Source organism: Serratia sp. CY40230 (assembly GCF_052168835.1).
Taxonomy (GTDB): Bacteria; Pseudomonadota; Gammaproteobacteria; order Enterobacterales; family Enterobacteriaceae; genus Serratia; species Serratia nematodiphila.
In genome coordinates this window covers 223,054-335,558 of record NZ_JBJNLX010000005.1, presented here as the reverse complement: position 1 = coordinate 335,558, position 112,505 = coordinate 223,054, and the positions used below count along the sequence as shown (strand labels likewise).

Annotated in this window: 106 protein-coding genes, 1 other RNA gene, 1 pseudogene and 1 other annotated feature (2 of these 109 only partly in view); of the genes and pseudogenes, 56 read left to right on the top strand and 52 right to left on the bottom strand. The window is 60.2% G+C overall.

Features of this window, described 5'->3' with window-relative positions:
• The 3 genes and pseudogenes from ACJ8IJ_RS18945 to ACJ8IJ_RS18935 all read right to left on the bottom strand — a co-directional run.
• Nucleotides 1-807, bottom strand: the 5' portion of a protein-coding gene (locus tag ACJ8IJ_RS18945; RefSeq protein WP_004941321.1) for an MFS transporter. 498 nt of this gene lie to the left of the window's left edge; 807 of the gene's 1,305 nt are visible here — the first part of the coding sequence; its start codon is at nt 805-807; the stop codon falls past the left edge of the window.
• 90 nt (nt 808-897) lie between these two features.
• Nucleotides 898-1,284: pseudogene (locus ACJ8IJ_RS18940) on the bottom strand (GFA family protein).
• Between the two features lie 83 nt (nt 1,285-1,367).
• Nucleotides 1,368-2,066 carry a DAPG hydrolase family protein gene (locus tag ACJ8IJ_RS18935; RefSeq protein WP_049239805.1) on the bottom strand — a complete coding sequence of 233 codons (699 nt, stop codon included), beginning with the start codon at nt 2,064-2,066 and terminating at the stop codon, nt 1,368-1,370.
• A gap of 93 nt (nt 2,067-2,159) precedes the next feature.
• On the opposite strand from ACJ8IJ_RS18935, the gene ACJ8IJ_RS18930 reads away from it, so the two are divergent.
• From ACJ8IJ_RS18930 to ACJ8IJ_RS18920, 3 genes are all read left to right on the top strand, one after another.
• Nucleotides 2,160-2,825: a TetR/AcrR family transcriptional regulator gene (locus tag ACJ8IJ_RS18930; RefSeq protein ID WP_442518448.1), complete on the top strand. Its 666-nt coding sequence runs from the start codon at nt 2,160-2,162 to the stop codon at nt 2,823-2,825.
• Nucleotides 2,826-2,885: 60 nt separating this feature from the next.
• Nucleotides 2,886-3,797 carry a LysR family transcriptional regulator gene (locus tag ACJ8IJ_RS18925; RefSeq protein WP_131164296.1) on the top strand — a complete coding sequence of 304 codons (912 nt, stop codon included), beginning with the start codon at nt 2,886-2,888 and terminating at the stop codon, nt 3,795-3,797.
• Nucleotides 3,798-3,952: 155 nt separating this feature from the next.
• Nucleotides 3,953-4,987, top strand: a complete 1,035-nt coding sequence (locus tag ACJ8IJ_RS18920; RefSeq protein ID WP_442518447.1) for an alcohol dehydrogenase catalytic domain-containing protein — start codon at nt 3,953-3,955, stop codon at nt 4,985-4,987.
• A 64-nt stretch (nt 4,988-5,051) separates the two neighbouring features.
• Here the strand turns inward: ACJ8IJ_RS18920 and pckA are convergent, their stop codons facing one another.
• Entirely contained in the window at nt 5,052-6,671 is a 1,620-nt protein-coding gene (gene pckA, locus ACJ8IJ_RS18915) for a phosphoenolpyruvate carboxykinase (ATP) (protein ID WP_015377656.1), read from the bottom strand.
• Between the two features lie 432 nt (nt 6,672-7,103).
• Here pckA and ACJ8IJ_RS18910 point away from each other — a divergent pair, with 432 nt between their 5' ends.
• Together ACJ8IJ_RS18910 and ACJ8IJ_RS18905 are read left to right on the top strand one after the other, a co-directional pair.
• Entirely contained in the window at nt 7,104-8,447 is a 1,344-nt protein-coding gene (locus ACJ8IJ_RS18910; protein WP_442518446.1) for a 2-hydroxycarboxylate transporter family protein, read from the top strand.
• A 333-nt stretch (nt 8,448-8,780) separates the two neighbouring features.
• Nucleotides 8,781-10,199 (top strand): serralysin family metalloprotease, encoded by a 1,419-nt coding sequence (locus tag ACJ8IJ_RS18905; RefSeq protein ID WP_131164294.1) that lies wholly within the window; start codon nt 8,781-8,783, stop codon nt 10,197-10,199.
• Nucleotides 10,200-10,346: 147 nt separating this feature from the next.
• On the opposite strand, the gene ACJ8IJ_RS18900 is transcribed toward ACJ8IJ_RS18905, so the two are convergent.
• Nucleotides 10,347-10,556: a hypothetical protein gene (locus ACJ8IJ_RS18900; protein WP_442518445.1), complete on the bottom strand. Its 210-nt coding sequence runs from the start codon at nt 10,554-10,556 to the stop codon at nt 10,347-10,349.
• Nucleotides 10,557-10,713: 157 nt separating this feature from the next.
• Here ACJ8IJ_RS18900 and ACJ8IJ_RS18895 point away from each other — a divergent pair, with 157 nt between their 5' ends.
• Nucleotides 10,714-10,866 carry a hypothetical protein gene (locus ACJ8IJ_RS18895; protein WP_004931524.1) on the top strand — a complete coding sequence of 51 codons (153 nt, stop codon included), beginning with the start codon at nt 10,714-10,716 and terminating at the stop codon, nt 10,864-10,866.
• Between the two features lie 36 nt (nt 10,867-10,902).
• Here the strand turns inward: ACJ8IJ_RS18895 and yniD are convergent, their stop codons facing one another.
• Complete coding sequence (gene yniD, locus ACJ8IJ_RS18890) at nt 10,903-10,995, bottom strand: small membrane protein YniD (protein WP_021505513.1); 93 nt, start codon at nt 10,993-10,995, stop codon at nt 10,903-10,905.
• 339 nt (nt 10,996-11,334) lie between these two features.
• On the opposite strand from yniD, the gene ACJ8IJ_RS18885 reads away from it, so the two are divergent.
• The gene (locus ACJ8IJ_RS18885; RefSeq protein ID WP_044031382.1) at nt 11,335-11,727 is read left to right on the top strand and encodes an ASCH domain-containing protein; all 393 of its coding nucleotides are present in this window, start codon (nt 11,335-11,337) and stop codon (nt 11,725-11,727) included.
• A 4-nt stretch (nt 11,728-11,731) separates the two neighbouring features.
• Nucleotides 11,732-12,331, top strand: coding sequence for a C39 family peptidase (locus ACJ8IJ_RS18880; protein ID WP_044031381.1), 600 nt, complete (start codon nt 11,732-11,734; stop codon nt 12,329-12,331).
• A 55-nt stretch (nt 12,332-12,386) separates the two neighbouring features.
• On the opposite strand, the gene ACJ8IJ_RS18875 is transcribed toward ACJ8IJ_RS18880, so the two are convergent.
• The 10 genes from ACJ8IJ_RS18875 to yebS all read right to left on the bottom strand — a co-directional run bounded on the left by ACJ8IJ_RS18875 (nt 12,387) and on the right by yebS (nt 24,251).
• The gene (locus ACJ8IJ_RS18875) at nt 12,387-12,626 is read right to left on the bottom strand and encodes a DUF1480 family protein (protein ID WP_004931517.1); all 240 of its coding nucleotides are present in this window, start codon (nt 12,624-12,626) and stop codon (nt 12,387-12,389) included.
• A 135-nt stretch (nt 12,627-12,761) separates the two neighbouring features.
• Nucleotides 12,762-13,694: a Csu type fimbrial protein gene (locus ACJ8IJ_RS18870; protein WP_004931514.1), complete on the bottom strand. Its 933-nt coding sequence runs from the start codon at nt 13,692-13,694 to the stop codon at nt 12,762-12,764.
• Between the two features lie 20 nt (nt 13,695-13,714).
• Entirely contained in the window at nt 13,715-16,135 is a 2,421-nt protein-coding gene (locus tag ACJ8IJ_RS18865; protein ID WP_176222023.1) for a fimbria/pilus outer membrane usher protein, read from the bottom strand.
• A 67-nt stretch (nt 16,136-16,202) separates the two neighbouring features.
• Nucleotides 16,203-16,967: a fimbrial biogenesis chaperone gene (locus ACJ8IJ_RS18860; RefSeq protein ID WP_004931510.1), complete on the bottom strand. Its 765-nt coding sequence runs from the start codon at nt 16,965-16,967 to the stop codon at nt 16,203-16,205.
• Between the two features lie 24 nt (nt 16,968-16,991).
• Nucleotides 16,992-17,540 (bottom strand): Csu type fimbrial protein, encoded by a 549-nt coding sequence (locus ACJ8IJ_RS18855; RefSeq protein ID WP_162895228.1) that lies wholly within the window; start codon nt 17,538-17,540, stop codon nt 16,992-16,994.
• A gap of 5 nt (nt 17,541-17,545) precedes the next feature.
• Nucleotides 17,546-18,049: a Csu type fimbrial protein gene (locus ACJ8IJ_RS18850; RefSeq protein ID WP_033633239.1), complete on the bottom strand. Its 504-nt coding sequence runs from the start codon at nt 18,047-18,049 to the stop codon at nt 17,546-17,548.
• A gap of 2 nt (nt 18,050-18,051) precedes the next feature.
• Nucleotides 18,052-18,591 carry a Csu type fimbrial protein gene (locus ACJ8IJ_RS18845; RefSeq protein WP_015377665.1) on the bottom strand — a complete coding sequence of 180 codons (540 nt, stop codon included), beginning with the start codon at nt 18,589-18,591 and terminating at the stop codon, nt 18,052-18,054.
• 274 nt (nt 18,592-18,865) lie between these two features.
• Complete coding sequence (gene rsmF, locus ACJ8IJ_RS18840) at nt 18,866-20,302, bottom strand: 16S rRNA (cytosine(1407)-C(5))-methyltransferase RsmF (RefSeq protein ID WP_085336998.1); 1,437 nt, start codon at nt 20,300-20,302, stop codon at nt 18,866-18,868.
• Nucleotides 20,303-20,404: 102 nt separating this feature from the next.
• Nucleotides 20,405-23,035 carry a PqiB family protein gene (locus tag ACJ8IJ_RS18835; RefSeq protein WP_015377667.1) on the bottom strand — a complete coding sequence of 877 codons (2,631 nt, stop codon included), beginning with the start codon at nt 23,033-23,035 and terminating at the stop codon, nt 20,405-20,407.
• The gene (gene yebS, locus ACJ8IJ_RS18830; protein WP_031300492.1) at nt 23,004-24,251 is read right to left on the bottom strand and encodes a membrane integrity lipid transport subunit YebS; all 1,248 of its coding nucleotides are present in this window, start codon (nt 24,249-24,251) and stop codon (nt 23,004-23,006) included. Before yebS ends, ACJ8IJ_RS18835 begins: the two co-directional genes overlap by 32 nt.
• 255 nt (nt 24,252-24,506) lie before the next feature.
• Between yebS and ACJ8IJ_RS18825 the strand changes: the two genes are divergently transcribed.
• The 3 genes from ACJ8IJ_RS18825 to prc all read left to right on the top strand — a co-directional run bounded on the left by ACJ8IJ_RS18825 (nt 24,507) and on the right by prc (nt 27,879).
• Nucleotides 24,507-25,004 (top strand): GAF domain-containing protein, encoded by a 498-nt coding sequence (locus ACJ8IJ_RS18825; protein WP_004931498.1) that lies wholly within the window; start codon nt 24,507-24,509, stop codon nt 25,002-25,004.
• Between the two features lie 96 nt (nt 25,005-25,100).
• Nucleotides 25,101-25,811, top strand: a complete 711-nt coding sequence (proQ, locus tag ACJ8IJ_RS18820; protein ID WP_004931497.1) for an RNA chaperone ProQ — start codon at nt 25,101-25,103, stop codon at nt 25,809-25,811.
• 19 nt (nt 25,812-25,830) lie between these two features.
• Nucleotides 25,831-27,879 (top strand): carboxy terminal-processing peptidase, encoded by a 2,049-nt coding sequence (gene prc / locus ACJ8IJ_RS18815; protein ID WP_015377670.1) that lies wholly within the window; start codon nt 25,831-25,833, stop codon nt 27,877-27,879.
• 67 nt (nt 27,880-27,946) lie between these two features.
• Here the strand turns inward: prc and ACJ8IJ_RS18810 are convergent, their stop codons facing one another.
• The 6 genes from ACJ8IJ_RS18810 to ACJ8IJ_RS18785 are packed head-to-tail and all read right to left on the bottom strand — an operon-like array spanning nt 27,947 to nt 33,790.
• The gene (locus tag ACJ8IJ_RS18810; protein WP_004931494.1) at nt 27,947-28,792 is read right to left on the bottom strand and encodes a DMT family transporter; all 846 of its coding nucleotides are present in this window, start codon (nt 28,790-28,792) and stop codon (nt 27,947-27,949) included.
• Nucleotides 28,789-30,096 carry an opine metallophore biosynthesis dehydrogenase gene (locus ACJ8IJ_RS18805; protein ID WP_442518444.1) on the bottom strand — a complete coding sequence of 436 codons (1,308 nt, stop codon included), beginning with the start codon at nt 30,094-30,096 and terminating at the stop codon, nt 28,789-28,791. The genes ACJ8IJ_RS18810 and ACJ8IJ_RS18805 overlap by 4 nt, the downstream gene beginning before the upstream one ends.
• Nucleotides 30,089-30,886, bottom strand: coding sequence for a nicotianamine synthase family protein (locus ACJ8IJ_RS18800; protein ID WP_004931490.1), 798 nt, complete (start codon nt 30,884-30,886; stop codon nt 30,089-30,091). Before ACJ8IJ_RS18800 ends, ACJ8IJ_RS18805 begins: the two co-directional genes overlap by 8 nt.
• Nucleotides 30,874-31,659, bottom strand: coding sequence for an ABC transporter ATP-binding protein (locus tag ACJ8IJ_RS18795; protein WP_442518443.1), 786 nt, complete (start codon nt 31,657-31,659; stop codon nt 30,874-30,876). The genes ACJ8IJ_RS18800 and ACJ8IJ_RS18795 overlap by 13 nt, the downstream gene beginning before the upstream one ends.
• Entirely contained in the window at nt 31,656-32,696 is a 1,041-nt protein-coding gene (locus tag ACJ8IJ_RS18790) for a FecCD family ABC transporter permease (RefSeq protein ID WP_031300489.1), read from the bottom strand. Before ACJ8IJ_RS18790 ends, ACJ8IJ_RS18795 begins: the two co-directional genes overlap by 4 nt.
• 2 nt (nt 32,697-32,698) lie before the next feature.
• Nucleotides 32,699-33,790: an ABC transporter substrate-binding protein gene (locus ACJ8IJ_RS18785; protein WP_015377675.1), complete on the bottom strand. Its 1,092-nt coding sequence runs from the start codon at nt 33,788-33,790 to the stop codon at nt 32,699-32,701.
• A 368-nt stretch (nt 33,791-34,158) separates the two neighbouring features.
• Between ACJ8IJ_RS18785 and htpX the strand changes: the two genes are divergently transcribed.
• Together htpX and ACJ8IJ_RS18775 are read left to right on the top strand one after the other, a co-directional pair.
• The gene (gene htpX, locus ACJ8IJ_RS18780) at nt 34,159-35,043 is read left to right on the top strand and encodes a protease HtpX (protein ID WP_004931482.1); all 885 of its coding nucleotides are present in this window, start codon (nt 34,159-34,161) and stop codon (nt 35,041-35,043) included.
• A gap of 283 nt (nt 35,044-35,326) precedes the next feature.
• Nucleotides 35,327-36,034, top strand: coding sequence for a hypothetical protein (locus ACJ8IJ_RS18775; protein WP_004931481.1), 708 nt, complete (start codon nt 35,327-35,329; stop codon nt 36,032-36,034).
• Nucleotides 36,035-36,113: 79 nt separating this feature from the next.
• On the opposite strand, the gene ACJ8IJ_RS18770 is transcribed toward ACJ8IJ_RS18775, so the two are convergent.
• Nucleotides 36,114-37,508 carry an MFS transporter gene (locus tag ACJ8IJ_RS18770; RefSeq protein WP_442518442.1) on the bottom strand — a complete coding sequence of 465 codons (1,395 nt, stop codon included), beginning with the start codon at nt 37,506-37,508 and terminating at the stop codon, nt 36,114-36,116.
• Between the two features lie 230 nt (nt 37,509-37,738).
• On the opposite strand from ACJ8IJ_RS18770, the gene kdgR reads away from it, so the two are divergent.
• Nucleotides 37,739-38,530, top strand: a complete 792-nt coding sequence (gene kdgR, locus ACJ8IJ_RS18765; protein WP_044031370.1) for a DNA-binding transcriptional regulator KdgR — start codon at nt 37,739-37,741, stop codon at nt 38,528-38,530.
• A gap of 45 nt (nt 38,531-38,575) precedes the next feature.
• Here kdgR and ACJ8IJ_RS18760 read toward each other — a convergent pair whose 3' ends face one another.
• The 5 genes from ACJ8IJ_RS18760 to phnR form a co-directional block, all read right to left on the bottom strand.
• Complete coding sequence (locus tag ACJ8IJ_RS18760) at nt 38,576-39,379, bottom strand: ABC transporter permease (protein ID WP_154870865.1); 804 nt, start codon at nt 39,377-39,379, stop codon at nt 38,576-38,578.
• 2 nt (nt 39,380-39,381) lie between these two features.
• Nucleotides 39,382-40,245 carry a 2-aminoethylphosphonate ABC transporter permease subunit gene (gene phnU, locus ACJ8IJ_RS18755; protein WP_131164284.1) on the bottom strand — a complete coding sequence of 288 codons (864 nt, stop codon included), beginning with the start codon at nt 40,243-40,245 and terminating at the stop codon, nt 39,382-39,384.
• A 1-nt stretch (nt 40,246) separates the two neighbouring features.
• A complete protein-coding gene (phnT, locus tag ACJ8IJ_RS18750) occupies nt 40,247-41,377 on the bottom strand; it encodes a 2-aminoethylphosphonate ABC transport system ATP-binding subunit PhnT (protein WP_433963208.1) in 1,131 nt (376 codons plus the stop codon).
• A 2-nt stretch (nt 41,378-41,379) separates the two neighbouring features.
• Entirely contained in the window at nt 41,380-42,390 is a 1,011-nt protein-coding gene (locus tag ACJ8IJ_RS18745; RefSeq protein ID WP_004931467.1) for a 2-aminoethylphosphonate ABC transporter substrate-binding protein, read from the bottom strand.
• 177 nt (nt 42,391-42,567) lie between these two features.
• On the bottom strand, nt 42,568-43,287 hold the full coding sequence (gene phnR / locus ACJ8IJ_RS18740; protein ID WP_004931465.1) for a phosphonate utilization transcriptional regulator PhnR: 720 nt from the start codon (nt 43,285-43,287) through the stop codon (nt 42,568-42,570).
• Between the two features lie 154 nt (nt 43,288-43,441).
• On the opposite strand from phnR, the gene phnW reads away from it, so the two are divergent.
• Nucleotides 43,442-44,545, top strand: a complete 1,104-nt coding sequence (gene phnW, locus ACJ8IJ_RS18735) for a 2-aminoethylphosphonate--pyruvate transaminase (protein WP_004931463.1) — start codon at nt 43,442-43,444, stop codon at nt 44,543-44,545.
• Nucleotides 44,546-44,554: 9 nt separating this feature from the next.
• A complete protein-coding gene (gene phnX, locus ACJ8IJ_RS18730; RefSeq protein ID WP_342579205.1) occupies nt 44,555-45,364 on the top strand; it encodes a phosphonoacetaldehyde hydrolase in 810 nt (269 codons plus the stop codon).
• Between the two features lie 63 nt (nt 45,365-45,427).
• Here phnX and ACJ8IJ_RS18725 read toward each other — a convergent pair whose 3' ends face one another.
• The 4 genes from ACJ8IJ_RS18725 to ACJ8IJ_RS18710 all read right to left on the bottom strand — a co-directional run bounded on the left by ACJ8IJ_RS18725 (nt 45,428) and on the right by ACJ8IJ_RS18710 (nt 49,983).
• The gene (locus tag ACJ8IJ_RS18725) at nt 45,428-46,819 is read right to left on the bottom strand and encodes an L-cystine transporter (protein WP_004931458.1); all 1,392 of its coding nucleotides are present in this window, start codon (nt 46,817-46,819) and stop codon (nt 45,428-45,430) included.
• Between the two features lie 181 nt (nt 46,820-47,000).
• Entirely contained in the window at nt 47,001-47,549 is a 549-nt protein-coding gene (locus ACJ8IJ_RS18720) for a metal-dependent hydrolase (protein WP_004931456.1), read from the bottom strand.
• A gap of 423 nt (nt 47,550-47,972) precedes the next feature.
• Complete coding sequence (gene hxpB, locus ACJ8IJ_RS18715; protein WP_172574666.1) at nt 47,973-48,638, bottom strand: hexitol phosphatase HxpB; 666 nt, start codon at nt 48,636-48,638, stop codon at nt 47,973-47,975.
• Between the two features lie 64 nt (nt 48,639-48,702).
• A complete protein-coding gene (locus tag ACJ8IJ_RS18710) occupies nt 48,703-49,983 on the bottom strand; it encodes an HdeD family acid-resistance protein (RefSeq protein WP_442518441.1) in 1,281 nt (426 codons plus the stop codon).
• Nucleotides 49,984-50,168: 185 nt separating this feature from the next.
• On the opposite strand from ACJ8IJ_RS18710, the gene ACJ8IJ_RS18705 reads away from it, so the two are divergent.
• Nucleotides 50,169-50,729, top strand: coding sequence for a YniB family protein (locus ACJ8IJ_RS18705; protein ID WP_004931453.1), 561 nt, complete (start codon nt 50,169-50,171; stop codon nt 50,727-50,729).
• Nucleotides 50,730-50,764: 35 nt separating this feature from the next.
• Here ACJ8IJ_RS18705 and ACJ8IJ_RS18700 read toward each other — a convergent pair whose 3' ends face one another.
• The 6 genes from ACJ8IJ_RS18700 to ghoS all read right to left on the bottom strand — a co-directional run bounded on the left by ACJ8IJ_RS18700 (nt 50,765) and on the right by ghoS (nt 55,849).
• Nucleotides 50,765-51,634: a fructosamine kinase family protein gene (locus ACJ8IJ_RS18700; protein WP_004931452.1), complete on the bottom strand. Its 870-nt coding sequence runs from the start codon at nt 51,632-51,634 to the stop codon at nt 50,765-50,767.
• A gap of 239 nt (nt 51,635-51,873) precedes the next feature.
• Nucleotides 51,874-52,728 carry a metal ABC transporter permease gene (locus ACJ8IJ_RS18695; RefSeq protein WP_044031363.1) on the bottom strand — a complete coding sequence of 285 codons (855 nt, stop codon included), beginning with the start codon at nt 52,726-52,728 and terminating at the stop codon, nt 51,874-51,876.
• A complete protein-coding gene (yfeC, locus tag ACJ8IJ_RS18690; RefSeq protein ID WP_015377686.1) occupies nt 52,728-53,588 on the bottom strand; it encodes an iron/manganese ABC transporter permease subunit YfeC in 861 nt (286 codons plus the stop codon). Before yfeC ends, ACJ8IJ_RS18695 begins: the two co-directional genes overlap by 1 nt.
• On the bottom strand, nt 53,588-54,478 hold the full coding sequence (locus tag ACJ8IJ_RS18685) for a manganese/iron ABC transporter ATP-binding protein (RefSeq protein ID WP_286094094.1): 891 nt from the start codon (nt 54,476-54,478) through the stop codon (nt 53,588-53,590). The genes yfeC and ACJ8IJ_RS18685 overlap by 1 nt, the downstream gene beginning before the upstream one ends.
• Nucleotides 54,475-55,419 (bottom strand): metal ABC transporter substrate-binding protein, encoded by a 945-nt coding sequence (locus ACJ8IJ_RS18680; RefSeq protein ID WP_031300483.1) that lies wholly within the window; start codon nt 55,417-55,419, stop codon nt 54,475-54,477. The genes ACJ8IJ_RS18685 and ACJ8IJ_RS18680 overlap by 4 nt, the downstream gene beginning before the upstream one ends.
• 130 nt (nt 55,420-55,549) lie before the next feature.
• Nucleotides 55,550-55,849, bottom strand: coding sequence for a type V toxin-antitoxin system endoribonuclease antitoxin GhoS (ghoS, locus tag ACJ8IJ_RS18675; protein ID WP_015377688.1), 300 nt, complete (start codon nt 55,847-55,849; stop codon nt 55,550-55,552).
• Between the two features lie 109 nt (nt 55,850-55,958).
• Between ghoS and ACJ8IJ_RS18670 the strand changes: the two genes are divergently transcribed.
• The 6 genes from ACJ8IJ_RS18670 to ACJ8IJ_RS18645 all read left to right on the top strand — a co-directional run bounded on the left by ACJ8IJ_RS18670 (nt 55,959) and on the right by ACJ8IJ_RS18645 (nt 63,616).
• Nucleotides 55,959-56,624: a transglycosylase SLT domain-containing protein gene (locus ACJ8IJ_RS18670; protein ID WP_004931439.1), complete on the top strand. Its 666-nt coding sequence runs from the start codon at nt 55,959-55,961 to the stop codon at nt 56,622-56,624.
• A 307-nt stretch (nt 56,625-56,931) separates the two neighbouring features.
• Nucleotides 56,932-57,657, top strand: coding sequence for a gluconate 2-dehydrogenase subunit 3 family protein (locus ACJ8IJ_RS18665; protein ID WP_442518440.1), 726 nt, complete (start codon nt 56,932-56,934; stop codon nt 57,655-57,657).
• A 2-nt stretch (nt 57,658-57,659) separates the two neighbouring features.
• Entirely contained in the window at nt 57,660-59,441 is a 1,782-nt protein-coding gene (locus tag ACJ8IJ_RS18660) for a GMC family oxidoreductase (protein WP_004931432.1), read from the top strand.
• Between the two features lie 12 nt (nt 59,442-59,453).
• Complete coding sequence (locus ACJ8IJ_RS18655) at nt 59,454-60,791, top strand: c-type cytochrome (protein WP_004931431.1); 1,338 nt, start codon at nt 59,454-59,456, stop codon at nt 60,789-60,791.
• A gap of 257 nt (nt 60,792-61,048) precedes the next feature.
• Entirely contained in the window at nt 61,049-62,332 is a 1,284-nt protein-coding gene (locus tag ACJ8IJ_RS18650; RefSeq protein ID WP_021505488.1) for a septum site-determining protein, read from the top strand.
• 150 nt (nt 62,333-62,482) lie between these two features.
• A complete protein-coding gene (locus ACJ8IJ_RS18645; protein ID WP_049186298.1) occupies nt 62,483-63,616 on the top strand; it encodes an ABC transporter substrate-binding protein in 1,134 nt (377 codons plus the stop codon).
• Between the two features lie 37 nt (nt 63,617-63,653).
• Here the strand turns inward: ACJ8IJ_RS18645 and ACJ8IJ_RS18640 are convergent, their stop codons facing one another.
• On the bottom strand, nt 63,654-64,340 hold the full coding sequence (locus tag ACJ8IJ_RS18640) for a MarC family NAAT transporter (protein WP_004931428.1): 687 nt from the start codon (nt 64,338-64,340) through the stop codon (nt 63,654-63,656).
• Nucleotides 64,341-64,782: 442 nt separating this feature from the next.
• On the opposite strand from ACJ8IJ_RS18640, the gene ACJ8IJ_RS18635 reads away from it, so the two are divergent.
• From ACJ8IJ_RS18635 to ihfA, 9 genes are all read left to right on the top strand, one after another.
• The gene (locus ACJ8IJ_RS18635) at nt 64,783-65,406 is read left to right on the top strand and encodes a hypothetical protein (protein ID WP_442518439.1); all 624 of its coding nucleotides are present in this window, start codon (nt 64,783-64,785) and stop codon (nt 65,404-65,406) included.
• 218 nt (nt 65,407-65,624) lie between these two features.
• On the top strand, nt 65,625-67,553 hold the full coding sequence (gene thrS / locus ACJ8IJ_RS18630; protein ID WP_004931421.1) for a threonine--tRNA ligase: 1,929 nt from the start codon (nt 65,625-65,627) through the stop codon (nt 67,551-67,553).
• Between the two features lie 3 nt (nt 67,554-67,556).
• On the top strand, nt 67,557-68,108 hold the full coding sequence (gene infC, locus ACJ8IJ_RS18625; RefSeq protein WP_048233542.1) for a translation initiation factor IF-3: 552 nt from the start codon (nt 67,557-67,559) through the stop codon (nt 68,106-68,108).
• Between the two features lie 98 nt (nt 68,109-68,206).
• A complete protein-coding gene (rpmI, locus tag ACJ8IJ_RS18620) occupies nt 68,207-68,404 on the top strand; it encodes a 50S ribosomal protein L35 (protein WP_004931418.1) in 198 nt (65 codons plus the stop codon).
• A gap of 43 nt (nt 68,405-68,447) precedes the next feature.
• Nucleotides 68,448-68,804, top strand: coding sequence for a 50S ribosomal protein L20 (gene rplT, locus ACJ8IJ_RS18615; RefSeq protein ID WP_004931417.1), 357 nt, complete (start codon nt 68,448-68,450; stop codon nt 68,802-68,804).
• 113 nt (nt 68,805-68,917) lie between these two features.
• Nucleotides 68,918-69,040: a sequence feature (Phe leader region), on the top strand.
• Entirely contained in the window at nt 68,922-68,966 is a 45-nt protein-coding gene (gene pheM / locus ACJ8IJ_RS18610) for a pheST operon leader peptide PheM (RefSeq protein ID WP_121626058.1), read from the top strand. (Overlaps the previous feature by 45 nt.)
• Before the next feature lie 187 nt (nt 69,041-69,227).
• Nucleotides 69,228-70,211, top strand: coding sequence for a phenylalanine--tRNA ligase subunit alpha (gene pheS, locus ACJ8IJ_RS18605; RefSeq protein ID WP_004931416.1), 984 nt, complete (start codon nt 69,228-69,230; stop codon nt 70,209-70,211).
• A gap of 14 nt (nt 70,212-70,225) precedes the next feature.
• Nucleotides 70,226-72,613 carry a phenylalanine--tRNA ligase subunit beta gene (pheT, locus tag ACJ8IJ_RS18600; protein ID WP_197752671.1) on the top strand — a complete coding sequence of 796 codons (2,388 nt, stop codon included), beginning with the start codon at nt 70,226-70,228 and terminating at the stop codon, nt 72,611-72,613.
• 4 nt (nt 72,614-72,617) lie between these two features.
• The gene (gene ihfA / locus ACJ8IJ_RS18595; protein WP_004931414.1) at nt 72,618-72,914 is read left to right on the top strand and encodes an integration host factor subunit alpha; all 297 of its coding nucleotides are present in this window, start codon (nt 72,618-72,620) and stop codon (nt 72,912-72,914) included.
• A 189-nt stretch (nt 72,915-73,103) separates the two neighbouring features.
• Here ihfA and ACJ8IJ_RS18590 read toward each other — a convergent pair whose 3' ends face one another.
• Nucleotides 73,104-73,235 (bottom strand): hypothetical protein, encoded by a 132-nt coding sequence (locus tag ACJ8IJ_RS18590; protein WP_015377698.1) that lies wholly within the window; start codon nt 73,233-73,235, stop codon nt 73,104-73,106.
• A gap of 231 nt (nt 73,236-73,466) precedes the next feature.
• Between ACJ8IJ_RS18590 and ACJ8IJ_RS18585 the strand changes: the two genes are divergently transcribed.
• The 15 genes from ACJ8IJ_RS18585 to ACJ8IJ_RS18515 all read left to right on the top strand — a co-directional run bounded on the left by ACJ8IJ_RS18585 (nt 73,467) and on the right by ACJ8IJ_RS18515 (nt 88,876).
• Entirely contained in the window at nt 73,467-73,883 is a 417-nt protein-coding gene (locus ACJ8IJ_RS18585) for a DUF2502 domain-containing protein (protein ID WP_049186303.1), read from the top strand.
• A gap of 179 nt (nt 73,884-74,062) precedes the next feature.
• Nucleotides 74,063-75,070 carry a vitamin B12 ABC transporter permease BtuC gene (btuC, locus tag ACJ8IJ_RS18580; RefSeq protein WP_004931412.1) on the top strand — a complete coding sequence of 336 codons (1,008 nt, stop codon included), beginning with the start codon at nt 74,063-74,065 and terminating at the stop codon, nt 75,068-75,070.
• Nucleotides 75,071-75,115: 45 nt separating this feature from the next.
• Nucleotides 75,116-75,667, top strand: a complete 552-nt coding sequence (locus ACJ8IJ_RS18575) for a glutathione peroxidase (RefSeq protein WP_049186305.1) — start codon at nt 75,116-75,118, stop codon at nt 75,665-75,667.
• Nucleotides 75,668-75,672: 5 nt separating this feature from the next.
• Nucleotides 75,673-76,428 (top strand): vitamin B12 ABC transporter ATP-binding protein BtuD, encoded by a 756-nt coding sequence (btuD, locus tag ACJ8IJ_RS18570; RefSeq protein WP_442518438.1) that lies wholly within the window; start codon nt 75,673-75,675, stop codon nt 76,426-76,428.
• A gap of 396 nt (nt 76,429-76,824) precedes the next feature.
• Nucleotides 76,825-77,979 (top strand): UDP-4-amino-4-deoxy-L-arabinose aminotransferase, encoded by a 1,155-nt coding sequence (gene arnB, locus ACJ8IJ_RS18565; protein ID WP_021505481.1) that lies wholly within the window; start codon nt 76,825-76,827, stop codon nt 77,977-77,979.
• Nucleotides 77,966-78,946, top strand: a complete 981-nt coding sequence (arnC, locus tag ACJ8IJ_RS18560) for an undecaprenyl-phosphate 4-deoxy-4-formamido-L-arabinose transferase (protein ID WP_049186309.1) — start codon at nt 77,966-77,968, stop codon at nt 78,944-78,946. Before arnB ends, arnC begins: the two co-directional genes overlap by 14 nt.
• Entirely contained in the window at nt 78,946-80,928 is a 1,983-nt protein-coding gene (gene arnA / locus ACJ8IJ_RS18555; RefSeq protein ID WP_049186335.1) for a bifunctional UDP-4-amino-4-deoxy-L-arabinose formyltransferase/UDP-glucuronic acid oxidase ArnA, read from the top strand. The genes arnC and arnA overlap by 1 nt, the downstream gene beginning before the upstream one ends.
• Entirely contained in the window at nt 80,925-81,830 is a 906-nt protein-coding gene (arnD, locus tag ACJ8IJ_RS18550; RefSeq protein WP_004931406.1) for a 4-deoxy-4-formamido-L-arabinose-phosphoundecaprenol deformylase, read from the top strand. The genes arnA and arnD overlap by 4 nt, the downstream gene beginning before the upstream one ends.
• Nucleotides 81,827-83,491, top strand: a complete 1,665-nt coding sequence (gene arnT, locus ACJ8IJ_RS18545) for a lipid IV(A) 4-amino-4-deoxy-L-arabinosyltransferase (protein WP_021505478.1) — start codon at nt 81,827-81,829, stop codon at nt 83,489-83,491. Before arnD ends, arnT begins: the two co-directional genes overlap by 4 nt.
• Nucleotides 83,488-83,832: a 4-amino-4-deoxy-L-arabinose-phosphoundecaprenol flippase subunit ArnE gene (gene arnE, locus ACJ8IJ_RS18540; RefSeq protein WP_004931404.1), complete on the top strand. Its 345-nt coding sequence runs from the start codon at nt 83,488-83,490 to the stop codon at nt 83,830-83,832. Before arnT ends, arnE begins: the two co-directional genes overlap by 4 nt.
• Nucleotides 83,829-84,221 (top strand): 4-amino-4-deoxy-L-arabinose-phosphoundecaprenol flippase subunit ArnF, encoded by a 393-nt coding sequence (gene arnF, locus ACJ8IJ_RS18535; protein ID WP_004931403.1) that lies wholly within the window; start codon nt 83,829-83,831, stop codon nt 84,219-84,221. The genes arnE and arnF overlap by 4 nt, the downstream gene beginning before the upstream one ends.
• Nucleotides 84,222-84,397: 176 nt before the next feature.
• The gene (locus ACJ8IJ_RS18530; protein WP_016927954.1) at nt 84,398-84,862 is read left to right on the top strand and encodes an NlpC/P60 family protein; all 465 of its coding nucleotides are present in this window, start codon (nt 84,398-84,400) and stop codon (nt 84,860-84,862) included.
• A gap of 59 nt (nt 84,863-84,921) precedes the next feature.
• The gene (locus ACJ8IJ_RS18525) at nt 84,922-85,935 is read left to right on the top strand and encodes a lipoate--protein ligase A (RefSeq protein WP_004931401.1); all 1,014 of its coding nucleotides are present in this window, start codon (nt 84,922-84,924) and stop codon (nt 85,933-85,935) included.
• Between the two features lie 510 nt (nt 85,936-86,445).
• Nucleotides 86,446-87,177 (top strand): EAL domain-containing protein, encoded by a 732-nt coding sequence (locus ACJ8IJ_RS18520; protein ID WP_004931399.1) that lies wholly within the window; start codon nt 86,446-86,448, stop codon nt 87,175-87,177.
• Between the two features lie 256 nt (nt 87,178-87,433).
• Nucleotides 87,434-88,876, top strand: coding sequence for a protein adenylyltransferase SelO (locus ACJ8IJ_RS18515; protein WP_131164274.1), 1,443 nt, complete (start codon nt 87,434-87,436; stop codon nt 88,874-88,876).
• A 33-nt stretch (nt 88,877-88,909) separates the two neighbouring features.
• Here ACJ8IJ_RS18515 and ACJ8IJ_RS18510 read toward each other — a convergent pair whose 3' ends face one another.
• The 9 genes from ACJ8IJ_RS18510 to ppsR all read right to left on the bottom strand — a co-directional run bounded on the left by ACJ8IJ_RS18510 (nt 88,910) and on the right by ppsR (nt 97,809).
• Nucleotides 88,910-89,695 (bottom strand): heme ABC transporter ATP-binding protein, encoded by a 786-nt coding sequence (locus tag ACJ8IJ_RS18510; RefSeq protein WP_049186314.1) that lies wholly within the window; start codon nt 89,693-89,695, stop codon nt 88,910-88,912.
• Nucleotides 89,688-90,692 carry a FecCD family ABC transporter permease gene (locus ACJ8IJ_RS18505; protein ID WP_016927948.1) on the bottom strand — a complete coding sequence of 335 codons (1,005 nt, stop codon included), beginning with the start codon at nt 90,690-90,692 and terminating at the stop codon, nt 89,688-89,690. Before ACJ8IJ_RS18505 ends, ACJ8IJ_RS18510 begins: the two co-directional genes overlap by 8 nt.
• Complete coding sequence (locus tag ACJ8IJ_RS18500) at nt 90,692-91,522, bottom strand: heme/hemin ABC transporter substrate-binding protein (RefSeq protein WP_015377710.1); 831 nt, start codon at nt 91,520-91,522, stop codon at nt 90,692-90,694. Before ACJ8IJ_RS18500 ends, ACJ8IJ_RS18505 begins: the two co-directional genes overlap by 1 nt.
• Nucleotides 91,519-92,556: a hemin-degrading factor gene (locus tag ACJ8IJ_RS18495; RefSeq protein WP_442518437.1), complete on the bottom strand. Its 1,038-nt coding sequence runs from the start codon at nt 92,554-92,556 to the stop codon at nt 91,519-91,521. The genes ACJ8IJ_RS18500 and ACJ8IJ_RS18495 overlap by 4 nt, the downstream gene beginning before the upstream one ends.
• Nucleotides 92,557-92,622: 66 nt before the next feature.
• Nucleotides 92,623-94,665: a TonB-dependent hemoglobin/transferrin/lactoferrin family receptor gene (locus ACJ8IJ_RS18490; RefSeq protein ID WP_004931386.1), complete on the bottom strand. Its 2,043-nt coding sequence runs from the start codon at nt 94,663-94,665 to the stop codon at nt 92,623-92,625.
• A 94-nt stretch (nt 94,666-94,759) separates the two neighbouring features.
• A complete protein-coding gene (gene hemP / locus ACJ8IJ_RS18485) occupies nt 94,760-94,942 on the bottom strand; it encodes a hemin uptake protein HemP (RefSeq protein ID WP_004931384.1) in 183 nt (60 codons plus the stop codon).
• 171 nt (nt 94,943-95,113) lie between these two features.
• On the bottom strand, nt 95,114-95,599 hold the full coding sequence (locus tag ACJ8IJ_RS18480) for a glutathione peroxidase (protein ID WP_019456010.1): 486 nt from the start codon (nt 95,597-95,599) through the stop codon (nt 95,114-95,116).
• Nucleotides 95,600-95,704: 105 nt separating this feature from the next.
• Nucleotides 95,705-96,751: a 3-deoxy-7-phosphoheptulonate synthase gene (locus ACJ8IJ_RS18475; RefSeq protein ID WP_049186319.1), complete on the bottom strand. Its 1,047-nt coding sequence runs from the start codon at nt 96,749-96,751 to the stop codon at nt 95,705-95,707.
• Between the two features lie 197 nt (nt 96,752-96,948).
• Entirely contained in the window at nt 96,949-97,809 is an 861-nt protein-coding gene (gene ppsR / locus ACJ8IJ_RS18470) for a posphoenolpyruvate synthetase regulatory kinase/phosphorylase PpsR (RefSeq protein ID WP_049239973.1), read from the bottom strand.
• 459 nt (nt 97,810-98,268) lie between these two features.
• Here ppsR and ppsA point away from each other — a divergent pair, with 459 nt between their 5' ends.
• Entirely contained in the window at nt 98,269-100,647 is a 2,379-nt protein-coding gene (ppsA, locus tag ACJ8IJ_RS18465; RefSeq protein WP_004931376.1) for a phosphoenolpyruvate synthase, read from the top strand.
• Between the two features lie 109 nt (nt 100,648-100,756).
• Here the strand turns inward: ppsA and rprA are convergent.
• Nucleotides 100,757-100,866: antisense sRNA RprA (rprA, locus tag ACJ8IJ_RS18460), an RNA gene on the bottom strand.
• A gap of 257 nt (nt 100,867-101,123) precedes the next feature.
• Nucleotides 101,124-102,224 carry an AI-2E family transporter YdiK gene (gene ydiK / locus ACJ8IJ_RS18455; protein ID WP_004931374.1) on the bottom strand — a complete coding sequence of 367 codons (1,101 nt, stop codon included), beginning with the start codon at nt 102,222-102,224 and terminating at the stop codon, nt 101,124-101,126.
• A 245-nt stretch (nt 102,225-102,469) separates the two neighbouring features.
• Between ydiK and ydiJ the strand changes: the two genes are divergently transcribed.
• The gene (gene ydiJ, locus ACJ8IJ_RS18450) at nt 102,470-105,526 is read left to right on the top strand and encodes a D-2-hydroxyglutarate dehydrogenase YdiJ (RefSeq protein WP_164123383.1); all 3,057 of its coding nucleotides are present in this window, start codon (nt 102,470-102,472) and stop codon (nt 105,524-105,526) included.
• A complete protein-coding gene (gene menI, locus ACJ8IJ_RS18445; RefSeq protein WP_004931370.1) occupies nt 105,523-105,939 on the top strand; it encodes a 1,4-dihydroxy-2-naphthoyl-CoA hydrolase in 417 nt (138 codons plus the stop codon). The genes ydiJ and menI overlap by 4 nt, the downstream gene beginning before the upstream one ends.
• A gap of 45 nt (nt 105,940-105,984) precedes the next feature.
• Here the strand turns inward: menI and ACJ8IJ_RS18440 are convergent, their stop codons facing one another.
• On the bottom strand, nt 105,985-106,389 hold the full coding sequence (locus ACJ8IJ_RS18440) for a hypothetical protein (protein WP_004931369.1): 405 nt from the start codon (nt 106,387-106,389) through the stop codon (nt 105,985-105,987).
• Nucleotides 106,390-106,915: 526 nt separating this feature from the next.
• On the opposite strand from ACJ8IJ_RS18440, the gene sufA reads away from it, so the two are divergent.
• The 6 genes in view from sufA to sufE are tightly spaced (at most 43 nt apart) and all read left to right on the top strand, a layout consistent with a single transcriptional unit that may run on beyond the window.
• Complete coding sequence (sufA, locus tag ACJ8IJ_RS18435) at nt 106,916-107,287, top strand: Fe-S cluster assembly scaffold SufA (RefSeq protein ID WP_004931368.1); 372 nt, start codon at nt 106,916-106,918, stop codon at nt 107,285-107,287.
• A gap of 14 nt (nt 107,288-107,301) precedes the next feature.
• Nucleotides 107,302-108,798, top strand: a complete 1,497-nt coding sequence (gene sufB, locus ACJ8IJ_RS18430; protein WP_033642904.1) for a Fe-S cluster assembly protein SufB — start codon at nt 107,302-107,304, stop codon at nt 108,796-108,798.
• 43 nt (nt 108,799-108,841) lie between these two features.
• Nucleotides 108,842-109,588 carry a Fe-S cluster assembly ATPase SufC gene (gene sufC, locus ACJ8IJ_RS18425; protein ID WP_016927936.1) on the top strand — a complete coding sequence of 249 codons (747 nt, stop codon included), beginning with the start codon at nt 108,842-108,844 and terminating at the stop codon, nt 109,586-109,588.
• Nucleotides 109,563-110,849: a Fe-S cluster assembly protein SufD gene (gene sufD / locus ACJ8IJ_RS18420; protein WP_049186324.1), complete on the top strand. Its 1,287-nt coding sequence runs from the start codon at nt 109,563-109,565 to the stop codon at nt 110,847-110,849. The genes sufC and sufD overlap by 26 nt, the downstream gene beginning before the upstream one ends.
• A complete protein-coding gene (gene sufS / locus ACJ8IJ_RS18415) occupies nt 110,846-112,072 on the top strand; it encodes a cysteine desulfurase SufS (protein ID WP_154870493.1) in 1,227 nt (408 codons plus the stop codon). Before sufD ends, sufS begins: the two co-directional genes overlap by 4 nt.
• Before the next feature lie 36 nt (nt 112,073-112,108).
• A protein-coding gene (sufE, locus tag ACJ8IJ_RS18410; protein ID WP_004931358.1) for a cysteine desulfuration protein SufE crosses the window boundary here: on the top strand, nt 112,109-112,505 show its 5' portion. Its footprint extends 20 nt past the window's final position; 397 of the gene's 417 nt are visible here — the first part of the coding sequence; the start codon lies at nt 112,109-112,111; the stop codon falls past the right edge of the window.

Here is a 112,505-nt window from a genome sequence, read left to right as displayed (position 1 = left end):
GGTTTGCAAATAGGAAGGCATCACCACCAGGAAGGTATAGCCGGCGGCCGACCAACCCATCATGCGGCCGATGCCGATCAGAATGGTTTTCACCACGCCGCCCAGCTTCGCTTCCGGCGGTGGGGCGGCGTGTTCCGCACGTTGCTGCGCCTGGGTGAACGTGGGCGTTTCCTCGAGCTTGAGCCGCAGCCACAGCGCCACGGCGCCCATCGGCAACGCCAGCAGGAAGGGAATACGCCAGCCCCAGTCATGCAACTGCTGTGCGCTGAGCAGCGCGGCCAGCAGCGCCACCAGTCCGGCGCCGGCCAACAGGCCGAGCGCGACGGTCAGCGATTGCCAGGCGCCGAACAGTCCGCGCTTGCCCTTGGGAGCAAACTCGGTCATCAGCGATACCGCGCCGCCGAATTCGCCGCCGGCGAACAACCCCTGAAACATGCGCAGCAGCGTCAGCAGCAGTGGGGCGGCGACGCCGATCGAAGCGTAGGTCGGCATGACGCCGATCAGCGCGGTGGCCAGCGTCATCAGCAGCAGAACCGCAATCAGCGTCGGCCGGCGGCCGATGCGATCGCCGATGCGGCCGAAGATCACCGCGCCGATCGGTCGGCAGAAAAACGCCAGCGCAAAGGCGGCGTAGGTGAGGATCAGGCTGGTGATTTCATTTTCACCCTGCAGGGTGAAAAAATTGGCGGCGATAACGGTGGCCAGGAACCCGTATACGCCGAACTCATACCATTCGATAAAGTTGCCGACCGATCCGGCCAGCAACGCCTGACGCGAGCGGCGCGCGTCGAGAGTCTGTTGATTCATCCCCGTTCCCATACTTTTGAATTATTGTTCATCTGTTCTAAATTTATACGACAAAACAATCAATTGATTTCAGCGGGAACTGTGAGGCGCTCAGCGCATGCCGTCGATGCGCCACCATCCGGGGCACACATCGGCGAAAGCGTGCGATACCGGGCTCAGCTCCGGCAGATCGGCGTGGTCGAAGCTGCCGGTGGCCAGCGCCACCGTCGGTTCGTCGTCTACCGCTCCCAGCGTGCTGCCGCAGCGCGGGCAAAAGGCGCGGCTGGAGTAGAGGGAGGAGCGGTACAGCGCGGGCATGCCGCCAGGGCCGTTCCACTCGACGGCCTGACGCGGGAATTCGACTCAACACAGCGTTGGCGCGCCGGAGTGGCGGCGGCAAAAATCGCAGGAACAGCTGTGCGGGTTGCCTGGCAGGCCGTGTGCCTGAAAGCGAATATGCCCGCACAGGCAGCCGCCGCTATAGCGTGGATTTTGCATGATTTCTCCGTCATCAGCGCGGGGGAAACGATGAAAATCACTATAGCCATATCGCGAAAAAATAACAGGCCTCCACAGGGCGATTACCAGAGCAACGGCGCCGGCTCACGGCCATTTTCGGCGTAGTACAGCGACGGCAGGAACTGCGCCAGATAGCTGAACTCGTTGTAGCAGTGGCGCATCAGGTTAAACCCGATGTCGTCCGCCAGTTCGTCGTGGGCGTTGGCGCAGGCTTTACCCAGCAGGAAGCGGCTGCGCAGCACGCATCCATAGGGCGTATCACGTACCAGATGCAGCATCTCGCCGTCACAGGGATCGCCGTTGTCATCCAACGCCACCTGATCGCCGAAGCCGACGCGCGCGCAAACGGCGGCGGAGATTGCCTGCGCGTCGCGCGCCTGGCGCAGCGGCTGCGGCGCGAAGAAGTCCTCGGCGGCGTGAAACTTGAGGCGCGCCGCAACCGGCGGCAGCTCCGCCAGCCATTCGACCGCTTCGATGCTGGCGCCGACGTAGCTTTCCCCTTTTTTCCAGTGGCGATCCCAGCCGCGATGTTCGACGTGATCGTGCGGGTGCCACCAGTTGATGTGCTGGGTGTTCTCGAAGAAGGTGAACCACCAGTCCAGCATGCGCCCTTTACAACCGTGCAGATCGGTTCGAACCGCTACGGTGAGCAGGCCGTCGGCGCTGCGGCTCAGCCCCATTTCCAGCCGCAGCGGTTCGGGCCTGAGCAACTCGTTGATATCGTTGACGCCCCAGGGCGCCAGCAGGGAAGGATGTGTCATAATGGGTTCCTGTTTTATTTTGGAAACGATATGTGTTTCCAAAATAAAGCTATGCCGTTATGCTGAGTCTGTCAACGCTTGTGAGGAACAATTATGGCGAACCTGAATGAAGAACCGCTGCGCGCTCGCGGCCGGCCTGCCACGCCGGAAACGGCGCTGCGCGCCGCGCTGACGCAGGCGACGCTGGCGCTGCTGCTCGACGGCGGATACGCCGCGGCAACGGTGGATGCGGTGGCGAAACGCGCCGGGGTAGCTAAAAAAACCCTGTATCGCTTTGCCGCCAATCGCGATGAGCTGGTGGCGCAGGCGGTGAGCGGCTGGACCGAGGCGTTTCAGCCGGCCTTCGCACAGGATGCCGGGCGACGGGAGGCGGTTGCGCCGCTGTTGGAAACGGGACTGAAAGCGGTGGCGCAGCAGGTGCTGAGCGCCGAAGCGGTGGGCATGTTCCGGCTGCTGCAGAGCGATTTCCCGGGGCGTGAGGCGCTGCTGGACAGCTACCAGCGCAACGGCATTCAGCGCGGGCGAGCGACGGTGGCGGATTGGCTGCGGCGCCAGCAGCAATACGGCTGGTTGCTTGCGCGCGACTGGGCGCAAACCAGCGATCTGCTGCTGGCGATGACCATCGCCGAACCGCTGCGCCAGATGACGTTGGGGCTGCTGCCGCCGGGCAGCGCGATCGACGAACGCATCGCGGCGGCGGTGGCGCTGGTGATGCCGGGGTTGCTGCGCGGCGAAAACGCGGATTGCGCCGCATTGTGAGCCGCATTCATCTGTGGCATGTTAATTGTTCAATTTATGTCACTATTTGGCGATGCCCCCATGAATGCTGCTTACCCGTTCAAACAGGGCGATCTGTTCGCCTTGACCGTTTTTCTGGCCGTCGCCACCCATCGCAGCTTTCACGCGGCGGCGGTGGAGCTGGAGGTGACGCCGTCGGCGGTCAGCCACTCGATAAAAAACCTGGAACAGCGGCTTGGGGTGAGGCTGTTCAACCGCACCACGCGCAGCGTGGCGCTGACCGAAGCGGGTGAGCGTTTGGCGGCGCAGCTGCGCCCGGCGCTGTCGTCTATTTCGCAGGCGCTGCATGAAGTGGATGAATGGCGCGCCACGCCGAGCGGCACCGTACGCATCAACGCCAGCGAAGGGGCAGTCAGGCTGGTATTGCGTCCGTTGCTGGCCGATTTCCTGCGCGAGTACCCCCATATCCATCTGGACATCGTCTGCGACGGCAAGCTGAGCGATATCGTCGCCGAGGGGTTTGATGCCGGCATTCGGCTGGCGGAAGCCGTACCGCAGGACATGATCGCGATGCGCGTCAGCCCGCCCGTGCGTTTCGCCGCCATCGCCGCGCCCGGCTATTTCGCCGTCCATGGGCGCCCGGCGACGCCGCAGGATTTGCTGCGTCATAACTGCATCCGCTTTCGCTTCGACAGCGGCACGATTTACCGCTGGGAATTCGAACGTGATGGCGTGAGCGAGTCGATCGGCGTTACCGGCTCGCTGACGCTGACCGATCAGCCTCTGATGGTGGACGCCGCCATCGACGGTATCGGCATCGCTTTCGTTCCTGAACATTTGGCGCTGGAAGCGCTGCACGACGGGCGTCTGGAGCGCGCGCTGGACGCGTGGTGTCCGGCTTATCCGGGGCTGTGCCTCTACTACTCCGGCCATCGCCACGTGTCGGGCGCGCTGAAGGCGTTGATCGAGTATCTGCGCGCGGCGCAGTCCTAATGCGTTCGCGTTCTGCTTTTGGCTACGCCAATTAGTGAGCCGCCTTCATCTCCACAGTGAGGTTCGCCTGCATTGTTGCGGCGTGGAGCCTGCCTTACGCTCATGAGGAGACGCCGGGCAACCGCCGGGCGCCACCCTGCTGCGAGGAGTTGATGATGGAAAAGAAGATGAAAGCGGTGGTTATGACCGGCGCCAATCGGCCCTGGGAAATCAGACAGGTACCGATGCCCCGGGCGGAACCGGGGCAGGTCCTGGTCAAAGTGCACGCCTCGGGCATGTGTTATACCGACGTATGGGCGACGCAAGGATATGGCGGCGATATTTATCCGCAAACGCCCGGCCATGAAGTGGTGGGGGAAGTGGTTGAGGTGGGGGCCGGCGTGCATACGCGGCAGATTGGCGATCGCGTCGGCACCACCTGGGTGCAATCGGCCTGCGGACGCTGCCCGTACTGCCGCGAGAATCGGCCGCTAACCGGGCAAACGGCGATGAGCTGCCCGGCGCCGCGCACCACCGGTTTTGCCGCCCAGGGCGGCCACGCCGAGTATATCGCCATCGCCGCTGAAGGCACGGTGTTGCTGCCGGACGGGCTGTCTTACATCGACGCCGCGCCGATGATGTGTGCGGGGTATACCACCTGGAGCGGCTTGCGCGACGCGGCGCCGCTGCCGCATGAGACGGTGGCGGTGTTAGGCATTGGCGGGCTGGGGCACGTCGCGTTGCAACTGTCGAAAGCCTGCGGTTTCGATACCGTTGCCATCACCCATTCGTCGGACAAGCACGCGCTGGCGAAGCAACTGGGCGCCGATCGCATCGTCGCCTCCGGCCAGGCGCTGCGGGAGAACGGCGGCGCGGACATTCTGCTGGTGACCACCAATGACTTCGACGCCGCGCAGGAGGCGATGAGCGGCTTGCGGGTCGATGGCCGCGTGGTGCTGTGCGGGCTGGACTTCAGCAAACCGTTCGCGATCTCTTCCGAAGGTGTGCCGTTCCATATGATGCGTCAGCGGGTGATCGGATCGACCCACGGTGGGCAGCACTACCTGAGTGAGGTGCTGAACCTGGCGGCGAAAGGCAAAGTGAAGCCGATGGTCGAGACTTTCACGCTGGATCAAGCCACGGAGGCTTATGAGCGGCTTGCCTCTGGCAACATGCGTTTTCGCGGCGTTTTCGTGCCGTCGGCGGCGTGAGAAAAGGGCCGAGGGTTCGGCCCTTGCAGACAGGTATGAAGGGCGCTGCGGCGCCCTGGTTGCTTTACAGCTTAGGCCCGGCCTTCACCAACTTTTCGCCCGCCGGGGTGACGGTATATTTGGCGAAGTTGTCGATAAAGCGCTGCGCCAGATCCTGCGCCTTCTCCTGCCACAGCGATTCGTCGGCGTAGGTTTTGCGCGGATCGAGGATCGACGGATCGACGCCCGGCAGTGCGGTCGGCACGTTCAGCCCGAAGATCGGCAGCGTGAAGGTCTCGGCCTGCTCAATGTCGCCATTCAAAATGGCGTCGATGATGCCGCGCGTATCTTTGATCGAGATACGCTTGCCGCTGCCGTTCCAGCCGGTGTTCACCAGGTAAGCCTGGGCGCCGGCGGCCTCCATGCGTTTCACCAGCACTTCGGCGTACTGCGTCGGGTGCAGCGTCAGGAACGCGGCGCCGAAGCAGGCGGAGAAGGTCGGCGTCGGCGCGGTGATGCCGCGTTCGGTGCCGGCCAGCTTGGCGGTGAAGCCGGACAGGAAGTGGTATTGGGTCTGCTCCGGCGTCAGGCGCGATACCGGTGGCAGCACGCCGAAGGCGTCGGCGGTCAGGAAGATGATTTTGCGCGCGTGGCCGGCTTTGGACACCGGCTTGACGATGTTCTCGATGTGATAAATCGGGTAAGAGACGCGGGTGTTCTCGGTTTTGCTGGCGTCGTCGAAGTCGATGCTGCCGTCGGCCAGCACGGTGACGTTTTCGAGCAGCGCATCGCGGCGGATCGCCTGATAGATTTCCGGCTCCGCCTGCGGCGACAGCTTGATGGTTTTGGCGTAGCAGCCGCCTTCGAAGTTGAACACGCCGTCGTCGTCCCAGCCGTGCTCGTCATCGCCGATCAGCTGACGCTTAGGATCGGTGGAGAGGGTGGTTTTGCCGGTGCCGGACAGGCCGAAGAATACCGCCACGTCGCCTTGCTCGCCGACGTTGGCCGAGCAGTGCATCGACGCGATGCCCTGCAGCGGCAGCAGATAGTTCATGATCGAGAACAGGCCTTTCTTCATTTCGCCGCCGTACCAGGTGCCGCCGATCAACTGCATGCGCTCGCTCAGATTGAAGGCGACGAAGTTCTCCGAGTGCAGCCCTTGCTGCTGCCAGTCCGGATTAGTGCATTTGGCGCCGTTCATCACCACGAAGTCCGGCTCGAAGTCAGCCAGCTCTTCGTCGCTCGGGCGGATAAACATGTTTTTCACGAAGTGCGCCTGCCAGGCCACCTCGGTGATGAAGCGCACTTTCAGACGCGTGTCGGCGTTGGCGCCGCAGAACGCGTCCACCACGAACAGACGCTTGCCGGAGAGCTGATTGCCCACCAGCGTCTTCAGATGCTGCCAGACTTCCGGCGAGAGCGGCTGGTTGTCGTTCTTGCCGGTGCCATTGTCCGACCACCAGACGGTATCGCGCGTGGTGTCGTCGCGCACGATGTATTTGTCCTTCGGCGAACGGCCGGTAAATTCGCCGGTCGCGACGTTGACCGCGCCCAGTTGGGTGAGGGTGCCGCGCTCCAGCGGCGGCAGGTCGGCGCGGGTCTCTTCGGCGAACAGCAATTCATAACTGGGGTTATAGACGATGTCGGCGGCCTGATGGATGCCGTAGCGAGCGAGGGTTTGTGGGGTAACAGCGCGTGAAGACATATTCTACTTCCTTATGAGTCATATTATGCCTCTTTCCCGTGCGGTGCCGCGCGCAGGATTGAGATTCGGATCAAGCTGACCGGATTCAGCTAATGCGTTTCCGGTTCTTTATTAATAAAACAGGGGGCTTTTTCGCCCTCCTATAGCATAGCAGCGAATTTAAGCCTGCTTACTTTAATTACAAAATGCTGACGATAATTAATTAAAACCAACCTTGGCGGAGGGTCACAATATTGAATTTCGCCGGCGTAATCTAGTTTTGCATTTTTATTTTTTATCATATTGTCAGGGCTGTCTACTGTTTTATTTCTTATTAGAAAAAGCGAAATCCACAATAGGATTTTTCGTAATCATTTGTTTTTGCTTGGCTATGGCAGAGTTTTTGCGCCAGGTGAATCTAACCGTACTGTACGCTTGTCAGCAGGGTGAATAATGAAACAGATAAATGCAGAACTGGCCTGTGATAAAAATACGGCATCGTCCCAATCCTCAGGGTTAATTAATCAACTTCGTCAAATGGATATCGGCGCGGTACCGATCGCCTTGTTTATCACGATTTGCGCGATCGTAGCGATTTCCGCCTACGCCAACTTCCTGCCGAAGAATATGATCGGCGGCCTGGCGGTGATAATGACGCTGGGCTTCGCGCTGGCGCAGTTGGGAAAAAGTATTCCCGTGCTGCGCGATATCGGCGGGCCGGCCATTCTGTGTTTGATGGTGCCGTCGGTGCTGGTCTATTTCAATGTCTTCCAGCCTAACGTCATGGGCACCGTCCATCTGCTGATGAAAGACGCCAACCTGCTCTATTTCGTCATCGCCAGTCTGGTGGTCGGCAGCATTCTCGGCATGAACCGGGTGATCCTGATCCAGGGGATGATTCGCATGTTCGTGCCGCTGGTGGTGGGCACGATCACGGCGGTGATCACCGGGCTGCTGGTGGGCAAGCTGTTCGGCTTTACCTTCTATCACACCTTCTTCTTCATCATCGTGCCGATCATCGGCGGCGGCATCGGCGAGGGGATTTTACCGCTGTCGCTGGCCTATTCGGCGATCCTGGGCTCGACGCCGGACGTCTATGTCGCGCAGCTGGCGCCGGCGGCGGTGCTGGGCAACATCTTCGCCATCGTGACCGCCGGGGTGCTGGCGCGCATCGGTATGCAGCGCAAGGCGCTGAGCGGCGACGGCATGCTGATCCGTTCGGCGCAGGAGAACGCGATGTTCGCCATCAAGGAGCAAGGCGGCAACGTCGATTTTCAACTGATGGGCGGCGGGCTGTTGGTGATCTGCGCCTTCTTTATCGTCGGCGGCCTGTTCGAACACATCGTGCATATTCCCGGCCCGGTGCTGATGATCCTGTTCGCGGTGCTGTGCAAGTACTGCCGGGTGATCCCGGCTTCGATGGAAACCGGCGCGCACAGTTTCTACAAGTTCGTCTCCACCGCGCTGGTGTGGCCGCTGATGATCGGTCTGGGCATGCTGTACGTGCCGCTGGAAAGCGTGGTGGCGGTGTTCTCGGTCGGTTATGTGGTGGTCTGCGGCTCGGTGGTGCTGTCGATGGGGCTGGTCAGTTTCCTGATTGCGCCTTACCTGAAGATGTTTCCGGTGGAAGCGGCGATTGTCACCTGTTGTCACAGTGGCCTGGGCGGCACCGGTGACGTGGCGATCCTGTCGGCGTCGAACCGCATGGGGCTGATGCCGTTCGCCCAAATCGCCACGCGCATCGGCGGCGCTTCCACGGTCATCGGTGCGACGCTGCTGCTTGGTTGGTTAGTCTGAGTCCAGAGTATCTTATGGATAACCGGGGTTGGATTGCCCCGGTTTTTTTATGCATTTTTTTTCGCTTATCGTGATAGTGCTGATTATTGCCTTGAAAATCATTCGTGTGGCGCAAATGCATAGCCGTACTTTATCTAAGAAAATTCTGTAATCGGTGAAAATGTGTCTATTCTTTTCTCTTAAGGGATTATCGTTCTCATTCAGAGTGCCGAGGGAAGGCGCCATCGCATTACCGATATCCCCGTATTGATTCAACACCGGGCCGCTGCCGTTCAGGCAATCCGCCAGTTGGGGCATCCCCCCGATTGAATTGACGAATATGGAGATAAGGTTATGTCATCAAGCAATGCTTCCGTTAAGGCCGAAGGCGTATTAGCCCTGCTGGGCGCTTATAAACCCGATGAAGACGACACCATTACCGTGCTTCATCCGTCGAAAACGTTCGAAAACGCCGGCCTGGAGTTGGTGCGCGGCGATCGCAGTTGGCACGACAAGGGCGTGACCGACACGCCGGTCTCTTTGACCTACAGCTTCTGGGAAAAGGCGCCGGGCAACATGTCGAGCATGGGCATCAGCGGCTTCAGCAGCTTTAACGCCGAACAGCGCGAGCAGGCTAAACTGTCGCTGCAGTCATGGTCAGACGTGGCTAACATCACCTTCACCGAAACCAGCAACACTGCCGCCGCCAACATCAAATTCGGCCTGTTCGACTACAGCTCGCGCGGCTCCTATGCCTTCGCATATAACCCGGACACCTCGCCTTCGGTCGCCGGGCAGACCTGGTATAACGCCAAGAACCACACCTTCGTCAACAACCAGATCCATGAGAACGAGTACGGTCGCCAGACCTTCACCCATGAAATCGGCCATGCGTTGGGGCTGCAGCACCCGGGCGACTATAACGCCGCACCGGGCGTCAGCATCACCTACGCTAAAGACGCGACCTACTTTGAGGACAGCCGCGCGCACAGCCTGATGAGCTATTTCAGCGAAAGCAACACCGGGCAGGACTTTAAAGGCGCGTACTCTTCCGGGCCGTTGCTCAACGACATCACGGCGATCCAGCATTTCTACGGCGCCAACATGAACACCCGCACCGGCGATACGGTTTACGGTTTCAATTCCAACACCGATCGCGACTTCCTCACCGCCACCGGCGCGCAGGACAAAATAATCTTCACCGCCTGGGACGCCGGCGGCAACGACACTTTCGATTTCTCCGGCTTTGGCCAGAATCAGCGCATCAACCTGAATGAAAAGGCGTTCTCGGACGTCGGCGGCCTGAAAGGCAACGTGTCTATCGCTGCCGGCGTAACGATTGAAAACGCCATCGGCGGGTCGGGTAACGATGTGCTGGTGGGCAACGCCGCCGATAACGTGCTCAAGGGCGGCGCGGGCGATGACGTGCTGTACGGCGGTAAGGGGGCGGATCAGCTGTGGGGAGGCGCCGGCAAGGACACCTTCGTCTATTTCGCGGCGGAAGAGTCAACGGCGGCGGCGCCGGATTGGATCCGCGACTTCGTGCGCGGCGAGGACAAGATCGATCTGACGCTGTTCAACACCGGCAGCGCCGACGGCATCCGCTTCGTCGATCAGTTCAGCGGCAAGGCGGGCGAGGCGACGCTGAGCTACGATGCGCAAAATCACGTCAGTGACGTGGCGATCAACCTGGGCGGCGCCTTTGACGGCAGCGATTTCCTGGTGAAAGTGGTGGGACAGCCGCTGGATGCGGGTGATTTCGTGCTGGCCTGATGCAGGCAACAAAAATAGGGCACTTTGGGCAAAAACCCGACAATTCCTATTAATTACGTCATATTAGCGTGACATAGTAGCGCGCAGAAGGCCGGGCTTGCATACCTCGGGCTTCTGTCGGATCGCCAACCTTCTTCGGTTGGCGATTCATTTTCCGCCTTTCAGCATGTTGATGGCGGCGCCGAGCAGGATGCGCCGTTCGATATCGTTGCTGTCCGCCAGCTGCCGCGCCAGATGTTTTTCCAGCGTTTCCACCGACAGCGCTTCGCCGCGATGACGCAGATGCATCACGCCGTCGCCGATCAGGCGTGCGACCTCATCCCATACGGGTTTAATCTCCTGTTCCGAGAACGTCATGGTCTACCTCGGCTGGTTGATTTTTGCCCAATGTAGCAGCTGAGCTGCGGCTTCGCTACCCGCCGCCTAAAACAGGAAGCATAAAAAACAAGCCATCAGTATTTCTTCTGGTTTTTACGCTCAATACTTGCGGTGTCGAAAAGCAGGAGAAAACATCATGAACTGGGTCGAAACCTTGGCGGAGTACTACCGCCTGAGCCGCACGGGTGAAACGCAGCATTGGCTGTGTCGCCGCTGGTTGCTTCAGGGGGAGGCGCGTTTGGCCTATTTGCGGGAGTTGCTGGAGCCGACCGCGCCACGGCGGCGGTGAACAGGGCGCCGGCGTTGCCGGCGTCATTTCGCGGGATCAACCGAAGGCGATCGCCGCCCAACGCAACAGCAGCAGCGCCAGGCAGATCAGCAGCAGCACCACCACCATTTTACCGAGCTTGTTGCCCATGCGTTTTGTTGCCACGCTGCCCTCCCTTTTAGCTGAAATACCACCCGCCGGCGAGGAGGATGAGGAAAAGCGTCACTAACGCGACGCCGTTGAGTAAGTCGCTGAACGTATCGTCAGCATCGATGTCATTTTGCCGCATGTTACCGCCTGGCGGACGCCATTGGGTGAATAATGTTCACAGTATGCGCCCCGCAGCGCGACAGGCACAGCGAAGAACGGTAAAAACGCGTAAAGGTGGCGGTGGCGGAACGCGCAGTCGCGCCTGCGACGGATGCAGACGGCCGGCAATACGTTGTACTATCCTGTCTGCATTAAGGCATTTTTCCAAAAGGTATAATCATGGCGACGGCAATTCCACAGAAATACGAACACCTTGAGCGTTGGGCATTCGGCGATACCGAGCAGCAGGCCGATGAAGTGGTGCAATTGATCCTCAATGGCACCAAAACGGCCACCTGTTCCAACCTGGACGGCGAGGGGATCCCGCAGGCCGGCGATCTGTTCCTGGTGGTGGACGGCAAGGGGGAGCCGGTCTGCGCGGTCGAGCTGACCGCGGTGGAAATGAAAACGTACGATCAGGTCGATGAAGCGCACGCCTTTGCCGAAGGCGAGGGCGATCGCTCGCTGGCGCATTGGCGCAAAGAGCTGCAGCGCTTCTTCGAAGCGTACGATCTGTTCTCGCCGGACATGACGCTGGTGTTGATGAATTTCAAAGTCGTCGACAAATTCTAATCTTATGCGCGCCGTTCCCTACGAGTGCCAGTGGGCGAGCCCGGAGTTGGCCGCCGATCTGATAGCCGGCCGCGCGACGCTGGCGCAAGACGAAAATTGGGCGCGCAGCGGCGCCCGCGATCGGGCAGAGTACATCGAGTGGGCCAACCACGTGTGCGGCATGGCCTGCCTGAAAATGGTGCTGGGCCATCGCGACGGCGAAACGCCGCCGCTGCTGGAACTGGCGCGCCGCAGCCTGCCCTACGGCGCCTATGTGCGCGAGGGTGAACGGATAAAGGGCCTGATTTACGCGCCGTTCGTCGAGTACGTGCGCGAGCAGTTCGCGCTGCAAGCGGAGGTGAAGGTGGGGCTGGAAGCTGCCGACGTGCCGGCGCTGCTTAGCGAATGCCGCTACTTTATCGCTTCGGTGCATCCCGCCATTCGCCGGCCGGAGAGCACGCCGCCGCACAGGGGCGGGCATCTGGTGCTGATCACCGCCGCCGATGCGCAAAGCGTGACCTTCCACAACCCTTCGGGCGACAGTCCGGCGACGCGCGAGCGGGTATGCCTGCCGCTCAGCCGCTTCGCCCCTTTCTTTGCCGGCCGCGGCATCGCCATCGCATAAAAAAACGCGCTGTTTCCGATGAAAACAGCGCGTCGTCAGCCGTTCTGATGCACTATCATGCCAGCCGCATCACCCAGGCGTCCGCCTGCCGATCGTAGTGTTGCTTGTACAGCAGCGACTGTTTGCCGTCGAGGATCGCCGGGATGCTGGTGTGTTCATCCCAGCCGTCCAGCTGCATGCACAGATCCGGATCGGACTTGCAGGGAATGCTCAGGGTGCCGGCACGGTCGGCGCCGGCGTGAAGATGCGCGTCATCGACCTCGAAGCTGCCAATTTTTACGACGGTTTTGCTCATGGGAACTCCTTGCTCAATGGTGTGGTAGGAGGTTAGACCAGTTTGGTCATCGGTAAGAGCATAGCCAAATGAGCAAAAAATGCCACATAAAAATTACATTTTGGAAACAATTTCCACGCCGGCAAAACACAACGCCTAGTACTCCACCACAAAACTGAGGTTGTCTTGATAGCTGCCGACCGCCACTTCCGTCTGCGCCGCATTGACCGCCGCCTTATACGGGATGCTTTGCGCCAGCCCGGTGCCGGCGCCGCTCTGTTTGTTGGTGCTATCCCAAACGGTCGTCGTGTTAGGCAAGTAAATCTGGTACTGCATGAAGTTGCTGGTGCCGCTTTTCATGCGCCGCCAACCGGTGACCGGGTTATTGCCGTTGGTGAAATAGGTGTTGTATCCCTCGGTTTTGGTGCAGGTCAAGGTGATGCTTTGATTGACGGGATTGAACTGCCCGACCAACGCCATGCTGCCGAAGTTGACGTTGGGCGCGGTGCCGATCAGGCAATCTTTGGTGATGGTGACGCTGACGCTGACCGTGCTGGGTTTGTCGACGCCGTCCCACCAAACGCACAGGCCGAGCACGCCCAGACCGCAAATATGGTAATTCCAGATCAGGTTGATGCTGTCGGTATAGGTTCCTGCGCGCACGTTGGCGCCGGCGGTGGTTTTGATATACAGCGGAAAGTTGACGTTGGAGGAAATCAGGATCAGCGACAGCAGGTTGAGCGAGCTGTAGTCGATGGTTTGGCCGATGCTGTAAGGATATTGGTAGTTGGCGTCGGGGTAGATCAGGTAAGCGATTTTATCGCCGGAACCGTCGGTGTTGGCAACCGCCATATTGTTGGTGGTGGAGGCGATTTTGACCGTGACGGTGTTTTGCGACAGCAAACTGAGCCCGAGCCCGGTGCAGTTGAGGCCGGCAGTGCCCTGGGCGTTAATCTGCCCGTTGTAGACCACGAAAGAGCTGCTTCCCGGTAAGGTGACGGTGCCGTTGGTGGTGGCGCAGTCGGCGAATGCGCGCTGACAGAGCAGCAGCGAGAGGGTTAACAATAAGGCTTTCAATCCCCGAAACATAGTGACTCTCCGTCGTTGAATTAGCGGCAGACAACCGGGCCGACGCGCTGGATGCCCTGAGGCTTCGCCAGACTGAATTCCGCCTGACACGGCGGGCCGCCGTCGGCCGGGATCACGCTCAGACGATTGTGTTGTTGCACCGGGTCGATATAGGTCATGCCGTCCCAACCGACATAGCTTTGCTGATTGCCGCCAACCACCGCCACCTGGCTGCCGTTGGCCAGCGGTTTGCCTTGCTCGTCAACCAGTTCGACGTCGGCGGCGGAGATGGGTTGGATGGGGAACTCAACCAGAAAACCGCTGTGATCGCGAATGGCGACGGTTTTTTCCACCGTCGGCAGCGCAACGTCGGCGGGCAGGCTAAGCGGATCAATCTGGAATTTCGCATGGTAGTAAGAGGTGACGGTCGGCACCAGTAAATAGCCCTGGGCATCGGTCTTGCCGATCGGCTGGTTCTCATAGCTCACCGGAATGTCGGCGTATCCTTGCGTGGACACCAGCGCAAAGGCATCGTTGATGGTGTTGGTGGCGTATACGCCGCCGTTCATCGCCACCAGCGAACCGCTGATTTCGCCCCAGTGGTTGGTTTCATCGCGGGTGCCGTATACGCCCGCTCGGGCTTCGAGTCTGCGGGTTCGCCAGGTCAGATCCGCCTGGCGGTAATCGCCGCCGCTCGGGTTATTGGCGTAGGCCAGATTCCAGCCGAAACCGCCATCGGTCGGCGCGGCGCGGCTGTAGCTGACGCGTTCGCTCCAGCGGTTATTGTTGTCGCGCGCGGCGCTGAGGCTGGCTGTGCCCCAGCTGTCAAACGGAATGGAGAGCTGCAGTTGGGCGCTGTAACCGCTGCTGCCGATTTCCCGGTTGAGGGAGGCGTACAGGCTGCTGTTGCGCCAAAGCGACACACTGTAGGACAGGTTCACCAGGCGGGTCCGTTGAGCGATGGCGTCGCGAACGTCAAAATAACCGGCGCCGAGGCTGCCTAGCCGGCCCAGGCTGACGCTGCCGGTCAACTGATCGGTGCGACGGCTCAGACGGTAGTCGCTTTTATACACGGAAATGTCGCCAAAATCGGCGCTGCGCAGGATGCGTTGCGCGTTGAGGCTGAAACGTGGGTTGCTGTAGGTGTAGCCAAAGCTGCTTTGATCGCCGTGGTTGCCGGTGTAGCGATAGACGGGCTGAGGATCTGGCTGCTGCAACGGCCTGCCGGTCAGCGGGTCATAATAGGCGGGGGATGGTATTGGCCGGCCGCCGTTAAACGCGTCGTCGCCGGCCTGGCTGACGCTGTAGGACGCGTTGAGAACCCCCCATTGTCCGACGCGAATGTCGGCGCCGCCGCCGCCGACCGCCAACTCGGCTGCGCCTTCGGCGCGCCCTTCCAGGGTTAACCAATCAGTGACGCCGTAACGTAAACTGGCGCTGCCTACCCATTGCCCGTAATCGGCAGAATTCAACCCGTAGTTGCGTCGCAGCAAGCCGGTGGAAATGCTGAAATCGCTCATGCCGGTCTGCAGCAGGTTGCTGGCCACGTAGAACGGTACCGTGGTGCTGACCTGGCGGCCGAGGGCGTCGGTGGTGACGACGGTGGCCTGACCCGCGCCGTTAATGTAGGGCACGCTGTTGAGGGTAAACGGGCCGGGATTAATGTTGGTGGTGCTGTTTTTATAGCTGTTGATGTATAAATCGACGCTGCTGGGCAATGCCGCCTGGCCGGAAAACTGCGGTAACGGGTAGGTGATAAGATCCGGGCGCACCGCGAAATTGCGCGCCAATTGCAAGCCGCCGATGCGCACGGCGCTGCTCCAGGGGAGCGAGCCGGTGGTAAGGTCACCGGCGATTACACTCAGCATCCGTTGATCATCGTTGAAACGCCAGTAGCTGTCGTACCGAATATAGCGGCCGCCATCGTCGTTTGGCCCGCCGTTAAACCCGCTGCGGTAGATGCCGGTGTTGGCGACGACGCCGAACCCGTCGAACAGGCGCTGTTCGCTCCACGCTGACAGGTAGCCCGGCCGGCCATTGCCGTTGCTTTGGCTGGCGTAGATGTCGTAGTTGAACAGCAAACCGAGGCTGCTTTGCGCCGGCAAGCGCTGCAACGGTGAACGGGCGCCGATGGTTTGCTGTGGCAACCAGTCGTTGGGCACGTTGATCAGCAACTGCTGGCTCTCGCCGCTGTAGCTGACATCCACCTTCTCCAGCCGATCGACGGCGATTTCTTTCGCCTGTTTATCCGCTACCGGCAGCCCGGCGTCGAGCAGTTGTTGGGGTGTCATGTAGTAATGGCCGCCGCGGTAGTTGACCGGCACGACGTTGCCGGTTTGGCGCCCGTTGACGACCGGCTCCAGATACAGCGTGGTGTCCGGCATGCTGACGGCGCTGGGCGGCGGCGGCAGATCGTCGCCGAGCGCAAACGGCAGCCACCCGCCGGCCGCCATGCTCAGCATGGCAAACGCCAGCGGCTTAAGGCTGAAGCGCCGCGTCGATAGCCTCCCTGTCGGCTGCACCTGGGCCTCAATAAGACGGAATGGCTATGGGCTGTTTGTTGTCATTGACCGTGGCCATCAGCTTGCCGCTGCTGAAAGCGCCTGCGGGCGGCAAGGCGAAGCGCATCTGTGAACCGGGCAGCACGTATCCCATCAGGCCGGGATTCAGGCTGCGGCCTTGCAGCGTCACTTTCGAGATACGGGCATGCACTGCGCCTTGGTTTCGCACCTCCAGCCAGCGTTCGCTGCTTTGCTGCTGTAGACGATAGCTGAGCTGGGGTTGGCTGGCGGTCGCGTAATCGCGCGGTTTTTCGCTGTCCTGTTTGGTCCAAATGCCTTTGCCGCTGACGAACAGCGGCACCGAGTAGCGCATCTGGAATTTCAGCCCCATCTCCGCGCCGCCGGGAGCGGCGCTCGACGCGGGTTCTTTCACCGGCACTTCATCGACCAAAATGCGGTAGGCGCGCTCCTGTCCCGCCGCCGGGGCCGACTGTTTGATCAGGCGTATCAGTTGGCGTTTGCCTGGCGCGATCGACGCCACCGGCGGGCTGGCGATCACGTCGCTTTGGTTGCTGTAATCGTCTTTGCCGGCGGTTTGCTGCCAACCCAGCACGCGAATTTGCATATAGACCGGTTTGCTGTCGCGATTTTCCAGCCACAGCGCGGTGGCCTGCTGTTGATCTTCAATCACCGGATCGATAGGCCAAATGAGAATGGAAGCCGCGGCCAGGGCGTGCTGTTGGCTTGCCAGGAGCAAGGCTGCCGTTAACGGCAGTCGGAAGGGTATGCGCATAACTCAATCCTTATTGCAAAAAACTTAATAAGTGACCGTCAACAAGACCGTATCGCTGTAAACGCCACTGGTGGGCAGGGTACTGGTCGAAAACAGACGGGCGTAAACCTTGATTTCTTGCGTGCTGCCGGTGGCGGCGACGGTCTGCGCCGCGCCGCCGTTGGCGCCATCTCCCCAAAGGGTGGCGTAGTTGCTGTCTTGATAAAGTTGATACAGCAGCGTTTCCGACGTGACGGCATTTTGTAATTTTCTGCCGCCGGCGATGGATCCGGTCACGTGATTGCCGACGCCGAGGGCCAGCGTCACGCTCAGCCCCGGGTTGCAGCGAAACAGCACCGAACCGGCACCGCTGCTGGAGACGATGCTGACTGCGTTGCTCAGCGAGGACAACTGGCCGAAGTTCAGGGTGCCGAAGGTGGTCACGTCACTGACGCCGCTGCCCAATACGCAGCCTTTTACCACGGTTGCATTGACGGTGAACGGCTGGCTTTTGGTCAAATCGTTGACGCCGGTATCGCTTTGGGCCGGGAAAAGCGGCAGGCAGAACAGCAAACCGCAAATGGAAGCGCGCATCGTCATTACCAATTGATCGTGACCTGTACCGTATCGGTGTAGCTGCCTGTCGGGGGTGTGGACTGCGCCGGGATCATGCCATAGACCGGCAGCCAGTTGTCCGTACCGTTGGCGGTTTGTGACACGCCCGTCAGATTATCCCAAATGGTGCTGTGGGCGGCGTTGGTGTACAGGTTGTAATTCACCCGTTGGCCTGCCGCGCTTTGCAGGTAGCGGGCAGCGGTATTGCCGCTTTGCCCGCCGCCAAGCAGAACGCTGTAGCTGGTGCCGTTGGTGCATTTCACCCGAATGGCGCCGGCGTTTTGCTGCCCGGCGACGCTGGTTGCGGTGCTGAGAAAATACAGCGTGCCGAAATTCAGCGTGCCGAAGCTGACGTTGCCACCTGAGCTGCTGCCGGCCTCACAGGCGCTGAGCAAGGTCGCGCTGACGCCGAGGGTCGCGGTTTTACTGTCGGCCTGCGCCAACAGGCTGCACGCCCATAATCCGCAGCAGCAAAGCGCGCGCCGCACCGTTACCAGGTGACCGTCATCGTGACGGTGTCGTTATAGGTGTCCGCCGCCGGGGTAGATCCGGCCGCCGGTACGCGGCCATAGACGATCAGCGGAACAGCGGCGCCGGTGCCGGTGCCGGTCCGCGCGTTGGCGCCGCTGCCCCAGGCGGTGGTGCGTGCGGCATCCTGGTACAGGTTATAACTGATGAATGCGCCTGCCGTGCTGGCCATGCGGCGTTGGGTGCCTGAAGTGACGTGGAGCCCGTTGTCCAGCGCCACCGTGTAGTCTGTGCCGGTGGTGCAGGTCAATGACAGCGTACCGGCCCCCCCTGCGCCGGTGGCGCTGGCGTCGATGATGTTGGCCAGTGAAGAGTAAGTGCCGAAGCTGATGGAGCCGAAGTCGTTGACGGAACCACTGCTGTTGCCGCCTCCCACGACGCAACCGGCGCCGATGGTCAGCGTCACGCCTAACGTGCCTTGAATGGTGCCTGCTGCGTTAGCCGCGCCGTTGGCGCACAGCAGGGTTGCTACCGAGGTCAATGCCATCAGAGTTTTTTTCATCTTATATTCCTTGCCGTATGAGAGAAAGCCCGCAAAGACGCCACCCAGAGGTGGGTTGAACGTATTCATTTAGCTGCACTTTAATTAATAGAATAAGAATCGGGAATTGTCTTGATGAAAACGAGAAACTTTTTATTCTCATTCCCCGGCTGGCGGGGCTTTCAGACGAGGTATACCGATAAAGTGAAATGATTAGAATAATAACGAACGGCGATGGGAATATTATTAGCGTTATTTTATCGCCGGGGAGTTTCATTCCCCGGCGCGGTATTGTTTACAGGTGGAAATCCAGGGCGCCATCCCGCACCAGCTCGCGCGGCAGGTTATTCTTGATACGGCTGCCAATGCGTTTGGCGATGCCCAGAGGTTGCCCCTGATAGGTGACGATGCACTCGTCGCCCGCCGGTGGCTGCTCAGGGTAGAGATCGCGGCCGTGATACCACTCCTGGGCCAGCGCGGCGTCCAGCTCGAAATGCTGTTTGCCGCCGGCGCCCGCGAGGGCGATCGCCGCTTCGTGCTGCCAACGGAAACCTTTCGGGAAACGCTCCGCCAGCTTGAGACCGATGCGCGAGAAGCGCACCTTGCCGAACAGCGGCTCCAGCTCGGCCGGGAACAGCCAGATTTCCTTATCGCGCTCCCACAGCCGGCTGTCATCGCCCCAGGTTAAGCCGGATGCGGCGGCGGCTTGGGCGACCAGCGCCGCCTCTTTGCCGGACAGTGGGCTGAACGGAAACTTACCGACTTTATAGGTCGGTTTCGGCAACGGCGCCACGGCGCGCTGTTTGCGCAGACGGGCGACGAAAAACCCTTCGCTGTCGTAAATCTGCGGGAAGACGTGCAGAAAACCTTCGGCGGTCAATGCCTTGTCAGCACCGGGGAACAGCTCACCCAGCGGCTCGATGCTGACCGCGTCGCCGTAGGTGTCCAGCAGCCAACGCACCACCTGCTGATTTTCCTGCGCATTGAGGGTACAGGTGGAGTAAACCATCACGCCGCCTGGCGCCAGCGCATGGAACGCGCTGTCGATCAGCTCGCGTTGGGTGGCGGCGATTTCGGTCACGCTTTCCGGCGACCAGTTGCTCATGGCGTCCGGATCCTTGCGTACCACGCCTTCGCCGGAGCAGGGGGCATCGAGCAGAATGGCGTCGAAGCTCTCCGGCAGCGCGGCGCCGAACACCCGGCCGTCGAAGTGGGTCAGCGCGGTGTTCTTCACGCCGCAGCGGCTGATATTGGCGTGCAGCACTTTCACCCGGCTGGCGGAGTATTCGTTGGCGACGATGCCGCCCTGGTTGCCCATCAACGCGGCGATCTGGGTGGTTTTGGATCCCGGCGCCGCCGCCACGTCCAGCACGCGATTCGGCGCCGCGTCGCCGGCGAACAGCGCGCTGACCGGCAACATCGAACTGGCCTCCTGAATGTAGAACAGACCGCTCAGGTGTTCGGCGGCGCTGCCTAATCGCAGCTCTTCATCGTCGCGTTCGATCCAGAACCCTTCCGCGCACCAGGGAATGGGCTCCAGTCGCCAGTCGTAATCCTGCACCAGCACCAGGAAGTCGGCGACGCTGATTTTCAGCGTGTTGACGCGCAGACTGCGGCGCAGCGGGCGCTGACAGGCGGCGATAAAATCTTCCATCGCCAGCTCGGCGGGCATGATGGCGCGGGTGGCGTCGAGGAAAGCGGGGGGCAGAAAAACGGCGGTGGATTTGGCCACGGGGCGAACTCTCAGGGTGCAATAAAGACAAGGGCGAGAGTTTATCACAAAGCGGAAAAAAACAGGGCCCGGCATTGCCGGGCCCTGAGGGAAACGCGAAAGTTAATCTCGCGGAATGGCGGTGCCCCAGGTTTTCCAGTCCTTCGGCTCTTCCGGATTCAGCAGGAAGTGCTTGTTCGGCGTCGCTTTCGGCGCCAGCGGAATAGTCGGCGGGGTGGCGAAGGCGATACCGCCGCGGATGAACTGCTGGAAGGTGCCGCTCTTGATCACGCCGCCGGTCAGGCCGAACTGCAGGTTGTAACCCGACGCCAGCCAGAACACGCTGTTGTTGCGCACCAGATGCTGATACTTCTTGCTGATGCGCAGCGCGACGTGCACCCGGTCGGACATGGCGCCAAGGTAGAAACCGGTGATGGTGCCGACCTCCACGCCGCGGAACAGCACCGGCGTGCCGATCTGCAGCGAGCCGGTTTCGGCGGCGTCGAGCACCACGCTCAGGCCGTCCAGATAGCGCGAGTCGGTGATGCTGGCCTGCTGCAGCTCGAAGGTGCGCAGCTCGCGGCCGCGCCCCGGCTCCACGTTGATATAAGGCTGGAGCAGGGTATCGAGGTTGCTGACGCCGGCGGCGGAGATCTCCGGCGAGACGATCGAGAAGCGGCTGCCGAGGCGCGCGAAGGTCTGCACGTATTCCGGATACAGCACCGCCTTGGCCAACACTTCGTTGCGCTCCGGCGCCAGCTGCAGCGACTCCACCTGGCCGACGTCGATGCCGAGGTAGCGCAGCGGCATACCCGCCGACAGCTTGCTGGCGTCGTAGGTTTTCAGCGTGATTTGGCTGCCCACCGCGCGGGCGGCGGTTTCGCTGGCGTACAGCACGCGGTTGGCGCCCTTGTTCAGCGTCACGCCCTGTAGATTATCGAAGCTGATGGCACCTTTCAGCGCGCGGTTGAGCGGCGAAGCCTGCACCGTCAGGCCGCTGCCGTTGAGCTGCACCTTGGCGCCGCCTTCGGCCCAGAAGATGCTTTCGCGCGTCAGCAGCTTGCGGTATTCCGGGCTGATGTAGACGTCCACCTCAAACTCGTTGGCCTTCGGCCGAACGTTGACGATCTCGCCCACCTGGAATTTGCGATACAGCACTACCGAGCCGGCCTGCACGTCCGGCAGGCTGGTGGCGCTGAGGGTCAGGGTGGTGGCGGGGGCGTTGCCGACGATGCCTTCCTCGGCTTTTTCGCTGTTGGCGTACAGCGGGTATTGGCCGCCAGGTTCCCCCTTGCTGCCGGGAATAATGCGCACGCCGCCGTCTACCCACTCCTGCGCGCTGGCACCGAGCACTTCCATGCCGTCGATGCCCAGCTTGACGTCGAGGCGGCTGTTGACCACGAATTTGCTGTCTTTGTGCAGCAGGCCGCGGTACTGCGCGTCGATGGCGGCGGTGAATACCACGCCGCCGGCGGTCAGCGTGCGGCTCAGGATTTGGCCGACTTTCACGCCGTGCACCACCAGCGGCTGCCCGACGTCGATGCCGTAGCTTTGCGGCGCATTCAGCGTAACGGTCAGCACGCCAGGCTGTTGCAACAGCGTTTCGCTGCTGTCCAGCACGTTGAAGCGCTGCTGCGGCTCGCCTTCGCCCGGTACCAGCTCCAGCGTGGTGCCGGTCAGCAACTGGCTAAGCTTGGCGTCGTTGAGGCTGATGCGCGGGCTGCGCATCACGATGCGGGTGCCGCTGCGCATCAGATCGACCACCGAAGGATCGATGGTCAGTTCACCGACCACTTTGCTGTCCTGTTGCAACGTCAGCTTGGTCAGGGTGCCGACCTGCAGCCCCTGGTACATCAGCGGCGTGCGGTTTTCGCTCAGGCTGTTGCCGCTCGGCAGATCCAGCAGGATATTGACGCCGCGCTGGCTGTGGGCCAGATCAGGATACAGGGTATAGCTCTGATCGCCCTTGGCCTGCTGGCCATCGGCCGGAGAATCGAAGGCAATGGCGCCGTTGACCAGCGCCGCCAGGCTCTCCATCTGCACCGTGGCACCGGACAGGCTGAAATCGCCCTTGAAGCCGGAAACGTTCCAGAAGCGGCTGTTGCTCTTCACCAGGTTGGCGAAGCGGCGGTCGATCAGCACGTCGATGGTTACGCCCTTGTTGCCTTCGCTGATGGTGTAGTCATACACCTTGCCGACCGGGATTTTACGGTAATAGACCAGCGAGCCGCTGTTGAGCGAGCCGAGATCGTCGGCGTGCAGGTGAATCATCAGCTCGCCGGTGTTCAGGCGGTACTTCGGCTGGGTATCGAGCGCGGTGAAGTGGGTTTGCTCCTTGCCGCTGCCGGGCATCATGCCGATATAGTTGCCGCCGACCAGCGCATCGAGCCCGGATACCCCGGCCAGCGAGGCCTTGGGCGTCACCAGCCAGAACTGGGTGCCTTCGCGCAGCGAGTCTTCCAGATCGCTTTTGATACTGGCTTCCACCACGATGCTGCGCAGATCTTTGCTCAGACTGATTTTTTGCACCGTGCCAACCTCAACGCCCTGGTAGCGCACCGGCGTGCGGCCGGCGACGATGCCCGCCGCCGATTGGAAATCGATGGTGACGGTGGTGCCGCGTTCCTGGACATTGTTATAGACCAGCCACCCGGCGATCAGCAGGGCGATGAACGGCAGTAACCAGAACGGTGAAATGCGGCGTTTGTTCTTGACCCGCGCTTCAGTCGGTGTAGTCGGCGTTTCCTGTTGCATGTGCATCCCAAATCAATCGGCTATCGAGCCACTCAACGGCAAGAATAGTCAAAATGACCGCCGAGCCAAAGTAAAACGCGGCCGGTCCCATAGTAAAAGATAACAGCTGGTCGCGGTTTACCAGCGACATCATCAAGGCGATAACGAACAGATCGAGCATCGACCAGCGGCCGATCCAGGTGACCAGACGCAGCAGACGAATGCGCGTCTTCAGGCTGTGCGAGGTTTTGAAGTGGATGCTCAGCAACAGCGTGATCAGCACGATCACCTTGGTAAAAGGCACCAGCACGCTGGCGATGAACACGATGGCGGCGATCGGCACGTTGCCGGAGGTGGCCAGTGAGACCACGCCGGAGAAGATGGTGTCTTCCATCCGCACGCCGTTGGCGTAAATGATGGAAATCGGCAGCAGGTTGGCCGGTATCAGCAGGATCATCGCCGCGATCAGCGCTGCCCAGGTTTTCTGCAGGCTGTAGGGCTGGCGGTGGCACATCGGCACATGGCAGCGCGGGCAGCGGCCGCGCGCGTCAGGGTAGCCGGTATAGTGGCAGGACAGGCAAATATGCAGCGCCGCCGGCGGGCCTTCCGGCTGTTCCTGCGGATAGTAACGCTCCCACAGCTGCTCCAGATTAGCGTGGATCAGCGTCAGGATGCTGAGCACCGTGAGCGACAGGTAGGCGATCAGCGCGCTGCCCGCCTGGATGTCGGCGTAATCCTGCACCTTGATCGCCGCCACCGCCATGCCGATCAGATAAATGTCCAGCATCACCCACTCTTTGAGCCGCTCCAGCATCAGCAGCACCGGGCGCAGGTTCATGCCGAGCGCATGGCCGAAGCGCAGGTACAGCAGCGACAGCGCCAGCGTCAGCGGGGCGCCGATGGTGCAGAATGCCACCATGCTGGCGGTGAGCGGATCGCCCTGGCGGCTCATCTGCCAGATGCCCTCCAGCAAACTGGCGTCGATGCGCGTGCCGAGCAGGCGGATGCTGATCAGCGGTTCGGTGAAGGCGAACGGCATCAGCAGCAGCATGGTGATCGCCATGGCGGTCAGACGCGTCATCGACCAGTCGCGGCCGTGCACCACCTTGGCGTTGCAGCGCGGGCAATAAGCGGCCTGATTGCCGCTGAGCGGCGGCAGCATGAACAGCAGATCGCACTCGCAGCAGCGTTGGTGGCGCGCTTTGGAAAGGGGGGCGGTGATCGCGTGTATTTTCATTTTTGACAAGTAGCTGCCCTTGAGCCCGCCGGAACTGTCAGCGTAGCTGAAAAATAAACCGGCCGCGTCACCGGCGATCGGGCGCCGGACGGTAAAACGAGGTAAACCGGGATTCTGAGCGGCAAACATACCCCGAGCGACGGGGTTTTGTGAAGCAACAGATGATTAACCTTGTGGCTATACGCATTTAATGCTTATTTTATAGGGCCTAAGCTTTGGGCTTCTGGCCATCTTCACTGTTTCAATGGTTATCACATGACAAAAGAACAATTCTACGCGGAATTAAAACGTGATCTGAGCGCGTTGCTCGGCGGGGAGACCAACTTTATCGCGGCGCTGTCCAACGCCAGCGCCTTGCTCAACGAGCGTCTGGATGACGTGAACTGGGTCGGTTTCTATCTGATGGATGGCGCTCAGCTGGTGCTGGGGCCGTTCCAGGGCAAGATCGCCTGCGTGCGCATTCCGGTGGGCAAGGGCGTGTGCGGCACGGCGGTGGCGGAAAATCGCGTGCAGCGCGTCGGCGACGTGCATGCGTTTCCGGGCCATATCGCCTGCGATGCGGCCAGCAACGCGGAAATCGTGCTGCCGCTGGCGGTTGGCGGCCGGGTGATCGGCGTTTTGGATATCGATAGCACGGTTTATCAACGCTTCGACGAACGGGACGAAGCGGGCCTGAAAGCAGTGGTGGCGGGGCTTTGTGAGCAACTGGAGCAGTGTGACAGTGCGAAATATGTGACTGTGGCGGCAAGTTGATCGACGGTTAACGTGGCAATTACCGATGGCGTCATTATAATGACGCCTGTTCATGCCTGTGGCTTGTTGGCAATACCGTTGTAATCAGGAAATTTCATGGAAAATCAACCTAAGTTGAACTCTAGTAAAGAAGTCATTGCTTTTCTTGCCGAGCGTTTTCCGCTCTGCTTTAGCGCCGAAGGCGAAGCTCGTCCGCTGAAAATCGGTATTTTTCAGGATTTGGTAGAGCGCGTGCAGGGGGAAGAGAATCTCAGCAAAACGCAATTGCGTTCTGCCCTGCGCCTGTACACCTCAAGCTGGCGTTACCTGTACGGCGTTAAAGTCGGCGCGCAGCGCGTCGATCTGGACGGCAATCCGTGCGGTGAACTGGAACAGCAGCATGTCGATCATGCTCGCCAGCAGCTTGAAGAAGCCAAAGCGCGCGTTCAGGCACAGCGTGCCGAACAAAACGCCAAAAAACGTGAAGCCGCCGGTGAATCCGCCGATGCTGCGCCACGCCGTCCGCGTCCAGCCGGTAAAAAGCCCGCTGCACGTCGCGAAGGCGGAGCCGCGCCGGAAAACCGCAAGCCGCGCCCACAAACTCGCCCACAGCCCGCTCGCCAACCTCGTGCAGCCAAAGAGGAAAGCCAGCCGCGTTATGCGCCAGTCACGGATATCTCTAAACTGCAAATTGGCCAGGAAATCAAAGTCAGAGCAGGCAAGAGCGCGATGGATGCTACCGTACTCGAAATCGCTAAAGATGGCGTACGTGTGCAGCTCTCTTCCGGTCTGGCGATGATTGTGCGCGCAGAACACTTGCAGTTCTGATACGGAGGCCAACCCAGGCATGAACAAATTCGTCAGATTAACAGCGATTGCAGGGCTGCTGTGGGCGGGTGTCAGTTACGGCGCGGAAACAGCCAACATCCGCATCGGCCAACTGCCCCAACTGCAACAGGAACCCCAGCACGCTACGGTGAGTGAGCGCGTTACCTCGCGCTTCACTCGCTCTCATTACCGCCAGTTCGCCCTTGACGCGGAGTTTTCAGGCAAGATCTTCGATCGCTACCTGAACATGCTGGACTACAACCATAACGTATTGCTGGCTGCCGACGTGGCGCAGTTCGCCGGCAAACGCAATCAGGTTGGCGAAGAGCTGAAAACCGGCAAGCTGGACACCTTCTACGCGCTGTTCAATCTGGCGCAGAAACGCCGTTTCGAGCGTTATACCTATGCGTTGTCGTTGCTGGACAAGCCGATGAACTTCACCGGCAACGGCACTATCGATCTCGACCGCAGCAAAGCGCCGTGGCCGAAAGACAAGGCCGAGCTGGATAGCCTGTGGGATGCGAAAGTCACCTATGACGAGCTGAACCTCAAGTTGACCGGCAAGACCGACAAAGAAATCCACGACACGCTGACCAAACGCTATCAGTTCGCCATCAAGCGCCTGACGCAAAGCAACAGCGAAGACGTCTTCCAGCTGGCGATGAATGCCTTTGCGCATGAAATCGATCCGCACACCAACTATCTGTCTCCGCGCAATACCGAGCAGTTCAACACCGAGATGAGCCTGTCGCTGGAAGGCATCGGCGCGGTGCTGCAGATGGATGATGACTACACCCTGATCAACTCGATGGTGCCGGGCGGCCCGGCGGCGAAGAGCAAGGCGATCACCGTGGGCGATCGCATCGTCGGCGTCGGCCAGGCCGGCAAACCGATGGTGGACGTGATCGGCTGGCGTCTGGACGACGTGGTGTCGCTGATCAAAGGGCCGAAGGGCAGCAAGGTGCGCCTGGAGATCCTGCCGGCCGGCAAGGGCACCAAAACCCGCGTGGTCACCTTGACCCGCGAGCGTATCCGCCTGGAAGACCGCGCGGTGAAAATGACCATCAAGACCGTCGGCAAAGAGAAGGTGGCGGTGTTCGACATCCCTGGCTTCTACGTCGGCTTGACCGATGACGTGAAAGTGCAGCTGCAGAAGATGGCCAAGCAGAACGTCAAGAGCGTGATCATCGATCTGCGCACCAACGGCGGCGGCGCGCTGACTGAAGCGGTGTCGCTGTCCGGCCTGTTCATTCCGAGCGGCCCGGTGGTGCAGGTGCGCGACAACAACGGCAAAGTGCGTGAAGACGCCGACACCGACGGCGTGACCTACTACAAAGGCCCGCTGGTGGTGCTGGTCGATCGCTTCAGCGCCTCCGCCTCCGAGATCTTCGCGGCGGCGATGCAGGATTACGGCCGCGCGCTGATCGTCGGCGAACCGACCTTCGGTAAAGGTACCGTGCAGCAGTACCGTTCACTGAACCGCATCTACGACCAGATGCTGCGCCCTGAGTGGCCGGCGCTCGGTTCGGTGCAGTACACCATTCAGAAGTTCTACCGCGTCAACGGCGGCAGCACCCAGCGCAAGGGCGTGACGCCGGATATTCTGATGCCGACCGGCGTCGATCCGGCGGAAACCGGCGAAGCGTTTGAAGACAACGCCATGCCGTGGGACAGCATCAATGCGGCGACCTACAGCAAGACCGGCGATATGGCGCCGTTCGAGCCGGAACTGCTGAAAGATCACCAGCAGCGCATCGCGCAGAATCCGGAGTTCCAGTACATCGCGCAGGATATCGCGCATTACAAGGCGCTGAAGGATAAACGCAACATTGTGTCCCTCAATCTGGCGGTGCGCGAGAAAGAGAACCACGATGACGATGCGACCCGTCTGAAACGCATCAACGAGCGTCTGGAGCGCGCGGGTAAGAAGCCGCTGAAATCGCTCGACGATCTGCCGAAGGATTACCAGGAACCGGATCCGTACCTGGATGAAACCGTGCATATCGCGCTGGACCTGGCTCATCTGGAAAAGGATCAGCCTGCTCAGCAGCCAACGCCGGCTAAGTAAGGCCACGGCTTTGCCTGTGAAAAACGCACCCTCGGGTGCGTTTTTTTTTGGTTGCGGCAAGCCCGGCTTAAGCCGGTTTCTTGCGGTGACGCAGCCCGAGCTGAATGCAGGAAACCACCACCAGCAGGCAGCCGAACAGCGACAGCAGCAGCGGGATCTCATGCCAGAACAGCCAGCCCCAGGCGATGTTGAATACGATGCCGATATAGCGCACCACCGAGACCACGATCAGGTTATCGGAAGAGAAGGCCTGGGTTAAGACGACCTGCCCCAATAGCGACACCAGGGCGATGGCGAGCAGAATGGCGAACTGATAGGCGTTGGGCCAAACGAAGGCGTTCCACATCAGCGGCAGCGAGATCAGCGTTGCGATGAACAGGAAATAGAACACGATTTCGTAGTTATGGTGGCGCTTGCTGAGTTTGTTGACCGACAGATAGGCGATCGAGGCGAACACCGCGCTCATCACGCCGACCAGCGAGGCCAGGGTATAGGCCGAGAAGTGCCACGGCCGCACCAGCAGCACGGCGCCGATGATGACCATCGCCAGCCAAAACGCGGTATTGGCGTTGACCCGTTCACGCAGCACCAGCAAGGAGAGCAAAATGGAGAAAAACGGCGACAGGTAGGCCAGCATGCTGGCGTCGGCCAGCGTCAGATGGGCGATGCTGTAAAAATAACAAATGAGATACAGCCCGCCCATGGTGCCGCGCAACACCAGCAGCGGCCGGTCTACGCGGCTGAAGGCGATGCGGTGGCGGTACATCAGCAGCAGAACCAACAGACAGCCGATGCTGCTGCGAAAAAACACGATTTCACCGGTGGGAATAGCGTCGGAGATGGTTTTAACCAGCGCGTTCATGACGCTGAAAATCAACGAGGCAAAAATGGCCAGTAAGGCACCCTGATTCATGCTTGCCTCCGCCATTGTCGGTAAATGATGTCCGCCTGCTCGTCGCAGGTATCGTCCAGCAACGAAGGATGGCAATGCTCGGCGCCGATCCGGGTGACGAAGCGCTGCAGCGCCTGCTGAAAGCGCGCCAACAGACGCTGGGCGGCGGGCATCTCGACGTCAAGCCGCTGCGCCAGCAAGACCAGGACGCGCAGTTTGCGCACGTCCTCTTGCGGCACGCGCGGCAGGCGCCAGCGCCCCTGGGCATCCTGGAAGACGCGGGCGACCCTGACGGCGGAAAAATCATAGTAGCGGCCCTGCGCGTCCGGCTCGGAATAGGGATCGACCAGCAGCGCGGTATAACGCGTAAACAGCGCATAGCATTGCTCCGTCGGCGTGAGCTGCGGGAATTGGTCAATCCAGCGGCGGCTCACCATACGGGGCGGAACCGGGTAGTTGTCGTCATTCAAAAAGCGCAGCAGGTTAATGGCCTCGATGCCGAGCCGGTTGAGCAACTGCTGGTAATCCTGCGAGAGCGCCAGCATGTCGGCGATCGCCTCGGGACAGATGGGGCCCTCGGGGTGGGTTTTATACAGGTACTGGATCGGCCCCTGCGGCTGGAATATCGCCTGCAGCGTGGTTTCGGCCAGCGCCAGCGGAGGATGAACATAATTGGTGATGCTGAAGCGCTCGGCGGCGAGCAGGCTGTTGCAGCGTTGGGCGTCAATGCCGTGACGCGCCAGCAGCGCGCAAAGCCAGTCGAGTTCGGCGCAGTCTGACCTTGCGCCTGCGCCGGCCAGATAAATCCGCTGCTTGAACGCCTTGGTGTAGGCGCGGTAAGGCTGTTCGGCGTTCTGGTACTTGGTGTCGGCGTAGTAGCTCGACAGGCTGATGACCTCGACGTGGGATTGCCCGGCGTCCTGCAGCAGGCTTTGCGCCATCAGGCCGGAGCCGATGGAGGGAGAGAGCAGGATCAGTGAGCGCAGTTGGGGCAACGCCGCCCATGGCACCTGTCGCAGCACGTCATGGTATTGATCGGCGGGGACGGCAAGGATCAGTCGGTGCCAGTCGCCGCCGCCGAGCGTCAGATCATCGCAATAGCGATCAATCGTCACCTGCGCATCGTCTTGGGTGCGCTGCGCCTTGCCGGCGCCCGTCAGCCACAGGCTGGGCGTGTGCGCCAGATATTGCTTCAGGCGGAGCCCTTTTTCGCTGGGGCGGTTGTACAGGCCGATGCGCGCATTGGCCGTGGCCTTGATGTCCGCAGCCAGTTGGATCGCCGCCGGGCCGGCGCCGAGGATCAGGGTGGGAAAGGCATTATTCATGGCGGTGGGGCTCCAAAATCAACAGATCGTACAGCGGGGTGGCGAGCGGTTTACCGCTGACGCGCCAGGGCGAGCCGGCGGCCTGGTGGTGGTAAGGGCAGTTGAAGATCGACTTGAGGCCGTTGCCATAGCGCACCAGCAATTTGCCGCACTGGGGCAGCAAAGGCCGCAGCGCCTTCAGCAAACCCTGCTTGTCCGCCACCAAAGAGGCGATGATGATGTGATCGATATCGTTGCGCGTCAGGCCGTTCAGCTTGTCGATGCAGGGCATCTGCTGCACCAGCCCCAGGTGGCGCGTGAGCCGGCGGGCAAAACGCTGGGCCGCCGGATCGCAATCGTAGCAAATGACGGTGGCGGAGAGCCTGGCGACCAGCGCCAGCGCCGTGGTGGGCAATGCGCCGCTGCCCACCAGCAGCACCCGTTCGCCGGGTTTAATGTCGGCGGCCGCGATCTCCAGCTGCAGCGCGCGGTCGAAACTGTTCAGGTAGGCGTTGGTTTGCGCCGGTTCCCGGCACAGCGCCGAGACGCGATGTTTCTCGTAGTCGCACAACGCGGCGTTGGCTGTCGCCCGCAGTTGGGCGATCTGCGCCGTTATCAAACGGTCGTTTTCCAGTTTTCGACGGTAGGCCTGCAGCTGTGGTTCGTCGTTAAAGGCTTGCAGGCGGCTGAAGCGGCGTTCCAGCAGGGAAAAATGGCGCCGATCTTGCCGGGCGGAGCGGTGTAGCTGGTGAATTTCCTGTTGCAAGCCGGCGAGTTGCGCCAGCATGTCCGCCTTGGTCAGAGTGTACATGGGGATTCTCCGTGTGCGTGTAACAGCTGTGTCGGCAGCAGATAGGGGTAGCCCTGCGGGCTGACGCCGTTTTCGATGCCGACGCCAAATACGCGAGACACCATCGGATGTCCCATCATCTGATGGGTATCGCCGTGGCAAACGACGCGTCCGTGCGCGAGCAGCGTGAGTGAGTGGCAATAGCGCAGCGCCAATCCCAGATCGTGGATCACCAACAGCGTGATGCAGCGGTGGCGCCGGCCGTAGTCGGCGATCTGATTGAGCACGCGCAGCTGGTGGTGGATATCCAGCGCGCTGGTGGGTTCGTCGAGCAAAATGATCTGCGGCTGAGAGACGAAGGCCTGAGCCAGCATCACCAACTGCCGCTGGCCGCCGCTGAGACGGTTGAAGGGGCGATCGGCGAGCGCGGAAATGCCGCATTCCGTAAGCGCCTGCTCGACCGCATCGGCCTGGGAGGCGCTGACGCGCCAGCTCAACTGGCGTACCTTGCCCAGCAGCACCATGTCAAAAGCGGTCAATGCCGAATCGCAGCGATTAAGCTGCGGCACATAGGCGATACGGCTGGTTTTCGGATCGAGAGGGCGTTCGCGGTAAGCGATCTTGCCGCTGCATGGCACCATGCGGTTAATCGCTTTGAGCAGCGTCGATTTGCCGGCGCCGTTGGGGCCGATGATGCCGCCGAGCTGCGCCTCCGGCCAGCTCAATGAAACGTCTGCCAATAGCGAGCGGCGATGCAGCGAGACGCCGACGCGGGTGAGGGTCAGTTGAGTCATGGGCGTTTAACCTGTCGAGTGACGAAGTAAAACAGCACCGGTACGCCGATCAGGGCGATAACGATGCCTATGGGCACCACGCCGTTCGGCATCACCAGCTTGGCGACGATCGAGGCGCACAGCAGCAGCAGGCTGCCGCAGAGGGCGGAAATGCAGATCAGGTAGCGCTGATCCTCACCCACCAGAAAGCGGGCGAAATGCGGGGCGATCAGCCCGACGAACCCGATGGTGCCGACAAACGAGACCGAGGCGGCCGTCAGCAAGGTCGCCAGCAGAAAGGCCAGCTTGCGCAAGGCGCTGACATTGATGCCCAGCCCCTGGGCCTGCTCTTCGCCGGCGGACAGCGCCGTCAGCCGCCAGGCGAGCCGCAGACTGACGAACAGCGCGCACAGCAACACGACGCCGGTGATCGCCACGCCGTGCATATTGGCTTTGAGCAGGCTGCCAAACAGCCAAAAGACAATTTGCTGCATTGCTTCCGGCGAGGCCAGAAACAGCAGCAGCGATTGCAGCGACTGAAAGAAAAACAGCACCACGATGCCGCTCAACACCAATATTTGCGGCGTCATGCCGCGGCGTTGTCCCAGCAGATAGACAGGCACGCAGGCGAGCAACGCCATCAGCGAAGCCAGCAGCGGCGTGCCCAGCGCCAACGCGCCGCCCAGGCTGAAGCCGGTGAGGATCGCCAACGCCGCGCCGAACCCCGCCGCGGCAGAGATCCCCAGCGTATAGGGGCTGGCGAGGGGATTAGCCAGCACGGTCTGCATCAGCAGGCCCGCCAGCGCCAGGCTGGCGCCGACCACCAGGGCGGTGAGCGTCATCGGCAAGCGAATCGACCAGAAAACCACCTGATGCAGCTCGTTGCCAGGCGCAGAGCCAGGCCAAAGCATCCGCACGATATCCGTGAGGCCAAGTTGCGCGGCGCCGACGGTGAGATCGATGGCGGTCGCCGCCAGCAGCGCGCCGAGCAGCGCCAGCGTCAGTAGCCCGCGGCGCAGCCTGCGCCGTCGCAAAAACGCACGTCCTGTGTGGGCCACGGTTATTCTCCTTGCCAGCGTTGCAAGAAGACGCCGTCCGCCTCTATCGGCAAATATTGATGGTAGAACTGCGCCAGATTGCGCGCGGGATCAACATCGGCAAACGCGGTGGGATAGAGCGCTTTCGCCAGATACTGGACAAAGATAAAATCGTAAATCGTGCGCGCGCCGCCATGGTAAAGCGCATAAAGACGCTGATTTTTTATCGCCGGCAGTTGCGGCCATCCCGCCCGCCGGGCGTATTGCGTCAGGCGCGTCTGGAGGGGGGCTGCCTGCGTGCCGTAGCCCATCGGCACGGCGTTCGGCATGTTTTCCCAGTCGCCGCCGGCGAGAAAAATCACCTCGGGCCGTTGGGTCAGGACATAGTCGGCGCGCAAGGGGGAAGGGCTGCCGACGACGCCGGCGGCGATATTGTCGGCGCCGGCCAGCTGCAGCAGCGGCCCCCAGATCGATGCGCCATAGCTGCTGCCGTACTCGCCGGGGCCCTTGTCCCCCAGCTCAATGTAGGTGACCGGCGGCGGCAGCTGCGCCTGGCGGATGCGCCGACGGGTATCCTCGAGGCTTTGGCGATATTCGTCGGCCAGCCGTTCCGCTCGCTCGGCGTGGCCCATCGCCTGGCCCATTAACCGGATGCTGGCGAGCTTGACTTCAACGCCCTGATTGAAGTCGACGACGATGTAAGGAATGTTGAGCTGTTGCAGCACCGGCAGGTAGTTGGCGAAGCCGTCGAGCTGCCACTTCGCCAGGATCAGCAGGTCTGGTCGCGTGGTCAGCAGGCGTTCAAAATCGAAGCTCTGGTTATAGAGCGAACCGACATCGACCAGCTGAGCGAGCCGTGGCAGCGCCGCCTGATAGCGCGCCCATTGGCTGGCGCGCAACGCCCAGTCGCTTTTGGAGAAGGCGACGACCTGTTGATAACTCTCCGGGCCGTTCACCGCCAGAAAATCTTCGTAGTAAAAACCGATATAGGCGCGCTGTGCGGGGGCGGCCAGGGTAACCTGGCGTCCTTCAACGTCGGTGAGGTGAATTTCAGCGTGCGCGACCTGGCAGAAAAGCAGCCACGTCGCCAGCATCCAGACGATACGCGATAACATGATTGACATCCCTTTACGATTAGTTGTGATGTTATAATGTAACAATTAATCGCGAGATTCAAACTTTCGTCGCCGCTGAATCAGGCGGGGCATGATGAAGCGCGCTGAGCGTATATTGGCCTATAAAGCGTGAGGATAACGTTTCTCGTTGTCATGGCGTGCGGGCAAAGAAATTTTTCTGCAAAATCCCTCCGCCTTGCGCAACAATCGTTTACAATTTGCCAAATCCCGGTCGCGCATCGTTTTTGTAAAGTTTCGTATTTTTAGTAGGTTAATGGCGCGCGACTCTTGAAACTGTGACGAATGCCCATACGATCCAGGGTATCTGGACAGTGTTTTGTTAACATTTATGAGGAAGTAAACATTTTATGATGCGTATAGCTCTGTTCCTGCTCACCAACCTGGCGGTGATGTTGGTTTTCGGGCTGGTGCTCAGCCTGACAGGAATCCAATCCAGTAGCGTTCAGGGCCTGATGATCATGGCCGGTCTGTTCGGCTTCGGCGGCGCTTTCGTGTCGTTGCTGATGTCCAAGTGGATGGCGCTGCGCTCCGTCGGCGGGGAAGTGATTGAACAACCGCGTAACGAAACCGAAAACTGGCTGCTGGAAACGGTGCGCCGTCAGTCGCAGCAGGCGGGCATCGCCATGCCGCAGGTCGCTATCTACCACGCGCCGGACATCAACGCCTTCGCCACCGGCGCACGCCGCGACGCCTCGCTGGTCGCCGTCAGCACCGGCCTGCTGCAGAGCATGAGCCGTGACGAAGCGGAAGCGGTCATCGCGCACGAAATCAGCCACGTCGCCAACGGCGATATGGTGACCATGACCCTGATTCAGGGCATCGTGAACACCTTCGTGATCTTCATTTCGCGCCTCATTGCGCAGGTCGCTGCCGGTTTCCTCGGCAACCGCGACGGTGATGGCGAAGGGGAAGGCAACGGCAACCCGATGATTTACTTCGCCGTGTCGATGGTGCTGGAACTGGTGTTCGGCATCCTGGCGAGCATCATCACCATGTGGTTCTCGCGTCACCGCGAGTTCTATGCCGACGCCGGCTCCGCCAAACTGGTGGGTCGCGAGAAGATGATCGCCGCCTTGCAGCGTCTGAAAACCAGCTATGAACCGCAGGAAGCGGGCAGCATGATGGCGTTCTGCATCAACGGTAAATCCAAGTCGTTCAGCGAGCTGTTCATGTCGCACCCGCCGCTCGACAAGCGTATCGAAGCGCTGCGTACCGGCCAGTACCTGAAGTAATCGGCTGAATGAAATGAAAAACCCCGGCTTGCCGGGGTTTTTTTATGGCATGCCTGAACCGCTTTTTCAGCGTCGACGGGGGTTAACGCGGTGCAAGAGCCCCCCGAGTCCATAAAGCCCGCCTTCGAATAACGTCTGTCGGCCTCTCTGTGCGTTTACCGCCGCGGAGCGAGACGACCATGAAAGAGGGTAAGCCGCATCCTGGCTGAGTGATGACCGGCTGTTTGGCTTTGGAAGCGCATGTTATATGCTTTGGCGCAATGACATTTGTCCCTGAGGCCCTATGAAAATCAACCACCTTCCCTTGCTCAACGGTGATGAGCTACCGGCGCGCCTGGCGGAATTGACAGGCGGTATCGCCGATGCGGTTGCGGAACTGTTCAACCGGCATGATGACGATGCTGAACGGCCAGCTATTCGCTGGCATTCAGGCGATCTTCACCTCCCGGCATTTTTCCCCGACGAGCACGACAGCCACGATTACGATTACCTGATCGTGGACGGCGATATGATCGTGGAAGGATGCCTGGCGGTATCGCCGCAGCGCGAGGACGGCGGCATTGTTGTGCTGGGGCGGCTGCAGGCGGATACGCTGATTTGCTGGGGCGGACTGGTCGTGCGTGATGATGTCCGCATGCGCCATGCCTATTGCAGCTCAGGAAACGACGGTGCGTTCGTGGTGGGGGGAGATCTGACCGCGCTCACCCTGGTAGAGACGGGGGAGTTTATCCATGTCCATGGCGATCTCGATGCGCGGTGTCTCGCTTCGTTGCAGAACTTCGTTCAGGTTGACGGAAACACACGCTGCGATTGCCGCATCGACAGCGCTCAGGCCGAAGATCTGATCAAGCGCATGTTCGCCCCTGGCTTACTGAAGGGCTTCGAGGGGGTGGATAACGACGGCCAACGCATTGTTGGCTGGTATCCGGATGACGACGCCTATTTAGCGTGTCTACGACAGGGCCGCAGCCCTTTGAGGAGCGGTGACTAACGCCAGGCCTGCATCGCACTCGACGTGGCCCGGCTCAGGCAGGCCACATCGGATTGGGGCCCGGCTCTTTCTATGCCCTCTATTTCACCTCGCGGCTGGGCTGCGCCGCTTGTGTCGTCGGTTGAGTGATGCGCAGGCTGCTGACCGCCGCCGCCAGGGTGGCGAACACCCCAGCCAGGATCAGTGAAGCGTGGGTGCCGGAGGCCGGGAACAGGTTGAACATCAGCGCCACCAGCGCGGCTCCCGAGGTTTGCCCCAGCAGGCGAGCGGTGCCCAGCATGCCGCTGGCGCCGCCGCTGCGGTTGCGCGGTGCGGCGGAGATGATGGTGTGGTTGTTGGGCGACTGGAACAGACCGAAACCGGCGCCGCACAGCACCATGCGCCAGATGATGTCCATATTCGACGGCGCCGCGGGCAGCAGCGCCAGCGAGAACAGCCCGAGCGCGAACACCGCCAGTCCAATGCAGCCCAGCAGGCCGGCGTGCACGCGCTCCACCAGCCGGCCGGCGATCGGCGCCATCACCACGATCGCCAGCGGCCACTGCGTCAGCAGCAGCCCGGTTGCCACTTCGTCGCGGCCCAACGCGCTTTGCAGGAAGAACGGCAGCGACACCATCGCCAGCATTTGCGCGGCGAACGAGCAGATTGAGGTGCCCATCGACAGGGCGAAGATCGGGATGCGCAGCAGATCGACCGGCAGCAACGGAAATTCCTGGCGCAGCTGGCGGCGCACGAACATCGCGCCAATCGCTAGCAGCGCGGCGATCTCGCTGAAGATCAGCGTCAGGCTCTGGCCCTGGGCGAAGCCACTGATGGCGGTGATCAGCAGGCCGAAGGTCAGCGCATTCAGCACCGCGCTGGTGGGATCGAAGCGGCGGTTATCGCTTTTTTGGCCGTTGGCCGGCAGGAACTTCATCCCCAGCAGCAGCGCGACGATGCCGATCGGCAGGTTGATGGCGAACAGCCACTGCCAGGACGCGACCGACAGGATAGCGGCCGCCACCGTCGGCCCGGCCGCCGAGGAGCAGGCGACGATCAGCGAGTTGATGCCCATGCCGCGGCCGAGAAAACGCTGCGGGTAGATGATGCGGATCAGCGCGGTGTTGACGCTCATGATGGCGGCGGCGCCAAAGCCTTGCAATACGCGGGCGATGGTCAGCGTGAGCAGCGAGTCGGACAGGGCGCAAAACAGCGAGGTGATGCTGAACACCAGCAACCCGGCCTGATAGATGCGGCGATAGCCGACCAGATCGCCGAGCGACGCCAGCGACAGCAAAGACACGGTGATCGCCAACTGATAGGCGTTGACCACCCAAATGGAGCTGGCCGGGCTGGCGTTAAGATCGCGCGCGATGGTGGGCAGCGCCACGTTGGCTATCGCGCCGTCGAGCACCGATACGGTAATGCCGAGGGCGATGGCGAGGATCGCCCCATAGCGTTGCGGGACGGGGAGGCCGTCGGAACAAGGACGCATGTTGGTCTCAGCGGTATTTATTCAGGGGAGTATTATCATGCTAATCATATTCGCCCGTGATTGCATGCCCGTTGCCCGCTTAATTGTAAATAGCGGTGAGCGGGCCGGGGTTATCCATTTGGCTTCAATCGCTTAGCGTTCAGCCGCGTTGCGCGCCGCGATCTGTTCCGATTATACTGAAACCCTTGTTTAAATTTCCTGAAACAAAACCGTTAAGTAGGGCATTCACCATGGCTAACGCAGATTCAGACAAGCAACCGGATGCCGTCTCATCCGTGATGAAGGTGTTCGGCATTTTGCAGGCGCTTGGCGATGAGCGCGAGATTGGCATTACCGAACTTTCCCAGCGAGTGATGATGTCCAAAAGCACCGTCTACCGTTTTCTGCAAACCATGAAAGCGTTGGGCTACGTATCGCAGGAAGGCGAGACGGAAAAGTATGCGCTGACGCTCAAGCTGTTCGAACTGGGCGCCAAATCGTTGCAGAACGTCGATCTGATCCGCAGCGCCGACGTGCAGATGCGCGAACTGTCGAACCGCACCCGCGAAACCATCCACCTCGGCGCTCTGGATGAGGACGGCATTGTCTATATCCACAAGATCGACGCGATGTACAACCTGCGCATGTATTCGCGCATCGGTCGCCGCAACCCGCTGCACAGCACCGCCATCGGTAAAGTGCTGCTGGCCTGGCGCGATCGGGAGGAGGTGGCGCAGATCCTGTCGCAGATTGAATTTACCCGCAGCACCGAGCATACCCTGACCAGCGCCGCTGAACTGTTGCCGGTGCTGGAGCGGGTGCGTGAGCAGGGATTCGGCGAAGATGTCGAAGAGCAGGAGGCGGGGATCCGCTGCATCGCGGTGCCGGTATTCGACAGGTTCGGGGTGGCGATCGCCGGGCTGAGCATCTCTTTCCCGACGCTGCGCTTTTCCGACGCGGCGCGGGAGGAGTATGTGGCGTTGCTGCACGTCGCCGCCCGGCGCATTTCCGAGCAGCAGGGCTATCACGATTACCCGTTCTGACCGTCGTTTCGATGAGCGAGGCGCTGCCATGGCAGCGCCTTGTTGTTATTTCGCGCCCGGCGTCAGCCGCTGAGAAATCCGCTCCAGCACCAGCATCAGCAACAGCGTGGCCGCCACCAGGATCATGGTCAGCGTCGCGCCATTGGCGATGCTGCCGCGATCGGTCAGGCTGAAGATCGTGACCGGCAGCGTCGCCCAGCTCGGCGGGTAGATCATCATGGTCGCGCCCAGCTCCCCCATCGACAGCGACAGGCTGAGTGCGAAGGCGGAGATCATGTAGGGGGCGATCATCGGCAGGGTGACGTGACGCAGGCTGAACAGCGGCGAAGCGCCCAGGCTGGCGGCGACGTTCTCGTAGTCGCCAGGTAGCCGGGTCAGCCCGGCCATCACGTTGCCGAAGGTAAAGGCGGAAATCAGCACGAAGTGGGCGGCGGGCACGATCAGGAAGGTGCCGTTCATCTGCAGCGGCCCCTGGCTGAACGCCACCAGCATCCCCAGACCGATAGAGACCGAAGGCACCGCGCTGGGAATGAAAAACAGCGTGCCCAGCAGCCGCTGGCCGCGCCCCTGATGGTGGCGCAGCGCCAGCGCCGCCCAGGTGCCGCACAGCAGCGCGAACAGGCTGGCGCTGAAACCGATAGCCAGACTGGCGACCAGCGCGTCCCAGGAGGCGCCGCTGAACGCTTGGCGGAAGTGGTTGAGGGTGAAGCCGCTCGGCAGCACGCCGTTCCACTGTTCACTGAGGCTGGACATCAGGATCACCGCCAGCGGCAGGCAGAAGAACAGGGCGAACAGCGTGACCGTCAGCGTGCAGGTCAGGGTGCGGCCGGTGCGAGACCAAATCAACATCGTCAGTTCCTCAGCCCGGCGCGCGCCGCGGCGTAGCGGTAAAGGGAGAACAGCCCGAGCGACAGCGCGATATTCACCACGGCGATGGTGCAGGCGACGGCGTAATCCGCCTCCAGAATCGCTTTGGCGTAGACCATCATCGGCAGCGTGGTGACGCCCTTGGCGCCGATAAACAGCACGATGCCGAACTCATTGGTGGTCAACAGCAGGCACAGGCTGCCGCCGGCCAGCAAGGCCGGCAGCGCGGCCGGTAAAATCACCTGGCGCACCACGCGCCCCGGCCGGGCGCCGAGGATGCTGGCGGCCTCGAGCTGGCTGCGGTCGATCTGCGACAGCGCCGCCATCAGCGGGCGCATCACCAGCGGCGTAAACACGGTGATTTCGGCCAGGATCACCCCCCAGATGGAGTAAAGAAAGTCCACCGGCGGCAGGGTGAAACCAAAGGTCGCCATCAGCGTGCCGTTCAGCAGGCCGGCGGAGCCGTAGATAAAGGTGAAGGCCAGCGTGATCAGGAAGGTCGGCATGGCGATAAAGGTATCGATCACCCGGGCGATCAGTCGGCTGCCGGGGAACGGCGTGAATACCAGCAGCAGCGACAGCAGGGTGCCGAGCACCAGGCAGCCCAGCGTCGCCAGCAGCGCAATCTGCAGCGTGTTAAGCAGAGCGCCGACAAATCGGCGGGATTCGAACACCTGTTGCAGCGCGGCGGCGCTGAATAGCCCCTGATCGTCGGTAAACGCCTGTTTGACGATCAGCGCCAACGGGTAGAAAAACAGCGTCGCCAGCACCAGTAGCGGCAACAGGATCCACAGGCGGCGCGGCAAACGCAGCCGCAGGGCCGGGCGAATAAACGTAGAGTCGGTCATGTCAGTCCTCGATCAGTACCGCATCGTCGGGGGCGAAGTAGAGCGGCACGCGCTCGCCGATCTGCGGCATCCGGCTGCGATGAGTGGTGACCACGCGCAGCGGATGGCCTTGCGCGTCGAACTGCAGGTGCGTCAACTCTCCCTGCCAATGAATATCATGCAGCGTGCCGATGATGCAGTTGCTGCGCTGGGCATCGGCATCGAGCGCAATGTGCTGTGGCCGGATGCACAGCAGCTTGTCGAAGCCGCGTTGTGCGCCGTAAGTGAAACAGCCGATCACTTTGCCGGCGCAGCTGACGGTGGTCATGCCTTGCTGCGCGGTAGTCTCCAGGGCGGTAGCCGGCAGCAGGTTGGCGCGGCCGAGGAACTCGGCGGCGAAGCGGTTCGTCGGATGATGGTACAGCGCGCGGGTTTCGCCGTGGGCGATGAGATGGCCGTCGCGCATGATGCCAATCTTGTCCGCCAGCGTCAGCGCTTCGCCCTGATCGTGGGTGACGTACAGGATGGTCAGATCCGGCAGCTCGCGGTGCAGGCGGGCGATCTCTTCCACCATGCTGTGGCGGATTTGCGCGTCCAGCGCCGACAGCGGCTCATCCAGCAGCAATACTTTGGGGCGTACCGCGATGGCGCGAGCGATCGCCACCCGCTGTTGCTGGCCGCCGGAAAGCTGGTTGGGATAGCGCTTGGCGTAGGCGGACATGCCGACGATGGCCAACGCCTCTTCGACGCGCTCGGCGGTCAGGCCGCGCGGCTTGCCCTGCGCGCGCAGGCCGAACGCCACATTGTCCTCGACGCGCATATGCGGAAACAGCGCGTAGTTCTGTACCACCATGCCCAGGCCGCGCTCATAGGGCGGCACGTCGGTGACATCGACGTCACCGATGGCAATACGCCCGGCGGAGGGCTGCACGAAGCCGGCGATCGCTCGCAGCACGGTGGTTTTACCCGAGCCGGAGGGGCCGATCAGCGCCAGCACTTCGCCGGGGGCGATGGTGAGCGTCAGGGGTTTCAGCACCTCGGTGCCGCGATACGACACGCTGACGCGGTCGAGCTGAATGCCCGACGGCCCGGCGATGTCGAGGCTGCTATCCCGCGCCTCGGCGCGGGAAGTGAGGGTAGAAGGCATGGTCAGCGTCATTCTGTCACCTTGTGCCAGCGGGAGATATCGGCGGACAGGCTGCTCACCACCTGGTTCCAGTCCGGCGCCCAGATCTCTACACCCTGCAGCGCGGCCTGCGACTGCCTGAAGTTATCGTCGGTCGGGGTGACATCCTTACGCACCGGCATGCCGTAGGAAATGGCGCTGACGCTGCTCTGCGCTTCTTTGCTCAGCAGGAAATCGATCAGTTTTTTGCCGTTGGCGCTTTGCGGCGCGCCTTGCACCAGGCCGATGTAGTAAGGCAGCACCAGCGTGCTGCGTTTGCCGTCCGGCCCGGCCGGCCAGAACACCTTCACGTTCGGGTTGCTGCGCATCTGCGCCAGGTTCATCTGCAGATCGCCGTTGGCTACCAGCAGCTCGCCCTTATTGACCAGCGCGGTCAGCTTGCCGGTGGAGGCCGAAGGGCCGACGTTGTTGCTTTGCAGCTTGCCGAGGTAGTCGAAACCGGCATCTTTGCTGCCGAAGCTGTGAAACGCCTGCAGCATCACTGCGGTGCCGTCACCCGCCTGGCCCGGCGTGGAGTACTGCAGCTTATTGCGGAACTGCGCGTCCAGCAGCTGTTGATAGCTGGCAGGCGCCTGCGGCAGCAGTTTGGCGTTATAGATGAAGCTCAGGTAGTTGTTCACCAGTGGCACGAACTGCGGCTGGGCGTCGGCGATCTGCGCCGCATCCTGCGGGGTGAAATCCTGCAGCAGTTTTTCCGCGGCGGCGCGCTGGATGAACGGCGGCAGCGTCACCAGCACGTCGGCCTGCGGGTTGCTGCGCTCCTTCGACAGGCGCTCCACGATGGCGCCGGAGCCGCCTTCGACGTACTGCACCTTGACGCCGGTCGCCTGGGTGAAGGCGTCGAACTGGGTTTGATACCAGCTGTGATCGCCGTCGTGCAGACCATCGGCGGAGTAGACGGTCACCACCGCATCGGCGGCCCAGGCCGGCGCGGCGCCGAGTGCGATGGCGGTCATCACGACCAGACGAGAAAATTTCATAGCTTCAGCCTCACTGTTGCGGGTTAATGCGAAACTGGTATACACCAGATATGCGGCCAAGCTAATCGGCAAATATGACAAACAAATGAAAGCGGCAAAATATATTTGCCTTAAAAGGGGGATCGAGCGTGGGTGAGGAAGGCGGGGCGGCGGGTGCCGGCCCCGTGATAATCGAGGTTAGAGCGTATCGACTTCGATGCGCAGGCTGTCGTGGCGCCAGTATTCAATATCGAAATCGAGGATGCGGCCGTGCTGATCGTAATTCAGTCGACGCAGCAGCAACGCGGGCAGGCCGACCATGGCGCCGAGCGCGTTGGCGGCGCGGTAAGGCAGGGCGGTCGGGTAGAACGACAGGTGCATGTTGCTGTAAATCAAATCGTAATGCTGTTGATAAACCTCGGTCAGGCTGCCGTTGAGATCGTGACTGAGCAGTTCCGGCACCCGCTGCGGCAGGCAGTGGTTCTCGCAATAGCAGATGGCGCGGCCGTCGGCATAGCGCACGCGGCGCAGCAGATACACCTGATCGAACGGTTCGAGCGCCAGCGGCTGCATGACGTCGAGCGGCACCGTGGTTTTTTCGCCGGACAGCAGCGCGGTGCGCGGCGTGCGCCCTTGCTCCTGACAGAGACGGTGGAAGTTGGTGTTCTGCGTCGGATCCAGCCACAGCCGTTCCGGCGTGACGAACCAGCCGCGGCGATCGGCGCGGTAGATGGCGCCGGTGGCTTCCAATTGCGCCAGGCTTTCGCGAATGGTGACGCGGGTGGTGGAGAAGATGGCGCACAGCTCGCGCTCCGAAGGCAGCTTATCGCCGGCCTGCAGCGCGCCGCGGGTAATGCGCGCCTGGAGCTGATCCTTGATCTGCAGGTAGTGAGGCATATCGCCCTGATGTTCTTTCATTTCATCTCGCTATGGCATCGGCCCGACATTCCGGCACGCGCTTATTATACATAGCCAGATGAATTTTTTGTTTCACCGCGCTTTGTCGTTTGACCGGGGCAGGAATTTGCCGCCACAATGATCGCAATCTGGTATAGACCAATAGGTGAATAACATGTCCGATCGTAACTACCTGCTGTTGACCCCCGGCCCGTTGACCACGTCGAAAACGGTGAAAGAGGCGATGCTGTATGACAGCTGCACCTGGGATGAAGATTACAACCTCGGCGTGGTGCAGCGCATTCGTCAACGGTTGGTGGCGCTGGCGACGCCGTCTGCCGGTTATACCTCGGTGCTGCTGCAAGGCAGCGGCAGCTTCGCGGTAGAGGGCGTGCTGGGCACGGTCATCGGCCCGCACGACAAGCTGCTGATCGTCAACAACGGCGCCTACGGGGCGCGGATGATCGAAATGGCGCGGCTGATGGATATCGACCACCATGCTTTCGACTGCGGTGAGGTGAATGAACCGGACGTGGCGGCGATGGAGGCGGTGCTGAAAAGCGATGCGCGCATCAGCCATATCGCCATGGTGCACTGTGAAACTACCACCGGCATGCTCAATCCGCTGCAGAAGGTCGCCGGCCTGGCGGCGCGCAATGGCAAGACCTTTATCGTCGACGCCATGAGCAGCTTTGGCGGCATCCCGTTGGATGTGGACGCGCTGGGCATCGATTTTCTGATCAGCTCCGCCAACAAATGCATTCAGGGCGTGCCGGGCTTCGCGTTCGTCATCGCCCGCCGCAGCGAGCTGGAGAAATGCGCCGGCCGTTCACGCTCGCTGTCGCTGGATCTGTATGCTCAGTGGCGCTGTATGGAGGATCAGGCCGGCAAATGGCGCTTTACGTCGCCGACCCACACCGTGCTGGCCTTCGCGCAGGCGCTGAAAGAGCTGGAACAAGAGGGCGGCATTGCCGCGCGCCACCACCGCTATCAGACCAATCAGCGGCGGCTGGTGGCGGGTATGCGCGAGCTGGGTTTTGAGACCCTGCTGGACGATGCGCTGCACTCGCCGATCATCACCGCGTTCTATTCGCCAAAGGCCGATACATACCGCTTCGCCGAGTTTTATCAGCGTCTCAAGCAACAAGGCTTCGTGATTTATCCCGGTAAAGTGTCGCAGAGCGACTGCTTCCGTATCGGCAACATCGGCGAAATCTATCCGCAAGATATCGAACGTTTGCTGGCGGCCGTCGGGCAGGCGATGTACTGGAATCAATAAGGATTGACCATGAAACAGATCAACGCAGTGATCCTCGACTGGGCGGGCACCACGGTGGACTTCGGCTCCTTTGCGCCAACGCAGATTTTCGTCGAGGCGTTCAAGCAAACCTTCGATATCGACATCAGCCTGGCGGAGGCGCGCATTCCGATGGGGCTGGGCAAATGGCAGCACATCGAGGCGCTGGGCAAGCTGCCGGCGGTCGACGCGCGCTGGCGGCAGAAGCTGGGACGCTCGATGAGCCATCAGGACATTGACGCGCTGTATCAGGCGTTTATGCCGCTGCAAATCGCTAAAGTGGTCGACTTCGCCGATCCCATCGAGGGCGTGCCGCAGGCGATCGCCGCTCTGCGCGAACAGGGGATTAAAATCGGTTCCTGCTCCGGCTATCCGCGTGCGGTGATGGAGGTGCTGGTGCCCGCCGCCGCGCAGCGCGGCTACGCGCCGGATTACTGGGTCGCCACCGACGATCTTGCAGCCGGCGGCCGACCGGGGCCGTGGATGGCGTTGCAGAACGCGATCGCGCTGGGCATCGATGCGGTGGCGCATTGCGTGAAGGTGGATGACGCGGTGCCGGGCATTGCCGAAGGGCTGAACGCCGGGATGTGGAGCGTCGGGCTGGCGCTGTCCGGTAACGAGTTTGGCGCCACCTGGCAGGAGTATCGCCGGATGACGGCGGGCGAGATAGAGCGCCGCCGCGCGGCGGCCGCCGATAAGCTGTACGCGGCGGGCGCGCACTATGTGATAGACACGCTGGCGCAATTGCCGGCAGCGATCGCCGACATCAACCGGCGGTTGGCCAACGGCGAGCGGCCGTAACGACCGAACGCGGGGCATAAAAAAACCGGGGATTATCCCCGGTTTTTTCGTTATGAGACGGCGTTAGCGATGCGCCAATTCGACTTCGTCTTCGCTGTCCATCACGGCTTTGTCGGTTTGCTTCATCAGCTGGCTGGTGATGGTGCCCGCCGCCATGGAACCGTTGACGTTCAGCGCGGTACGGCCCATGTCGATCAGCGGTTCGACCGAGATCAGCAGCGCGACCAGCGTCACCGGCAGGCCCATCGCCGGCAGCACGATCAGCGCAGCGAAGGTGGCGCCACCGCCCACGCCCGCCACGCCGGCGGAGCTGATGGTGACGATGCCGACCAGGGTGGCGATCCATACCGGATCCAGCGGGTTGATGCCGACGGTCGGCGCCACCATCACCGCCAGCATCGCCGGGTAGAGGCCCGCACAGCCGTTCTGGCCGATGGTGGCGCCGAACGACGCCGAGAAGCTGGCGATGGATTCCGGCACGCCCAGGCGACGGGTCTGCGCTTCCACGTTCAGCGGAATGCTGGCGGCGCTGGAGCGGCTGGTGAACGCGAAGGTGATCACCGGCCACACCTTGCGGAAGAACTTCATCGGGTTAACGCCGGTGAAGGCCAGCAGGACAGCGTGAACCACAAACATGATGGCCAGGCCGATGTACGAGGCCACCACGAAGCTGCCGAGCTTGACGATATCGTGAATGTTGGAGCCGGCGACCACTTTGGTCATCAGCGCCAGCACGCCGTACGGCGTCAGCTTCATGACCAGACGCACCAGCTTCATCACCCAGGCCTGCAGGGTGTCGATAGCCACCAGCACGCGCTCGCCTTTCGGCTTGTCGTCTTTCAGCAGCTGCAGCGCCGCCACGCCGAGGAAGGTGGCGAAAATCACCACGCTGATGATCGAGGTCGGGCTGGCGCCGGTCAGATCGGCGAACGGGTTTTTCGGGATGAACGACAGCACCATCTGCGGCACCGTCAGATCGGCCAGTTTACCCACGTAGTTGGTCTGGATCGCCGTCAGGCGCGCGCTTTCCTGCGCGCCCTGCACCAGGCCTTCGGCGGTCAGGCCGAACAGGTTGGTGACCAGCACGCCCACCAGCGCCGAGATCAGCGTGGTGAACAGCAGCGTGCCGATAGTGAGGACGCTGATTTTGCCCAGCGAAGAGGCGTTATGCAGCTTGGCCACCGCGCTCAGGATCGAGGCGAACACCAGCGGCATGACGATCATTTGCAGCAGTTGCACATAGCCGTTGCCGACGATGTTGAACCAGCTGATGGATTCTTTCAGTACCGGGTTATCGGAGCCGTACACCAGCTGCAGGCCCAGACCGAACACCACGCCGACCACCAGGCCGACCAGCACTTTTTTCGCCAGGCTCCATTGCTTGTGGCGGGTTTGCGCCAGCAGCAAAAGGAGCGCGACAAACACCAGCACGTTAATCACGAGCGGAAGATTCATCCCCAATGTCTCCAATAATCTTTCTTATAAAAACGACTACGCATCACGTATGTCGCGATGTAAATATCGTAACAGTTTGCTGAGTGGCCTACTTATATCCAAATGGAATTTGATATAGCTTTTTGTGTGTTTTTGTTCGTTTTATATACTTCAAGGTGATGGGTTAGGCGGTTTTTTGTGATCAGAGTCTGATATTTCTGATTTGCTCGACATAGGATTGCACCGGCAGGGTGAAATCACCTTGCCAGCAGATGGCAAACGCCACCAGGCACAGACACAGCACCCGCTCCAGCTGGTTGCCTTTTTGCGAGTTGAGCAGCGGCAGGCGAAAACGCCAGCGGCATGGCCACAACAGCGGCACGCCGGCGGGGGTGAGCATATCGGCCAACAGATGGCTGAAGTAGCCGATGATCATGGCGTGCAGCGCATCGGCCGGGATCGGCCAGCTGCGCGGTACGTCCAGTTGGAACAGCGCCATGCCGCCGGCGATCGCCAGCAGGCTGTGGGTGAAACCACGGTGGCCGAAGGCGCGGGCGATGGGCAGGGCGATCCAGCGCAGACGCTGGCCCAGCACCGACTTGGGGTGATCGATGTCCGGCAGCAGCGAGGTCAGTAGCGCGGCGGGTATGATGTGCCACCAGTCGCCGGTAGCCAGCTCTGGCGTCACTTCCGCCTTCTTGGCGAAGATCGCGCAAGCGACAGAGAATATAAGGTGTCCTTCCGCGGTCATGCTGTTGCGATCCCGGCTGGTAAACTGTTAATTTATCCAGTATATGGGAAAATTCCCAGTAGTGGAAGCAGTTACCCTGTAACCAATTGTTTATTTTCCCCTGTTTTACAACGGCTTGTTACGGCAATGGGTAACAAATCATCGATTTTGACGGGCGAGGACAAAAAGCGGGCAATGGGGGGAGTGAAACGGAAAGCAACGAGCGCGGTTTTACGGCGTGCGGCGGGAGGAAGCGGCGGCCTTGAAGCGCGCTGCGTGGCAGTGACAACGCGCTGCGGGCCGTCGCTTTCCCTGCCATGCAGCATAATGAGAACGTCACGCCAATTCAATAAAATGAAACGGTGTTTCGTTTATTTTGCGGTGCGGATCCCTTTTATGCCGCAGAGCGGCAAACCCAGAGCGCCGGTGGCCGGCGCCGCAGAATCAGGCAAAGTGGGCAGGGGTGAGCTGTTCGAGGGTCTCCAACTGGTGATCCGCCAGCGCCCAGCGCGGGTCGTGGCGGTATTCGGCGGCCGGGATCACGATGGAGCGCATGCGCGCGGCCTTGGTGGCGATCATGCCGTTAAAGGAGTCTTCCAGCGTGATGCAGCGCAGCGGATCGCTGCCCAGGCGTTCGGCGGCGATCAGGTAGACCTCCGGATGCGGTTTGCTGTACGGCAGGTATTCGGCGGAAACCAATTGATCGAAGTAGCCTTCAAGATCGAACATCTTCAGCACCTGCCGTTGCATGTGCAGCGGCGAGGCGGAGGCGAGACCGATGTTCAGTCCCTGGCTGCGGCACAGCTCCAGCGCCTGCCGGACGCCAGGCAGCAGCGGGCGCGTCTCGTGCACCAGCTCGATGGCGCGCTCGATAATCCGCGCCGACACCTCATCAAGCGTAACCCCTTGCCACGGCATCGCCTGGTACCACATTTTCACCACCAGATCGATGCGCAGCCCCAGCGTGTCCGGTAGCTTGTGACGGTCGGACAGATCCAAGCCCAGCGCGCCGAAGATATCCAGCTCGGCCTGCAGCCACAGCGGTTCCGAGTCGATCAACAAGCCGTCCATATCAAAAATTGCGGTTTCAATGCGTTGCGAATAAGCCATTAGCGGTTAACTCCTGCCGGCGCGGGTGAATGTGCCCGACACTTTATCATCGCCGGTGACGAGACTAAAACCTTTGCCTGCGCGTTTGGCTTTTGCCAAAACGCAGGATATTCCACACCTCGCGCAATTTTAGCCACCAGCGCTGGTGTTGACGCTCGGTGACCTGTTGCAACATGCGCGCATAGTCCAGCACCAACCCCGGCGTCCAGGTCATGCTTTCACCGCGGCTGCGCAGTACCGCCAGCATCCACAGGTTGGGATCCAGCACCAGCAGCAGAAAACGGCGCCACAGATGTTTATCGCCCAGCACGCCTTCCAACGCGCTGTCGAGCGCGCCGATGACCGTAGTGGAGCAGTTGCGCCGGGTCAGATTGTAGGTGGCGTCCTGCCGATAACGCAGCCAGAATGCGCGCAGCGCCGCCGGGTTATAGCGGTAGAATTGAATTTTCTTGTCCGGTGGGCACCAGGCGGCGATCTCGCCCGCCAGGTCGGGCAGGAAACGCCCGTCGACGTTGTTCTGTTCGCCTGCATGCAGCAACTGACGGAAATCCTGAACGGAATGGCTGATGTCGTTGAGCGGGTAGTGGCTGATATACACGTCCGGCGCGAGCGCCAGGGCGGCGTGACCGGTGGAGATATTGCCGCCGCCGTCGACCGCCGCGATGTATCGGTCGACGATGTAACGCCGGCGCGGATCTTTCGCCGCGCCAATCGGTGTCCAGACATACACCGTGAGCGGCGTGGTTTCATCCGCCGGGGAGGATGGCTGCCGAGCGGGGTGCTGATTCAGAGAGAAGTTTGTCAGTCTGCGGGCGATACGCAATAGAGCCCAGCCGGAAAGCACCATCATCACGCCGAGGCAAAAGGGCACCGTCATCCGGTGCGGCGCCGGCCAGCCGACAAAGATCATCAACGAAAGCAGGATCTCGCCGCCGCCCGCCAGCGCCACGCCTTTCCATCGACTGTGCTGAATCACCGTGGAGGAGGCGATGCGCACGGCGCCGTCAAGCAGTAGCGCGCTGCCAAACACCACGGTGGCGACGATGTTATCGTCTGCGGGCACGTCCAACGTTAAAAAGGCCATAAAGACAAAACCTAATCCTTTCAGCAGCACCGGCCTGCTGGCCGAAGAGCCGATCACCAGCGCGGCGGATATCGCCACCAGCCCCTCCAGCGCCAGGATGACCGCCAGCGCATCCAGCGCCAGCACGGACCGGCCATCCTGTAGTATGTCGATCAGCATCAGCGCCCCTGCGGCTATCCACAGCCAACCGAACAGCACCAGCAGGCGGCGCTGGCCGTGCAGCGCCTGCGCGCCCAGCAATAAGATAATCAGTCGAATCATGGCGGCCTCTGGCTAAACGGATAACGTTATCTCTTCAATGATAGTGCCCGGATGTCGTTAAGCAGTTGATTTCGGCGAATTCGGCTAAGCTTGTAGCACAGCGGGAATGAAGAAAACGGTGGGCGAGTTTCGCCAACTGCAGGTAGACTTAGCCGATTCGGTTACGTCGCTAACAAGGGGAACACATGACGTATCAACAGGCCGGGCGTATCGCCATTTTGAAACGCATTCTCGGATGGGTGGTTTTTATCCCGGCGTTGCTGTCGACGCTGATTTCCGTGCTGGGCTTTATCTATCAGCACAGTGAAAAAACCAAGGGCATCAACGCAGTGATGCTGGATTTTGTCCACGTGATGGTGGACATGGTGCGTTTCAATACGCCGTTCTTGAACCTTTTCTGGTACAACTCGCCGGTGCCGGACGTGGATAAAAGCCTGTTCAGCGGCGCCAATTTGATGTTCATCATCATCTATATATTGATCTTCGTCGGGCTGGCATTGCAGGCTTCCGGCGCGCGCATGTCGCGTCAGGTCAAGTTCATTCGCGAAGGACTGGAAGATCAGATGATCCTGGAGCAGGCCAAGGGCAGCGAAGGGCACACGCGTCAGCAACTGGAGGAACGCATCACGCTGCCGCACCACACCATTTTCCTGCAGTACTTTCCACTGTACATCCTGCCGATTGTGATTGCGGTGATCGCCTGGTTCGTGATCCGCCTGTTGGGGCAGTTGGCCGGCGCGGCCTGAGCCATGAACGGGGCGCCGCTCGGCGCCCCGGAACGTTATGACGCTTCCGGCTGCAACAGCGCCTCCACCGCACGTTGCGCAGCCACCAAATGCTGGCCGCCGAACAGGTTGCTGCGGTTGAGCAGGTAGTACAGCTGATACAGCGGCTGGCGCTCGATAAACCCGGCCCCCAGCGGCCATACGCTCTGATAGCCGTCGTAGATCTGCGGCGGCAGCTCCGGATACAGCGGCAGCATCGCCAAATCGCACTCTCGGTCGCCCCAGTAGCTGGCCGGATCGAACAGTATCGGCCCGTGGGCGGTCATCGCGCAGTTGCCCGGCCACAGGTTGCCGTGCAGCAGGGAAGGCTGCGGCTGGTGGTGCTGCAAGCGCAGATAGACCCGATCGACGATGTCGTCGATGTCGCCGAAGGTCATGCCTTTTTCCGCCGCCAGCTGCAGCTGCCAGCCGATGCGCTGCTCGGCGAAGAATTCCGACCAGCGGCGTTGCCAGGCGTTGGGTTGCGGGGTGGTGGTCAGATCGCTGTCGAAGTCGAGACCGAACTGCGGTTGCTCGCTCCACTGGTGCAAATGCGCCAGCTGCTGGCCCAGGCAGTAGGCGCCGTGAGCATCGAGGGGTTTCAGCTGCTGATACTCCAGCAGCAGGAAGCTGTAGTCGCGATCGCTGCCGACGCCGTACACTTCCGGCACCCGCACGCTTTTGCTGCGCGCCAGCAACGCCAGCTGATCGGCCTCGGCGGTGAATATCGGCAGTTGTTCACGGGCGTCGCATTTCACGAACACCTCGTTGTCACCGTAACTCACGCGCCACGCCGGATGAATGTCGCCCCCGGGCAGTTCAATCCTTTCGCGTATCTCTGCGCTGCCAAGATGTTCACTTAACAGACGGCTAACGGCTTGCCACATGGTATGTCCCCCTCTGTGCTGCCTGATAATTCATTAGGTTAGCGTCTTTCCCGTGGTGAAAACACGACGCGGCGCACAGCCGGCGTCAAAGGCGGCGATTTTTTCAGCGCCTCGCCAGCTCAAAGTATATACCCTATTGATTAATTTAAGCGCAATACCGATTGCAACTTGATGACAACGACGGAATGAGCGGGGGGAATGTGATGCGGCGAGTAGAAGGCTTCGCCGCATCGGGGGAATTAACCGCCGGTGAGCGCGCTTTGGTTACGCTGTAACGGGCGTAATTTACTGTACAACAAGGCGATCACGAACAGCACGGCCTGCACGATGACGATGCAGGGGCCGGTGGCGCCGTCGATGTGGAAGCTGATCAGGGTGCCGAGCACGCAGGAGAACACCGACACCACCGTCGCCACCATCAGCATGCGGTCGAAGCGGCGGCACAGCATAAAGGCGATGATGCCGGGGGCGATCAGCATGGCGATCACCAGGATCACCCCCACGGCCTGCAGCGAGGCGACGATGGTCATCGCCAGCAGGCACAGTAATCCGTAGTGCAGCAGCTTGACGGGCAGGCCAATCACCCGCGCATGGTGCGGATCGAAGCAGTACAGCATGAAGTCTTTGCGCTTGAGCAGCACCACCGCCAGGGTGATGCCGGCGATCAGCAGGGTTTGCTTCAGTTCGCCGTCGGTAATGCCCAGCATGTTGCCGAACAGAATGTGGCTCAGGTGCTGGTCGGTATCGATGCGCGAGAACAGCACCAGGCCGAAGGCGAACATGCCGGAAAAGACGATGCCCATCACCGTGTCCTCTTTCACCCGGCTGTTCTCTTTCAGGTAGCCGGTGGCTACCGCGCAAAAAATGCCGGAGAGGAAGGCGCCGATCGCCAGCGGGATGCCGACCACGAACGCCACTACGATGCCGGGCAAGACGGCGTGCGAGATGGCGTCGCCCATCAGCGACCAGCCCTTGAGCACTAGATAGCAGGAGAGCACGGCACACACCACGCCGGTAACGATGGCTGCGACGATCGCCCGCTGCATGAACGGGTAGGCGAAGGGTTCGCTGAGCAGTTGATACAGGGTGTCCATCAGCGGCCTCCGGTTTGCGAATGTGCCACGCGGCGCCGGGATGCCAGCAGGCCGTGTTTCGGCGCGAAGAAGAACGCCGCCAGGAATACCAGCGTTTGCAGGGTGACGATCACCCCGCCGGTGGCGCCGTCGAGGAAGAAACTCAGGTAGGCGCCGATGCCGCTGGTCAATGCGCCGATGATGATGGCGATGATCACCAGCCGGCTGAATCGGTCGGTCAGCAGGTAGGCGGTGGCGCCCGGCGTGATCACCATGGCGATCACCAGAATGGCGCCGACGGTTTGCAGCGCGGCGACGGTGCAGGCGCTGAGCAGGGTGAAGAACAGGATCTTCAGCTTCAGCGGCGACAGGCCGATCGACACCGCGTGGCTTTCGTCGAAGAACACCGCCAGCAGATCTTTCCACACCAGGCACAGGATCAGCAGCGAAACGCCGATGATGATTTCCACCTGCAGCACGTCTTCGTCGGCGATGCCGAGGATATTGCCGAAGATGATCGACTGTACGTTGACCGAGGTGGGGTTGAGCGACACGATCAGCAGGCCGACGGCGAAGAAGGTGGAGAAGATAAAGCCGATGATGGCGTCTTCGCGCAGCCGGGTGATGTGGCGCACCAGCGTCATCGCCAGCGCCGCCAGCATGCCGGTGAAGAAGGCGCCGGCGGCGTAGGGCAGACCGAGGGCGTAGGCGCCGGCCACGCCGGGCACCACCGAGTGCGACAGCGCATCGCCCATCAGCGACCACCCTTTCAGCATCAGGTAGGCGGACAGGAACGCGCAGGCGGCGCCGACGATGGCGCTGACCCAGATGGCCTTCACCATGTAGTTGTAACTGAAAGGTTGCAGCAGAAGGTCCAGCATCAGGATTGTTTCTCCCTGGCCTGGCTGTTGGCCGGCGGATCGCTTTTGGTGTGGCCGTAGAACACCGCCGGGCGTTCATCGTCGGTCAACACCGTGACGGTGCGCGGATCGTTGTCGTCGTGCAGATCCGGGCCGGAAAGGTTGATATGGCGCAGCACGCCGCCGAACGCCTGCTCCAGGTTGCTCTGGGTGAAGGTGGTCTCGGTCGGGCCGGCGGCCAGCACCGTGCGGTTGATGAGGATCACCCGATCGCAAAACTCCGGCACGCTGCCGAGGTTGTGGGTGGAGACCAAAATGAGATGGCCCTCGTCGCGCAGCGCGCGCAGCAGCTCGATAATCGCATTCTCGGTTTTCACATCCACGCCGGTGAAAGGCTCATCCAGCAGCAGCACCGTGCCCTGTTGCGCCAGCGCGCGCGCCAGAAATACGCGCTTCTTCTGGCCGCCGGACAGCTCGCCGATCTGCCGGCCGCGCAGCTCGCTCAGGCCGACGCGCTCTAGCGCCTTGTCGACCCGCAACCTGTCCTCACGTGACGGAATGCGCAGGAAGTTCATCTTGCCGTAGCGGCCCATCATTACCACGTCCTCCACCAGCACCGGGAAGTTCCAGTCGACGTCTTCGGTCTGCGGCACGTAGGCGATCAGGTTCTTTTTCAGCGCGTCCGCCACCGGCCTGTCGCTCAGCGACACCTGGCCGGCGGTGGGCCTGACCAGGCCCATGATGCTTTTGAACAACGTCGATTTGCCGCTGCCGTTGACGCCGACCAGCGCACAGATCGAACCGCCGCTCAGGGTAAAGCTGGCGTTGTGAATGGCGGTGTGCCCGTTGTTGTAGGTTACGGTGACGTCGTCCACGTTCAATTCAGGGCGGACAAACGGTTCATGGGTCATTGATCGAATCCTTTGGCGATGGTTTGCACGGTGGTGTTAAGCAGGTCGATGTAGGTCGGCACCGGGCCATCGCGGGTGGACAGCGAGTCCACGTACAGCACGCCGCCGTATTTGGCGCCGGTTTCTTTCGCCACCTGCCTGGCCGGCTTGTCGGAAATGGTGCTCTCGCTGAACACCACCGGAATATGGTGGGCGCGCACGGCGTCGATCACCCGGCGCACCTGCTGCGGCGAGCCTTGCTCATCGGCGTTGATCGGCCACAGATAAACCTCTTTCAACTGATAGTCCTGCGCCAGGTAGCTGAAGGCACCTTCACTGGTCACCAGCCAGCGCTGTGCGGCCGGAATGCGCGCCAGGCGTTCGCGCAGCGGGGCGTCCAGCGCGCCGATTTTCTCTGCGTAGGCCTTGGCGTTGCGGTTATAGGTTTCCGCATTGGCCGGATCGTGCTCCACCAGCGCCTTGCGGATATTCTCGATATACACCAGCGCGTTGCTTGGCGACATCCAGGCATGCGGGTTCGGGTTGCCGTTATAGGGCCCTTCGCGGATCGGCAGCGGGGTAATGCCTTCGGTGACTACCGCCGCCGGCACCTGTTTGATGTTTTCGAAGAAACGCTGGAACCAGCGCTCCAGGTTCATGCCGTTCCACAGGATCAGGTCGGCGTGCTGTGCCTTGACGATGTCGCGCGGAGTCGGTTGATAGTCGTGGATCTCGGCGCCCGGCTTGGTGATGGATTCCACCACGGCGGCGTCACCGGCCACGTTCTGGGCGATATCCTGAATGATGGTGAAGGTGGTCACCACGCGCAGCTTTTTTTCCGCCAGCGCGTTTTGGCTGACCAAGGCGGCGCCGAGCAGCAGGCAGGCGAGCATGAAAGGGCGTAACAATGCGGCAGAGCGGGAAGGGCGACTGCGACGAAAAGCGCAACTTATCAATGGCATGATGACGTCTCCTGGTTCAAATGAAAATGATTATCAATATCAATTGAAGCGAAGTCAAGCGCCACTTGCCCACCGCCGGCGGGGTATTTCTCCAACTGAAAAATAATACCGTCCGGGGAGTTATAGCATTTTATGTATCAGTATGTAACCGCTGAAGGTAGTCCTCACAGCTGCATATCGCCACCTCCGGCTGTTTTCCCAATGCCAACTGCCCGAACCCCTGCGCCAGGCGCAGTACATCCTCTTGATCCAGCACGGTTATGAACGCAAAACTGTTGCTGCCGAGTTCGTGGTGAACGCCATTTTCGTCTGTCACCGACGTGACAAAACCCTCGCGCGTCAATTGCCCGGTCAGCTTCGCCAGGTCGGTTAATCCCTCTTCCTGATAGCGAAAAGTCACCACAAAGCAGCTTGTTGCAGATTGACTCATAAATCACCTCTTGGTATATGGATAGCTTGAGATTAGCCCAAAAAATTACTGCAGGTGTCCTTACAAGTTGTATATGCTACGCAACTCATTGAAAGGAGTGAGGGATTCTGTGAAAACAAAAATAGGTTGCCTTACGGCAATTTTACTTTTGTCGGGGTGCGCCAAAGACCCGCAAACGGCAAGCAATATTTCAGGCAGTGGCACAACGCGCGGCGGTTGGTTAAAACCCCCTCCGCAGGCACCGGTAAACCGCACGGGCACCCCGGTTGCTTATAACGATTACATTCGTCAGGCGGCCAGCAACTATGGCGTTGACGAAACGCTGATTAAAGCGATTATTCAGGTGGAGTCCGGGTTTAACCCGAACGTGGTCAGCACCTCGAACGCAGTGGGATTGATGCAGCTTAAGGCTTCTACCGCCGGTCGCGACGCCTATCGCATGAAGGGACGAAGCGGGCAACCCAGCTCGCGTGAGCTGAAGGATCCGGCGGTCAATATTGATCTGGGAACGGCCTATATCAATATTCTTCAAAGCCAGCAGCTAGCCGGAATCAACAATCCACAGACTTTGCGTTACGCCACCATCGTTTCGTACGTGAACGGGGCGGGCGCCATGTTGCGCACCTTCTCTTCGGACAAGCGCGTGGCGGTCAATCGCATCAATCAGATGAGCCCGGATGAGTTTTATCAGCACATCCAGAAAAAGCACCCGGCACCGCAGGCGCCGCGCTATTTGTGGAAGGTGACCACCGCCTATCAGGCGATGTCGCAGTAATCCTCTCTTTTGTCGAGTCGGCCGCTGAACGCGGCCGATTTTGTTTTCGGCACCGTTCCAGCGCGCGACCCACCTCTCATTTTTCGTTATTTCCTCACCGCTTATCGGAAAAACCGCACAAAAAGTTAAATTTACGTTAGCAGATAAATCTTTACGTTCATTCAATAAGTTACCGGTAACATTTTTGCTTTTGTACGCATTCTGACCTTCAATAAATATACAAATAAGTAACAAATTATTTTAAAAACCCGTATCGATCGCAAGGTTGCGGTTAAATAGTTGTGACTATCTTTGGATGGAATGTGACATGTCGAATCATAAAACCAACAATTCGCGGCGCGATTTCTTGTTGAAATCGATGACCTTAATTCCTGCGGCGGTAATTGGTGGCAGCGGCGTTGGCGCGCTGACGGCACCGACACCGGCGGTCGCAGCCTCGAACACCTCAACGCAGAACGATTACCAACCGACCTTTTTCACCCCGGAAGAGTGGGCCTTCATCAAGGCCGCCGTCGCGCGCCTGATCCCGGCCGACGATCGCGGCCCCGGCGCGCTGGAAGCCGGCGTGCCGGAGTTTATCGATCGTCAGATGAACACCCCGTACGCCACCGGCTCCATCTGGTACATGCAGGGGCCGTTCAACCCCGATGTGCCGAAGGAGATGGGCTATCAGCTGCCGCTGGTGCCCAAGCAAATCTACAACCTCGGCATCGCAGACGCCGACGCCTACAGCAAGAAAACCGCCGGCAAGCCCTTCGCCAAACTGGATGGCGCGCAGCAGGACGCTCTGCTGCAAAAGTTCGAGTCCGGCGAGGCGGAGTTCCAGCAACTGCCGTCGAAACTGTTCTTCTCCTATCTGCTGCAAAACACCCGCGAAGGTTTCTTCAGCGATCCTATCCATGGCGGCAACAAAGACATGGTGGGTTGGAAGCTGATTAATTTTCCGGGCGCGCGCGCCGATTTTATGGACTGGGTTGAGCGAGGGGAGCGTTATCCCTTCCCGCCGGTCTCGATTCGTGGGGAGAGGGGCTAACCATGGCAACGGTAATGAAAAAAGTAGACGCGGTGATCGTCGGCTTCGGCTGGGTGGGCGCGATCATGGCCAAAGAGCTGACCGAGGCCGGCCTCAACGTGGTGGCGCTGGAGCGCGGCCCGATGCGCGACACCTATCCGGACGGTTCTTACCCGCAGGTGATCGACGAGCTGACCTATAACATTCGGCGCAAGCTGTTCCAGGATCTGTCGAAAAGCACCGTCACCATTCGCCATAACAGCAGCCAGACCGCGGTGCCTTACCGCCAGCTGGCGGCGTTCCTGCCGGGCACCGGCGTCGGCGGCGCCGGCCTGCACTGGTCGGGCGTGCATTTCCGCGTCGATCCGATCGAACTGCGCATGCGCAGCCATTATGAAGAGCGTTACGGCAAAAACTTCATTCCGAAGGACATGACCATCCAGGACTTCGGCGTGACTTACGACGAGCTGGAGCCGTTCTTCGACAAGGCGGAGAAAGTGTTCGGCACCTCCGGTACCGCCTGGACCATCAAAGGGCAGAAAGTGGCGCAGAAGGGCGGTAACCGCTTTGCGCCGGATCGCTCCGACGACTTCCCGCTGCCGGCGCAGAAAAATACCTACTCCGCTCAGCTGTTCGAGAAAGCGGCGCTGGAGGTGGGTTACCACCCTTACAACCTGCCGTCCGCCAACACCTCGGATTCTTACACCAACCCGTACGGCGCGCAGATGGGCCCGTGCAACTTCTGCGGTTTCTGCAGCGGCTACGCCTGCTACATGTATTCCAAGGCCTCGCCGAACGTCAACATCTTGCCGGCGCTGCGCATGGAGAAACGCTTCGAGCTGCGCACCAACGCCAACGTGCTGAAGGTCAACCTGACCGACGACAAATCCCGCGCCACCGGCGTGAACTACGTCGATGCGCAGGGCCGCGAGATTGAACAGCCGGCCGATCTGGTGATCCTGGGCGCGTTCCAGTTCCACAACGTGCACCTGATGCTGCTGTCCGGCATCGGCAAGCCTTACGATCCGGTAACCGGCGAAGGGGTGGTCGGGCGCAACTTCGCCTACCAGAACATGACCACCATCAAGGCGTTCTTCGATAAAGACGTCTTCACCAACCCGTTCATCGGCGCCGGCGGCAACGGCGTGGGCGTGGACGACTTCAACGCCGACAACTTCGATCACGCCAAAGAAGGCTTCGTCGGCGGTTCGCCATTCTGGGTCAACCAGGCGGGCACCAAGCCGATCTCCGGCCTGCCGACCCCGCCGGGCACCCCGGCCTGGGGCAGCAAGTGGAAAGCGGCGGTGGCGGATGCCTACACCCATCACGTCTCGATGGACGCCCACGGCGCGCACCAGTCGTACCGCAATAACTATCTGGATCTCGATCCCAACTACAAGAACGTCTTTGGCCAGCCGCTGCTGCGCATGACGTTCGACTGGCAGGAAAACGACATCAAGATGGCGCAGTTCATGTACGACAAGATGGCGCCGATCGCCAAGGCGATGAACCCGAAACTGATCGCCGGCAGCCCGAAAAACGCCAACAGCCACTTCGACACCACCAGCTACCAGACTACCCACATGAACGGCGGTGCGGTGATGGGGGAAGATCCGAAGACCAGCGCGGTCAACCGCTATCTGCAGAGCTGGGACGTGCACAACGTGTTCTCGATCGGCGCATCGGCCTTCCCGCAAGGGCTGGGCTACAACCCGACCGGCACCGTGGCGGCGCTGGCTTACTGGTCTGCCCGCGCCATTCGCGAGCAGTATCTGAAAAACCCAGGCCCATTGGTGCAGGCATAAGGACGGCGAACGATGAAAGCATTTGTACCGGCACTGGTTCTCAGTGCAGTGAGTTTTTCCGTTTGGGCGCAGGACGCCACCGTCAGCAGCGAGCTGATCAAGCGCGGCGAGTACCTGGCGCGCGCCGGTGACTGCGTGGCCTGTCATACCGATGGCAAGAACGGCAAAACCTTCGCCGGCGGCCTGGCGATGGAGACGCCGATCGGCACCATCTACTCGACCAACATCACGCCGGACAAGAAAACCGGCATCGGCGATTACAGCTTCGAGGATTTCGACAACGCGGTGCGTAAGGGCGTAGCCAAAAACGGCAGCACCCTGTACCCGGCGATGCCGTACCCGTCGTTCGCGTTGGTGAAAGAGGACGACATGCGCGCCATGTATGCCTATTTCATGCACGGCGTGCAGCCGGTGGAACAGGCCAACAAGGACTCCGACATCCCGTGGCCGCTGTCGATGCGCTGGCCGCTGAGCATCTGGCGCGGCATGTTTGCGCCGTCGCCGGCGGATTTCGTTGCCGACGCCAAGGCCGATCCGGTGATTGAACGCGGACGCTACCTGGTGGAAGGCCTGGGCCACTGCGGTGCCTGCCATACCCCGCGCAGCATCACCATGCAGGAAAAAGCGCTGAGCAACAGCGAAAGCGACGACTACCTGTCCGGCAGCAACGCGCCGATCGACGGGTGGGTGGCTTCCAGCCTGCGCGGCGACCGCAAGGATGGCCTGGGCAGCTGGAGCGAAGCCGAGCTGACCGAGTTCCTGAAAACCGGCCGTAACGACAAGGCGATCGTGTTCGGCGGCATGAGCGACGTTGTGGAGCACAGCCTGCAATACCTGAGCGACGACGATCTGACCGCCATCGCGCGCTACCTGAAATCGCTGCCGCCGAAAGACGGCAAGCAGCAGGCGGCGCCGGTCGAAGACAGCGTGGCCAAGGATCTGTGGCGCGGCGACGACAGCAAGCCCGGCGCGGCGCTGTATGTCGATAACTGCGCGGCCTGCCATCGCACCGACGGCGTGGGCTACAAGCGCGCCTTCCCGTCGCTGAAGGGCAATCCGGTGGTGCAGACCGAGGACGCGACTTCGCTGATCCACATCGTGCTGACCGGCAACACTACGCCGGCGGTGCAGGGGGCGGTATCCAACATCACCATGCCGCCGTTTGGCTGGCGTCTGAACGATCAGCAGGTGGCGGACGTGGTGAACTTCATCCGCTCGAGCTGGGGCAACAGCGCCAAACCGGTGAGCGCTTCCGACGTGGCCGACGTGCGTAAAGACCGCTCGATGATCCGCGACGAGAAGGAGATGGGCAGCGCCGAGGTGCCGGACCATCCGGACGCGAAGAAATAAACCGCTTAAGGGCTCCGCAAGGGGCCCTTAGTTTTTACTGAGTGCGCCGTTTTTTTCAGCACATTGTGTTCGCAAATCGTTCATTCAGCCGATAAAACATAGACCCGCAGCGGATTTTTCATTATCCTTTGCCGTCCTTTCATCAGGCGTAAGTATGAAATATCGCTTTAATTCACTGATTATTATTAAAAAACTCGCGGAGAAGGATATCCCGTTAGGCGCAATCGTTGTCGCCGCAGATTAAGGTAGACTGTCTCATGAGTACGATTTCTCCCGATTCAGGCACGCTGACGGCCGCTCAGCCTGCCAAATGGAACAAAACCGACACCGTCTGGATGTTCGGTCTCTATGCGACTGCGGTGGGCGCCGGTACGTTGTTCTTGCCGATCAACGCCGGCCTGAACGGCCCGCTGGTGTTGCTGTTGATGGCGCTGTTCGCTTTCCCGCTGACCTATTTGCCGCACCGCGCGCTCAGCCGCTTCGTGCTTTCCGGCTCCAGCCGCGACGGCAACATTCACGATGTGGTGGTGGAACACTTCGGCGTGCTGGCCGGCAAAATCATCATGATGCTGTATCTGATGGCGTTCTTCCCGATCGTGCTGGTGTACAGCATTTCGATCACCAACGCGCTGGACAGCTTCCTGATCCATCAGTTCCACGTGGCCCCGCTGCCGCGCATCTGGCTGAGCCTGGCGGTGGTGGTGGTACTCAATCTGGTGCTGCTGCGCGGCAAAGACAGCATCGTGGCGGCGATGGGCATGCTGGTGTTCCCACTGCTGGTGTTCCTGATGGGCATTTCGCTCTATCTGATGCCGAGCTGGAATACCGCCAACTTCGTGCACGGCCTGGTCGCCACCCGCTTCGACACGCCGGGGTTGTGGCATTCGCTGTGGCTGGCCGTGCCGGTGATGGTGTTCTCCTTCAGCCATGCGCCGATCATCTCTTCCTTTGCCTCAACCCAGAAGAGCCTGTACGGCGACAAGGCGGAGCGCCGCTGCGCGCGCATCATGCGCTATAGCTATGTGCTGATCTGCGTTACCGTGCTGTTCTTCGTGTTCAGCTGCGTGCTGAGCCTGTCTCATGAAGACATGCTGCAGGCGAAAGAGCAGAACATCACGGTGCTGACTACGCTGGCCAACAAGTTCTCCAACCCGCTGATCGCCTACCTTGGCCCGGTGATGGCGATGCTGGCGATGGCCAAATCCTATCTCGGCACTTCGCTGGGGGTGACGGAAGGGGCGACCAGCCTGATCGACGGCGTCACGCGCGCGGTCGGCAAGCCGCTCAGCTCGCGCATGACGCACCGCATCTCGGCGGTGGCGCTGTTCCTGCTCACCTGGGCGGCGACGGTGTGGAACCCCAGCGCGCTGCATATCATCGAAACCATCAGCGGCCCGCTGATTGCCGCCATCCTGTTCATTCTGCCGATGTACGCCGTACGTGCGGTGCCGGCCATGCGCCAGTACCGCGCGGCGAGCAACGTATTCGTGCTGGTGATGGGCCTGATTGCGCTGTCGGCGCTGATCTACGGCCTGATGTGATCCCCTGGGCGCGCCGCTTCCGGCGCGCCTCTTATCCTTTCTTTACACATCCCTTTGCAATTAATCGCCGATATGCCGGGCGTTATCTTTGATAATGCAAGCCATTCTCATTAGTATTTTCTGAATGTATTCATGACTAAGGAGTTTTTCGTGCACCGTCGAATCACTTTGCCGGCGCTGGTTTGCGCCGCCTTGCTCGCCTCTCCGGCGATGGCCACCACTTATCCGCTGACGCTGACCGACACGTCCGGCCAGACGATCACCCTCCAGCAAGAGCCGAAACGCATCGTGGTGCAGGACGGGCGCGACATTCTCACGCTGGCGCTGCTCGATCGCGCCAATCCGTTCGGCCGGCTGGTGGCCTGGAATAACCTGCTGAAGAAAAGCGATGCGGCGACCTGGGATATCTTGCAGAGCAAATGGCCGGGGGCGAAAAACATCATCGATATGGGATTCAGCGATAAGGGTGAAGTGAACCTGGAGAGCGTGATCGCCAAGCGGCCCGATCTGATGATCGCCCAGCTGCGCTCCAAGCCTTCGCTGAGCCAAACCGGCGTGCTGGATAAGCTGAAGGCGCTGAACGTGCCGGTGCTGTTCATCGATACCATGCTCAAGCCGGTGGAAAACACGCCGAAAAGCGTGACGCTGCTGGGGGAAACCCTCAACCGCGAAAGCGAAGCCAAGCAATATACCGATTATTATCAGCAGCATTATCAGGCCATTCTGGCCAAAACGCAGGCGGTGGAACCCAAACCGCGGGTGTTTTTCGAAGCCAAGGCTGGCCTGAATGGGCTGGAGTCCTGCTGCTTCACCCATGCGCACGTCGGCTGGGGGGCGCTGGTCGAGGCGGTCGGCGCGCGCAACATCGGCTCTGCGCTGTTGCCGGGCGCGACCGGCGACGTGGCACTGGAAAAAGTGATCGCCATGAAACCGGACGCCTACATCGTTTCCGGCTCACAGTGGGCCAGCAAGACCAACGCCGCGGTGCCGTTCGGCTATGGCGTGACGCAGCAACAGGTGGATGAGGCTTTCAACCGCATGAAACAGCGCCCGGGCTTCGCGCAGGTGTCGGCGGTGAAAGAGGGGCGGTTCTACGGTATCTACCATAATTTCTACAACCATCCGTACAACATCGTGGGGCTGGAGTATCTGGCGAAGTTTATCTACCCGGCGCAGTTCCCGGATCTGGATCCGGCCAAGACCTACAGCGAGATCCTCAGCCGCTTTACCGAAGTGCCGGAAGGCAAGGGCATTTTGGGCGCGCAGGCGCCGATGGGGAAATAACGGCAACGGGCGCGACGATCGCGCCCGTTTTGTGTGATCAGGCGGCCGGCGTATAGGTGGAGATGATCTCCAGCACGCCGTTGATAATGAACTGTACCCCCATACACACCAGCAGGAAGCCCATCAGGCGCGAGATCGCCTCGATGCCGCTTTTCCCCACCAGGCGCATGATGGCGCCGGAGCTGAGCAGGCAGCCCCACAGGATCACCGCGACCGTCAGGAAGATGGCGACCGGCGCCACGGCCAGCACCCAGGGTTCAAAACCCAGCGTGTTCGCTTTGACGCTCGACGCCGAGCTGATGATCATCGCGATGGTGCCCGGCCCGGCGGTGCTCGGCATGGCCAACGGCACGAAGGCGATGTTGGCCGATGTCTTGTGGCGCAGCTCGTGCGACTTGCTCTCCACCTCCGGCGCCTCATCGGCGCTTTGTTGCGGGAACAGCATGCGGAAACCGATAAAGGCGACGATCAGGCCGCCGGCGATGCGCAGGCCAGGGATCGAAATACCGAAAGTGTTCATCACCACCTGCCCGGCGTAAAACGCCACCGTCATGATGCAGAACACATAAACCGAGGCCATCAGCGACTGCTGATTGCGCTCTTCGCGCGTCATATTACCGGACAAGCCGAGCAGCAACGCCACCGTGGTCAGCGGGTTGGCCAGCGGCAACAGCAGCACCAAACCCAGTCCGATGGCCTGGAATAACTGCAAAATACCCGTCATAAAGTAGACTCCCTGTGCAACGTTCAGGCCGCCAGGCGGCGGCCTACGAGCTAAACAGCCTAGCCTGCCGCGTGCCTGGCGGCAATGGGGATAGCTCGTAACGTTAATTAACCGTCGGCCGGCGTTTCATCATTGCCGTTGCACTCGCCGGCGAGCTCAGGTTCATCCTCACATCCCAACGGGGCGTCGTTGACCGCAATCGCCCGCGGCGCCGAACGCGCACCAAAATGCATCAGCCCCTATAACGTCGTTAATACCGCGCACCCATGATGAGCGCAGGCTGAAAAACGAGCGGCGCTCAGAAAAAATGCACAATTTTTGTGTTTTATGGCCTTTTTCGCCGCAATTGGCCGGTAAAGGCCGACGTTCAGCACCAATTGCTACACCCCGCAGGCTCAGCTGCCTACCATAGGCGCGCTTTAAAACGATAATGAGATTGATTATGCAAGACGAGTTGAAACTTTTACTGGGGAAAATCAGCGCATTCGCGCTTTCCGCCACCTTCATGGCGGCATTGGTCGGCCTGGTGTTTATCGATGTGCACTGGTTGCATAACTTCGTGCATGAAACCTCGCTGACCGAAGCGGCGCAGGAACTGTTGCTGCTCGCTATCGCCGGCGGTTTTTTCGCCGCGGCCTGGCGGCAGGCGGAACGCCGCTCCGCCTGGATGCTGGTCGGCGGCTTCTTTCTCTGCATGCTGATCCGCGAGATGGACTTCGCTTTCGATGCGTTGTGGCACGGCGCCTGGGTGTGGTTCGCGCTGGCGGTCACCTTGGTCTGTCTATGCCATGCCGCCAGGCACATTGCGGCGACGGTGCGCGGCCTGGCCGATTTCGTGACGCATCCCGGCTACGGCATGATGTGCGCCGGTCTGCTGTGCATTCTGGTGTTTTCACGCCTGTTCGGCATGAGCGCGCTGTGGCAAACGCTGATGCTGGACGGTTACAACCGGGTGGTGAAAAACATGGTGGAAGAGGGCTGCGAACTGCTGGGCTACGGCCTGTGCCTGCTGGCCACCCTCAGCTACATGAAGACCGTTTTTGCGCCGAATGAAGCGAAAGTGTGAGGGCGACGGCGCTTTATTTATCCGGAACAATTTTAGTGATACTATTCGCTTAGCCGAATGCGGCTGAGAAGGTATGCGTTCCATTCTGTATACCCAGTGAGGTTTCAATCTGGCAATTGTGGGCGAGATCTGAAACCTGGCTGACCAAACCCAAAATCCAATTTTCGTACTGCATGTGATCTGTCGTGTGGGTCACCACTGTAGATAAGGAATTATTAATGCCTGTTATTACTCTTCCTGACGGTAGTCAGCGTCATTTCGACCACCCCGTTTCCCCGATGGATGTCGCGCGCGATATCGGCCCTGGCCTGGCGAAAGCCTGTATTGCCGGCCGCGTCAACGGCGAGCTGGTTGATGCCGGCGATCTGATCGAATCAGATGCGCAGCTGGCCATCATCACCATCAAAGATGAAGACGGTCTGGAAATCATGCGCCACTCCTGCGCGCACCTGCTGGGTCATGCGATCAAGCAGCTGTGGCCGGATACCAAAATGGCGATCGGTCCTGTTATCGACAACGGTTTCTATTATGACGTGGATATCGACCGCACCCTGACGCAGGAAGACCTGGATCTGCTGGAAAAGCGGATGCACGAGTTGGCCGATAAGGATTACGACGTCATCAAGAAGAAGGTCAGCTGGCAAGAAGCCCGCGACACCTTCGCTGAGCGCGGCGAAATCTATAAAGTGGCGATCCTGGATGAGAACATCAGCCATGACGATCGTCCTGGCCTGTATCACCACGAAGAATACATCGACATGTGCCGCGGCCCGCACGTGCCGAACATGCGTTTCTGCCACCATTTCAAGCTGCAGAAAACCTCCGGCGCTTACTGGCGCGGTGACAGCAAAAACAAAATGCTGCAGCGTATCTACGGTACCGCCTGGGCAGACAAGAAGCAGCTGAACGCCTACCTGCAACGCCTGGAAGAAGCGGCCAAGCGCGATCACCGCAAGATCGGCAAACAGCTCGACCTGTATCACATGCAGGAAGAAGCGCCGGGCATGGTGTTCTGGCACAACGACGGTTGGACTATCTTCCGCGAGCTGGAAGCCTTCGTGCGCATGAAGCTCAAAGAGTACCAGTACCAGGAAGTGAAAGGTCCGTTCATGATGGACCGCGTGCTGTGGGAAAAAACCGGCCACTGGGAAAACTACAAAGACGCCATGTTCACCACCGCGTCGGAAAACCGCGAATACTGCATCAAGCCGATGAACTGCCCGGGTCACGTGCAGATCTTCAACCAGGGCCTGAAGTCGTACCGCGATTTGCCGCTGCGCATGGGCGAATTCGGCAGCTGCCACCGCAACGAGCCGTCGGGCTCCCTGCACGGCCTGATGCGCGTGCGCGGCTTCACGCAGGATGACGCCCACATCTTCTGTACCGAAGAGCAGGTGCGCGCCGAAGTGAACGAATGCATTCGCATGGTCTATGACGTGTACGGCACTTTCGGTTTCGACAAGATCGCCGTCAAGCTGTCGACTCGCCCGGAAAAACGCATCGGCACCGACGACATGTGGACCCGTGCGGAAGAAGACCTGGCCGCCGCGCTGACCGAGAACGGCATTCCGTTCGAGTACCAGCCGGGCGAGGGCGCCTTCTACGGACCGAAAATTGAATTTACCCTGCATGATTGTTTGGATCGCGCATGGCAATGTGGTACCGTGCAGCTCGATTTCTTCTTGCCGGGCCGTTTGGGCGCTTCGTATGTTGGCGAAAACAACGATCGCGTCGTGCCGGTAATGATTCACCGCGCCATTTTGGGCTCCATGGAACGCTTCATCGGTATCCTGACCGAAGAATACGCCGGGTTCTACCCGACCTGGATCGCTCCGGTGCAGGTGGTGGTGATGAATATCACCGACAGCCAGTCTGATTACGTCCAGCAATTGACCAAAAAACTGCAGGATGCAGGTATTCGCGTGAAAGCGGACTTGAGAAATGAGAAGATTGGCTTTAAAATTCGCGAACATACTTTACGTCGAGTCCCTTACATGTTGGTGTGCGGCGACAAAGAGGTCGAAGCCGGCAAAGTTGCCGTTCGTACCCGCCGTGGCAAAGACCTGGGAAGCCTGGACGTAAACGAAGTCGTAGACAAGCTGCTGAAAGAGATTCGCAGCCGTAGTCTTCATCAACTGGAGGAATAAAGTATTAAAGGCGGAAAACGAGTTCAACCGGCGCGTCCTAATCGCATTAACAGAGAAATTCGCGCGCAAGAAGTTCGCCTAACCGGCGTCGATGGCGAGCAGATTGGTATTGTCAGTCTGAATGAAGCTCTTGAAAAAGCTGAGGAAGCGGGCGTTGATTTAGTAGAAATCAGCCCAAATGCCGAACCGCCAGTTTGCCGAATCATGGATTACGGCAAATTCCTCTACGAGAAGAGCAAGTCGACGAAAGAACAGAAGAAGAAGCAAAAAGTTATTCAGGTCAAGGAAATCAAATTCCGTCCTGGCACCGATGATGGCGACTATCAGGTCAAACTACGCAACCTGATTCGCTTTCTGGAAGATGGCGATAAAGCCAAAATCACCCTGCGTTTCCGTGGGCGTGAGATGGCGCACCAGCAGATCGGTATGGAAGTGCTTAACCGCGTCCGTAAAGACCTGTGTGAAGATATGGATCTGGCAGTGGTCGAATCCTTCCCTACGAAGATCGAAGGCCGCCAGATGATTATGGTGCTCGCTCCTAAGAAGAAACAGTAAGGCTTACAAGTAATGGAACCCGCGCGGCGCTTGCGCTGTGTGGGTTTTATTCGCCCAACTGATTCGTTGTTTAACAATGCGAAGTGGATTTAATTAAAATGCCAAAGATTAAAACTGTACGTGGTGCAGCCAAGCGCTTCAAAAAAACCGGCAGCGGTGGTTTTAAGCGTAAACATGCCAACCTGCGTCATATTCTGACCAAAAAAGCAACCAAGCGTAAACGTCACCTGCGTCCGAAAGGCATGGTGTCTAAAAACGATCTGGTCCTGGTTACCGCGTGCCTGCCGTACGCATAAGCCATTTTTTTTGAATTTAGAATAAGACTTTAGGAGAGAGCATATGGCTCGCGTAAAACGTGGTGTAATTGCACGCGCACGTCACAAGAAAATCATGAAGCAGGCGAAAGGCTACTACGGTGCCCGTTCGCGCGTATATCGTGTTGCCTTCCAGGCAGTAATCAAAGCAGGTCAGTATGCTTACCGTGACCGTCGTCAACGTAAGCGTCAGTTCCGTCAGCTGTGGATTGCACGTATCAACGCAGCTGCTCGTCAGAACGGTCTGTCTTACAGCAAGTTCATCAACGGCTTGAAAAAAGCCTCGATCGAAATTGACCGTAAGATCCTGGCTGACATCGCAGTCTTCGACAAAGTGGCCTTCGGCGCACTGGTTGAGAAAGCGAAAGCAGCTCTGGCGTAAGTCAGTAGAAGAGGGAGCTTGCTCCCTCTTTTAATCTTTGTTTTCAGCGACAAATATTGACTTTTATTGCCCGCCGCTATATCACTGGTGGACAATTATCGACAAGGTACCGCAATCATGCACGCAGCTATTTTTCGTTTCTTTTTTTACTTTAGCGCCTGATTTCAGGAGGCTTTGCGCGTAAGAAAAGAAACGAAAAGTAGCGCCTGAGCCTCCCTCGTGGAGGCTTTTTTGTTTTTGGCCATCGTCTCGCCTTGCCAGGCGTTGCGGTGAGGGCGGCAGACACTCAGTCGGCCCTGTGCCGCGCAGGTGAGTCGCTTGGCCGACAACGCATTGAAAAGTCTTTGAAGATTGCTCAAAGGCGTGTTCGAATAATAGATAACAATTACTTAGGGCCATCCCGGCCAGAGGAAGAGGAAAGCAATGCCACATCTCGCAGAGCTGGTTGCCAATGCCAAGGCAGCCGTAGAAGATGCCCAGGATGTTGCCGCGTTAGATTTGGTGCGCGTCGAATATTTTGGCAAGAAAGGTCATTTCACCTTGCAGATGCAGTCTCTGCGCGACGTACCGGCGGAAGACCGTCCGGCGGCCGGCGCGGTGATCAACCAGGCCAAGCAAGAAGTACAGGACGCCCTGAACGCGCGTAAGAACGCGCTGGAAAGCGCCGCGCTGAACGCGCGCCTGGCGGCTGAAACCATCGACGTTTCCCTGCCGGGCCGTCGCATGGAGAACGGCGGCCTGCATCCGGTGACCCGCACCATCGACCGTATCGAAACCTTCTTCGGCGAGTTGGGCTTTTCCGTTGCCACCGGCCCGGAGATTGAAGACGATTACCATAACTTCGACGCGCTGAACATTCCAGGGCACCACCCGGCGCGCGCCGATCACGATACCTTCTGGTTCGACGCCACACGCCTGCTGCGCACCCAGACTTCCGGCGTGCAGATCCGCACCATGAAGAACCAACAGCCGCCGATCCGTATCATTGCGCCGGGCCGCGTTTACCGTAACGACTACGATCAGACTCACACCCCGATGTTCCACCAGATGGAAGGGCTGATCGTCGATAAAGACATCAGCTTCACCAACCTGAAGGGCACGCTGCACGATTTCCTGAATAACTTCTTTGAAGAAGACCTGCAGGTTCGTTTCCGTCCGTCCTACTTCCCATTCACCGAGCCGTCCGCTGAAGTGGACGTGATGGGCAAGAACGGCAAGTGGCTGGAAGTGCTGGGCTGCGGCATGGTGCATCCGAACGTGCTGCGCAACGTCGGCATCGATCCGGAAGTTTACTCCGGCTTCGCCTTCGGCATGGGCATGGAGCGCCTGACGATGCTGCGTTACGGCGTCACCGACCTGCGCGCATTCTTCGAAAACGATCTGCGTTTCCTCAAACAGTTTAAGTAAGGCGGGAATATCACATGAAATTCAGTGAACTCTGGTTGCGCGAGTGGGTAAACCCGGCCATCAGCAGCGAAGCATTATCCGATCAAATCACCATGGCCGGCCTGGAAGTGGACGGCGTGGATCCGGTTGCCGGCGCGTTTAACGGCGTTGTGGTGGGTGAAGTGGTCGAGTGCGGTCAGCACCCGAACGCCGACAAACTGCGCGTCACTAAAGTTAACGTGGGCGGCGATCGCTTGCTCGACATCGTTTGCGGCGCGCCGAACTGCCGTACCGGCCTGAAAGTGGCGGTCGCCACCGTGGGCGCGGTGCTGCCGGGCGATTTCAAAATCAAAGCCGCCAAGCTGCGCGGCGAGCCTTCGGAAGGCATGCTGTGCTCGTTCTCCGAGCTGGGCATTTCCGACGATCATGACGGCATCATCGAGTTGCCGCTGGATGCGCCGATCGGCACCGACATCCGTGACTACCTGAAACTGAACGACAACACCATCGAGATCAGCGTTACCCCGAACCGCGCCGACTGCCTGGGTATCATCGGCGTTGCGCGCGACGTGGGCGTACTGAACCAGGTGGCGCTGACCGAGCCGGATATGAGCCCGGTGGCTGCCACCATCGACGCCACGCTGCCGATCCGCGTTGACGCGCCGCAGGCGTGCCCTCGTTATCTGGGCCGCGTGGTGAAAGGCATCGACGTCACCGCGCCAACCCCGCTGTGGATGCGTGAAAAGCTGCGTCGCTGTGGCATTCGCTCCATCGATGCGGTGGTTGACGTCACCAACTATGTGCTGCTGGAGCTTGGCCAGCCGATGCACGCTTTCGATCTGAGCCGCATCGACGGCGGCATCGTGGTGCGCATGGCGGAAGAAGGCGAAACGCTGAGGCTGTTGGACGGCAGTGAAGCCAAACTGAACGCCGACACCTTAGTGATCGCCGATCATCAAAAAGCGTTGGCGATGGGTGGCATCTTCGGTGGCGAGCATTCCGGCGTCAACGGGGAAACTCAGGACGTGCTGCTGGAATGCGCCTTCTTCAGCCCGCTGTCGATCACCGGCCGCGCGCGTCGTCACGGCCTGCACACCGACGCTTCTCACCGCTATGAGCGCGGTGTCGATCCGGCGCTGCAGTACAAAGCGATGGAACGCGCCACGCGCCTGCTGCTCGATATTTGCGGCGGTCAGGCCGGCCCGATTATCGACGTGACCCACGAGAACGAACTGCCGAAGCGCGCCACCATCACGCTGCGCCGCGAGAAGCTGGATCGCCTGATCGGCCACGTGGTGCCAAGCGAGCAGGTCAGCGACATTCTGCGCCGCCTGGGTTGCCAGGTGACCGAGCAGGGCGACAGCTGGCAAGCGGTCGCGCCAAGCTGGCGTTTCGATATGGAGATCGAAGAGGATCTGGTGGAAGAAGTGGCGCGCGTTTACGGCTACGACAACATCCCAGATGTGCCGGTGCGCGCCGATCTGGTGATGACCCAGCATCGCGAAGCCGATCTGACGCTGAAGCGCGTGAAGACCATGCTGGTCGATCACGGTTATCAGGAAGCGATCACCTACAGCTTCGTCGATCCGAAGGTGCAGGCGCTGCTGCACCCGAATGAAGAAGCGCTGATCCTGCCAAGTCCGATTTCGGTAGAAATGTCGGCGATGCGCCTGTCGCTGTGGACCGGCCTGCTGTCTGCGGTGGTGTATAACCAGAACCGCCAGCAGACGCGTCTGCGCCTGTTCGAAAGCGGCCTGCGCTTTGTGCCTGATAGTGCGGCAGATCTGGGTATCCGTCAGGATGTCATGCTGGCGGGCGTGATCGCCGGCCATACGCACGATGAACATTGGGATCTGGCGCGCAAGCCCGTCGACTTCTATGATTTAAAAGGGGATCTGGAGTCCGTCCTCGAGCTGACCGGTAAATTATCCGAAATTCAGTTCCGGGCGGAAGCCAATCCGGCCCTGCATCCAGGGCAAAGTGCGGCGATTTATTTGCACGGCGAACGCGTAGGTTTCATCGGTGTGGTTCACCCGGAACTTGAACGTAAACTGGATCTTAACGGCCGCACCGTGGTGTTTGAACTGGAGTGGAACAAGCTTGCGAGCCGCGCCGTGCCTCAGGCGCGGGAGATTTCGCGCTTCCCGGCAAACCGCCGTGATATCGCCATTGTGGTGGCTGAAAACGTCCCCGCAGAAGATATTTTGGCCGAGTGTAAGAAAGTTGGCGCAAATCAGGTAGTTGGCGTAAACTTGTTTGACGTGTACCGTGGCAAGGGCGTGGCAGAAGGTGACAAGAGCCTGGCTATCAGTCTGGTATTGCAGGATACCGCTCGTACACTGGAAGAAGAGGAGATAGCCGCTACCGTTGCAAAATGCGTAGAGGCTCTAAAACAGCGATTCCAAGCATCCTTGAGGGATTGAACCTATGGCGCTTACTAAAGCTGAAATGTCAGAACACCTGTTTGAGAAGCTTGGGCTTAGCAAACGGGACGCCAAAGACCTGGTGGAACTGTTCTTTGAAGAGGTCCGTCGGGCTCTTGAGAATGGCGAACAGGTAAAACTGTCGGGTTTTGGCAACTTTGATCTGCGTGACAAGAACCAACGTCCGGGGCGTAACCCGAAGACCGGCGAAGACATTCCGATTACGGCGCGCCGTGTGGTGACCTTCCGTCCGGGGCAGAAGCTGAAAAGCCGGGTAGAAAACGCCAGCCCGAAAGGGTGAGTGACGTGACATCAAAAAAGGCCGCTTGCGCGGCCTTTTTCTTTTCTGAGACAAAATTCAGTTTATTCCTAATGGGCAATGCATGAATTAAAATTATTCATTAAATCACCTCGGCGAAAATTTATTTAATCTCAATTGCGGAGTATTCTTATATCTTATTTTGTGTGGTGAGTGGTCATATTTGTTGTTTCAATAACGGCCGTAATAATGGCCAGGGCCGTCGCCACGGTGGCCACCGCCCCCGTGCGGGCCCCAGCAGCAGGCGCTCAGGGTTGAGGCCAGGGCTACAACGGTCAGCAGCATACCGATACGTTTAATCATCTTATAATCCTCCGGTGGAAATCCATTTAACTATAATTGCCGCGCCGCTTGAGAGACGTCAGTTATTCGTTAAATCTTGTCAGTGGTTATGATAATTAAAGGTGGCGGCAAACAGTGTAGGGATTGTGTAAGGCCGTCGAAAACAATCTGAAAATAGGCATCGGTGAGATAGTCGTTAAATAAGCACGCTGATATAACCACTGCAGCAAGAAAATAGAGTGAGAAGGTGAAATGAAAAAGATCTTGTTGCTGGTGTGTTTCCCGCTGTTGCTGCCGCTGGCGGCGAAGGCCGATGTCTCCGTCGATATCAACGTGCCGGGCGTTTCTCTGCATCTGGGGGATCAGGACCGTCGCGGCTACTACTGGGATGGCTACGACTGGCGTCCACCGCAGTGGTGGCATGCGCACCAGGGCCGCGGCCTGGGTGAGCGCAATGCGCGCGGTATGTACTGGGACGGCGGACGCTGGCAACCTTCGCCGCCGCGTGGCTATGAGCATCGTGGGCCGGAACGCAGCGGCAATCCATTCCACGGCGATCGCGATAGTCGCGACCACGACCGCCGTCATGACGATCGCGGTGACCATGACCGCCGCGATGGTGGCCGCGGCCAACCTTATCCACCGGGCAACGCCGGCCCGCATCGTTAATCCCTGAGTTTATCGGCGGCTGGTTTTGCCATCATTGTTGCGATGACGGGCAAGGCCAGCCGCTGCTTTCCTGAGCCACTATCCACGCAAGACTTCCCCTTGCGGCGTTAACCCCCTAATATTCGACTCAAACGTCAATTATCCGGCCACGACAGCGGCCGGCAGGGAACCGCCGCGCTATGCCAACCAGCCGTACCTTCACCTTACTGTTGCAACATCAACGCTACCGCGATAAACGCCAGCTCAGTCTGTTGGCGCTGGGCGTGGCGGTGGCGTTGCTGGTCAGCCTTTGCGCCGGCGACCAATGGATATGGCCGTCAGCGTGGTTCAGCGATCGAGCGCAACTGTTTGTTTGGCAACTGCGTTTGCCGCGCGCGCTGGCGGTGATGCTGGTCGGCGCCGCCCTGGCGGTGGCGGGCGCGGTGATGCAGGCGCTGTTTGAAAATCCTCTGGCGGAGCCCGGTCTGCTGGGCGTCGCTAACGGCGCCGGCGTAGCGCTGGTGCTGACGGTGTTGTTGGGGCACGGTTTGTTGCCGGTGGCGCTGATGAGCGCCGCCGCGATAGCCGGTGCGCTGGCGATGACCTTCTTGCTGCTGGGCTTCGCTCGCCGGCGACGTCTGACCAATGCACGGCTGTTGCTGGTCGGCGTGGCGCTGGGCATCGTGTGCAGCGCGCTGATGACCTGGGCGGTCTATTTCAGCACCAGCCTCGATCTGCGGCAGCTGATGTACTGGATGATGGGCGGTTTCGGCGGCGTCGACTGGCGCCAAAAGTGGCTGGTGCTGGCGCTACTGCCGGTGTTGCTGTGGCTGTGTGGCCAGGGCCGAGCGCTCAACCTGATGGCGCTGGGCGAGGTGCAGGCGCGCCAGCTCGGGCTGTCGCTGCATGTGTGGCGTAACCTGCTGGTGCTGGCGATCGGCTGGCTGGTTGGCGTCAGCGTGGCGCTCGCCGGGGTGATCGGCTTCGTTGGGCTGGTGATCCCGCATATTTTGCGGCTCACCGGCCTGACAGACCAGCGCTATCTGCTGCCGGCCTGCGCGCTGGCGGGGGCCGGGGTGTTGCTGGTGGCCGATGTGATCGCCCGCGTTGCGCTGCTGGCGGCCGAGCTGCCGATCGGCGTGGTGACAGCCACGCTGGGGGCGCCGCTATTTATCTGGTTACTGACCCGGACAAAAGGCGTAAGGTAGTTTTCTTCATTCACCTGCCATTAAAAAACCAAAGGATGACAACCGATGAGCAAGCCAATCGACAACCTGCCGTTACAAACCATCGAAAATCAGACGACCACGCTGGGTGCCTATCAGGGCAAGGTGCTGTTGGTGGTCAACGTGGCCTCGGAGTGCGGCCTGACCAAGCAGTACGAAGGGCTGGAAGCGCTGTACGAAACCTATCGCGAGCGGGGGCTGGAAGTGCTGGGGTTCCCGTCCAATGAATTCCTGGGCCAGGAGCCGGGCAGCAACGAAGAGATCCTGGCGTTTTGCCGCGGCACCTTCGGCGTGCAATTCCCAATGTTTGCCAAGATTGAGGTGAACGGTGAACACCGTCATCCGCTGTACCAAGCGTTGATTGCCGCACAGCCGCAGGCCGTCGCGCCGGAAGGCAGCGAGTTCCTGGCGCGGATGACCAGCAAAGGGCGTGCGCCGAAGCATCCCGGCGATATTCTGTGGAACTTTGAGAAATTCCTTATCGCGCGCGACGGCACGGTGATCCAGCGCTTCTCGCCTGACACCACACCTGAGGATCCGGCGCTGGTGGCGGCGGTGAAACAGGCGCTGGCAGGGTAATACGGATGCTGCAACTCGTTGAGGTTGGGGTGGCGGGGCGCCTGGCGCCTTTTTCGGCACAGATTGACGGCGGGTTGCAGGTTCACCTGATCGGCCCAAATGGCGCAGGGAAGAGTACCCTGCTGGCGCGGGTGGCGGGTATGCTGCCGGGGCGGGGCGAAGTCTGCCTGGACGGATGCGCGCTCTCCGATTATCCGGGGAGCGAGCTGGCGCGCCGACGCGGTTATCTCAGCCAGCAACAGCCGCCGGTGTCGCTGATGCCGGTGTTTCAGTATTTGGCGTTGCACCGGCCTGCCGGCGCGGCGCAAACCGAGGTGGAACACACCATCCTCTATCTGTGCCAGCGGTTGAAGCTGGTGGATAAACTGTCACGCATGCTGACACAGCTTTCCGGTGGAGAATGGCAACGGGTGCGGCTGGTGGCGGTATTGCTGCAGGTGTGGCCCAGCGTTAACCCGCACAGCCGATTGTTGTTGCTGGATGAACCAACCAATAGCCTGGATGTGGCGCAAAAGGTCGCGCTGGATCGCCTGCTGCGCGAATTCTGCCAAAGTGGGCGCAGCGCGCTGGTGTGCGCACACGATCTGAATCATACCCTGCAGCAGGCCGATCGGGTTTGGTTGCTGCACGCTGGGCAGTTGGTCGCGCAGGGCATCACCCGTGAGGTGATGGCGCCCGCACTGTTGTCGCAGATCTATGAAGTGGATTTCCACCTGCAATGGGTGGGGAACCAGCGTTGGATCATGACCCGCACGGCTTAATTCGCCCTGGGGTATAAATATAAACGAAAACTAAACGTAGTGAATATAAATAGCCGGGTAATCATCGGCTATTATTGTGCTGCCTCTCATTTTCTCGTGAGTTTTCTTGAAAAACGCCAATGACGTGCTACGCTTGATTCGGCAAAAATAAAATAAGTAAATAATTATTAATAAATATAATCACCTGATTTATATAATAAATTTAAATTAATGATGACAGCGCCTATCCATCAGTTCTCTTACTGATGACGAGCCTCGTCTTAAGGTTTAGTTAAGCTTGCGGCCTTACATTGGCAGTTAATCCACGGAAACGATTCTTCTCTGGCGTTTAATATTCGTTAAACGAAAGGGATTTACAGTGTCATCAAAAGCAGCTCGATACGTTTGGGGTTAACTATGGATCAATTTTTGCCTTTCTCTCGTCCGGCCATCGGCGACGAAGAAATCGCCGCGGTAGAGAAAGTGTTGCGTTCCGGCTGGATCACCACCGGGCCGCAAAACCAGCAACTGGAAAATGACTTCTGTTCCACTTTCGGCTGTAAGCACGCCATCGCCGTCAGTTCCGCCACCGCGGGCATGCACATCACGCTGATGGCGCTGGGCATCGGGCCCGGCGACGAAGTCATCACCCCTTCGCAAACCTGGGTTTCCACCCTCAACATGATCGAACTGCTGGGCGCTACGCCGGTAATGATCGACGTTGACCGTGAGACCTTGATGGTCAGCGCCGCCGATGTCGAGGCTGCCATCACCCCGAAAACCAAAGCGATTGTTCCAGTGCATTATGCCGGCGCCCCCCTGCAGATGGACGCTTTGCGCGCCGTGGCCGAACGCCATCGTCTGCCGTTAATCGAAGACGCCGCCCATGCGGTCGGCACGCGTTACAACGGCGAATGGGTCGGCGCGCGCGGCACGGCGATTTTCTCGTTCCACGCGATTAAGAACGTGACCTGCGCCGAAGGCGGCCTGATCGCCACCGACGACGATGCGCTGGCGGATCGCCTGCGTTGCCTGAAGTTCCACGGCCTGGCCGTCGATGCCTTCGATCGCCAGCAGCTGGGCCGCAAACCGCAGGCCGAAGTGGTGGAGCCGGGGTACAAATACAACCTGTCCGACATTCACGCGGCGATCGCCGTGGTGCAACTGTCGCGCTTCGCCGAGCTGAACGCGCGCCGTAAGGCGCTGGCGCAGCGCTACCTGAGCGCGCTGGAAGGCTCGCCGTTCCAGCCGTTGGGCGTGCCGGATTATCCGCATGACCACGCCTGGCACCTGTTTATGGTGCGCGTCGATCCAGCGCGTTGCGGTATCGATCGCGACCAGCTGATGGAGCGCCTGAAAGAGGTTGGCATCGGCACCGGGCTGCATTTCCGCGCCGCGCACACCCAGAAATTCTACCGTGAGCGCTATCCGCAGCTGTCGTTGCCGAATACCGAATGGAACTCGGCGCGGCTGTGCACCTTACCGCTATTCCCTGATATGACCGACGCCGACGTGGATCGCGTGGTCAATGCCTTGTCTTCTGTTGTGGAGTCTTTACGTGTCTCGCGTTGAACCGATTAAAAAAGTGTCGGTAGTCATTCCGGTATACAACGAGCAGGAAAGCCTGCCGGCGTTGCTGGAGCGTACTACTGCCGCCTGTAAGCAGTTATCTCAACCTTATGAAATCATCCTCGTCGACGATGGCAGCAGCGACAACTCCGCTGACATGCTGACCGCGGCGGCGGAAAAGCCGGACAGCCACGTGATCGCCGTTTTGCTGAACCGCAACTACGGCCAGCACTCGGCGATCATGGCCGGTTTCAACCAGGTGACCGGCGATCTGGTGATTACGCTGGACGCCGATCTGCAGAACCCGCCGGAGGAGATCCCTCGTTTGGTCAGCGTGGCGGAAGAGGGCTATGACGTGGTGGGCACCGTGCGCGCCAACCGTCAGGACTCCTGGTTCCGCAAAAGTGCCTCGCGCGTGATCAACATGATGATTCAACGCGCCACCGGCAAGTCGATGGGGGACTACGGCTGCATGCTGCGCGCCTACCGTCGTCATATCGTTGAGGCGATGCTGCACTGTCATGAGCGCAGCACCTTTATCCCGATTCTGGCGAACACCTTCGCCCGCCGTACCACCGAGATCGACGTGCGCCACGCTGAGCGCGAGTTTGGCGACTCCAAGTACAGCCTGATGAAGCTGATCAACCTGATGTATGACCTGATCACCTGCCTCACCACTACGCCGCTGCGTTTGCTCAGCGTGGTCGGCAGCATCGTGGCGCTGTCCGGGTTTGTGCTGGCGCTGGTGCTGATTGCGCTGCGTCTGCTGCTCGGCCCTGAATGGGCCGCCGGCGGCGTGTTCACCCTTTTCGCCGTCCTGTTCACCTTTATCGGCGCCCAGTTTGTCGGCATGGGGCTGTTGGGTGAATACATCGGCCGTATCTATACCGACGTGCGTGCGCGTCCTCGCTATTTTGTTCAGAAAGTGGTCGGTGTACAGCATGACCACAATACTCAGGAAGAAGAATGATGAAAGCTATTGTATTTGCTTACCATGATATTGGCTGCGCAGGTCTGAAAGCGCTGACTGAGGCGGGTTATGACGTGCAGGCCGTGTTCACGCACACCGACGACCCTGGTGAGAACAACTTCTTCTCCTCTGTGGCCCGTTTGGGCGCCGAATTGGATCTGCCGGTCTATGCGCCGGAAGACGTAAATCACCCGCTGTGGGTTGACCGCATTCGCGCACTGCAGCCGGACGTGATCTTCTCGTTCTATTACCGCCACATGCTGAGCGACGAGATCTTGTCGCTGGCGCCGCAGGGCGGTTTCAATCTGCACGGCTCGTTGCTGCCGCGTTACCGCGGCCGCGCGCCGGTGAACTGGGCGCTGGTGAATGGCGAAACCGAAACCGGCGCCACGCTGCACAAAATGGTGAAACGCCCGGACGCCGGTGACATCGTCGGTCAGCAGAAAGTGACCATTGCCGACAGCGACACCGCGCTGACGCTGCACAAAAAAGTGCTGGAAGCCGCGCAGATCGTGTTGAAAGAGCAGCTGCCGAAACTGAAGAACGGCACCGCCACTTTCACCCGGCAGGATGAGTCTCAGGCCAGCTACTTCGGTCGCCGCACCCCGGCGGACGGTGAGATCCTGTGGCACAAATCCGCCAAAGAGATCAACAACCTGGTGCGCGCCGTCACCGAGCCGTACCCGGGTGCCTTCAGCCACCTCGGTCAGCGCAAGCTGATCGTCTGGCGCTCTCGCGTGCTGGACACCCAACACGATAAACAGCCGGGCACCGTGCTGAGCACCTCGCCGCTGGTCATCGCCTGTGGCGAAGGTGCGCTGGAAATCGTCGCCGGGCAGAACGAAAGTGGCCTGTACGTGCAGGGCAGCCGCCTGGCGCAGGAAATGGGCATCGTCACCGACGTGCGTCTGGCCGCCAAGCCCAACGCCGTGATGAAACGCCGCACCCGCGTGCTGATCCTCGGGGTTAACGGCTTCATCGGCAACCACCTGACCGAGCGCCTGCTGCGCGATGACCGTTACGACATCTACGGTCTGGATATCGGTTCCGACGCCATCAGCCGCTTCCTCGACAACCCGCGTTTCCACTTTGTGGAAGGCGACATCAGCATCCACTCCGAGTGGATCGAGTATCACATCAAGAAATGCGACGTGGTGCTGCCGCTGGTGGCGATCGCGACGCCGATCGAATACACCCGTAACCCGCTGCGCGTGTTCGAGCTGGACTTCGAAGAGAACCTGAAGATCGTTCGCGACTGCGTGAAATACAACAAGCGCATCATCTTCCCGTCCACATCTGAAGTGTACGGCATGTGCGACGATAAAGAGTTCGACGAAGACCATTCGCGTCTTATCGTCGGGCCAATCAACAAACAACGCTGGATCTACTCGGTCTCTAAACAGCTGCTGGATCGGGTGATCTGGGCTTACGGCGCCAAAGAAGGCCTGAAGTTCACGCTGTTCCGTCCGTTCAACTGGATGGGGCCGCGCCTGGATAACCTGGACGCTGCGCGCATCGGCTCTTCCCGCGCCATCACCCAGCTGATCCTCAACCTGGTGGAAGGTTCGCCGATCAAACTGATGGACGGCGGCGCGCAGAAACGTTGCTTCACCGACATCAACGACGGCATCGAAGCGCTGTTCCGCATCATTGAGAACCGCGACGGCCTGTGCGACGGCCAGATCGTCAACATCGGCAACCCGACCAACGAAGCGAGCATTCGCGAGCTGGCGGAAATGCTGCTGGAAAGCTTCAACAACCACCCGTTGCGCGATCGCTTCCCGCCGTTTGCCGGCTTCAAGGACGTAGAGAGCAGCAGCTACTACGGCAAAGGTTACCAGGACGTCGAGCACCGCACGCCGAGCATCAAAAACGCTCACCGCCTGCTGGGTTGGCAGCCGACCATCGAGATGAAGCAAACCGTCGCCGATACGCTGGACTACTTCCTGCGCACAACCGTTCAGGAAGGGAACGGTGCATGAAGAAAGTCGGTCTGCGGGTTGATGTAGATACCTTCAGCGGCACCCGTGAAGGGGTGCCGCAGTTGCTGGACCTGTTCGAAAAGTACGACATTCAGGCCAGCTTCTTCTTCAGCGTGGGACCGGACAACATGGGGCGCCATCTTTGGCGCCTTTTGCGTCCGAAATTTCTGTGGAAAATGCTGCGTTCGAACGCCGCCTCGCTGTACGGCCTGGATATTCTGCTGGCCGGCACCGCCTGGCCGGGGCGCAATATTTCGCGCGCGTTGGGGCCGCTGATGAAGCGCACCGCCGAAGCCGGCCATGAAGTCGGGCTGCACGCCTGGGATCACCAGGGCTGGCAGGCCAAGGTCGGCAAGTGGAGCGAGGCGCAATTGACCGAGCAGGTGCAATTGGGTGTCGACGCCCTGAGCGCCTGCACCGGCCAGCCGGTGAAATGCTCCGCCGTGGCGGGCTGGCGCGCCGATACGCGCGTGCTGGAGGTCAAGCAGCGCTTCGGCTTCCATTACAACAGCGATTGCCGCGGCACTCATCCGTTCCGTCCGGTGCTGAGCGACGGGCGTCACGGTACGGTGCAGATCCCGGTGACGTTGCCGACCTTCGATGAAGTGATTGGCAGCGAAGTCAGTATGGCCGACTTCAACGACTATATTCTGCGCGCCATCGAGAACGATCGCGGCGTGCCGGTGTACACCATTCACACCGAAGTGGAAGGCATGTCGCAGACGGCGATGTTCGAACAGTTATTGCAACGCGCACAGCGGCAGGGCATCGAATTTTGTCCGCTGAGCGCGCTGTTACCGCAAGATTTGGCGTCACTGCCGTTGGGCCGCATCAAGCGCGCTCCTTTCCCCGGCCGCGAAGGTTGGCTGGGTTGTCAAACCGATGTGAAGGACGTTACATGAAGGCGCTAAAAGGATCCTGGGCCATTCTGCTGGCCGTTTTTTTTGCTCTGGTCTATCTGATCCCGCTTAACGGTCGCCTGCTGTGGCAGCCGGATGAAACGCGTTATGCCGAGATCAGCCGTGAGATGCTGCAACGCGGCGATTGGGTGGTGCCGCACCTGCTGGGGCTGCGCTATTTCGAGAAGCCGGTAGCGGGTTACTGGTTCAATAACATCAGCCAATGGCTGTTCGGCGAAAACAACTTTGCGGTGCGCTTCGGCTCGGTGTTCAGCACCGGCATGACCGCGCTGCTGGTGTTCGCGCTGGCGATGCTGATGTGGCGCAATGCGCGGCGCGCCAGCCTGGCGGCGCTGATGTTCCTGTCGATGGTGCTGGTGTTCAGCATCGGCACTTACAGCGTGTTGGATCCGATGATTTCGCTGTGGCTGGCGGCGGCGATGGTCAGCTATTACCTGACGCTGAAGGCCTCCTCGGTCAAGGGCAAGCTGGGCGCTTACGCCTTGCTGGGCCTGGCCTGCGGCATGGGCTTTATGACCAAGGGCTTCCTGGCGCTGGCGGTGCCGGTGATCGCGGTGATCCCGATTGTCATTCAGCAACGTCGCATCAAGGATCTGCTGTGCTACGGCCCGGTGGCGATCGTGACCGCCACGTTGCTCAGCCTGCCGTGGGCGCTGGCGATCGCGCAACGTGAGCCCGATTTCTGGAATTACTTCTTCTGGGTCGAACACATTCAGCGCTTCGCCGAAGATAACGCCCAGCACAAGGCGCCGTTCTGGTATTACCTGCCGGTTCTGCTGGCGGCGGTGCTGCCTTGGCTGGCGCTGCTGCCCGGCGCGCTGCTCAAAGGTTGGCGCGAGCGCGTACAGCGTCCGGAGCTGTTCTTCCTGCTGAGCTGGGCGCTGATGCCGCTGATCTTCTTCAGCATCGCCAAAGGCAAGCTGCCGACCTACATTCTGCCGTGCATGGCGCCGCTGGCGCTGCTGATGACCGCTTATGCGGAAGACTATGCCGCCACGCTGCGCGCCAGGCTGTTCAAGGCCAACGCCTGGTTGAACGGCCTGTTCGGGCTGATTGGCATCGTGGCGCTGGTGGTGTTGAGCTCCGGTCTGCTGCCGAAAGCGCATCTGTTTACTCCCCAGGAGTGGCCGAAAGTAGTGCTCGGCCTGATCGCCTTCGGCGGCTGGCTGCTGTTTGCACTGGTTTCTGCGCGCGATAACGGCCGCCAATGGCGCTGGGCGGCGGCTTGCCCGGTGCTGCTGTGCCTGGTGATCGGTTACGCCATTCCGCAACAGGTGACCGATTCCAAACTGCCGCAAAACTTCGCCCGCGCCACGATGGCCGAACTGAGCGACAGCCGCTATGTGTTGAGCGACAGCGTCGGATTGGCGGCCGGCCTGGCCTGGGAACTGAAGCGCAGCGACGTGCTGATGTACAGCCAGAAAGGCGAGGTGGCCTATGGTCTGGAGTATCCGGACGCCAAGGGGCACCTGATCAGCGATGCCGACTTCCCGCAGTGGCTGGCACAGGCGCGCAAGCAGGGCAATGTGTCGCTGGTGTTGCAGCTGTCCCGTGATGAAGCGCTGCCGCAGGAGCTGCCGGCCGCAGACAAGGTGGATCGTATGAACCGCCTGGTGCTGATGTGGTATAAACAGCAACCATGATCGGTTTTTTGTTGGTGATAGTGGTCAGCCTGCTCACCTGTGGTGGGCAGCTGTGCCAGAAACAGGCGGCGCACTGCTGGGAACGGGCAGACGAGGCGCGGCTGAAACAGACGCTGCGCTGGTTGGCGCTGGCGGTGTTGCTGTTGGGGCTGGGCATGGCGGTGTGGCTCAATGTGTTGCAACGCCTGCCGCTCAGCCTGGCTTACCCGATGCTCAGCCTGAACTTCGTAATGGTGACGCTGGCGGCGCGCTGGTTGTTTCATGAGCCGACAACCGTTCGCCACTGGTGCGGCGTGGCGTCGATTATGCTGGGGATCCTGCTGATGAGCGTGCATTCATGAGGGGCTATGCCTGGGGCGCCGCCAGCGTGTTGCTGGTGACGCTGGCGCAGTTGCTGATGAAGTGGGGCATGGTGCAAATCCCGCTGATGTCGTTCGCCGACGTCTCGTTGGCGCTGATCGGCGACTACTGGCTGCCGCTGCTGGCGGTGGGCGGTGGCATCTTCGGTTATGCGCTGTCGATGCTGTGTTGGTTCTTTGCGCTGCGCCATCTGCCGTTAAACCGCGCTTATCCTCTGCTGAGCGTCAGCTATGCGTTGGTTTACCTGGCGGCGGTGATCCTGCCGTGGTTTAACGAATCCGCTACGCTGCTGAAAACGTTGGGCACGCTGTTTATTCTGTTCGGCGTCTGGCTGATTAACAGCAAACCCGAGACAAAATCGCCGCAATAGCGCCAAAACCGGCAATCCCGCCATTATCTCCCTTATGGCGCTTGCCTTTTTCACCGTGCGGGAGATAAATTAACGCCAAATGGCGCTCTCCTTACGTGATGCCGGCTTTGCCTCGCAGGCGGTGTGGTGGTGTACCGGATGGCATAATGCGGCGACGTGTTCAATGAAGGGATATTATGCGGATGCGTGTGTGGTTTTTATTAGCCAGTTTGATCCTCGCCGGGTGTAGCAGCCATGCGCCGCCGCCCAGCGGCCGCCTCGCGGACTCTATCGTGGTGGTGGCCCAGCTCAACGAACAGTTGCGCCAATGGTACGGCACGCCATACCGTTACGGCGGTCTGGATCGCGGCGGCGTAGATTGTTCCGGCTTTGTTTACCGCACGTTCCGCGATCGCTTCGACATGCAACTGCCGCGTTCGACCGAAGAACAAACCTCACTGGGCACCAAGGTTTCACGCGATGAGCTGATGCCGGGCGATCTGGTGTTTTTCAAAACCGGCGGCGGAGAGAACGGCCTGCACGTCGGCATTTACGATACCAACGACCAATTTATCCACGCGTCGACCAGCCGCGGGGTGATCCGTTCCTCGCTCGATAACGTCTACTGGAAGCGGGTGTACTGGCAGGCGCGACGCATTTAGCCTTAACCCGTTGATTTGGTGTATCATGGCGGCATCTCGTGTTTTGAACGGTGCCTGCCATGAACAGCCTGCGTTTACTGATCTCCGACTCCTACGATCCCTGGTTCAACCTGGCGGTGGAAGAGTGCATCTTCCGCGAAATGACCACGCAAAAAATTCTCTTCCTGTGGCGCAATGCCGAAACGGTGGTGATTGGCCAGTCGCAGAATCCCTGGAAAGAGTGCAATACCCGGCGTATGGAGCAGGACGGCATTCGGTTGGCGCGGCGCAGCAGCGGCGGCGGGGCGGTATTTCACGATCTGGGCAATACCTGCTTCACCTTTATGGCCGGCAAACCGGGCTACGACAAGAGCGTCTCGACCGACATCATTCTGCAAGCGCTGCGGCAGTTGGGCGTCACAGCCGGCGCGTCGGGGCGCAACGATCTGGTGATGGAAACCGCCGACGGGCCGCGCAAAATATCCGGCTCGGCCTATCGAGAAACGCAGGATCGCGGTTTCCACCATGGCACGCTGCTGCTGAATGCCGATCTGGAACGGTTGGCGGACTACCTTAACCCGGATCCCAAAAAGCTGCAGGCCAAGGGTATCACTTCGGTGCGTTCGCGCGTCGCCAACCTGGCGGAGTTTTTGCCGGGCATCAGCCATGAGCAGGTATGCGACGCTATCGTGCAGGCCTTCTTCGCCCACTATGGCGAAACGGCCGAGCCGGAGATCATTTCGCCGGATGTATTCCCCGATCTGCCCGATTTTGCCGCGCAGTTCGCCAAACAGAGCAGTTGGGAATGGAATTTTGGCAAGGCGCCGGCGTTCAGCCACTTGCTCAACGAGCGCTTTGTCTGGGGCGGCGTAGACCTGTTCTTCGATGTGGAGAAGGGGGCGATCGTTCGCGCGCAGGTATTCACCGACAGCCTGAATCCCGCCCCGCTGCAGCGGTTGGCGGAGATGCTGGTGGGCTGCGCGTATCGAAGCGAGCCCGTTGCCGCTTGCTGTGACCGGCTGATGGCGGACTATCCTCAGCAGGCGGCCGAATTAGCCGAGCTGCGGCAATGGCTGAGCGAAACGATCCGCTAGCGCAGGCCTGGTGATGAAGGGATGAGCGTGCTCATCCCTTTTTTTATCGCTGAAATCGACGTTTTGCATGGTGGTAGCGCAGATTTTCTGAAAATCAAGGTGGGCATTTTTTTACGTTTTCAATGCCGCGAATAACGGGCGGAATTGATGCGTTATTAAATTTAATCAGTCGTCGTTAACGGCAGGGAAAATTGGCGTTAAGAAGGAAAGATTATTTTACTTTATTTAGGATTTTTCTTAAATAAAACAAAGGAGATAAGTCAAATTTAGCCATAAATCCATTCAACTTAAGTCAAATACCTTTTCTCATAACGCGTTTGGCGGCTACCTTGGCATAAGTCCGGCTGCTTTTCTTTGCGCCTTTTACGATTGTCGTATAGCTTTAATCTATCAATTAAATGATATTTCATGGGTATTTACATTGATATTTCCGATTAATCCCAGAGGGATTGATCGATAAAATGTATTGATATACGATGATACGCTAGCCATTCATCCTGTGGCATTAAAATGAACATCCAACTCGAAGCTGACTTTATTAGTAGCTATGTTTTTCAACCTGTTTACTCAATGGAGGGCGGGCTGTTGGCGGTGGAAATGTTGAGCCGTTTCAACAGTCTCGACGGTGATTTAGCCATGCCGGCCGAAATTGGGATTAATTTATTGGCGCCTGAACAAAGGATTGAGTTATTTAATGAGCAACTGAAACTTGCGGAGCAGCATGCGGCTTGGTTTACCGATAACAACGTACAGTTGACCATCAATATCGAAGAAACCATCGTTGAGCTTATTCTTTCCGATTCGGCGTTGTGCCAAAGGATCGGGCAATATCCTTTTATTGCATTTGAAATGAGTGAGAGTTTTCCGAATCTTTCGGCCGGTAAGAACAACCCGAGCGTGCGGCGATTAAGCGAAATGTTTACGCTGTGGCTCGATGATTTCGGTTCCGGTAAGGCCACGTTGACCGCGTTGTACGATGGTTTGTTTGACTACGTAAAGATAGACAAACGTTTTTACTGGCAGCTGTTTACCCATCAGGGGTATGACGTGGTCATTGACTCGTTGTTAAAGAATATCAACCTGTTATGTAACGGCGTGATCGTCGGAGGAATAGAGAAAAAAGAGTATTTTAATAAACTCAGATACGCCGGTGTTTTAGGCCTGCAAGGTTTTTTATGGCCCAGCGTTGGTGTGGATAATCTGCAAGCTTTGCTGACGATGCCCAGCGAGTTCAATAATTAAGAAGTGATATAAAAAACTACACCCTATGAGGTAAATAATGCGCGGGGTGAGGTTAACGTGATTCCGCCGTCGTTATTCACCTCGTTTGAGGCTGATAATCGCGTTTGTCCGCCAGCGTTAAACCGCGTTCCCACCGTCAGGCGGAAGCGCCAAACTCCCTGCATCCGTCCTGACGGCAGGCGGATGCGTTCTCCCTGCATTCCTTCGGTGTTAATCCGCCCGTTCACGCTCTACACTACGCTGAAACGGAGGGCCTATGCCGCAGTTCGATAACGCTTACTACCAACAGTTACCTGGTTTCTACACCGCTCTGAATCCGACGCCGCTCAAGGATACGCGCCTGCTGTACCATAGCGAGCCGCTGGCGCGCGAGCTGGGGCTGGATGAAAGTTGGTTTACTCAGGATAAAACCCCGATTTGGGCGGGAGAAACGCTGCTGCCGGGCATGCAGCCGCTGGCGCAGGTGTACAGTGGCCACCAGTTCGGCGTGTGGGCCGGGCAACTGGGCGATGGCCGCGGCATTTTGCTGGGCGAACAGGTCATGGCGGACGGCAGCCACCGCGACTGGCACCTGAAGGGCGCCGGGCTGACGCCGTATTCACGCATGGGGGATGGCCGCGCGGTGCTGCGTTCGGTTGTCCGCGAGTTTCTGGCCTCTGAGGCGTTGCACCATCTGGGGATCCCCACCACGCGTGCGTTAACTATTGTCACCAGTCAACAACCGGTATATCGCGAGCAGCCGGAACGCGGCGCGATGCTGCTGCGGGTGGCGGAAAGCCATGTGCGCTTCGGCCACTTCGAACACTTTTACTACCGCAAACAGCCGGAGCAGGTGCGGCAGCTGGCGGATTTCGTCATTGCCCGTCACTGGCCGCAGCTGCAGGATCAGGCCGATCGTTACCTGCTGTGGTTTACCGACGTGGTCGAACGGACGGCGCGCCTGATCGCCCATTGGCAAACCGTCGGTTTCGCTCACGGCGTGATGAACACCGACAACATGTCGATTCTCGGCATCACCATCGATTACGGCCCTTACGGCTTCCTCGATGACTACCAGCCCGGCTATATCTGCAACCATTCCGACCACCAGGGGCGTTATGCCTTTGATAATCAGCCGGCGGTGGCGCTGTGGAACCTGCATCGCCTGGCGCAAACCTTGTCTGGGCTAATGACCACTGAACAGCTGCAGCAGGCGCTGGCGGCGTATGAACCGGCGCTGATGCGCGCCTATGGCGAACAGATGCGCGCCAAACTCGGCTTCTTCACGCCGACGGCGCAGGATAATGACGTGCTCACCGGCCTGTTGAGCCTGATGGCGCAGGAAGGGCGGGACTATACCCGCACGTTCCGCCTGTTGAGCGAGACCGAACAGCAGCAGGCGCAGTCGCCGCTGCGCGACGAGTTTATTGACCGTGCGGCGTTCGATGCCTGGTATCAGCAGTATCGTCAGCGTTTGCAACAGGAGCAGGTGAGCGATGCGGATCGGCAACGGGCGATGAAGGCGGTGAACCCGCGCCTGATCCTGCGCAACTATCTGGCGCAGCAGGCGATTGAGGATGCGGAGAAAGACGACGTGGGCCGTTTGCGGCGGTTGCATCAGGCCCTGCTGCGGCCGTTCGACGAGGCGCCGGAGTATGACGATCTCGCCGCGCTGCCGCCGGACTGGGGCAAGCATCTGGAGATTTCCTGCTCCAGCTGAGATGAAAAAGGGCGCCTAATGGCGCCCTTGACGTTATTGACGCAGGTAGACCTGCGGCAGCGGCACTTCGGGATGATGCACCACGCTGAGATCGGCCTGATACCAGCGGGTGAGGATATCCGTCTGCAGCACCTCCTGCGGCGTGCCGCTCGCCACCAAGCGCCCCTGATGCAACAGCAGGATCCGATCGGCATACAGCGCCGCCAGATTAAGATCGTGCAGCACGCAGCAGACGCCCAACGGCTGTTGGCGCGTCAGCGAGCGCAGCAGGCGCAGGGTGTGCTGCTGGTGGTACAGATCCAGCGCCGAGGTCGGCTCGTCGAGAAACAGCCAGGCGGGGGACGGTTGCGGTTGCCACAGCTGCGCCAACACCCGCGCCAGTTGCACCCGCTGCTGTTCGCCGCCGGAAAGCTGACGGTAGTCGCGCTGCGCCAGCACCAGGCAGTCGGTTTGCGCCATTACCTGCTGGATCGCCTGGTGCTGGTCGCGTTTGCCGTGCGGCGCCCGCCCCATGCTGACCACTTCTTCCACGCTGAAGGGAAACGCCAGATCGCTGTACTGGCGCATCACGGCCCGGACTTTGGCCAACTGTTGCGGCGCCCAGTGTTCCAGCGGGCGGTCAAGCAGCCGGCATTCGCCGCAGTCCGGCGTCAGATAGCCGGTCAGCAAGCGCAGCAGCGTCGATTTTCCGGCGCCGTTAGGGCCGATAATCGCCACCATTTCACCGCCGGCGAGGCTGAGCGAAACGTCGTTGATCAGGCGGCGCGCACCGAGGCTGTAACGCAGCTCTCGGGCCGTCAGGCAGGCGGCGTTATCCACCGGTTCGCTCCCGCTGGCGCATCACCAGCCACAAGAAGTAAGGACCGCCGATCAGGCTGGTCATCAACCCCACCGGCATTTCGGCCGGCGCCACCAGCGTGCGCGCCAGCGTATCGCTGACCAGCAACAGGCAGGCGCCGCCCAGCGCGGAGCAGGGCAGCAGCCAGCGGTGATCGCCGCCGAGGCGCATGCGAACCAGATGGGGCACCACCAGACCGACGAAGCCGATCACGCCGCTCATCGCCACCGCCGCGCCGATCAGCAGGGCGCTCAGCAACAACAGCTGCAGCTTGGCGCGCTGGACGTTCACCCCGAGGTAGTGGGCCTCTTCATCCCCCAGCTGCAACAGGTTCAGCCGGCGCGCCTGCAGCAGCGTCAGCAGCGCCGTAGGCAAAATCAGCGAGGCGGAAACCGCCAGCGTCGGCCACTGCGACTGGCTGAGGCTGCCCATCATCCACAGCGAGAACTGGCGCAGCTGTTGATCGCTGCTGACGTAGGAGAGCACGCCGATGGCCGCCATGCACAGGGCGTTGATGGCGATGCCCGCCAGCAGCAGTCGCGACAGATTGCCGTGCCCGCTGCGGCTGATGCCGTAGATCAATAACGATACCAGCAGGCTGCCGAGGAACGCCGCCAGCATATGGCCGTACAGCGCGATCGTCACCGGCAACGCCAGCGGCATCACGATGAACAGCGCGACAAACAGCGCGCCGCCGCTGCTGATGCCCAGCAGGCTAGGATCCGCCAGCGGGTTGCGGAACAGCCCCTGCATCACGGCGCCGGACACCGCCAGCGCGCAGCCGATCACCACCGCCAGCAGCACGCGCGGCAGGCGGATGTTCAGCCAGATGTGCCAGGCGGCGTCGCTGAAAGGTTCGCGCCACAGGGTGCGAAACGACAGCGTCAGCGCGCCGAGATTAGCGGCGACCAGCGCCAGCAGCGTCAGCAGCACCAGCAGACCGATGATGGCCAGCTGAGGCGAGGTGCGGCAGCGCATTACTTTTGCTCCGCCGCGTGGCGCAGCTTGGCCAGCGCCGCCGGCGTTTCCAGGCCGAAGCCTAACAGCGCCATGTCATCGACGATCAGCACGCGCCGCTGCTTGCCCGCCGGCGTCAGCGCCAGGCCCGGCAGCGTCCACAGCTGCTGTTCGCCGCCGAGGGTGCGCACGCCGTCGGTGGTGACCAGCAACAGATCCGGCGCGCTGGCGATGACACCTTCCTGCGACAGCGGGCGGTAGCGGTCAAAGCCCTGCATGGCGTTTTTCAGGCCGGCGGCGGCGATCACCGCGTCGGCGGCGGTGTGTTGCCCGGCCGCCATCGGTGTAATGCCGCCGTGGCTCATGACAAACAACACCTTCACCGGCAGCGGAGAGGTGTCGACCGCCGCCAGCTGTTGTTGATAGCGCTCGCTCAGCTGTTTGCCTTGCTCAACGCGTTGCAACGCGGCGGCGATCGCGGCGATCTTCTGCGGCACCGCCTGCAGGGTGGTGTCACCCGGCACGCTGACCACTTTGACGCCGCTGTCCGCCAGCTGTTTGAGCACCAGCGCCGGCTGTGCCAGCTCGGTCGTCAGCACCAGCGTCGGCTTCAGCGCCAGAATGCCTTCGGCGTTCAGCTGGCGCATATAGCCGACGTCCGGCAGCTTTTTCACCGCTTCCGGGTGCAGGCTGGTGCTATCGCGGGCGATCACGTCGTCGCCGGCGCCGAGCGCAAAGGCGATTTCCGTCACGTCGCCGCCGATCGAGACGATGCGCTGTGCCGCCGCGGCGGTGAGCGGCAGCGCCAGCGTCATCATCAGCGCCAGGCGGCGGATTAAGGAAGATTTCATGCGGCGATGTCCTTGGCGGCGAGCGCGGCAACCTGCTCGCGCCACTGGGTTTGTTCCGGCTGACCTTCGGTACGCTGGCCATACAGCTGCGCAATCTGCGTGCCGTCGGCGGCGAACAGCTCCAGGCTGGTGACGATGCCGTCCTTGGTCGGTTTGCGGGTGATCCAGCTTTCGGCGATGGCGCCTTCAATCAGATGCAGCGTGAAGCGGCGATTGAACACGTTGATCCAACCTTCCTGCGGCATCAAACGTTCGATCTGGCCGGTGAAAATCTGCACGCAGCCGCGGTTGCCGACGAATATCATGATCTCGTTTTGCTGCTGCTGCGCCGCTTCCAGCAGCTGCGACAGCGCGCTGTTGTCCACCTGATAGGCCAGATCGTCGCCGACGGCGCGGAAGGCCTGCTGGCGCGTGAGTTTATTGCGGCTCAGCAGCTGGAAGAACTGGTGAACGTCGGTCATCGCGCGCCATTCAGCGTCGATTTTGGCATGATCCTGCGTCGTTTCATCCGAGGTGCTCGCCTCGGCGGGCTGCAGGGCCAGCGCCGGGTTTTCTTCGCTCAGATGGCGCTCCACCAGTGCCATCCAGGCCGGCAGATCGGTTTCCTCGGTGGTGTAGACCTTGTGCAACGCATCGCCCTGTTGGTCGAAGAACTGAATGCTGTGGCGCACGCCGCGCTTGTTGGTTTCGCTCATGGCGAAAACGCTGGTCCAGTGGTTGAGGAACAGGCGCAGATCCAGCTCGCGCGGGTTGAGGATCAGCCCGGCGTGGCCGTTTAGATGTTGGTTGCGGTAGCGGCCCATCTGCTCATGTACCGCATAGTTGTTGCGGGTGATGGACTTGGTGACGCCCACTTGCTCGAGTTCGGTCAGCAACGTGCGGGCGTCGGCCTGCAGGCGGCGGGCGTCGTGGCCAACGCGGGCGTGCGTCAGTTCCGCTTCGCTGACGCCGAGGATCGCCGCCAGATCGCGGGCGTATTTGCCTGGGTGGTCGATTTTGGCCTGTTGGTAGCGTTCGTATAGGGTGTTGCTCATGCGGGATTCTCCTGCGCTGTAATGCGAACGGCGGACACACCGGGTATCCGCCTGATAGTCAAATGATCACCACTGGTAGCTGACCAGCAGTTTGGCGTTGCGGCCATCCTGCGGGACGCCCTGCGGCGAGTAATATTCTTTGTCGAAGGCGTTGCCCAACACCACGGTGGTGGTCATGCCCTGCAGCCGATCGCGGCCCTTGTAGCTCAGATAGAAGTCGTTGACGCCATAGCCGCCTTGCTCCGGCGTCCCCGTTTGTACGCGAGTGGCGCGTTCCGCGAAGGTGGCGACCCAGCCGGCGGACAGACCGGTTTCGCCCAGCGGCACGTCCAGCGAACTGGTGACGGTATCCGGGCTGATGTCAGCCAGCCAATCGCCGCTTTTCGCGTTCAGCTCGCCATTGCGAGACTTGTCCTTGCCGCGTGTGCGGTTGTAGGCCAGATCCCAGTTAAACCACTTGGTCTGGTAGTTCAACGAGGTGTCCCAACCCCAAATCTTGGCGCGAGAGATATTCGCTGAGGCGGTCTGCGTTCGAGTGACATACATGAAGATGTAGTCTTTGGCGTCGGTATCGAAGTAACTGGCCTTGAATTGCAGGCTGTCATCCGCCAGCAGCAGATCATCGAAGCGCAGGCCGAAACCGGCTTCGGTGGTGCTGGTGGTTTCCGGCCGCAGATTCGGGTTAGGCACCCAATAGTTGCCGGGGAAGTGGCGCGAATCGTTGTACATCTCGCCCATGGTCGGGGCGCGGAAGGCCTGGGAATAGGAGCCGAACAGCATCAGCCAGTCGGTCGGCGAGTAGCTCAGCGCGCCACGGGACGACCATTTGTCAGCCTTGACGTCTTCGTGGCCCTGGCTGCTGCCTTTATAATCGTCGTAGCGCGTGCCCGCCAGCACGGTGATCGGAATGTCGCGCAGCGTAATTTCATCCTGCAGCCAGCCGGAGGCGAAGTTGATCTTGGCTTGCGGGAAGCTGGTGGTGGCGCCTCCCGGCTGCTGTTTCTGCTCATAGACCTCGGAGCCGTAGGTCAGCAGGTGTGACGCAAAGCTGTCGGCGAACAGGCGCGTGCGATTTTCCAGCTTGCCGCCGTTGGTGGTCTGCTTGCGGAATTCGTCGGTCGCGCCGGCGTTGTGCGCATTGATTTTGACTTCCGAGGTGTACAGCTTGACGGTGGCGTCCAGCCAATCCTGGCCGACCGGCTTGAGCTTATAGCTCAGAGCGGCGTCGCGCTGAATGGTGGAACGGTTGGTCATCGGGTTGCCGCTCGAGCTGTCCGGCGTCTGCGGGTTTTTCGGTTCTTGGGCGTCGTTGTTGTAATAACGCAGATCGCCGCTCAGCGACTGATTGTCGTCGATCTTCCAGGTGCCTTTGGCCAGCACGTTGCTGATGGTTTCGTCGTTAGGCGCATCGAAACCGTTGCCCTGACGCAGGTTGCCGACATCGCGGGTGCCGAACGACAGCAGGCCGTCGAGGTTATCGGTCTTGCCGTAAGCGCTGGCACCCATGCCCAAACTGTGATCGCCGGTGCCGGCAGTGCCGTAGACGCGGAACCCGCTATCGCGGCCCGGCAGCAGCAGATCGGCGGCATCGACGGTCTCGTAAGCGATAACGCCGCCCAGCGCGCCGCTGCCATACAGCAGCGCAGAAGGGCCGCGCACGATTTCAATGCGTTTGACCAGCGCCGGATCGAGGAAGGTGCCGCCGATGTGGCCGGTATCGGTCCCCTGACGAATGCCGTCGACCAGCGTCAGCACGCCGTTCTTGCCATAGCCACGCATCGTCACATCCTGGCCGTTGCTGCGCCCGGTGCCGTTGACGGTGATGCCCGGCACGCGCCGCAGCATATCGGCGGCGGAGGTGGCGGTCTGGCTTTCCGGCGAATTGCCTTCGATCACCGTGACCATCATCGGCGCTTCAAAGCTGCTGCGTTGGTTGCCGGTGGCGACCACGGTCATGGTCTCGTCGGCGGCTTTGGCTTTTTTCGCCTGCGCCGCGTTGGAAGAAGATGTTGTGCTGGTGTTTTGTGCCAAGGCCACCGTAGGCAGAGCGCAGGCAATCGCCAGACTCAAAGCGGAAAAACGCAGCCGGGTGGAAAATGTCAGAGGCATGGTGCAACTCTCCGTATGTAATAAAACATATCAATAGATTTGCTGGCTGCCTGGATCAAACGATCGGGGTGGCTGGCGTTTGAGGATTCTGTGGTTATTTGGTCAGGATCAATTTCCCGGCTTTGGTCTGCCGCAGTTGATAGCGCTGGCCCTGATGGGTAATGAACGCGATGCCGTCGGCGCCGAGCAGCTGTGCGCTGTCGTAGCTGGGCGGCGCGTTTGCGCTGTGCTCGTTCGGGGCCGCGGCGGCGGGGGTTGGCGTGTTGGCAGTATCCATCATCATTGTGCTTAAAAAACAGACCATTAAATGGTAATTAATATCAAACTGAGAATCATTATCATGTGAAGGAAAGGTTACATCAAGGAAAATTTTCTTACCGATGGAACCTTTTTGTCGAACGGGCATCCGGCGGCGGGCCGAGCGCACTCGGCCCGTAAAAAAGGGGCGTTATTTCAGCAGGGTTTCGATGCGGTCAAACAGGCGTTCGGGTTTGGTGATCGGCGCAAAACGCGTGACGCGCTGGCCGTCGGCGGTGAGCAGGAATTTGGTGAAGTTCCATTTGATGCGGCGGCTGCCGAGAATGCCGGGCGCCAGGCGTTTCAGCTCATTGAACAGCGGGTGGGCGCCGGGGCCGTTGACCTCTATCTTGCTGAACAGCGGGAAACTGACGCCGTAGTTAAGGCTGCAAAAATTGGCGATCTCCAGCGGGCTGCCCGGTTCCTGAGAACCAAACTGGTTGCAGGGGAAGCCGAGCACCATCAGGCCACGTTCGCGATAGTATTGCCACAGATTTTCCAGCCCGCGATATTGCGGGGTGAAGCCGCACTTGCTGGCGGTGTTGACCACCAGGTAAGCGCGCGCCGGGAAATCGCCCAGCGTTTTTTGCTCGCCCTGCAGCGTGACGCAGGGAATGGATAACAGAGAGTGAATCATGCCGGGGCTCCCAGTGCATTTCGGCGGGTGCTAAAGCGTTGCAATCAGTATAGATGAGCAGGGCGGGATGAATAAAGCCGGGGCAAGGCCCCGGCCTGTGCTGCGTCAGAAACGGCTATCGACCGCATCCGCCAGCATCGCCAGCAGCTGTTCGCTGTCGGACCAGCTCAGGCAAGGATCGGTGATCGACTGGCCATAGGTCAGCGGCTGGCCGGCGACGATCTTCTGCGTGCCTTCCACCAGGAAGCTTTCGGCCATCACGCCGGTGATGGCGGCGGAGCCGGCGCGGATCTGCTGGCAGACGTTGTCGGCCACTTCCAACTGGCGGCGGTGCATTTTCTGGCAGTTGCCGTGGCTGAAGTCGATCACCAGGTGCTCCGGCAGATCGAACTCGCGCAGGCTGTCACAGGCGGCGGCGATATCGCTGGCGTGGTAGTTCGGCGTCTTGCCGCCGCGCATGATGATGTGGCCGTACGGGTTGCCGCTGGTCTGGTAGATGGTCATCTGGCCATGTTTGTCCGGCGACAGGAACATGTGCCCGGCGCGCGCCGCGCGAATGGCGTCGATGGCGATGCGGGTATTGCCGTCGGTGCCGTTTTTGAAGCCGACCGGGCAGGAGAGCGCCGAGGCCATTTCACGGTGGATCTGGCTTTCGGTGGTGCGCGCGCCGATGGCGCCCCAGCTGATCAGGTCGGCGATATATTGGCCAACCACCATGTCCAGGAATTCGGTGGCGGTCGGCAGGCCGAGCTGGTTCACTTCCAGCAGCAGGCGGCGCGCCATTTCGATGCCGCGGTTCACCTGGAAGGTGCCGTCCAGCGCCGGATCGGAGATCAGGCCTTTCCAGCCGACGACGGTGCGCGGTTTTTCGAAGTAGGTGCGCATCACGATCTCCAGGCGGTCCTGGTAACGTTCGCGCAGGGCGTTCAACCGGCCGGCGTAATCGACGGCGGCGTCGAGATCGTGAATGGAGCAGGGGCCGATCACCACCAGCAGGCGGCGGTCTTCGCCGGTGAGGATTTTTTCAATGCGTTTGCGTGACGCTGTCACGTTATCGGCGACGGCCGCCGAGATCGGCAGCTTGTCCGCCAACGCTTGCGGCGTGACGAGGCTGTCGATGCGCGCGGTCCGCAGTTCATCTGTTTTGTACATGTTGTTCCCTGGAAACTGTTCTTCTCTGCGGCAGGAGTGCCGGGAAGTGATGGCGATCACAATAACGCAAAAAGCGCTGAATTCAACCGTAGAGATTGCGTTCTGTTGATCAAAGCCGCGAAAAAAAGCACAAAAAAATCAGCTGCTGCTGAAATAAACGGCAGACGGCGGGGCACAGCGGCCCCGCGAGGAAAAGATCAGAACATGCGGCGGCTCATGCCAAGGATGTCGAGGATTTTGGTGGAGATCTCTTCGACCGAATAGTTGGTGGTATTGAGGTAGCGGATCTGATTTTTGCGGAACAGCGCCTCGACCTCGGCGATCTCCATGCGGCACTGGCGCAAGGAGGCATAGCGGCTGTTTTCACGCCGCTCTTCGCGGATCGCCGCCAGGCGCTCCGGATCGATGGTCAGGCCGAATAATTTATGCTGAAACGGTTTCAGCGAGGCCGGCAGGTGCAAATTGTCCATATCGTCGGCGATAAACGGGTAGTTGGCGGCGCGGATGCCGAACTGCATCGCCAGATAGAGGCTGGTGGGGGTTTTGCCGCAGCGCGAGACGCCGAGCAGGATCACCTGCGCCTGATCGAGGTTGCGCAGCGAAATGCCGTCGTCATGCGCCAGGGTATAGTCTATGGCGGCAATGCGCGCGTCGTACTTGCCGAGGTTGCTGGCGGTCAGGCCGTGGGTGCGGTTCGGCACTGGCGTCGGCTCCACCTCCAGCTCACCCTGCAGCGGGCCGACCAGCGCCTGCACGATATCCTGACAGAAGCCTTGGCTCTGAACGATCACGTCGCGCACTTCCGGCGAGATGATGGAGTAAAACACCAGCGGCCGTACACCGGTTTCATTATAGATATCATCGATTTGTTGGCGAACTGCGCGTGCGCGTGCCTCGGTTTCGACAAACGGCAAGGTGTACGTGGTCGCCGTGACCGGGAACTGCGACAGCACCGCGTGTCCCAGCACTTCGGCGGTGATCGCCGTCCCATCCGAAATATAAAAAACGCTTCTTTCCACCCGAGGCTCCTTACCTGAAAACGGTGTTCCTGCTGTCATCACTGCCAATATCATGAGCCGCAGACGATCCGCCGGTAAAGGGGCGAGGGAAAAAATTGTGACGGCGGGGCGGTAAAGCGTCTTGCGGCGGCGCACGAAGAAAAGCGCGCTTTGGCGACGGTAGAAATCGCGGCGCAGCGACGCTGTTCGAGCCGAAACGTAAATTTGTCGCTATTTTCACCAAAAACGATAGCGTTTGCGTGGTCATTAAAACAGAATTTTAAAAAGAGCGTAATTTGTTGAGAACTAAGCTTTTCGTGCGATTGGGAACGGTTCCCAGGCAAATCAGCCGGTTAGGACATTCTCTTAAAAACCACTTTCTTCAGTGGGTTGATCGATTCACCTTTCCATTTTCCCCGGATCAGTGTGCTAGTCTGATTCGGCTCCGTGTTAGCGGTGCCGTAAAGCAAGCGAATTAAATCCGTCTTTACCCTACTGATAGCAATAAGGATTGTCTCGATGTCCAACAATGGCCCAGACTTGCGTAATGTGCTTTGGTACAACCAGCTTGGCATGCACGACGTTGACCGTGTCGGCGGCAAAAATGCCTCCCTCGGTGAAATGATCACCAATCTTTCCGATTTGGGCGTGGCCGTGCCTAACGGTTTTGCCACCACCGCACAGGCGTTTAACGATTTCCTCGAACAAAGCGGTGTTAACCAGCGCATCTATCAGTTACTGGATCAGACTGACGTTGACGACGTTGCCCAACTGGCCAAGGCCGGCGCCCAGATCCGCCAATGGGTGATCGACACGCCGTTCCACGCCGAGTTCGAGCGTGAAATTCATCAGGCTTACCAACAGCTCGCCGACGGCGAACCGGAAGCTTCCTTTGCGGTGCGCTCCTCCGCCACGGCGGAAGACATGCCGGACGCCTCCTTTGCCGGTCAGCAGGAAACCTTCCTCAACGTGCAGGGCATCGATGCCGTAATGGTGGCGATCAAGCACGTGTTCGCGTCGCTGTTCAACGATCGCGCCATCTCTTATCGCGTGCACCAGGGCTACGATCACCGTGGCGTGGCGTTGTCGGCCGGCGTACAGCGCATGGTGCGCTCGGATCTGGCCTCCTCGGGCGTCATGTTCACCATCGACACCGAGTCCGGCTTTGATCAGGTGGTATTCATCACCTCCGCTTTCGGCTTGGGTGAAATGGTGGTGCAGGGCGCGGTGAACCCGGATGAGTTCTACGTGCACAAACCGACGCTGCAAAACGGCAAGCCGGCGATCGTGCGCCGCAACCTGGGTTCGAAAAAGATCCGCATGGTATACGCGCCGTCGCAGGATCACGGCAAGCAGGTGCGCATCGAAGACGTGCCGGAAGCGCAGCGCAGCCGTTTCTCGCTGACGGATGAAGAAGTGCAGGCGCTGGCGCAGCAGGCGATCCTGATCGAAAAACATTATGGCCGCCCGATGGATATCGAGTGGGCGAAAGACGGCCATACCGGCAAGCTGCTGATCGTGCAGGCACGCCCGGAGACCGTACGCTCCAACGAGCAGACCATGGAACGCTACCAGCTGAACGGCACCAGCCCGGTGCTGGTGGAAGGCCGCGCCATCGGCCACCGCATCGGCGCCGGTCCGGTGAAAGTGATCCACGACATCAGCGAAATGGATCGCATCCAGCCGGGCGACGTGCTGGTGACCGACATGACCGACCCGGACTGGGAGCCGATCATGAAGAAGGCCGCCGCGATCGTCACCAACCGCGGCGGGCGCACCTGTCACGCGGCGATCATCGCCCGTGAGCTGGGTATTCCGGCGGTAGTGGGCTGTGGCCACGCCACCGACGTGCTGAAAGACGGCCAGAAAGTCACCGTCTCCTGCGCGGAAGGCGACACCGGCTTCGTTTACAGCGACATGCTGGACTTCAGCGTGCAGAGCTCCGAAGTGACCGAGCTGCCGGATCTGCCGCTGAAGATCATGATGAACGTCGGCAACCCGGATCGCGCTTTCGACTTCGCGCGTTTGCCGAACGAAGGCGTGGGCCTGGCTCGGCTGGAATTTATCATCAACCGCATGATCGGCGTGCACCCGCGCGCGCTGCTGGAGTTCGACCAGCAGACGCCGGCGCTGCAAAATGAAATTCGCGCGCTGATGCAGGGTTACGATCACCCGGTCGAGTTCTACGTCGGTCGCCTAACCGAAGGCATCGCGACGCTGGGCGCCGCCTTCTGGCCGAAGCGCGTGATCGTACGTCTGTCCGACTTCAAATCCAACGAGTACGCCAACCTGGTGGGCGGCGACAAGTATGAACCGCACGAAGAGAACCCGATGTTGGGCTTCCGCGGCGCCGGCCGTTACGTGGCCGACAGTTTCCGCGATTGCTTCGCGCTGGAGTGCGAGGCGGTGAAACGCGTGCGTAACGATATGGGGCTGACCAACGTCGAAATCATGGTGCCATTCGTGCGCACCGTGGCGCAGGCGGAAGCGGTGGTGGCCGAGTTGGCGCGTCAGGGGCTGAAACGCGGCGAAAACGGGTTGAAAGTGATAATGATGTGCGAAATCCCGTCCAATGCGCTGTTGGCGGATCAGTTCCTCGAGCACTTCGACGGTTTCTCCATCGGCTCCAACGACATGACTCAGCTGGCGCTGGGGCTGGATCGCGATTCCGGCGTAGTGTCGGAACTGTTCGACGAGCGCAACGAGGCGGTGAAAGCGCTGCTGTCGATGGCGATTCAGGCGGCCAAGCGCCACGGCAAATACGTCGGCATCTGCGGCCAGGGCCCGTCTGACCATGAAGACTTCGCCGAGTGGCTGATGGAGCAGGGCATCGACAGCCTGTCGCTTAACCCGGACACTGTGGTGCAGACCTGGATCAATTTGTCGAAAAAGAAATAATGTCTCGGCCTCACTGAGGCATTAACGTCGGGCCGCAGTTAACGCTGCGGCCTTTTTATTTCCGAATGTAAATAACGGCGCGTAAAATAATCAATTCGACGAAAAAAGAATAAAAAAAAGCCCACCGTAGGAGATGGGCAAAGACTACACACAGCAATTCACATGTATGGCATTACATTGTTCAGAAAGGTTGCTTTAAAATCAGTGATTTGAAGCAATAGATGGCCATAATACTAGATTTTTGAACGCGACTAGTCATTAAGAATCATCCTAATCGATAGCGGCATCACATTTTATTTGCGGGAGTTATCTCTTTTTTCCGTTTGCAACAAACAGGGATTTACATTGCACCTTTCATTCGCCGTACCGTAATCAATATAGGGCGGCATTATATTGGGCGGAGATATTACTCGAATGAGGTAGGAATAATGACGGGTGTGAAAAGTTCCGCCCGACGGTGCGGGCGGAAGGGGGAATTAGCGTTTTTCCAGCTCGTCGATGACTTGCTCCGGCGCGGAGGTCGGCTCCGGCGCTTCATCCATCCAGGCGGTCAGCAGGCGATAAGACACCGCCAACACCACCGGGCCGATGAACAGGCCGATCATGCCGAAGGCCAGCAAACCGCCGATAACGCCGGACAGGATCAGCAGCAGCGGCAGATCGGCGCCCATGCGGATCAGCACTGGGCGCAGCACGTTATCCAGCGTGGCCACCACACAGCTCCAGACCAGCAGCACGGTGCCCCAGGTGGTGTCGCCGTGCCAGTACAGCCAGATGATGGCCGGCACCAGCACCAACAGCGGCCCCAATTGCGCCACACAGCAGATGAAGATCAGCATCGTCAGCAGAGTGGCGGCAGGAATGCCGCTTACCGCCAGACCGATGCCGCCCAGCACCGACTGCACCAGCGCCGTCACCACCACGCCCAGCGCGACGGCGCGAATCGCCTGGCCGCCCAATAGCACCGCCGCATCGCCGCGCGCGGAACCGAGGCGCACCGCAAAGTGGCGGATACCCAGCGCCACCTGTTCGCCGCGCGCGTACAACAAGGCGCTGAACAGCAGCATCAGTGCGCAGTGCAGCAGCAGGCGGCCGATATGCGCCGCCTGCGCCACGAACCAGGTGGCGGTTTGGCCAAAGTACGGCTGCACCTTCGCCAGCAGCGCGGCGCCGCCGGCGTTAACCAGCGTGTGGTAGCTGGTATAGAGTTTGTCGCCGATCATCGGTACGGACTGCAGCCAGGCGAGATCGGGAATATGCAGTTTGCCCGGCGAACTGGCCCAGGCGATCAGCGGCGCGCTGTTATCCACCACGCTGCTGATCAGCAGTGAGATAGGCAGAATGAACAGCAGGATCAGCAGCAGGGTCATGACCAGCACCGCCAGCGAACGGCGGCCCCACAGCAGCTTTTGCAGTTTGAGCAGCAGCGGCCAGGTGGCGATCACCACCATGCCCGCCCAGGCGAAGCCGAGAATAAACGGTTGGATCACCCAAAAACAGGCGACGATCATGATGGCGATAAACAGCACGCCGAAAATAATTCGCGGTAAGTCGTAACGCGATTGCGGGAGTGGCATCAGTGGGTTCTCATCCTGGTCAATTAAATCCCTGGCACCGGCGAATCGGGGTGCCTGTCGGTCGGTTTCTCACCGCCGGGCGGCCGCCTGTGGCGGCGCTCGCAGGGCGGTAATAATGTGAATGCCTTCACTAAACGAGTATGTTAGTTTTTAGTGTCACTAAAAAATAGGGTGGGTCTGAATTAAAGGCCCGATTCAGCGTACATCAGCGCATAAAAAATAGACGGACAGGGTCAAAAAAGCGAATGATCCCACAGATTTCTCAGGCGCCCGGCCTCGTTCAACGGGTGCTCGACTTTTTGGAAGCACTGAAGCAAAACGGATTCAACGGCGATACCGCCACCAGCTATGCCGACCGGCTGACGATGGCCACCGACAACAGTATCTATCAGCTGCTGCCCGATGCGGTGGTGTTCCCCCGTTCCACCGCCGACGTGGCGCTGATCGCCCGTCTGGCCGGAGAAGAGCGCTTCAATACGCTGACCTTCAGCCCGCGCGGCGGCGGCACCGGCACCAACGGCCAGTCGCTCAATACCGGCATCGTGGTCGATATGTCGCGCCATATGAACCGCATTCTGGAGATCAACGTCGAACAGGGCTGGGTGAAAGTCGAAGCCGGGGTGATCAAGGACCAGTTGAATCAATACCTGCGGCCGTTCGGCTACTTCTTCTCGCCGGAACTGTCCACCAGCAACCGCGCCACGCTGGGGGGAATGATCAACACCGATGCCTCCGGCCAGGGCTCGCTGGTGTACGGCAAAACCTCCGATCACGTGTTGGGCCTGCGGGCGGTGCTGCTGGGCGGTGAGATGATCGATACCCGCGCCATGCCGACGGCGCTGGCGGAAACGATTGCTCTGGAAGAGACCGCCGAAGGGCGCATCTACCGCACGGTGCTCAACCGCTGCCGCGAGCAGCGCGCGCTGATCCTGGAGAAATTCCCCAAGCTCAACCGCTTCCTCACCGGTTACGATCTGCGCCATGTGCTGAGCGACGATCTGCAAACCTTCGATTTGACGCGTATTCTGACCGGCGCCGAGGGTACGCTGGCGTTTATCACCGAGGCGCGGCTGGACATCACGCCGCTGCCGAAAGTGCGCCGCCTGGTCAACGTGAAGTACGATTCCTTCGACTCGGCGCTGCGCAATGCGCCCTTTATGGTCGAGGCCAAGGCGCTGTCGGTGGAAACCATCGATTCCAAGGTGCTGAACCTGGCGCGTGAAGACATCGTTTGGCACTCGGTGAACGAACTGATCGCCGACGTGCCGGATAAAGAGATGCTCGGGCTGAACATCGTCGAGTTCGCCGGCGACGATCGGGCGCTGATCGACGGCCAGATGGAAGCCCTGTGCCAACGGCTGGACGAATTGATCGCGCAGCGGCAGGGCGGCGTGATCGGGTACCAGATCTGCGGCGATCTGGCTGGCATCGAGCGCATTTACAACATGCGCAAGAAGGCGGTCGGGCTGCTGGGCAACGCCAAAGGGCGCGCCAAGCCGATTCCGTTCGCCGAGGACACCTGTGTGCCGCCGCAACATCTGGCGGACTATATCGTCGAATTTCGGCAACTGCTCGATGACCACAATCTGAGCTATGGCATGTTTGGCCACGTCGACGCCGGGGTGCTGCACGTGCGCCCGGCGCTCGACATGTGCGACCCGCAGCAGGAAGTGCTGATGAAGCAGATCTCCGATCGGGTGGTGGCGCTGACCGCCAAATACGGCGGCCTGCTGTGGGGGGAACACGGCAAGGGGTTCCGCGCGGAATACAGCCCTGAATTCTTCGGGGAAACGCTGTATGAAGAGCTGCGCCGCATCAAGGCGGCGTTCGATCCGGATAACCGCCTGAACCCAGGCAAGATCTGTTCGCCGCTGGCGGTGGATGCGCCGATGATGCAGGTGGATGCGGTCAAACGCGGCACCTTCGATCGGCAGATCCCGGTCGAGGTGCGCACCTCGTTCCGTGGCGCGCTGGAGTGTAACGGCAACGGCCTGTGCTTCAACTTCGACGTGCGCAGCCCGATGTGCCCGTCGATGAAGATCAGCGGCAACCGCATTCATTCGCCGAAAGGGCGGGCGACGCTGGTGCGCGAGTGGCTGCGTCTGTTGGCCGAGCAGGGGGTCGATCCGCTGGCGCTGGAGAAACAGCTGCCGCAGCAGCGCCTCAGCTTGCGCGGCCTGATCGAGAAAACCCGCAACAGCTGGCACGCCGGCAAGGGTGAGTATGACTTCTCGCACGAAGTGAAAGAGGCGATGTCCGGCTGCCTGGCCTGTAAGGCCTGTTCAACCCAGTGTCCCATCAAGATTGACGTGCCGGGATTCCGTTCGCGCTTCCTGCAGCTTTACCACACTCGCTATCTGCGCCCGGTAAGCGACTACATGGTCGCCGGCGTGGAGAGCTATACCCCGTTGATGGCCCGCGCGCCGAAGGTGTTCAACTTCTTCTTCCGCCAGCCGTGGCTGCGGGAGATGAGCCGCAACGCCATCGGCATGGTCGATCTGCCGCTGTTGTCCAGCCCGACGCTGCGTCAGCAGCTGTCCGGCCACCGCGCGATCACGCTGACGCTGGAGCAGTTGGAAGGGCTGAGCGCCGAGCAGCGCGCAGAACACGTGTTGATCGTCCAGGATCCGTTCACCAGCTATTACGACGCCAAAGTGGTGGCGGACTTTGTCCGGCTGGTGGAGAAGCTCGGCTATAAACCGGTGCTGCTGCCGTTCTCGCCGAACGGCAAGGCGCAACATGTGAAGGGCTTCCTGACGCGGTTCGCCCGCACCGCGCGCAAAACCGCCGATTTCCTCAACCGCGTGGCGCAGCTAGGCATGCCGCTGGTGGGCGTCGATCCGGCGCTGGTGCTGTGCTACCGCGACGAATACCGCGAGATCCTCGGCGCCGAGCGCGGCGATTTCCAGGTGCAGCTGGTGCATGAATGGCTGCAGCAGCGGATCGCGGATCGCGCCGAACAGCCGGCGACCGGCGAGCCGTGGTATCTGTTCGGCCACTGCACCGAAACCACCGCGCTGCCGGCCAGCGGCCAACAGTGGGCGGCGATCTTCGCCCGTTTCGGCGCCAAACTGGAGAACGTCAGCGTCGGCTGCTGCGGCATGGCGGGCACTTACGGCCATGAAGCCAGGAACCTGCAAAACTCGCTCGGCATTTATGAGCTATCATGGCATCCGACGCTACAGCGTTTGCCGCGGCAGCGCTGCCTGGCGACCGGCTATTCCTGCCGCAGCCAGGTGAAACGCATCGAGGGCAATGGCGTGCGCCACCCATTACAGGCACTTCTGGAGATGATTGAGTGAAATTGTGGAAACGTGAAACATCGCTGGAGCAGCTGAACCGCGCCGGCGACGGCTGCATGGTCAGCCATGTGGGCATCGAGTTTACCCAACTGGGCGAGGATTTCCTCGAGGCCACCATGCCGGTCGATAGCCGTACCCGGCAGCCGTTCGGGCTGTTGCACGGCGGGGCGTCGGTGGTGCTGGCGGAATCGATGGGATCGATGGCCGGCTACCTGTGCAGTGAGGGCGAGCAGAAAGTGGTGGGGCTGGAGATCAACGCCAACCACCTGCGCGCGGTGTTCGATGGCCAGGTGCGCGGGGTGTGCCGCGCACTGCACGTCGGCCGTCGCCATCAGGTGTGGCAAATCGAGATCTTCGACGCGCGCGATCGGTTGTGCTGCACCTCGCGTCTGACCACGGCGGTCATCGACTGATCCCCGCCGCTTTCCGCAGGCGATCGGCCTGCGGAGCCTTTCGCTTTACAGCTGAAACGGCACGCGTTTGACGAAGTCCTTCTGAAACGCGTTCGCCTTCTCCCAGGTGCCTTCCATTGCATATTTTTGGCAGATCAGCGTCAGCGTATGGCGGGCGAAGTGGTAGCTTTGCACCCGAAACAGCTGGCAACGCTGTGGGTTGTTGATCTCGACGATCAGCCGGTTGTGCAGCTTGCTGAGCGCGTGCAGGTAGCTGTCGTCGTCGCCGTTCTCCAGACACAAATTGGCCATGGTAAGGCTGACGCTGTTGTACCGCTTCAGGTGGTCGATATTGCATTCCGGGCGCCGTAGCGCCGCTTCGGCCATGTAAAAGTCCACCGTGGCGTCGCGCACGCTGAATTTGTAGTCATCAATCTTGCCCAGCAACCATGCGTTGATCGAAAGAGTCATTGGCTTCGCGCTCAAATTCAAATTGAATGATAATCATTATCATATAAACTGCCGCGTTGCCGATCAATCCCCGGCGTGGCGTTTTTTCATCGCGTGAGGTGTAAAAGGCCGCCGACGACCCAACTTGATGCTGAGCGACTAAACTTTAACCTGAGGGCGCGCGCTTGCGCTGCGCCACGAAATGCCGATAAACGCACATTTACGACAGACAGAATGCAGAAATAGGTATTTTCTATGAATGTTTAGATCGGCAACGTACCGCGGCGCTGTAACGCTGACGGGCCACCGGGGAGTGCGGTACGGTGATACAGGATAAAGAACAAATTCATAGGGATAGCATGCACACCTTGCCGCCAGACGCCGCAAGCCGCCACGGATGTCCCGCTGGCTTGCCGCACGCCGCAGCGAAAAACCGCGCTTGCGGCGGATACCCCCGCAAAACAAACGGTTGAAGTGATAATCGTTATCACTAACATATAAGCAACCCAGATTGGCTGTGGCCAAACACGAGTGTGAGGTAGACCCTATGCAAACGGAAAATGTCGGCACTTTTTCTCTGGATGAAAATGTCTGGCAAGGCATTTCGCTCAGCGACAGCGCCGTACGACAAATAACCAAACTGATGCAGCAGGATCCGCAGGTGAAAGGGCTGCAGCTAGGGGTGAAACAATCCGGCTGCGCCGGCTTTGCCTATGTGCTGGATCTGACCCGCGAACCCGCCGATGACGATCTGCTGTTTGAGCGCGACGGCGCCAAACTCTATGTGCCGCTGAAGGCCATGCCGTTCATCGATGGCACCACGGTAGATTATGTCCGCGAAGGGCTGAATCAGATATTCAAATTCAACAACCCTAAAGCTCAGCATGCCTGCGGGTGCGGCGAGAGCTTTGGCGTTTGAGCGATGCAATCAACATGACACGAAGCAATGTAGAAATGCCTAATGAAGTGCAGGCTTGGGTCAGCGAAGGTCGCTACAAAGAAGGTTTCTTCACCCAGCTGGCAACCGATGAGTTGGCCAAGGGCATCAACGAAGAGGTGGTGCGCGCCATATCGGCCAAGCGCAACGAACCCGAGTGGATGCTGGAATTCCGCCTCGAGGCTTATCGCGCCTGGCTGCAGATGGAAGAGCCGCACTGGCTGAAGGCCAATTACGAACGCCTGAACTACCAGGACTACAGTTACTATTCGGCGCCGTCCTGCGGCAGCTGCGACGATGCATGCGGTTCGCAACCCGGCGCCGAGCAGCAACCGGGCGCGGCGACGGAAAAAGATTACCTGACCAGCGAAGTGGAGCTGGCGTTCAACCAGCTCGGCGTGCCGGTGCGCGAGGGCAGCGAGGTGGCGGTGGACGCCATCTTCGACTCGGTCTCGGTCGCCACCACCTACCGTGAAAAACTGGCGGAGAGCGGGGTGATCTTCTGTTCGTTCGGCGAAGCGATCCAGGAATACCCGGAGCTGGTGCGTCAATACCTGGGGCGCGTGGTGCCGTCCAACGATAACTTCTTCGCTGCGCTGAACGCCGCGGTGGCCTCCGACGGCACCTTCGTCTATGTGCCGAAAGGGGTGCGCTGCCCGATGGAGCTGTCGACCTACTTCCGCATCAACGCCGCCAAAACCGGCCAGTTCGAGCGCACCATCCTGATCGCCGACGAAGGCAGCTACGTCAGCTATATCGAAGGCTGTTCCGCCCCGGTGCGCGACAGCTACCAGCTGCACGCGGCGGTGGTGGAAGTGATCCTGCATAAAGACGCCGAAGTGAAATACTCGACGGTGCAGAACTGGTTCTCCGGCGGCGAGAGCAAGGGCGGTATCCTCAACTTCGTCACCAAGCGCGCGCTGTGCGAAGGCGCCGGTTCGAAAATGTCCTGGACCCAGTCGGAAACCGGCTCGGCCATCACCTGGAAATACCCGAGCGTGATTTTGCAGGGCGACAACTCGATCGGCGAATTCTTCTCGGTGGCGCTGACCAGCGGCCATCAGCAGGCAGATACCGGCACCAAGATGATCCACATCGGCAAAAACACCAGGTCGACCATCATCGCCAAAGGCATCTCCGCCGGCCACAGCGAGAACACCTATCGCGGCCTGGTGAAAATCCTGCCGGGGGCGGAAAACGCCCGTAATTTTACCCAGTGCGACTCGATGCTGATCGGGCCGGACAGCGGTGCCCACACGTTCCCTTACGTTGAAGCGCGCAACAACAGCGCTCAGCTGGAGCACGAAGCCACTACCTCGAAGATCGGCGATGACCAGCTGTTCTACTGCCTGCAGCGCGGCATCAGCGAGGATGACGCCATTTCGATGATCGTCAACGGTTTCTGCAAGGACGTTTTCTCCGAGCTGCCGCTGGAGTTCGCCGTCGAGGCGCAAAAACTCCTGGCCATCAGCCTGGAACACAGCGTGGGTTAATCGCCGCATTTTTAGCGCCGTCGGCGCTATCTGAGGACACAGCATGTTAAGCATCAAGAATTTGAAAGTCAGCGTGGAAGGCAACGAGATCCTCAAGGGATTGGATCTGGAGATCAAACCGGGCGAAGTGCACGCCATCATGGGGCCGAACGGCTCGGGCAAGAGCACGCTGTCCGCCACGCTGGCCGGGCGTGAAGAGTACGAAGTGACCGAAGGGGAAGTCACCTTCAAGGGCAAGGATCTGCTGGAGTTGGATCCGGAAGATCGCGCGGGTGAAGGCGTGTTCCTGGCGTTCCAGTACCCGGTGGAGATCCCTGGCGTCAGCAACCACTTCTTCCTGCAGACGTCGGTCAATGCGGTGCGCAAATACCGCGAACAGGAGCCGCTGGATCGCTTTGACTTCGCCGATTTCATCGAAGAGAAGATCGCGCTGCTGGATATGCCGGCCGATCTGCTGACCCGTTCGGTCAACGTCGGTTTCTCCGGCGGCGAGAAAAAGCGCAACGACATTCTGCAGATGGCGGCGCTGGAGCCGGATCTGTGCATTCTCGATGAAACCGATTCGGGCCTGGACATCGATGCGCTCAAAATCGTCGCCAACGGCGTCAACTCGCTGCGGGACGGCAAGCGCGCCTTTATCATCGTCACCCACTATCAGCGCATTCTGGACTACATCCAGCCGGATTACGTACACGTGCTGTCCCAGGGGCGCATCGTCAAATCCGGCGATTTCTCGCTGGTGAAACAGTTGGAGGAGCAGGGCTATGGCTGGCTTACCGACCAACAGTAATTCAAACGCGCTGCAGCAGCTGTATCGCCTGTTCGAAGGGCGCGGCGGCGAGCGTTCGCCGCATGCGCTGGCGCACTGGCAGCAGGCGCTGCGCCTCGGCTGGCCGACGCGCAAGCATGAAAACTGGAAATACACGCCGCTGGAGAGCCTGCTGGAGCAGCAATTCCTCGAGCCGCAGCCCGCCCCGGTGAGCGCAGAGCAGCTCGAAGCGCTGGCGCTCGGCATCGATGCCTGTCGGCTGGTGTTTATCGATGGCCGCTACAGCGCCGCGCTGAGCGATGGCGACCTGGGCGACTACCAGTTCGAGCTGACCGCCTATGGCACGCCTCAGGCGCTGCCGGAGCCGATCCAGCCGGAGATTTTTCTGCACCTGACCGAAAGCCTGGCGCAGGAAACCAGCCTGATTCGCTTGCCGGCCGGCAAGATCCCTGCACGCCCGCTGTATCTGCTGCACATCAGCAGCGGACGCGGCGCCGCCGGGGAAGTGAACACCGTGCATCACCGCCATCATCTGGAGATCGGGCGCGGGGCTGAGGCGGAAGTGATCGAGCACTACGTCAGCCTGGGCGAGGCCGCACACTTCACCGGCGCGCGCCTGACCGCCAATGTGGCGGACAACGCCGGGCTATTGCACTGCAAGCTGGCGTTTGAGAGCCAGCCAAGCTACCACTTTGCTCACAACGATCTGGTTATCGGCCGCGACGCGCGGGTGAAAAGCGACAGCTTCCTGCTGGGGGCCGGCCTGACGCGGCACAACACCAGCGCGCAGTTGAACGGCGAAGGCGCCAATCTGGTGATCAACAGTCTGGTGCTGCCGGTGGGCAAAGAGATTTGCGACACCCGCACTTATCTGGAGCACAACAAGGGCTATTGCGAAAGCCGCCAGCTGCATAAAACCGTGGTCAGCGATCGCGGCAAGGCGGTGTTCAACGGCATGATCAAAGTGGCCAAGCACGCGATCAAAACCGACGGCCAGATGACTAACCATAACCTGCTGTTGGGCAAGGTGGCGGAAGTGGATACCAAGCCGCAGCTGGAGATCTACGCCGATGACGTCAAGTGCAGCCACGGCGCTACCGTGGGGCGCATCGATGAAGAGCAGCTGTTCTATCTGCAGTCGCGCGGCATCGACAAGCACGCGGCGCAGCAGATGATCATCTTCGCCTTCGCCGCCGAGCTGACCGAAGGCATCGCCAACGACACCATCCGGGAACGGGTGCTGGCGCGCATCGCCCAGCGCCTGCCGGGGGAGGCTGCATGAGTTATCCGATTGAACGCGTACGCGGCGATTTCCCGCTGCTGGCGCGTGAGGTGAACGGCCAACCGCTGGCCTATCTCGACAGCGCCGCCAGCGCGCAGAAACCGCAGGCGGTGATCGACCGCGAGCTGGAGTTCTACCGCCACGGGTATGCGGCGGTGCATCGCGGTATCCACACCCTGAGCGCCGAGGCGACTCAGCAGATGGAAGCGGTGCGGGAACAGGCGGCGCGCTTTATCAATGCTGCCTCGGCGGAAGAGATGGTGTTCGTCAAGGGCACCACCGAAGGCATCAATCTGGTGGCCAACAGCTTTGGCCGCTACCTGCTGCAGCCGGGCGATGCGATTCTCATCACCGAGATGGAGCACCACGCCAACATCGTGCCGTGGCAGATGCTGGCGCAGGAGCGCGGGTTGCAGCTGCGGGTGTGGCCGCTGCAGCCGGACGGTACGCTGGATCTGGCGCGGTTGCCAGAGCTGGTCGACGCGTCCTGTAAACTGCTGGCGCTGACCGAGGTCTCCAACGTGCTGGGCACCGTCAACCCGGTGCGTGAGATCATCGCCCGCGCCAGAACCCTGGCACCGGATCTGACGGTGCTGGTGGACGGCGCGCAGGCGGTGATGCACCAGCGCGTCGATGTCCAGGCGCTGGACTGCGATTTCTACGTGTTTTCCGGCCATAAGCTGTATGGCCCTTCCGGCATCGGCATGCTGTATGGCCGCCAGGCGTTGTTGCAGCAGATGCCGCCGTGGGAAGGGGGCGGCTCGATGATCCGGCAGGTTAGCCTGACGGCGGGCACCACCTTCGCAGATCCGCCGTGGCGCTTCGAGGCCGGTTCGCCGAACACCGCCGGCATCATGGGGCTGGGCGCGGCGTTTGATTACGTCGAAGCCTTGAGCCTGAATGCGATCCACGATTATGAACAGTCGCTGATGCATTACGCGCTCGAGGCGCTCAAGCAGGTGCCAACGCTGAAAATCTATGGTCCGGCGCATCGCGCCGGGGTGATCGCCTTCAATCTGGGAGAGCACCACGCCTATGACGTCGGCAGCTTCCTCGATCAGTACGGTATCGCCATTCGCACCGGCCATCACTGCGCGATGCCGCTGATGGCGTTTTATCAGGTGCCGAGCATGTGCCGTGCTTCGCTGGCGTTATATAATACCCGCGAAGAGGTGGACCGGCTGGTGGCCGGGCTGCAACGCATTCATCAGTTGTTAGGTTAGGCCGGGGCGCGTCCCCGGCGGTACAAAAGGATCCCCATGGCGAATTTGCCGGACAAAGATAAATTGGTGCGTAATTTCTCCCGCTGTCTGAACTGGGAGGAGAAATACCTGTACGTGATTGAACTCGGCGCTAAATTGCCGCCGCTGGACGAGGCGGAGCGGCAGGCCGGCAACCTGATCTCCGGCTGTCAGAGCCAGGTGTGGATCGTGATGCGCCGCGATGAGCAGGGGCAGGTCGAGTTTCACGGCGACAGCGACGCGGCGATCGTCAAAGGGTTGCTGGCGGTGGTGTTCATTCTTTATCGCCAATTGACGCCGCAGCAGATCGTCGATCTCGATGTGCGGCCGTTTTTCACCGAGCTGGCGCTCAGCCAACATCTGACGCCTTCGCGCTCGCAGGGGCTGGAGGCGATGATCCGCGCCATTCGCAGTA

Bases quoted from the DNA above. Each gene is read 5' to 3' on its own strand.
- ACJ8IJ_RS18935 (WP_049239805.1), bottom strand. From the start codon at position 2,066: ATGACACATCCTTCCCTGCTGGCGCCCTGGGGCGTCAACGATATCAAC.
- ACJ8IJ_RS18930 (WP_442518448.1), top strand. From the start codon at position 2,160: ATGGCGAACCTGAATGAAGAACCGCTGCGCGCTCGCGGCCGGCCTGCC.
- ACJ8IJ_RS18925 (WP_131164296.1), top strand. From the start codon at position 2,886: ATGAATGCTGCTTACCCGTTCAAACAGGGCGATCTGTTCGCCTTGACC.
- ACJ8IJ_RS18920 (WP_442518447.1), top strand. From the start codon at position 3,953: ATGGAAAAGAAGATGAAAGCGGTGGTTATGACCGGCGCCAATCGGCCC.
- pckA (WP_015377656.1), bottom strand. From the start codon at position 6,671: ATGTCTTCACGCGCTGTTACCCCACAAACCCTCGCTCGCTACGGCATC.
- ACJ8IJ_RS18910 (WP_442518446.1), top strand. From the start codon at position 7,104: ATGAAACAGATAAATGCAGAACTGGCCTGTGATAAAAATACGGCATCG.
- ACJ8IJ_RS18905 (WP_131164294.1), top strand. From the start codon at position 8,781: ATGTCATCAAGCAATGCTTCCGTTAAGGCCGAAGGCGTATTAGCCCTG.
- ACJ8IJ_RS18900 (WP_442518445.1), bottom strand. From the start codon at position 10,556: ATGACGTTCTCGGAACAGGAGATTAAACCCGTATGGGATGAGGTCGCA.
- ACJ8IJ_RS18895 (WP_004931524.1), top strand. From the start codon at position 10,714: ATGAACTGGGTCGAAACCTTGGCGGAGTACTACCGCCTGAGCCGCACG.
- yniD (WP_021505513.1), bottom strand. From the start codon at position 10,995: ATGGGCAACAAGCTCGGTAAAATGGTGGTGGTGCTGCTGCTGATCTGC.
- ACJ8IJ_RS18885 (WP_044031382.1), top strand. From the start codon at position 11,335: ATGGCGACGGCAATTCCACAGAAATACGAACACCTTGAGCGTTGGGCA.
- ACJ8IJ_RS18880 (WP_044031381.1), top strand. From the start codon at position 11,732: ATGCGCGCCGTTCCCTACGAGTGCCAGTGGGCGAGCCCGGAGTTGGCC.
- ACJ8IJ_RS18875 (WP_004931517.1), bottom strand. From the start codon at position 12,626: ATGAGCAAAACCGTCGTAAAAATTGGCAGCTTCGAGGTCGATGACGCG.
- ACJ8IJ_RS18870 (WP_004931514.1), bottom strand. From the start codon at position 13,694: ATGTTTCGGGGATTGAAAGCCTTATTGTTAACCCTCTCGCTGCTGCTC.
- ACJ8IJ_RS18865 (WP_176222023.1), bottom strand. From the start codon at position 16,135: ATGCTGAGCATGGCGGCCGGCGGGTGGCTGCCGTTTGCGCTCGGCGAC.
- ACJ8IJ_RS18860 (WP_004931510.1), bottom strand. From the start codon at position 16,967: ATGCGCATACCCTTCCGACTGCCGTTAACGGCAGCCTTGCTCCTGGCA.
- ACJ8IJ_RS18855 (WP_162895228.1), bottom strand. From the start codon at position 17,540: ATGCGCGCTTCCATTTGCGGTTTGCTGTTCTGCCTGCCGCTTTTCCCG.
- ACJ8IJ_RS18845 (WP_015377665.1), bottom strand. From the start codon at position 18,591: ATGAAAAAAACTCTGATGGCATTGACCTCGGTAGCAACCCTGCTGTGC.
- ACJ8IJ_RS18835 (WP_015377667.1), bottom strand. From the start codon at position 23,035: ATGCAACAGGAAACGCCGACTACACCGACTGAAGCGCGGGTCAAGAAC.
- yebS (WP_031300492.1), bottom strand. From the start codon at position 24,251: ATGAAAATACACGCGATCACCGCCCCCCTTTCCAAAGCGCGCCACCAA.
- ACJ8IJ_RS18825 (WP_004931498.1), top strand. From the start codon at position 24,507: ATGACAAAAGAACAATTCTACGCGGAATTAAAACGTGATCTGAGCGCG.
- proQ (WP_004931497.1), top strand. From the start codon at position 25,101: ATGGAAAATCAACCTAAGTTGAACTCTAGTAAAGAAGTCATTGCTTTT.
- prc (WP_015377670.1), top strand. From the start codon at position 25,831: ATGAACAAATTCGTCAGATTAACAGCGATTGCAGGGCTGCTGTGGGCG.
- ACJ8IJ_RS18810 (WP_004931494.1), bottom strand. From the start codon at position 28,792: ATGAATCAGGGTGCCTTACTGGCCATTTTTGCCTCGTTGATTTTCAGC.
- ACJ8IJ_RS18805 (WP_442518444.1), bottom strand. From the start codon at position 30,096: ATGAATAATGCCTTTCCCACCCTGATCCTCGGCGCCGGCCCGGCGGCG.
- ACJ8IJ_RS18800 (WP_004931490.1), bottom strand. From the start codon at position 30,886: ATGTACACTCTGACCAAGGCGGACATGCTGGCGCAACTCGCCGGCTTG.
- ACJ8IJ_RS18795 (WP_442518443.1), bottom strand. From the start codon at position 31,659: ATGACTCAACTGACCCTCACCCGCGTCGGCGTCTCGCTGCATCGCCGC.
- ACJ8IJ_RS18785 (WP_015377675.1), bottom strand. From the start codon at position 33,790: ATGTTATCGCGTATCGTCTGGATGCTGGCGACGTGGCTGCTTTTCTGC.
- htpX (WP_004931482.1), top strand. From the start codon at position 34,159: ATGATGCGTATAGCTCTGTTCCTGCTCACCAACCTGGCGGTGATGTTG.
- ACJ8IJ_RS18775 (WP_004931481.1), top strand. From the start codon at position 35,327: ATGAAAATCAACCACCTTCCCTTGCTCAACGGTGATGAGCTACCGGCG.
- ACJ8IJ_RS18770 (WP_442518442.1), bottom strand. From the start codon at position 37,508: ATGCGTCCTTGTTCCGACGGCCTCCCCGTCCCGCAACGCTATGGGGCG.
- kdgR (WP_044031370.1), top strand. From the start codon at position 37,739: ATGGCTAACGCAGATTCAGACAAGCAACCGGATGCCGTCTCATCCGTG.
- ACJ8IJ_RS18760 (WP_154870865.1), bottom strand. From the start codon at position 39,379: ATGTTGATTTGGTCTCGCACCGGCCGCACCCTGACCTGCACGCTGACG.
- phnU (WP_131164284.1), bottom strand. From the start codon at position 40,245: ATGACCGACTCTACGTTTATTCGCCCGGCCCTGCGGCTGCGTTTGCCG.
- ACJ8IJ_RS18745 (WP_004931467.1), bottom strand. From the start codon at position 42,390: ATGAAATTTTCTCGTCTGGTCGTGATGACCGCCATCGCACTCGGCGCC.
- phnR (WP_004931465.1), bottom strand. From the start codon at position 43,287: ATGAAAGAACATCAGGGCGATATGCCTCACTACCTGCAGATCAAGGAT.
- phnW (WP_004931463.1), top strand. From the start codon at position 43,442: ATGTCCGATCGTAACTACCTGCTGTTGACCCCCGGCCCGTTGACCACG.
- phnX (WP_342579205.1), top strand. From the start codon at position 44,555: ATGAAACAGATCAACGCAGTGATCCTCGACTGGGCGGGCACCACGGTG.
- ACJ8IJ_RS18725 (WP_004931458.1), bottom strand. From the start codon at position 46,819: ATGAATCTTCCGCTCGTGATTAACGTGCTGGTGTTTGTCGCGCTCCTT.
- ACJ8IJ_RS18720 (WP_004931456.1), bottom strand. From the start codon at position 47,549: ATGACCGCGGAAGGACACCTTATATTCTCTGTCGCTTGCGCGATCTTC.
- hxpB (WP_172574666.1), bottom strand. From the start codon at position 48,638: ATGGCTTATTCGCAACGCATTGAAACCGCAATTTTTGATATGGACGGC.
- ACJ8IJ_RS18710 (WP_442518441.1), bottom strand. From the start codon at position 49,983: ATGATTCGACTGATTATCTTATTGCTGGGCGCGCAGGCGCTGCACGGC.
- ACJ8IJ_RS18705 (WP_004931453.1), top strand. From the start codon at position 50,169: ATGACGTATCAACAGGCCGGGCGTATCGCCATTTTGAAACGCATTCTC.
- ACJ8IJ_RS18700 (WP_004931452.1), bottom strand. From the start codon at position 51,634: ATGTGGCAAGCCGTTAGCCGTCTGTTAAGTGAACATCTTGGCAGCGCA.
- ACJ8IJ_RS18695 (WP_044031363.1), bottom strand. From the start codon at position 52,728: ATGGACACCCTGTATCAACTGCTCAGCGAACCCTTCGCCTACCCGTTC.
- yfeC (WP_015377686.1), bottom strand. From the start codon at position 53,588: ATGCTGGACCTTCTGCTGCAACCTTTCAGTTACAACTACATGGTGAAG.
- ACJ8IJ_RS18685 (WP_286094094.1), bottom strand. From the start codon at position 54,478: ATGACCCATGAACCGTTTGTCCGCCCTGAATTGAACGTGGACGACGTC.
- ACJ8IJ_RS18680 (WP_031300483.1), bottom strand. From the start codon at position 55,419: ATGCCATTGATAAGTTGCGCTTTTCGTCGCAGTCGCCCTTCCCGCTCT.
- ghoS (WP_015377688.1), bottom strand. From the start codon at position 55,849: ATGAGTCAATCTGCAACAAGCTGCTTTGTGGTGACTTTTCGCTATCAG.
- ACJ8IJ_RS18665 (WP_442518440.1), top strand. From the start codon at position 56,932: ATGTCGAATCATAAAACCAACAATTCGCGGCGCGATTTCTTGTTGAAA.
- ACJ8IJ_RS18660 (WP_004931432.1), top strand. From the start codon at position 57,660: ATGGCAACGGTAATGAAAAAAGTAGACGCGGTGATCGTCGGCTTCGGC.
- ACJ8IJ_RS18655 (WP_004931431.1), top strand. From the start codon at position 59,454: ATGAAAGCATTTGTACCGGCACTGGTTCTCAGTGCAGTGAGTTTTTCC.
- ACJ8IJ_RS18650 (WP_021505488.1), top strand. From the start codon at position 61,049: ATGAGTACGATTTCTCCCGATTCAGGCACGCTGACGGCCGCTCAGCCT.
- ACJ8IJ_RS18640 (WP_004931428.1), bottom strand. From the start codon at position 64,340: ATGACGGGTATTTTGCAGTTATTCCAGGCCATCGGACTGGGTTTGGTG.
- ACJ8IJ_RS18635 (WP_442518439.1), top strand. From the start codon at position 64,783: ATGCAAGACGAGTTGAAACTTTTACTGGGGAAAATCAGCGCATTCGCG.
- thrS (WP_004931421.1), top strand. From the start codon at position 65,625: ATGCCTGTTATTACTCTTCCTGACGGTAGTCAGCGTCATTTCGACCAC.
- rpmI (WP_004931418.1), top strand. From the start codon at position 68,207: ATGCCAAAGATTAAAACTGTACGTGGTGCAGCCAAGCGCTTCAAAAAA.
- rplT (WP_004931417.1), top strand. From the start codon at position 68,448: ATGGCTCGCGTAAAACGTGGTGTAATTGCACGCGCACGTCACAAGAAA.
- pheS (WP_004931416.1), top strand. From the start codon at position 69,228: ATGCCACATCTCGCAGAGCTGGTTGCCAATGCCAAGGCAGCCGTAGAA.
- pheT (WP_197752671.1), top strand. From the start codon at position 70,226: ATGAAATTCAGTGAACTCTGGTTGCGCGAGTGGGTAAACCCGGCCATC.
- ihfA (WP_004931414.1), top strand. From the start codon at position 72,618: ATGGCGCTTACTAAAGCTGAAATGTCAGAACACCTGTTTGAGAAGCTT.
- ACJ8IJ_RS18590 (WP_015377698.1), bottom strand. From the start codon at position 73,235: ATGATTAAACGTATCGGTATGCTGCTGACCGTTGTAGCCCTGGCCTCA.
- ACJ8IJ_RS18585 (WP_049186303.1), top strand. From the start codon at position 73,467: ATGAAAAAGATCTTGTTGCTGGTGTGTTTCCCGCTGTTGCTGCCGCTG.
- btuC (WP_004931412.1), top strand. From the start codon at position 74,063: ATGCCAACCAGCCGTACCTTCACCTTACTGTTGCAACATCAACGCTAC.
- ACJ8IJ_RS18575 (WP_049186305.1), top strand. From the start codon at position 75,116: ATGAGCAAGCCAATCGACAACCTGCCGTTACAAACCATCGAAAATCAG.
- btuD (WP_442518438.1), top strand. From the start codon at position 75,673: ATGCTGCAACTCGTTGAGGTTGGGGTGGCGGGGCGCCTGGCGCCTTTT.
- arnB (WP_021505481.1), top strand. From the start codon at position 76,825: ATGGATCAATTTTTGCCTTTCTCTCGTCCGGCCATCGGCGACGAAGAA.
- arnA (WP_049186335.1), top strand. From the start codon at position 78,946: ATGAAAGCTATTGTATTTGCTTACCATGATATTGGCTGCGCAGGTCTG.
- arnD (WP_004931406.1), top strand. From the start codon at position 80,925: ATGAAGAAAGTCGGTCTGCGGGTTGATGTAGATACCTTCAGCGGCACC.
- arnT (WP_021505478.1), top strand. From the start codon at position 81,827: ATGAAGGCGCTAAAAGGATCCTGGGCCATTCTGCTGGCCGTTTTTTTT.
- arnE (WP_004931404.1), top strand. From the start codon at position 83,488: ATGATCGGTTTTTTGTTGGTGATAGTGGTCAGCCTGCTCACCTGTGGT.
- arnF (WP_004931403.1), top strand. From the start codon at position 83,829: ATGAGGGGCTATGCCTGGGGCGCCGCCAGCGTGTTGCTGGTGACGCTG.
- ACJ8IJ_RS18530 (WP_016927954.1), top strand. From the start codon at position 84,398: ATGCGGATGCGTGTGTGGTTTTTATTAGCCAGTTTGATCCTCGCCGGG.
- ACJ8IJ_RS18525 (WP_004931401.1), top strand. From the start codon at position 84,922: ATGAACAGCCTGCGTTTACTGATCTCCGACTCCTACGATCCCTGGTTC.
- ACJ8IJ_RS18520 (WP_004931399.1), top strand. From the start codon at position 86,446: ATGAACATCCAACTCGAAGCTGACTTTATTAGTAGCTATGTTTTTCAA.
- ACJ8IJ_RS18515 (WP_131164274.1), top strand. From the start codon at position 87,434: ATGCCGCAGTTCGATAACGCTTACTACCAACAGTTACCTGGTTTCTAC.
- ACJ8IJ_RS18505 (WP_016927948.1), bottom strand. From the start codon at position 90,692: ATGCGCTGCCGCACCTCGCCTCAGCTGGCCATCATCGGTCTGCTGGTG.
- ACJ8IJ_RS18500 (WP_015377710.1), bottom strand. From the start codon at position 91,522: ATGAAATCTTCCTTAATCCGCCGCCTGGCGCTGATGATGACGCTGGCG.
- ACJ8IJ_RS18495 (WP_442518437.1), bottom strand. From the start codon at position 92,556: ATGAGCAACACCCTATACGAACGCTACCAACAGGCCAAAATCGACCAC.
- ACJ8IJ_RS18490 (WP_004931386.1), bottom strand. From the start codon at position 94,665: ATGCCTCTGACATTTTCCACCCGGCTGCGTTTTTCCGCTTTGAGTCTG.
- hemP (WP_004931384.1), bottom strand. From the start codon at position 94,942: ATGGATACTGCCAACACGCCAACCCCCGCCGCCGCGGCCCCGAACGAG.
- ACJ8IJ_RS18480 (WP_019456010.1), bottom strand. From the start codon at position 95,599: ATGATTCACTCTCTGTTATCCATTCCCTGCGTCACGCTGCAGGGCGAG.
- ACJ8IJ_RS18475 (WP_049186319.1), bottom strand. From the start codon at position 96,751: ATGTACAAAACAGATGAACTGCGGACCGCGCGCATCGACAGCCTCGTC.
- ppsR (WP_049239973.1), bottom strand. From the start codon at position 97,809: ATGACAGCAGGAACACCGTTTTCAGGTAAGGAGCCTCGGGTGGAAAGA.
- ppsA (WP_004931376.1), top strand. From the start codon at position 98,269: ATGTCCAACAATGGCCCAGACTTGCGTAATGTGCTTTGGTACAACCAG.
- ydiK (WP_004931374.1), bottom strand. From the start codon at position 102,224: ATGCCACTCCCGCAATCGCGTTACGACTTACCGCGAATTATTTTCGGC.
- ydiJ (WP_164123383.1), top strand. From the start codon at position 102,470: ATGATCCCACAGATTTCTCAGGCGCCCGGCCTCGTTCAACGGGTGCTC.
- ACJ8IJ_RS18440 (WP_004931369.1), bottom strand. From the start codon at position 106,389: ATGACTCTTTCGATCAACGCATGGTTGCTGGGCAAGATTGATGACTAC.
- sufA (WP_004931368.1), top strand. From the start codon at position 106,916: ATGCAAACGGAAAATGTCGGCACTTTTTCTCTGGATGAAAATGTCTGG.
- sufB (WP_033642904.1), top strand. From the start codon at position 107,302: ATGACACGAAGCAATGTAGAAATGCCTAATGAAGTGCAGGCTTGGGTC.
- sufC (WP_016927936.1), top strand. From the start codon at position 108,842: ATGTTAAGCATCAAGAATTTGAAAGTCAGCGTGGAAGGCAACGAGATC.
- sufD (WP_049186324.1), top strand. From the start codon at position 109,563: ATGGCTGGCTTACCGACCAACAGTAATTCAAACGCGCTGCAGCAGCTG.
- sufS (WP_154870493.1), top strand. From the start codon at position 110,846: ATGAGTTATCCGATTGAACGCGTACGCGGCGATTTCCCGCTGCTGGCG.